This window comes from Pedobacter sp., assembly GCF_046462515.1.
Lineage (GTDB): Bacteria > Bacteroidota > Bacteroidia > Sphingobacteriales > Sphingobacteriaceae > Pedobacter.
The window spans coordinates 519,042-634,384 of the sequence record NZ_JBKGVD010000008.1; the positions used below are offsets into that span (position 1 = coordinate 519,042).

The 115,343-nt window shown below is 36.3% G+C and carries 108 protein-coding genes, 3 tRNA genes and 1 other RNA gene (2 of these 112 cut by a window edge); 48 read left to right on the plus strand and 64 right to left on the minus strand.

Features of this window, described 5'->3' with window-relative positions; translation table 11 throughout:
* On the minus strand, positions 1-1,884 hold the 5' portion of the coding sequence (locus tag ACLHG9_RS10245; RefSeq protein ID WP_410221398.1) for a T9SS type A sorting domain-containing protein. The gene continues 882 nt to the left of window position 1, outside the view; only the first 1,884 of its 2,766 coding nucleotides appear in the window; the start codon lies at positions 1,882-1,884; its stop codon lies off the left edge, out of view.
* 381 nt (positions 1,885-2,265) lie between these two features.
* On the opposite strand from ACLHG9_RS10245, the gene ACLHG9_RS10250 reads away from it, so the two are divergent.
* The gene (locus ACLHG9_RS10250) at positions 2,266-2,736 is read left to right on the plus strand and encodes a hypothetical protein (protein ID WP_410221399.1); all 471 of its coding nucleotides are present in this window, start codon (positions 2,266-2,268) and stop codon (positions 2,734-2,736) included.
* A 150-nt stretch (positions 2,737-2,886) separates the two neighbouring features.
* Here ACLHG9_RS10250 and ACLHG9_RS10255 read toward each other — a convergent pair whose 3' ends face one another.
* The 4 genes from ACLHG9_RS10255 to ACLHG9_RS10270 form a co-directional block, all read right to left on the minus strand.
* Entirely contained in the window at positions 2,887-3,291 is a 405-nt protein-coding gene (locus ACLHG9_RS10255) for a hypothetical protein (RefSeq protein WP_410221400.1), read from the minus strand.
* A 116-nt stretch (positions 3,292-3,407) separates the two neighbouring features.
* Entirely contained in the window at positions 3,408-3,779 is a 372-nt protein-coding gene (locus ACLHG9_RS10260) for a hypothetical protein (protein WP_410221401.1), read from the minus strand.
* Positions 3,780-3,982: 203 nt separating this feature from the next.
* Positions 3,983-4,276 (minus strand): hypothetical protein, encoded by a 294-nt coding sequence (locus ACLHG9_RS10265; RefSeq protein ID WP_410221402.1) that lies wholly within the window; start codon positions 4,274-4,276, stop codon positions 3,983-3,985.
* Positions 4,277-4,365: 89 nt separating this feature from the next.
* A complete protein-coding gene (locus ACLHG9_RS10270; protein WP_410221403.1) occupies positions 4,366-4,806 on the minus strand; it encodes an Hsp20/alpha crystallin family protein in 441 nt (146 codons plus the stop codon).
* Positions 4,807-4,958: 152 nt separating this feature from the next.
* On the opposite strand from ACLHG9_RS10270, the gene ACLHG9_RS10275 reads away from it, so the two are divergent.
* Positions 4,959-5,081: a hypothetical protein gene (locus ACLHG9_RS10275; RefSeq protein ID WP_410221404.1), complete on the plus strand. Its 123-nt coding sequence runs from the start codon at positions 4,959-4,961 to the stop codon at positions 5,079-5,081.
* Between the two features lie 392 nt (positions 5,082-5,473).
* On the opposite strand, the gene ACLHG9_RS10280 is transcribed toward ACLHG9_RS10275, so the two are convergent.
* Both ACLHG9_RS10280 and ACLHG9_RS10285 read right to left on the minus strand, forming a co-directional pair.
* Positions 5,474-6,121, minus strand: coding sequence for a response regulator (locus ACLHG9_RS10280; protein WP_410221405.1), 648 nt, complete (start codon positions 6,119-6,121; stop codon positions 5,474-5,476).
* A complete protein-coding gene (locus ACLHG9_RS10285; RefSeq protein ID WP_410221705.1) occupies positions 6,108-8,045 on the minus strand; it encodes an ATP-binding protein in 1,938 nt (645 codons plus the stop codon). The genes ACLHG9_RS10280 and ACLHG9_RS10285 overlap by 14 nt, the downstream gene beginning before the upstream one ends.
* A 120-nt stretch (positions 8,046-8,165) precedes the next feature.
* On the opposite strand from ACLHG9_RS10285, the gene ACLHG9_RS10290 reads away from it, so the two are divergent.
* From ACLHG9_RS10290 to ACLHG9_RS10300, 3 genes are all read left to right on the plus strand, one after another.
* On the plus strand, positions 8,166-8,906 hold the full coding sequence (locus ACLHG9_RS10290) for a hypothetical protein (RefSeq protein WP_410221406.1): 741 nt from the start codon (positions 8,166-8,168) through the stop codon (positions 8,904-8,906).
* A gap of 95 nt (positions 8,907-9,001) precedes the next feature.
* Positions 9,002-9,985: a TolB family protein gene (locus tag ACLHG9_RS10295; protein WP_410221407.1), complete on the plus strand. Its 984-nt coding sequence runs from the start codon at positions 9,002-9,004 to the stop codon at positions 9,983-9,985.
* A 402-nt stretch (positions 9,986-10,387) separates the two neighbouring features.
* On the plus strand, positions 10,388-11,305 hold the full coding sequence (locus ACLHG9_RS10300; protein WP_410221408.1) for a DUF5694 domain-containing protein: 918 nt from the start codon (positions 10,388-10,390) through the stop codon (positions 11,303-11,305).
* A 20-nt stretch (positions 11,306-11,325) separates the two neighbouring features.
* Here the strand turns inward: ACLHG9_RS10300 and ACLHG9_RS10305 are convergent, their stop codons facing one another.
* Positions 11,326-12,651, minus strand: coding sequence for a S41 family peptidase (locus ACLHG9_RS10305; RefSeq protein WP_410221409.1), 1,326 nt, complete (start codon positions 12,649-12,651; stop codon positions 11,326-11,328).
* Positions 12,652-13,100: 449 nt separating this feature from the next.
* Between ACLHG9_RS10305 and ACLHG9_RS10310 the strand changes: the two genes are divergently transcribed.
* From ACLHG9_RS10310 to ACLHG9_RS10325, 4 genes are all read left to right on the plus strand, one after another.
* Complete coding sequence (locus ACLHG9_RS10310) at positions 13,101-13,439, plus strand: YciI family protein (RefSeq protein ID WP_410221410.1); 339 nt, start codon at positions 13,101-13,103, stop codon at positions 13,437-13,439.
* Between the two features lie 5 nt (positions 13,440-13,444).
* Positions 13,445-14,698, plus strand: coding sequence for an RNA polymerase sigma factor (locus tag ACLHG9_RS10315; RefSeq protein WP_410221411.1), 1,254 nt, complete (start codon positions 13,445-13,447; stop codon positions 14,696-14,698).
* 167 nt (positions 14,699-14,865) lie between these two features.
* On the plus strand, positions 14,866-16,662 hold the full coding sequence (locus ACLHG9_RS10320) for a phage tail sheath family protein (protein ID WP_410221412.1): 1,797 nt from the start codon (positions 14,866-14,868) through the stop codon (positions 16,660-16,662).
* Positions 16,663-16,684: 22 nt separating this feature from the next.
* Positions 16,685-17,134, plus strand: a complete 450-nt coding sequence (locus ACLHG9_RS10325) for a phage tail protein (RefSeq protein WP_410221413.1) — start codon at positions 16,685-16,687, stop codon at positions 17,132-17,134.
* 155 nt (positions 17,135-17,289) lie between these two features.
* On the opposite strand, the gene ACLHG9_RS10330 is transcribed toward ACLHG9_RS10325, so the two are convergent.
* From ACLHG9_RS10330 to ACLHG9_RS10370, 9 genes are all read right to left on the minus strand, one after another.
* Positions 17,290-19,455, minus strand: coding sequence for a S9 family peptidase (locus ACLHG9_RS10330; protein WP_410221414.1), 2,166 nt, complete (start codon positions 19,453-19,455; stop codon positions 17,290-17,292).
* A 3-nt stretch (positions 19,456-19,458) separates the two neighbouring features.
* Entirely contained in the window at positions 19,459-21,324 is a 1,866-nt protein-coding gene (locus ACLHG9_RS10335) for an LTA synthase family protein (protein WP_410221415.1), read from the minus strand.
* Between the two features lie 67 nt (positions 21,325-21,391).
* A complete protein-coding gene (locus ACLHG9_RS10340; RefSeq protein ID WP_410221416.1) occupies positions 21,392-22,045 on the minus strand; it encodes a DUF4412 domain-containing protein in 654 nt (217 codons plus the stop codon).
* A gap of 16 nt (positions 22,046-22,061) precedes the next feature.
* Complete coding sequence (locus tag ACLHG9_RS10345; RefSeq protein ID WP_410221417.1) at positions 22,062-22,841, minus strand: enoyl-CoA hydratase/isomerase family protein; 780 nt, start codon at positions 22,839-22,841, stop codon at positions 22,062-22,064.
* Positions 22,842-22,846: 5 nt separating this feature from the next.
* Positions 22,847-24,889, minus strand: coding sequence for a ComEC/Rec2 family competence protein (locus ACLHG9_RS10350; protein ID WP_410221418.1), 2,043 nt, complete (start codon positions 24,887-24,889; stop codon positions 22,847-22,849).
* Between the two features lie 54 nt (positions 24,890-24,943).
* The gene (locus ACLHG9_RS10355; protein WP_410221419.1) at positions 24,944-26,986 is read right to left on the minus strand and encodes a helix-hairpin-helix domain-containing protein; all 2,043 of its coding nucleotides are present in this window, start codon (positions 26,984-26,986) and stop codon (positions 24,944-24,946) included.
* The gene (locus ACLHG9_RS10360) at positions 26,976-27,782 is read right to left on the minus strand and encodes a hypothetical protein (protein WP_410221420.1); all 807 of its coding nucleotides are present in this window, start codon (positions 27,780-27,782) and stop codon (positions 26,976-26,978) included. The genes ACLHG9_RS10355 and ACLHG9_RS10360 overlap by 11 nt, the downstream gene beginning before the upstream one ends.
* 50 nt (positions 27,783-27,832) lie before the next feature.
* Positions 27,833-27,976, minus strand: a complete 144-nt coding sequence (locus tag ACLHG9_RS10365) for a L,D-transpeptidase (protein WP_410221421.1) — start codon at positions 27,974-27,976, stop codon at positions 27,833-27,835.
* 179 nt (positions 27,977-28,155) lie between these two features.
* A complete protein-coding gene (locus ACLHG9_RS10370; protein ID WP_243362689.1) occupies positions 28,156-28,491 on the minus strand; it encodes a MerR family transcriptional regulator in 336 nt (111 codons plus the stop codon).
* 116 nt (positions 28,492-28,607) lie between these two features.
* Here ACLHG9_RS10370 and alaS point away from each other — a divergent pair, with 116 nt between their 5' ends.
* The gene (gene alaS, locus ACLHG9_RS10375; protein ID WP_410221422.1) at positions 28,608-31,217 is read left to right on the plus strand and encodes an alanine--tRNA ligase; all 2,610 of its coding nucleotides are present in this window, start codon (positions 28,608-28,610) and stop codon (positions 31,215-31,217) included.
* A 107-nt stretch (positions 31,218-31,324) separates the two neighbouring features.
* Here alaS and ACLHG9_RS10380 read toward each other — a convergent pair whose 3' ends face one another.
* Complete coding sequence (locus ACLHG9_RS10380) at positions 31,325-32,101, minus strand: XRE family transcriptional regulator (protein ID WP_410221423.1); 777 nt, start codon at positions 32,099-32,101, stop codon at positions 31,325-31,327.
* A gap of 130 nt (positions 32,102-32,231) precedes the next feature.
* On the opposite strand from ACLHG9_RS10380, the gene ACLHG9_RS10385 reads away from it, so the two are divergent.
* The gene (locus ACLHG9_RS10385; RefSeq protein WP_243362685.1) at positions 32,232-32,585 is read left to right on the plus strand and encodes a GIY-YIG nuclease family protein; all 354 of its coding nucleotides are present in this window, start codon (positions 32,232-32,234) and stop codon (positions 32,583-32,585) included.
* 57 nt (positions 32,586-32,642) lie between these two features.
* Here the strand turns inward: ACLHG9_RS10385 and ACLHG9_RS10390 are convergent, their stop codons facing one another.
* Positions 32,643-35,819, minus strand: coding sequence for a basic secretory protein-like protein (locus ACLHG9_RS10390; RefSeq protein ID WP_410221424.1), 3,177 nt, complete (start codon positions 35,817-35,819; stop codon positions 32,643-32,645).
* A 32-nt stretch (positions 35,820-35,851) separates the two neighbouring features.
* On the minus strand, positions 35,852-38,302 hold the full coding sequence (locus ACLHG9_RS10395; protein ID WP_410221425.1) for a transglycosylase domain-containing protein: 2,451 nt from the start codon (positions 38,300-38,302) through the stop codon (positions 35,852-35,854).
* Positions 38,303-38,592: 290 nt separating this feature from the next.
* On the opposite strand from ACLHG9_RS10395, the gene ACLHG9_RS10400 reads away from it, so the two are divergent.
* From ACLHG9_RS10400 to ACLHG9_RS10410, 3 genes are all read left to right on the plus strand, one after another.
* Positions 38,593-38,665: transfer RNA gene (locus ACLHG9_RS10400), tRNA-Lys, on the plus strand.
* 191 nt (positions 38,666-38,856) lie between these two features.
* Positions 38,857-39,150, plus strand: coding sequence for a hypothetical protein (locus ACLHG9_RS10405; RefSeq protein WP_410221426.1), 294 nt, complete (start codon positions 38,857-38,859; stop codon positions 39,148-39,150).
* 13 nt (positions 39,151-39,163) lie between these two features.
* Positions 39,164-39,853 (plus strand): VIT family protein, encoded by a 690-nt coding sequence (locus tag ACLHG9_RS10410; RefSeq protein ID WP_410221427.1) that lies wholly within the window; start codon positions 39,164-39,166, stop codon positions 39,851-39,853.
* Between the two features lie 25 nt (positions 39,854-39,878).
* Here the strand turns inward: ACLHG9_RS10410 and mgtA are convergent, their stop codons facing one another.
* The 3 genes from mgtA to ACLHG9_RS10425 form a co-directional block, all read right to left on the minus strand.
* A complete protein-coding gene (mgtA, locus tag ACLHG9_RS10415; protein WP_410221428.1) occupies positions 39,879-42,419 on the minus strand; it encodes a magnesium-translocating P-type ATPase in 2,541 nt (846 codons plus the stop codon).
* Positions 42,420-42,531: 112 nt separating this feature from the next.
* A complete protein-coding gene (locus tag ACLHG9_RS10420) occupies positions 42,532-43,737 on the minus strand; it encodes an NAD(P)/FAD-dependent oxidoreductase (protein WP_410221429.1) in 1,206 nt (401 codons plus the stop codon).
* Between the two features lie 27 nt (positions 43,738-43,764).
* Entirely contained in the window at positions 43,765-44,790 is a 1,026-nt protein-coding gene (locus tag ACLHG9_RS10425) for an NAD(P)-dependent alcohol dehydrogenase (RefSeq protein ID WP_410221430.1), read from the minus strand.
* A gap of 216 nt (positions 44,791-45,006) precedes the next feature.
* On the opposite strand from ACLHG9_RS10425, the gene ACLHG9_RS10430 reads away from it, so the two are divergent.
* The gene (locus ACLHG9_RS10430) at positions 45,007-45,417 is read left to right on the plus strand and encodes a DUF1801 domain-containing protein (protein WP_410221431.1); all 411 of its coding nucleotides are present in this window, start codon (positions 45,007-45,009) and stop codon (positions 45,415-45,417) included.
* Positions 45,418-45,427: 10 nt separating this feature from the next.
* Here ACLHG9_RS10430 and ACLHG9_RS10435 read toward each other — a convergent pair whose 3' ends face one another.
* The gene (locus tag ACLHG9_RS10435) at positions 45,428-45,823 is read right to left on the minus strand and encodes a DoxX family protein (protein ID WP_410221432.1); all 396 of its coding nucleotides are present in this window, start codon (positions 45,821-45,823) and stop codon (positions 45,428-45,430) included.
* 90 nt (positions 45,824-45,913) lie between these two features.
* On the opposite strand from ACLHG9_RS10435, the gene ACLHG9_RS10440 reads away from it, so the two are divergent.
* Both ACLHG9_RS10440 and ACLHG9_RS10445 read left to right on the plus strand, forming a co-directional pair.
* Positions 45,914-46,480: a GNAT family N-acetyltransferase gene (locus tag ACLHG9_RS10440; RefSeq protein ID WP_410221433.1), complete on the plus strand. Its 567-nt coding sequence runs from the start codon at positions 45,914-45,916 to the stop codon at positions 46,478-46,480.
* Between the two features lie 57 nt (positions 46,481-46,537).
* Entirely contained in the window at positions 46,538-47,122 is a 585-nt protein-coding gene (locus ACLHG9_RS10445) for a TIGR00730 family Rossman fold protein (RefSeq protein ID WP_410221434.1), read from the plus strand.
* Here ACLHG9_RS10445 and ACLHG9_RS10450 read toward each other — a convergent pair whose 3' ends face one another.
* Entirely contained in the window at positions 47,123-47,836 is a 714-nt protein-coding gene (locus tag ACLHG9_RS10450) for a hypothetical protein (RefSeq protein WP_410221435.1), read from the minus strand.
* Positions 47,837-47,922: 86 nt separating this feature from the next.
* Here ACLHG9_RS10450 and ACLHG9_RS10455 point away from each other — a divergent pair, with 86 nt between their 5' ends.
* From ACLHG9_RS10455 to ACLHG9_RS10485, 7 genes are all read left to right on the plus strand, one after another.
* Positions 47,923-49,551, plus strand: a complete 1,629-nt coding sequence (locus ACLHG9_RS10455) for an acyl-CoA carboxylase subunit beta (RefSeq protein WP_410221436.1) — start codon at positions 47,923-47,925, stop codon at positions 49,549-49,551.
* Between the two features lie 18 nt (positions 49,552-49,569).
* Complete coding sequence (locus ACLHG9_RS10460; protein WP_410221437.1) at positions 49,570-50,526, plus strand: hypothetical protein; 957 nt, start codon at positions 49,570-49,572, stop codon at positions 50,524-50,526.
* Between the two features lie 30 nt (positions 50,527-50,556).
* Positions 50,557-51,180: a toxin-antitoxin system YwqK family antitoxin gene (locus ACLHG9_RS10465; RefSeq protein ID WP_410221438.1), complete on the plus strand. Its 624-nt coding sequence runs from the start codon at positions 50,557-50,559 to the stop codon at positions 51,178-51,180.
* Position 51,181: 1 nt separating this feature from the next.
* Entirely contained in the window at positions 51,182-52,348 is a 1,167-nt protein-coding gene (locus ACLHG9_RS10470) for a dipeptidase (RefSeq protein ID WP_410221439.1), read from the plus strand.
* A 99-nt stretch (positions 52,349-52,447) separates the two neighbouring features.
* Positions 52,448-53,410: a thioredoxin-disulfide reductase gene (gene trxB, locus ACLHG9_RS10475; RefSeq protein ID WP_410221440.1), complete on the plus strand. Its 963-nt coding sequence runs from the start codon at positions 52,448-52,450 to the stop codon at positions 53,408-53,410.
* Positions 53,411-53,504: 94 nt separating this feature from the next.
* Positions 53,505-55,409 carry a beta-N-acetylhexosaminidase gene (locus ACLHG9_RS10480; RefSeq protein WP_410221441.1) on the plus strand — a complete coding sequence of 635 codons (1,905 nt, stop codon included), beginning with the start codon at positions 53,505-53,507 and terminating at the stop codon, positions 55,407-55,409.
* A 21-nt stretch (positions 55,410-55,430) separates the two neighbouring features.
* Complete coding sequence (locus ACLHG9_RS10485) at positions 55,431-56,042, plus strand: hypothetical protein (RefSeq protein ID WP_410221442.1); 612 nt, start codon at positions 55,431-55,433, stop codon at positions 56,040-56,042.
* Here the strand turns inward: ACLHG9_RS10485 and ACLHG9_RS10490 are convergent.
* On the minus strand, positions 56,039-56,350 hold the full coding sequence (locus ACLHG9_RS10490; protein ID WP_410221443.1) for a hypothetical protein: 312 nt from the start codon (positions 56,348-56,350) through the stop codon (positions 56,039-56,041). The two genes, ACLHG9_RS10485 and ACLHG9_RS10490, sit on opposite strands and share 4 nt — an antisense overlap.
* Before the next feature lie 296 nt (positions 56,351-56,646).
* On the opposite strand from ACLHG9_RS10490, the gene ACLHG9_RS10495 reads away from it, so the two are divergent.
* The 3 genes from ACLHG9_RS10495 to ACLHG9_RS10505 are packed head-to-tail and all read left to right on the plus strand — an operon-like array spanning position 56,647 to position 59,312.
* On the plus strand, positions 56,647-57,672 hold the full coding sequence (locus ACLHG9_RS10495; protein WP_410221444.1) for a S41 family peptidase: 1,026 nt from the start codon (positions 56,647-56,649) through the stop codon (positions 57,670-57,672).
* Positions 57,673-57,674: 2 nt separating this feature from the next.
* Positions 57,675-58,274 (plus strand): hypothetical protein, encoded by a 600-nt coding sequence (locus ACLHG9_RS10500; RefSeq protein WP_410221445.1) that lies wholly within the window; start codon positions 57,675-57,677, stop codon positions 58,272-58,274.
* Positions 58,275-58,298: 24 nt separating this feature from the next.
* On the plus strand, positions 58,299-59,312 hold the full coding sequence (locus ACLHG9_RS10505) for a hypothetical protein (RefSeq protein ID WP_410221446.1): 1,014 nt from the start codon (positions 58,299-58,301) through the stop codon (positions 59,310-59,312).
* A gap of 318 nt (positions 59,313-59,630) precedes the next feature.
* Here ACLHG9_RS10505 and ACLHG9_RS10510 read toward each other — a convergent pair.
* A tRNA-Ser gene (locus tag ACLHG9_RS10510) sits at positions 59,631-59,715 on the minus strand.
* A gap of 139 nt (positions 59,716-59,854) precedes the next feature.
* Here ACLHG9_RS10510 and cls point away from each other — a divergent pair.
* Positions 59,855-61,321, plus strand: coding sequence for a cardiolipin synthase (gene cls / locus ACLHG9_RS10515; RefSeq protein WP_410221447.1), 1,467 nt, complete (start codon positions 59,855-59,857; stop codon positions 61,319-61,321).
* 128 nt (positions 61,322-61,449) lie between these two features.
* On the opposite strand, the gene ACLHG9_RS10520 is transcribed toward cls, so the two are convergent.
* From ACLHG9_RS10520 to ACLHG9_RS10545, 6 genes are all read right to left on the minus strand, one after another.
* On the minus strand, positions 61,450-62,958 hold the full coding sequence (locus ACLHG9_RS10520; RefSeq protein ID WP_410221448.1) for a carboxypeptidase-like regulatory domain-containing protein: 1,509 nt from the start codon (positions 62,956-62,958) through the stop codon (positions 61,450-61,452).
* A gap of 175 nt (positions 62,959-63,133) precedes the next feature.
* Positions 63,134-63,218 (minus strand) — tRNA-Ser (locus ACLHG9_RS10525).
* A gap of 96 nt (positions 63,219-63,314) precedes the next feature.
* Positions 63,315-64,280: a YihY/virulence factor BrkB family protein gene (locus ACLHG9_RS10530; RefSeq protein ID WP_410221449.1), complete on the minus strand. Its 966-nt coding sequence runs from the start codon at positions 64,278-64,280 to the stop codon at positions 63,315-63,317.
* 3 nt (positions 64,281-64,283) lie between these two features.
* The gene (locus ACLHG9_RS10535) at positions 64,284-64,694 is read right to left on the minus strand and encodes an acyl-CoA thioesterase (RefSeq protein WP_243362644.1); all 411 of its coding nucleotides are present in this window, start codon (positions 64,692-64,694) and stop codon (positions 64,284-64,286) included.
* On the minus strand, positions 64,694-65,740 hold the full coding sequence (mltG, locus tag ACLHG9_RS10540; RefSeq protein ID WP_410221450.1) for an endolytic transglycosylase MltG: 1,047 nt from the start codon (positions 65,738-65,740) through the stop codon (positions 64,694-64,696). Before mltG ends, ACLHG9_RS10535 begins: the two co-directional genes overlap by 1 nt.
* 11 nt (positions 65,741-65,751) lie before the next feature.
* Positions 65,752-66,522, minus strand: a complete 771-nt coding sequence (locus tag ACLHG9_RS10545) for a PASTA domain-containing protein (RefSeq protein WP_410221451.1) — start codon at positions 66,520-66,522, stop codon at positions 65,752-65,754.
* A 174-nt stretch (positions 66,523-66,696) separates the two neighbouring features.
* On the opposite strand from ACLHG9_RS10545, the gene ACLHG9_RS10550 reads away from it, so the two are divergent.
* The gene (locus ACLHG9_RS10550; RefSeq protein WP_410221452.1) at positions 66,697-67,677 is read left to right on the plus strand and encodes a D-alanine--D-alanine ligase; all 981 of its coding nucleotides are present in this window, start codon (positions 66,697-66,699) and stop codon (positions 67,675-67,677) included.
* A 76-nt stretch (positions 67,678-67,753) separates the two neighbouring features.
* Here the strand turns inward: ACLHG9_RS10550 and fsa are convergent, their stop codons facing one another.
* Both fsa and ffs read right to left on the minus strand, forming a co-directional pair.
* Positions 67,754-68,413 (minus strand): fructose-6-phosphate aldolase, encoded by a 660-nt coding sequence (fsa, locus tag ACLHG9_RS10555; protein ID WP_410221453.1) that lies wholly within the window; start codon positions 68,411-68,413, stop codon positions 67,754-67,756.
* Positions 68,414-68,494: 81 nt separating this feature from the next.
* Positions 68,495-68,594: signal recognition particle sRNA small type (gene ffs, locus ACLHG9_RS10560), an RNA gene on the minus strand.
* A gap of 131 nt (positions 68,595-68,725) precedes the next feature.
* Between ffs and ACLHG9_RS10565 the strand changes: the two genes are divergently transcribed.
* Positions 68,726-69,142, plus strand: coding sequence for an EamA family transporter (locus ACLHG9_RS10565; RefSeq protein ID WP_410221454.1), 417 nt, complete (start codon positions 68,726-68,728; stop codon positions 69,140-69,142).
* Positions 69,143-69,243: 101 nt separating this feature from the next.
* On the opposite strand, the gene ACLHG9_RS10570 is transcribed toward ACLHG9_RS10565, so the two are convergent.
* The 11 genes from ACLHG9_RS10570 to trpS form a co-directional block, all read right to left on the minus strand.
* Entirely contained in the window at positions 69,244-69,492 is a 249-nt protein-coding gene (locus ACLHG9_RS10570) for a YHS domain-containing protein (RefSeq protein ID WP_410221455.1), read from the minus strand.
* A gap of 26 nt (positions 69,493-69,518) precedes the next feature.
* A complete protein-coding gene (locus ACLHG9_RS10575) occupies positions 69,519-70,148 on the minus strand; it encodes an SCO family protein (RefSeq protein WP_410221456.1) in 630 nt (209 codons plus the stop codon).
* Positions 70,145-70,582: a hypothetical protein gene (locus ACLHG9_RS10580; RefSeq protein WP_410221457.1), complete on the minus strand. Its 438-nt coding sequence runs from the start codon at positions 70,580-70,582 to the stop codon at positions 70,145-70,147. Before ACLHG9_RS10580 ends, ACLHG9_RS10575 begins: the two co-directional genes overlap by 4 nt.
* Positions 70,583-70,591: 9 nt before the next feature.
* Positions 70,592-71,521 carry a transporter gene (locus ACLHG9_RS10585; RefSeq protein ID WP_410221458.1) on the minus strand — a complete coding sequence of 310 codons (930 nt, stop codon included), beginning with the start codon at positions 71,519-71,521 and terminating at the stop codon, positions 70,592-70,594.
* 5 nt (positions 71,522-71,526) lie between these two features.
* The gene (locus ACLHG9_RS10590) at positions 71,527-72,573 is read right to left on the minus strand and encodes a cytochrome-c peroxidase (protein WP_410221459.1); all 1,047 of its coding nucleotides are present in this window, start codon (positions 72,571-72,573) and stop codon (positions 71,527-71,529) included.
* Between the two features lie 5 nt (positions 72,574-72,578).
* Positions 72,579-73,403: an MbnP family protein gene (locus tag ACLHG9_RS10595; protein WP_410221460.1), complete on the minus strand. Its 825-nt coding sequence runs from the start codon at positions 73,401-73,403 to the stop codon at positions 72,579-72,581.
* A 198-nt stretch (positions 73,404-73,601) separates the two neighbouring features.
* Positions 73,602-73,979: a hypothetical protein gene (locus tag ACLHG9_RS10600; RefSeq protein WP_410221461.1), complete on the minus strand. Its 378-nt coding sequence runs from the start codon at positions 73,977-73,979 to the stop codon at positions 73,602-73,604.
* A gap of 52 nt (positions 73,980-74,031) precedes the next feature.
* Positions 74,032-74,565 (minus strand): hypothetical protein, encoded by a 534-nt coding sequence (locus ACLHG9_RS10605; RefSeq protein ID WP_410221462.1) that lies wholly within the window; start codon positions 74,563-74,565, stop codon positions 74,032-74,034.
* Positions 74,566-74,597: 32 nt separating this feature from the next.
* Positions 74,598-75,326, minus strand: a complete 729-nt coding sequence (kdsB, locus tag ACLHG9_RS10610) for a 3-deoxy-manno-octulosonate cytidylyltransferase (RefSeq protein ID WP_410221706.1) — start codon at positions 75,324-75,326, stop codon at positions 74,598-74,600.
* Between the two features lie 30 nt (positions 75,327-75,356).
* Positions 75,357-75,971 (minus strand): deoxynucleoside kinase, encoded by a 615-nt coding sequence (locus ACLHG9_RS10615; RefSeq protein WP_243362622.1) that lies wholly within the window; start codon positions 75,969-75,971, stop codon positions 75,357-75,359.
* 15 nt (positions 75,972-75,986) lie between these two features.
* Entirely contained in the window at positions 75,987-76,985 is a 999-nt protein-coding gene (gene trpS / locus ACLHG9_RS10620) for a tryptophan--tRNA ligase (RefSeq protein ID WP_410221707.1), read from the minus strand.
* 118 nt (positions 76,986-77,103) lie between these two features.
* Here trpS and ACLHG9_RS10625 point away from each other — a divergent pair, with 118 nt between their 5' ends.
* From ACLHG9_RS10625 to ACLHG9_RS10650, 6 genes are all read left to right on the plus strand, one after another.
* Positions 77,104-77,826, plus strand: a complete 723-nt coding sequence (locus ACLHG9_RS10625; protein ID WP_410221463.1) for a lysophospholipid acyltransferase family protein — start codon at positions 77,104-77,106, stop codon at positions 77,824-77,826.
* Entirely contained in the window at positions 77,826-78,116 is a 291-nt protein-coding gene (gatC, locus tag ACLHG9_RS10630; protein ID WP_410221464.1) for an Asp-tRNA(Asn)/Glu-tRNA(Gln) amidotransferase subunit GatC, read from the plus strand. Before ACLHG9_RS10625 ends, gatC begins: the two co-directional genes overlap by 1 nt.
* Positions 78,117-78,167: 51 nt before the next feature.
* Positions 78,168-78,926 carry an ABC transporter ATP-binding protein gene (locus ACLHG9_RS10635; protein WP_410221465.1) on the plus strand — a complete coding sequence of 253 codons (759 nt, stop codon included), beginning with the start codon at positions 78,168-78,170 and terminating at the stop codon, positions 78,924-78,926.
* Positions 78,927-79,027: 101 nt separating this feature from the next.
* Entirely contained in the window at positions 79,028-79,576 is a 549-nt protein-coding gene (locus ACLHG9_RS10640; protein ID WP_410221466.1) for a cob(I)yrinic acid a,c-diamide adenosyltransferase, read from the plus strand.
* Positions 79,577-79,673: 97 nt separating this feature from the next.
* Entirely contained in the window at positions 79,674-79,895 is a 222-nt protein-coding gene (locus ACLHG9_RS10645; protein ID WP_243362617.1) for a DUF2795 domain-containing protein, read from the plus strand.
* A gap of 153 nt (positions 79,896-80,048) precedes the next feature.
* A complete protein-coding gene (locus ACLHG9_RS10650) occupies positions 80,049-80,201 on the plus strand; it encodes a lmo0937 family membrane protein (protein ID WP_243362616.1) in 153 nt (50 codons plus the stop codon).
* A 57-nt stretch (positions 80,202-80,258) separates the two neighbouring features.
* Here ACLHG9_RS10650 and ACLHG9_RS10655 read toward each other — a convergent pair whose 3' ends face one another.
* Together ACLHG9_RS10655 and queA are read right to left on the minus strand one after the other, a co-directional pair.
* Positions 80,259-80,924 carry a 2-C-methyl-D-erythritol 4-phosphate cytidylyltransferase gene (locus ACLHG9_RS10655; protein ID WP_410221467.1) on the minus strand — a complete coding sequence of 222 codons (666 nt, stop codon included), beginning with the start codon at positions 80,922-80,924 and terminating at the stop codon, positions 80,259-80,261.
* Between the two features lie 119 nt (positions 80,925-81,043).
* Positions 81,044-82,093, minus strand: a complete 1,050-nt coding sequence (queA, locus tag ACLHG9_RS10660) for a tRNA preQ1(34) S-adenosylmethionine ribosyltransferase-isomerase QueA (protein WP_243362612.1) — start codon at positions 82,091-82,093, stop codon at positions 81,044-81,046.
* Between the two features lie 163 nt (positions 82,094-82,256).
* Here queA and ACLHG9_RS10665 point away from each other — a divergent pair, with 163 nt between their 5' ends.
* Positions 82,257-83,501 (plus strand): ABC transporter permease, encoded by a 1,245-nt coding sequence (locus tag ACLHG9_RS10665; protein ID WP_410221708.1) that lies wholly within the window; start codon positions 82,257-82,259, stop codon positions 83,499-83,501.
* Between the two features lie 11 nt (positions 83,502-83,512).
* On the opposite strand, the gene ACLHG9_RS10670 is transcribed toward ACLHG9_RS10665, so the two are convergent.
* From ACLHG9_RS10670 to ACLHG9_RS10705, 8 genes are all read right to left on the minus strand, one after another.
* On the minus strand, positions 83,513-84,148 hold the full coding sequence (locus ACLHG9_RS10670; protein WP_410221468.1) for a sterol desaturase family protein: 636 nt from the start codon (positions 84,146-84,148) through the stop codon (positions 83,513-83,515).
* Positions 84,149-84,403: 255 nt separating this feature from the next.
* Positions 84,404-85,795, minus strand: coding sequence for an arginine decarboxylase (locus ACLHG9_RS10675; protein ID WP_410221469.1), 1,392 nt, complete (start codon positions 85,793-85,795; stop codon positions 84,404-84,406).
* Positions 85,796-85,987: 192 nt separating this feature from the next.
* Positions 85,988-86,875 (minus strand): DMT family transporter, encoded by an 888-nt coding sequence (locus ACLHG9_RS10680; RefSeq protein WP_410221470.1) that lies wholly within the window; start codon positions 86,873-86,875, stop codon positions 85,988-85,990.
* A 26-nt stretch (positions 86,876-86,901) separates the two neighbouring features.
* A complete protein-coding gene (gene dapB / locus ACLHG9_RS10685; protein WP_410221471.1) occupies positions 86,902-87,702 on the minus strand; it encodes a 4-hydroxy-tetrahydrodipicolinate reductase in 801 nt (266 codons plus the stop codon).
* Complete coding sequence (locus ACLHG9_RS10690; protein WP_410221472.1) at positions 87,699-88,184, minus strand: MarR family winged helix-turn-helix transcriptional regulator; 486 nt, start codon at positions 88,182-88,184, stop codon at positions 87,699-87,701. Before ACLHG9_RS10690 ends, dapB begins: the two co-directional genes overlap by 4 nt.
* Before the next feature lie 518 nt (positions 88,185-88,702).
* Positions 88,703-89,437 (minus strand): sulfite exporter TauE/SafE family protein, encoded by a 735-nt coding sequence (locus tag ACLHG9_RS10695; protein WP_410221473.1) that lies wholly within the window; start codon positions 89,435-89,437, stop codon positions 88,703-88,705.
* Between the two features lie 417 nt (positions 89,438-89,854).
* The gene (ctlX, locus tag ACLHG9_RS10700) at positions 89,855-90,772 is read right to left on the minus strand and encodes a citrulline utilization hydrolase CtlX (RefSeq protein ID WP_410221474.1); all 918 of its coding nucleotides are present in this window, start codon (positions 90,770-90,772) and stop codon (positions 89,855-89,857) included.
* 53 nt (positions 90,773-90,825) lie between these two features.
* Entirely contained in the window at positions 90,826-92,265 is a 1,440-nt protein-coding gene (locus ACLHG9_RS10705) for an arginine deiminase family protein (protein WP_410221475.1), read from the minus strand.
* A 370-nt stretch (positions 92,266-92,635) separates the two neighbouring features.
* On the opposite strand from ACLHG9_RS10705, the gene argS reads away from it, so the two are divergent.
* Together argS and ACLHG9_RS10715 are read left to right on the plus strand one after the other, a co-directional pair.
* Positions 92,636-94,408 carry an arginine--tRNA ligase gene (argS, locus tag ACLHG9_RS10710; RefSeq protein WP_410221476.1) on the plus strand — a complete coding sequence of 591 codons (1,773 nt, stop codon included), beginning with the start codon at positions 92,636-92,638 and terminating at the stop codon, positions 94,406-94,408.
* Between the two features lie 541 nt (positions 94,409-94,949).
* Entirely contained in the window at positions 94,950-95,717 is a 768-nt protein-coding gene (locus ACLHG9_RS10715; protein WP_410221477.1) for a sulfite exporter TauE/SafE family protein, read from the plus strand.
* Between the two features lie 316 nt (positions 95,718-96,033).
* Here ACLHG9_RS10715 and ACLHG9_RS10720 read toward each other — a convergent pair whose 3' ends face one another.
* Positions 96,034-97,146: an AI-2E family transporter gene (locus ACLHG9_RS10720; RefSeq protein WP_410221478.1), complete on the minus strand. Its 1,113-nt coding sequence runs from the start codon at positions 97,144-97,146 to the stop codon at positions 96,034-96,036.
* A 116-nt stretch (positions 97,147-97,262) separates the two neighbouring features.
* On the opposite strand from ACLHG9_RS10720, the gene mnmE reads away from it, so the two are divergent.
* From mnmE to ACLHG9_RS10735, 3 genes are all read left to right on the plus strand, one after another.
* Positions 97,263-98,621, plus strand: coding sequence for a tRNA uridine-5-carboxymethylaminomethyl(34) synthesis GTPase MnmE (gene mnmE, locus ACLHG9_RS10725; protein ID WP_410221479.1), 1,359 nt, complete (start codon positions 97,263-97,265; stop codon positions 98,619-98,621).
* 35 nt (positions 98,622-98,656) lie between these two features.
* Positions 98,657-99,796: a helix-turn-helix domain-containing protein gene (locus ACLHG9_RS10730; RefSeq protein ID WP_410221480.1), complete on the plus strand. Its 1,140-nt coding sequence runs from the start codon at positions 98,657-98,659 to the stop codon at positions 99,794-99,796.
* 208 nt (positions 99,797-100,004) lie between these two features.
* On the plus strand, positions 100,005-101,408 hold the full coding sequence (locus ACLHG9_RS10735) for a serine hydrolase (RefSeq protein ID WP_410221481.1): 1,404 nt from the start codon (positions 100,005-100,007) through the stop codon (positions 101,406-101,408).
* A gap of 89 nt (positions 101,409-101,497) precedes the next feature.
* Here the strand turns inward: ACLHG9_RS10735 and ACLHG9_RS10740 are convergent, their stop codons facing one another.
* Complete coding sequence (locus ACLHG9_RS10740) at positions 101,498-101,887, minus strand: VOC family protein (protein WP_410221482.1); 390 nt, start codon at positions 101,885-101,887, stop codon at positions 101,498-101,500.
* A 126-nt stretch (positions 101,888-102,013) separates the two neighbouring features.
* Here ACLHG9_RS10740 and ACLHG9_RS10745 point away from each other — a divergent pair, with 126 nt between their 5' ends.
* Entirely contained in the window at positions 102,014-102,214 is a 201-nt protein-coding gene (locus ACLHG9_RS10745; RefSeq protein ID WP_410221483.1) for a hypothetical protein, read from the plus strand.
* A gap of 60 nt (positions 102,215-102,274) precedes the next feature.
* Here the strand turns inward: ACLHG9_RS10745 and ACLHG9_RS10750 are convergent, their stop codons facing one another.
* From ACLHG9_RS10750 to ACLHG9_RS10765, 4 genes are all read right to left on the minus strand, one after another.
* Positions 102,275-102,772, minus strand: a complete 498-nt coding sequence (locus ACLHG9_RS10750; RefSeq protein WP_410221484.1) for a DUF421 domain-containing protein — start codon at positions 102,770-102,772, stop codon at positions 102,275-102,277.
* On the minus strand, positions 102,769-103,263 hold the full coding sequence (locus ACLHG9_RS10755; RefSeq protein WP_410221485.1) for an inorganic diphosphatase: 495 nt from the start codon (positions 103,261-103,263) through the stop codon (positions 102,769-102,771). Before ACLHG9_RS10755 ends, ACLHG9_RS10750 begins: the two co-directional genes overlap by 4 nt.
* 270 nt (positions 103,264-103,533) lie before the next feature.
* A complete protein-coding gene (gene arr, locus ACLHG9_RS10760) occupies positions 103,534-103,947 on the minus strand; it encodes an NAD(+)--rifampin ADP-ribosyltransferase (RefSeq protein ID WP_410221709.1) in 414 nt (137 codons plus the stop codon).
* A gap of 424 nt (positions 103,948-104,371) precedes the next feature.
* Positions 104,372-106,759, minus strand: a complete 2,388-nt coding sequence (locus tag ACLHG9_RS10765; protein WP_410221486.1) for a patatin-like phospholipase family protein — start codon at positions 106,757-106,759, stop codon at positions 104,372-104,374.
* A gap of 328 nt (positions 106,760-107,087) precedes the next feature.
* Between ACLHG9_RS10765 and ACLHG9_RS10770 the strand changes: the two genes are divergently transcribed.
* Both ACLHG9_RS10770 and ACLHG9_RS10775 read left to right on the plus strand, forming a co-directional pair.
* Complete coding sequence (locus ACLHG9_RS10770) at positions 107,088-107,333, plus strand: hypothetical protein (protein WP_410221487.1); 246 nt, start codon at positions 107,088-107,090, stop codon at positions 107,331-107,333.
* Positions 107,334-107,535: 202 nt separating this feature from the next.
* Positions 107,536-108,195, plus strand: coding sequence for a response regulator (locus ACLHG9_RS10775; protein WP_410221488.1), 660 nt, complete (start codon positions 107,536-107,538; stop codon positions 108,193-108,195).
* A gap of 2 nt (positions 108,196-108,197) precedes the next feature.
* Here the strand turns inward: ACLHG9_RS10775 and ACLHG9_RS10780 are convergent, their stop codons facing one another.
* On the minus strand, positions 108,198-110,330 hold the full coding sequence (locus ACLHG9_RS10780; protein ID WP_410221489.1) for an ATP-binding protein: 2,133 nt from the start codon (positions 110,328-110,330) through the stop codon (positions 108,198-108,200).
* 343 nt (positions 110,331-110,673) lie between these two features.
* Here ACLHG9_RS10780 and ACLHG9_RS10785 point away from each other — a divergent pair, with 343 nt between their 5' ends.
* The 3 genes from ACLHG9_RS10785 to ACLHG9_RS10795 are packed head-to-tail and all read left to right on the plus strand — an operon-like array spanning position 110,674 to position 114,413.
* Positions 110,674-112,485 carry a carbamoyltransferase gene (locus tag ACLHG9_RS10785; RefSeq protein WP_410221490.1) on the plus strand — a complete coding sequence of 604 codons (1,812 nt, stop codon included), beginning with the start codon at positions 110,674-110,676 and terminating at the stop codon, positions 112,483-112,485.
* Positions 112,460-113,365 (plus strand): glycosyltransferase, encoded by a 906-nt coding sequence (locus tag ACLHG9_RS10790; RefSeq protein WP_410221491.1) that lies wholly within the window; start codon positions 112,460-112,462, stop codon positions 113,363-113,365. The genes ACLHG9_RS10785 and ACLHG9_RS10790 overlap by 26 nt, the downstream gene beginning before the upstream one ends.
* Before the next feature lie 7 nt (positions 113,366-113,372).
* Positions 113,373-114,413 (plus strand): glycosyltransferase family 9 protein, encoded by a 1,041-nt coding sequence (locus tag ACLHG9_RS10795; protein WP_410221492.1) that lies wholly within the window; start codon positions 113,373-113,375, stop codon positions 114,411-114,413.
* A 22-nt stretch (positions 114,414-114,435) separates the two neighbouring features.
* On the opposite strand, the gene ACLHG9_RS10800 is transcribed toward ACLHG9_RS10795, so the two are convergent.
* A protein-coding gene (locus tag ACLHG9_RS10800) for an MFS transporter (RefSeq protein ID WP_410221493.1) crosses the window boundary here: on the minus strand, positions 114,436-115,343 show its 3' portion. Its footprint extends 547 nt past the window's final position; the window shows 908 of its 1,455 coding nt (coding positions 548-1,455); its start codon lies beyond the right edge, outside the window; the stop codon is at positions 114,436-114,438.

Below are 115,343 nucleotides of genomic sequence, written 5' to 3' on the forward strand. Positions count from 1 at the left end.
CGCGGTAAAGCTACCACCTGCCAGTATTTTGCCATCGGGCTGCAGGATGAGCGTCTGTACATCATCGTTAAAACCGGCACCGGGGTCAAAAGCTGTATCCAGTGAGCCATCGGTATTTAAACGGGCTATACGGTTTGTTGCGGTTCCGTTGTAAGAGGTAAAATAGCCCGCCACTATGACCTTGCCATCGGGCTGCAGCACTATAGAATTAACCGTGTTGTCAAAGCCGGTACCCGTATTAAAACCGGTATCCATCGATCCGTCTGCATTTAAACGCACAATACGTTTAACTGCCGTTCCGTTATAGGTGGTAAAGCCTCCGCCCGCTATTATCTTTCCATCGGGCTGCAGCGCTATAGAATTAACCGTGTTGTCAAAGCCTGTACCGGGATTAAAGCCCATGTCAAGTGTACCATCCGGGTTTAAGCGAACAATACGGTTACTTGCTGTTCCATTATAAGAAGTAAAACCTCCGCCCGCCAGTATTTTGGCATCATACTGAAGGGCTATGGTATTTACGGTACCGTTAGTATTAAAGCCAGTACCGGGACTGAACGTAACATCCATCGTCCCATCGGCGTTTAAACGGACAATACGGTTAACTGTGGTTCCGTTATAGATGGTAAAGCCTCCGCCCACTACGATTTTGCCATCAGGCTGAGGCGCCATGGAAAAAACAATGCCGTCAAAGCCCGCAAAAGGGTTGAAACCTGTATCTTCCGTGCCATCGGTGTTCAAGCGGATGATACGGTTTTTTGCCGATCCCTTAAAATAGGTAAATTGTCCGCCTACCAGCATCTTGCCATCGGGTTGCAGGGTAACAGTCCAGGCGCTTCCGTTAAATCCGGTACCGGTGTCGAAAGTGGCATCCAAACTACCATCTGTACCCAGCCGTACAATACGATTTCTTGCAATGCCCTTGAATGTTGTAAAAGCCCCATTTACCATTATCCTGCCATCGGGCTGCAAGGCCATGGAATAGACAATGTTATTAAATCCGGTACTGGAATCGAAAGTTAGATCCGGTGAGCCATCGGCATTTAGGCGGGCGATACTTTTTCTGGGAACTCCATTGAACATATCGAACGATCCGCCTACTATAAGCTTGCCGTTGGATTGCAGGACTATTGCACGTGGACTGCCATCAAAGCCCGTACCGGTGCTAAAGGTGGCATCCAGCGAGCCATCGGTATTTATGCGGGCGATACGGTTTGTTGGAACGCCGTTATAAAGTGTAAAATTTCCGCCCGCCAGTATCCTGCCGTCGGGCTGCAAGGACATGGAATAGACAATGTTATTAAATCCGGTACTGGAATCAAAAGTTAGATCCAGTGAGCCATCGGCATTTAGGCGGGCGATACGGTTTGTTGGAACGTCGTTATAAAGCGTAAAATTTCCACCCGCCAGTATCCTGCCGTCGGGCTGCACGACAATGCACTGGACAATGCTGTTAAATCCCCCGCCTGGATCAAAGGAGGTATCTACCGATCCGTCGGCATTTAACCGGGCAATAAATTTCCTTACGGCACCTCCGAACGCGGTAAAGCTACCACCTGCCAGTATTTTGCCATCGGGCTGCAGGATGAGCGTCTGTACATCATTGTTAAAACCGGCACCTGGGTCAAAAGCTGTATCCAGTGAGCCATCGGTATTTAAACGGGCTATACGGTTTGCTGCGGTTCCGTTGTAAGAGGTAAAATAGCCCGCCACTATGACCTTGCCATCGGGCTGCAGAACGCTAGCATATACATTACCATTAAAGCCTGTACCGCTGCCAAAACGCCCGTTATCAAGTGTGTTAAAGGTGGGATCGTTGGCGCCATCCTGCGCAAAGCCCCAAAGGCATAGTAAAAGTAGGGTTAATAGAGGTAAAAGTCTCTTCATCTTGTATGGTTTGCGTTTATTTATCTGATATAAATATAATTATTTTTTTACACCCATAATATTCCTGTCAACCATACGTTGCGTAATAATCCAAAAATTTTTATTTTTACAGATAAAGTACAACTGGTAACGCTATTTACTTTTTTCCTACCCCCTAAAGGCTAGCTCCCCGTCTGATAAGTAACCGGATATAGTTCGATTATTCAATTAAGCAACTAACAAAAAATTATATACGCAATCACATAAAAAAACAAACTTTTCTGGATATTGGAATTATTGACAATAGCCATTCTTAATTCATCTTTTACTGAGACAATTTGCCAGGAACCGCAAGTTGGAACAAATGGAATTAAAATAGTTGCAAAAGAAAAAACCGTATTTATGAAAAAGACAAGAATAATCTGTATTGCTCTGGCAAGCGCACTTGCCGTAGCTTGTGTTAAAAAGGAAGAAGGATTAAACCAGGATAAGCTTGCAAAAATCCAAGCTACTGCAACAGGAAGCGAGACCAAACGTTTGGTAACTGAAAACACTTATCTTAATGTTGATATTGAGAAGCTGAACAAAGAGCTGAACGACCGCACGAAGAACAAATATCAAAAAACCGAACTGGCAAAAGCCAGAGCTGTACTGTACAGGTTTTATAGCCACGTTCATTTAGAGGGCGACCAATATGTTTGTTCATTGAAATCTGCTGAAGAAATTAATATATCTGAAAAATTTTTCAGGTACTTGATTGATGGGTTGCAAAAAACTAATGCAGACATAAAAACAATGAAAGCCAAAGACCCTAAAACTAAAATTGAATTACCGCAAATAACCCCACAGTATTTGCAGGGGCTAATTCAATAAATTTCTAAACCAAAAGTTAGTTGATAAAAAGGCCACTTATAATGGCCTTTTTCTATGAATAGATTAAATATTGTTTTAACGGTAATGCCGAATATAATTAGAAGAGCAACAAGATTTCTTAAAAGTCGGAGGTAATTTAGATGAGGGATGTTAATCATTTAAGGTTAATATTTTTGCTTGGAATTGAAATTCTAGGTTTGGCATTTTTACCCATCCAGCTTTGCCAAAATGAATTAGGGAATAAAAATCTTTGTTGAATTTTTTAGGAAATGAACTGCATTTTAGCGCTGGAAGCTTGTTCAGGCTCCAACCATGGATTTTTAAAATATCGTTTGAATAGTATTCTTGGGGGAGCGTTTCGAATACGATAAAAAAGCCTTCATCAGGGATTTTTATCCCTAAATAAGAAATGTCGATACTAAACGATTTTTCGGATTTTTTATTGCTCACAACAAACCCTTCCATCAGTTGTTCGGATGGGAATTCGCTTTTATTGTTCTTTTTATATAAGCTGATTTTGAAAGGAGCGTTAATGCCTTGAGCCTTATTACTCATATTGATAATAATCTCTTTTATATAGCTCTCATTTTCATATTTAGGTAAATATAAGGCATATTTTCTATCGAATGCGGTCAGATATTGACTTATAGAAAAGCTATTTGGTCCATATTCTAACGTTTGTTTTTTTTCTTGCTTTCTACAATCTTTACTTCTTCTAATGTTACAGCTGCTTCTTTAAGTAATATAACTGATGGTAGCTCATTTAGATATGTAACAATGATTTTCTTTGTTTCGTACCCTATATGCCTAATACTTATTGTATCAGATATCTTTAATAATTTTAAAGAGATAGGGACAACACCAATTTCATTTGAAGGGAAGTATTTTTTTGAATTAATATCTATGGTTACCCCAATAACTGGAATTCCGGAACCGTCAATTTTCACTTGCGGAGACCAAATACTTAACTGATTGTTTTGGGCAATACATATCGTGCAAATAAATATAGAGAAAAGAATTATGGTAATTTTTTTTGCCCCCATTGGTTAATAATCTTAAGTACTTAATCTTTATGTCAGATAGTAAAGATAAATTAATGATTTAAATGTAGAGAAATACTAAAAAGCAGGCAAGAAAGCAGGATTTCTTGAAAGTCGGAAGTAATTTGATAAGTGATGTTCCAATTTTGAACAAGGCAGGTTGTTACTTTCTGTTTGGCCATGTGATCAAATTAATAGAAAAAACGTTAATCCTTATAGTCCAGATTGAAGTGCTTGAAGATTTCCTTGGTAATGACCTTACAGTTGTAGGCATATTCCTCAAGCGTACAACAGAGCATGCGTACCTTCATCGGGATCTCATCTACGACCTCCATCAGGTCAAAATGTAGCAAGGCCTCATTTTTAAGGTCATCATTTCCCTTCAGCTTGTCGAAAATGGAATTGGCCGCATTCCCGTCGTTCCCCAAAAAGTACTGGCCATAGGGCTCAAACCCACGTCGTCCCCTTTGACTGAGCAATATATAGAATTGTGCTTTCATACACCGGACCATCAAACCATAAAAAAGAGAATGCCATAACCCGTATAGCCTGCGGTATTTATGGCACTCCCAGTGTTCAGCCAGAAATTTTATTTGATGTCGATACGTCTGGTGACAGATTTCGCTTCTTCCTTCTTGGCGATGTCCACCTTCAGCAGCCCATCGACGTAACGGGCTTCGATATTGTTCTCATCAGCTCCTTCCGGCAAGGTGAACGACCTTACAAAGGAATTGTAACTGAACTCACGTTTGCTGAAGTTACGCTCTGAGGTATTGTCCTGTGATGACTGCTCGACCGATATGCTCAATACATTTCTGTCGATGCGCAGGTTAAAGTCTCCTTTCTGCAGACCGGGGGCGGCAAGCTCGATATGGTAATGGTCCTCTGTTTCGCTGATATTTACAGCAGGTACCCTGGTTACCATACGATCTGAAAAAAAGGTGTCATCAAAGATCGATTTAAACACGTCATCAACGCCCGGCATCGATGACAGTTTGTTTTGGTTGGGATTGAATTTAACCAAGTTCATAGATTTTCCTCCTTAATTAAATCAGTGATTAAAATTTATATAATTAATTAAACTCTTGAAATCCATAAACAACCTGCATGCCAAGCATTGTAAGCCTTTTGTAGCAGTTATGTGAACTGAAAAAAGTTCAGGATTCTGAAAAATTTTCAGACATGAAATGTCAAATTTTCTTACTGGTAGGCGGGTGGAAAGAAAGAGGTAAACATCCTTTGACAGATGCCAGTAAAAAAACGATTTTTGTCCATCATTGGGCGGATAGAATAGAAGACTCATAATCTTTTGGTCGCAGGTTTGAGCACGGCTTGGCCCACAACTTTTGTGATAAACCGTCTTAATATGTTTAAACGCGTTTTTTTATTTTTTAGATTAAGCAGAACTTTTCAGGAATGCTGCTTTTACCCACCTTATTGCAAATTTTGGTATATGCAAACAGACCTTTACCAAAAGAGTTAGCTACCAAATTTAACCCTATTCGAGAACCAAAGTATTATGCATAAGCTCTCGAAGAATTGTTGCAATGATTTTCTGTAATTTAAAATCCTTCATCGTTAATTGTTATTTCTATTCTTTGTAGAGTTATAGTTATTTGATAATCAAGAAAGGTTAAAAATTTTTATCAGGGATTCTTTTCAAGAGCTTGTTAGATTAAAAATTACTGATGCGGCTTTCATTTTGTGAGTATACCAATTTCCCTTGCTTTATTGATTGCAACAACAATATTGCCGGTCTCAAATTTGTGTAATAATGTTGCGCGGTGGGTTTTAACGGTGAGGGGGCTTATAAATAATTCTTCGGCTATCTCAGCAGATTTTTTGCCTTCAGCGAGTAATTTTAGGATCTGCTTTTCCCTGTTTGTCAGTTCAGGGATTTCCTCCGTATTTTTAAGCTCAGCAATATTAAAGTTTGCTTTTACTTCACTGCTTAGTGCAACCTTTCCCTGTAGCGCATTCTGTATACAATTTAGTATGTCTTGCGCATCTGCCGTTTTTAATAAATAACCGCTTGCACCATTTTGGAGCATCTGTTTAATAATACTTCGCTCGCTTAAATTACTGATTGCCATTATGATCACATTCGGATAAGATTTCTTGAGTTCCTTACAGATTTCTATTCCGTTGCCATCTGGCAGTGTAATATCCAGCAACACCAGGTCAGTCTCATTTAAATCTGCAAAATCCAACAATGTCTTTGTTGTACTGAACTGTCCGCACAATTCCAACCGTTCATTTCCCTGTATAACATTTTTAAATCCTTCGATAACGAGCGGATGATCATCAACAATTACCACCCGAACCTTTCTGTTATTGTCCCACATACAATTCTATATTAATATTGCTGCCCTCACCTGAAGTATCGATTTCCATCTTCCCATTAAGTAGATCCACACGATTCTGGATATTTTTCAATCCCCGGCTGGAATTTGGTACTCCCTTAGTTGAAAACCCCTTTCCATTGTCCTCTACCGTAATAAAGAAGTATTGATCAGACTGGCTGCACTGTACAATGATTTTTGATGCATTGGCATGTTTTACGGCATTGTAAACCAGTTCCTGTATAATGCGGTAGATCATGACCTTTACTTGAGCTGAGAAATTATCTTCAAGATCAAAAGCTTTAAAGCTGATTTTAAGTCCCGGTAACATTGCTTCATCACAGAGGTCCTTTAATGCAACTGCAAGCCCAGACTGTAGCAAAGATGTAGGCATCATATTCCTTGCGATGCGTCGTAGCTCGTTTACAGCATATCCCAAGCGGTCAATTGTTTGAACAAGATCATCCTTTTCTAAATTGTGTTTTTTGGATACGAGTTGCGACAGATTGAGCTTGATACCCGCTAACATGCCTCCCAGGCCGTCATGAAGATCTCTTGCCAACCGACCGCGCTCCTTTTCTTCTCCTTCTAAAAGAGCTTTGCCGAGTTCAATCCTTTGCTGCTGCTTTAACTGCTCTATTTCTCTGGCTGTCCTTCGCTTTTTGTTATGGAACCAGATGTAAAAAGAAAACAAGGCAAAGACAAATATAAATACGGTTATCCACGCTATGGTTCTCTGTCGGTTTGTTTTCTCCCTTGCTAAAATTAGTTCCTTTTCTTTCTGTATATAATTATATTTAGCTTCCAGATCGGCAATTTTTGTTTTTGTTTCCTGTGCGTACATCTCTTCCGATACTTCTCTTTGCTTTTGTAGCCAGATATAAGCCTCTTTAAAGTTGCCCATCGTTTCTTCGATTGCCGCCAGATCGCCAAAAAGCTGTTTTTTATCGGTTATAAGTTCAATATATCCGTCATGGTACATGTTCAGTAATACTTTTTTCGCTTCTTTCCAGTTTCCCTGTGCCCGAAAAAGTTCGGCCTTTTGGTAAAGCAGCTGCCTGATATCATAACGGTTCTTGAGTTTTTCAGCAATAGACAATCCCTTTTCAATGGTTTGTTCGGCCTCTTTCCATCGCTTTTGCCTAAGCAGGTACATACTTTCTATTGCATGAAAATTTGGTGCATATATTGACTGTGGGTCTTGTTTTAAGGCCAAGGAGGCAATCCGGATGTTCTTTCCGGCTTCATCAAGTTTTCCCTGCAGAAGATAGACCTTTGCCAAATGGCAATACACATCTACTTTCCTGAGATCATGGGGAGCTAACCTTTCGAATATTGAAGCAGATTTCTTTAAATAGAGGGCAGCTTTTTCATACTCCCCATAATTCATGAAAGGTAAAGCCACATTAGTGTACCCATCTGCTACACGCAGGCTATCTCCTCCTTTTGCAGCAAGAGGGATGGCCTTGTTTAGAAAAAGGTCGATAAAACGTCTATTGTCGCCCCGTAACTGAGCCATAACGCCTTTGTTTGCCCAGGTACGGCTCTGGTATATGTAAGAATTTACGGAATGTATCTGTTCAAGGTGCTGCAGGGCAGTATCAAATACTAAGTCTGCTTTCAGAGGAGAAAAATCCATATACACCCTGCCTAGATAGAAGTATCCGATGCCAAGTTGCTGAACATCACCAGAAGCATATTTCAGCCCCTGTCTGATATATTCTATTGACCTTATCGTATCAGAAATAGAAAGGCTGTCGCCCCATTTAAAAAGCAGTTTTGCCCTTTGGATGTTGGAGGTTGCATTTTCCAATTGCTGCTTGATACTGTCTGTATGGACAGTAGATTGTCCTTGCACTTGCATTACAAAAGTAGTGGAAGTGCCCCATACCAATAAGTATTTTGATAATATACGAAGCAAATACATCACATAATATTAGCAAAATATTCATACTCTTTAAGCCAATGGCCTAAAAATACTCCTTAGGGAGTATTGCCCCAAGGATAAATTGGATATAATTTTGAGTTAAGCTTTAAAGGAATGGATATGGAAAAGAAATTTTTTATGCTCTTATTACTGTTGGCGGCAGGTAAAGTAGGAATGGCGCAGATATTTTCAGACCAGCTTATGTTTCTTCAGAGCCAGACGCAATTTATGACAATTCAGAGTCAGATATACAGCGATATGTCTAGACAGAATATAGAGCGCGATGAAGCCAATAGAAAAAACGGTAGTAAAAATAACTCCTCTAATATTTACGCAACTAGCGGTTTTTCCTATACAGGCAGTAAGGCTATTGTTGAACGAGTTGAAGCCGAAATCATATCCCGTTTGACCATGAAAAATCCTGCGTCGGGAAAAAATCTGGCAGCTGCATTAAACAATACCAAGCCATACCCTAAATATATTGCCGCGTTTAAGGCTCTGGGACTTGATCCTGAACATGACTATGCCGATGTATTTACAGGATATATGTTAGGAATGTGGCGTATCGCAAACAGAATGACTGCAAATCCCACAAAGGACCAGATAAATTACGTACGAAAACAAATGATTAACCACTTGGATATTTCAGGGCTCAGTAACCGGGATCGACAGGAAAAAGCTGCCTACCTGATCTATGACCTGATTTTTGCCAACGAAGCTTACGAAGGCTCAAGAAAAGCAAATGACCGGAAACTAATGCAACAGGACTCTGATGCGGTACAACAGCGATTTGTTAAGGAAAATAACCTTGATTTGCGTAACATGACCATAACGGAGAACGGATTGACACGTAGGAAATAGAACCCGGCTTGGCGGTAAAAATAACATTAACAATAGAAGCCTTTGCTGTGGCATTACAGCGTTGATTATAAAGCTGGCAATATAACATAAAGACTATGAAAACATTTTATTTTATTTTTAGCGTGGTAGCCATATTGGGATGGTCTGCATGTAGTAAAAAGAACGACGATGCAGGTAATCCAAATGGAAAAAATAATGGTTTTCCATTAGGGTACAGTGCAGGCACTTTATTCATCAAACAAAGCACAGAAGGAATTACAAGATTTGATTTATCCAAAGGTTCGGTTTCCAATGTACTGCCGCATTGGCCAGATGCTGGCTGGGATATCAGTTGGGATGGCAGTAAAGGAGTAAAACAGGTCAACAGTTCAAGCTTCGATACACGATATGTGATCTTTGATACAAAGAATGGTTCTACAATTAGAGAAATCCATTATACTCCTAATGACAACCATGGCGGTTTACCATATTTCTCACCTGATGGGAACAGGCTTGCTCTTCGCCCTACATTTGAGGATGGACTGGTAATTCTTGACATGAACGGTAATGTAATCCGCAATATTTCAGGATATGGTACAACCCATACTTTTAAATTTCTGGACAATATCTGCTGGGAGGCCAGTGGAACTATTCTCTTTAAAAAAGATGGCGGATTATGGCGTACGTCTGCTGATTTTAACCGTGCAACCAAGGTTAGGGATATTCCTTTTGATGATTGGAAGGGCCTCGTTGCTGCCAGTGCTGATGGTAAAAAGATCGCACTTTCTGCAGGTAACCATATCTGGCTGATGAATGCCGACGGAACTGATTTTCATGCCGTAACAGCAAGCGACCAGAAAGAGCTTACACCATCCTTCTCTCCAGATAGTAAGTACTTAGCTATCGCAGCAAATTCAAGAGCGCCTATGGAGGGGGATGCGGCTGGAAACGCTTACCATCTTTGTATCATCCCGGCCGATGGGCAGGTGTATAAAGTTTGGCCGGGCGAAGATAGCCGGGTAATTCATCCCACTGTTAACGGACAAGTTGATAGTCGTGGCCTTGGTAAGGCCATTATTGGAGATTTTGTATGGAGATAAAAAAAGATGTTAAAGAACTAAAAGCCTATGAAAAACATTTTCTTATTTATATGTTATTAACCCAGCAAAAATGTAAGGTTGATACCCAAGTTGTAATTACAATAAGAAGCTATAAGAAAAATAGAGATTTGCTCAGATTTAAGCTTTGCTTGTCCCAAAAACCGTTATACAAAGAAATTTGAGGACGGTTTTTTTTATTTTCTAAGATTGAGGGCATTTGGAGCTTTAATTTATAGGAATCCCATAGAGATTAAAACAAAGGTTAAGAGCGTGTATTTGGTGCAAATACTTACAGTAAAGCATTTTTAAATAAAGAGAATGTATATGTCACACTCTAATTTTTTTTGTGTCTCTTATTGGCATGTTCAATCTGCAGAACTTACAATAAACCTGAACACACACATGAGAAATTTATTTTTAATTTTAATGCTTTCTTTTTATGGGGTAAACTCTTTTGGGCAAAAAAAAGAAATATTGATAATAGGAACAATGCACACTGTTTCAAAAACGGTTAAGAACAGTTATAAACCGCTGTTAAAATTTGCCAAAAGCTATAAACCGGAAGCGATTTATGTAGAAAGGATTCGCCCAAGCGATACCGTAAGTCTGAATTACTATTCTAAAAAGTTTATTGAACAATCAGATTCATTAAAAAAAGTATTTGTTTTAAATCCTGATCGTTTTGAAAGCCTGCAAAAACTTAATCTGAATCAGTTCACTGAAGACGATTTCGAATTTATGGCCAAAACCTATTTTGTAAATAGAGATTATGCCAACTACTATTACTTTAACTACTTAAAGGATTATGGAATTGAAGGTTCAAAAAAACCTTTGAGAAATGAAAATGCAGATTTGACATCCAAGCTTGCAATTGCAATGAATTTAAAGCAGATTTTCTCAATGGACGATCAACAGACAAATGCCTATTATCATTCGGCATGGAAAAAATGTATTGAAATTGGGAAAAAGAACGGGGATAATGAAATAAACAAAAAGTTAAATAAAAGAGATTACAACAGTTCAATCATACCTGCTATTTTGGGTAGATTGGGAAAGCATATTAACAAGCCAAAATCATTAAACCGGATGCACTTATTAAATTCATTCAGGTACGTTGAAAATTCAAATTCAGATTGTGCAAACGCAACGAGATACTGGGATGAGAGAAATCATAGGATGGCCAAGAATATTGCCGAACAAGTAAAGGAGTACCCTTTTCAGAAAAATATTGTAATTGTTGGGGCTGGGCATGTTATAGGTATAAAACAGGAGCTAGAAAAAAATTATCCCAACCTGGTTGTAAAACTTATGTATAAATAAAGTATAAAATGTAAACTCGATTATTTTACGAAAACAATCGAGTTTACACCTCCATTAACCTGAAGTGTTTTCTGCACTTTCGGATCCGGTATAGATTTTCCATCAACAAAAAAACTGTAACTGATTTCTCCAGGCTCTACTTCTGCACTTCCTCTCCAAATACCTTTTTCATCTTTTTTTAAGATTAAGCTTTTTCTGCTAAAAAAATTAAAAGAACCAGCTACCACTACTTCTTCGGCATTTGGATAACCTTCAAGAGAAAAAGCTAAGGTTTTGAATACAGGCTTATCCTTTTTTAATGCTGTAATTACTTGGCCAATATTAGTTGTAACATCTGTTTTATTTGAAGATTTTAGCTGTTGCAAAGCCATTAGATTTGCTTTATATAAAGCCAGATTAGCCCTTGTTAAGCTGTCTGGTATTACTCCGGTATGTTCCCAATTTGTTTTTGTTACGGTGTTAATGCTTCTAGCATATGGAACAGCTATGTTGAAGTAATCATTTAACCGCTCTAAATCTGTCGGATTTGCACCTCCACGGGTTATCTCTCCTATAACAAGCGCTCGTTTATGCTGCTGTAAATCGTACGCAAAAGCCTCTCCTCCAGAAAATGTTCTGCCGCTGGTTAAAATATATACCGGTTTATCTACGTAACGTTTACCGGGCAACCATGCTAATGTCCAAAATTGTTTAATATTGTTGGTTTCCCGAATATAAAAATCTGATATGTGCCTTGATTCGCTAAAGAAATAGCTATGTAAAAAAGGAAGAGTATTTTCATCTAAACTTCCTCTGCAATTCCTTAAATCTATAATCAGGGCATCAGTATTTGAAACGTATTTAATAGCAGCTATTATTGTATCTGCACATTTTTCTAAAGGACCAAATACAGGTATATTCAAGTAACCAATATTGCCCCTGAGAATTTTCTTTTCTTTAATGCCGAAATTATTTTCTCTTAAAAGATCGTTTATCCAGTTATTTGGTTGAGGGTTTATTTTTGACGTATTAGATTTTGTTTCGGCTGCACGCTCAACAAAGCTTATTTTTAAATGCTGGTCGCGTGTAATTATTTGAAGATCTCTTGTAAGTTGAAAAGCAAATTCATTTCCTGTAGTTATATTTTCGTATTTTCCTTTGCTATAGTTATTATTAATTACTTTTTCAGCACTGTCTGCCATTTCAGGGAAAACATATTTTTTATGAAGTATTTTAATTAAAGAATCTATTGTTTGTTGCTTCACTTCATTAGTTAACTGGGCATTGGCTGAAATTGGAAAAAATAGAAAAGTAACTATTATAAATTTGATTAGAGAATAGGTAATAATTGTACTTGTAATTTTCATCTGCATAAAATATTCTTTGTTTTTTTATTAACCTTAACTGATACATTTCCAGTTATCTATCTTTTGAGATGAGGTTGAACAATCATGATGGTTAGCTTTAAATGGATTATTTGTAATTATAGCATTTCCTGAAGTGTCAAAATATAAATATCGACCAAATCATCATTTTTGTAGACAAGATGCGCTGATATAGATAAAATGAAAAATGATTGTAGTGAAAGAAATTTATACCTATACTACAAAGATGTGTACGTGGATACAAATAAAACGGTGCAAACGTTTCTTACAGATTTCAAACAATTAGACGGCAAAGTAATTTCACTTACACCTGAAATTGTTACTTGAAGTATAACAGCGGGCATTTTTTGATTTATATTTTTACTTTATTTTTTGTCCCGAAATTGTTTTTTGATTGTCTTAAAGGAAATAGATTATAAATTAGAAAAATTATGAAAGAATTTTTAATGCTTATTCGCGAAAATGCAAATTATGGAGAATTATCTCCAGCTGAAATGCACGCAGACATTCAGGAACATATGGTATGGATTGAAAGCTTAGTTGAAAAGGGACATTTTAAGGCAGGAAATCCGCTAGAGGCCAGAGGAACTGTAGTTAAAGGAGATTTGATAACCGATGGTCCTTTTGTAGAAACCAAAGAATGCGTAAGCGGATATTATTTTATTTTGGCTGCCTCATTAGAAGAAGCTACAGAAATAGCAAAAGGCTGTCCGGATTTGAAACGGGGATCAATTTTAGAAATTAGGGAGATTATGCTTATGGATGAATAATTTAAATGAACGAAACTGTTAATACATATGCAAGCCATCTTTTCAGGGAAAACTATGGAAAGATGGTTTCTTATTTGTCTCAGCAATACGGTTATCAGGAGATAGATAATATTATTGATGCCGTTCAGGAAGCTTTTGAAGTAGCGCTTATCAAATGGCGTTTTTCAGGACTGCCAGATAAACCACTGGCCTGGTTATTTAAAGTGGCAAATAATAAACTGTTAAATCAACTTAAAAAAGCAAATACCCACAAACGCCACATACAAGGTATTTCAACAAATAAACAGATTGATGCCATTGAAGAAAAAGAGTTCGATGACAGCCTATTTAGACTATTGTTACTGTTCTCTAAACTAAGATTTAAAGAACGCAATAAAATTATTATTTCATTGTATTTTTTATGTGGTTTCGGATATGCTGAAATTGCCGCTGCGCTGTTTCTTAATGCGGAAGCTGTTAAGAAAGTAATATTGCGTAGCAAAGATTCAATTAAGCAGTTTACCCTAAAACATTCTGATAACTTAAATGCTACAGACGGTACAGACTTAGGTTGTCTGGTTAGAATCTTGTATCTCATGTTTAATGAAGGTTATAAATCGGCCAAAAAAAATGAAACCATTGATTTAAGCCTGTGTTACGAAGCCATAAGATTAGGCAAGATGGTTGCAGGTTTTGAAAAAGAAAATAGACAGATCAACGCCCTTATAGCACTGATGTTTTTTAATACATCAAGATTTCCAGCCCGCATAAAAGAAAATACATGGATTTCATTAGAAGAGCAGGACAGAAGTTTATGGAACAAAGAACTGATCTCAGAAGGGTTTTATTATCTACGCGAAGCTAAAAATAATCAGGATAAGTTAAATAAATACTATTTGGAAGCTCTGATTAGTTCTCTTCATTGCATTGCACCCACTTATGCCGATACAGACTGGCTGAGTATTTCATTCCTGTACCATCAGTTAGAAAATATTGAGCCAAATTCAATAACGATAAAACTAAACCGGATTATAGCAGAGAGTAATTATAAAGCTATCGTTTTGCTTATTGATGAGCTTAAAGATATGGAACCGGCAATTACAGAAGGCTTCTTTACTTATTATAGCTGCTTGGCATACCTATATGCTAAAAATAAGCAGTTAAATAAGGCTTATGAATATTATAACTTATGTATGAGTTATAGCAGAAATAAAGCTGACCAGAATTTTATTGGTCAAAAACTTAAAGCATTAAAAAAACACTTGAATATTAAGAAATAAGAACTTGTCTATTTCTTTGGAATTCTTTTGAATACTCATTAATTTTAATGAGTTCTCTTGATACACTAAAAAAATCTAAACATTAATGCTCAATCTCAAACCAGGCTGTTTCTTTCAATTCAGATTATACATACAGCAACTCCCATATTAACCAAATACTAAAAATTATGAAAACTATAAAAACTCCAGGGGTATATATTGTAGAAAAAAATGCTTTTCCAAATTCTGTTGTAGAAGTAGCAACCGCAGTACCAGCCTTTATAGGTTATACAGAATATGCAAAGAATGGAAAATCACTTTTAAATGTTCCATTTAAAATAAGCTCTTTGGTAGAATATGAGCAATATTTTGGTGGTGCACCTAAACCCAAGTTCACACTTAAATATGATAAAGAAGCTTCTTCTGAGATTTCAGTTGATCAAGAAGTTGTAAAAAAATCCCTTTCTTTCTTGCAAAAACAAATAACCACCTTAGTTAAAACTAAAGAAAATGATTATTCGGCTACAATAAATAAAATAAAGGAAACTTTTGAAGCGGTTAAAGAACCATTGGAGATTTTTAACAAGGCTTTATTAAAGATATATGGAACCGGAAATGAGATTGTTAAAGAAACAGAAGACGTATTGAAATTATTAAAGCTAAATACGGAAACTCCTAAGGCAATAAGTAATATTGATAAAGCATTTAACAAACTATTGTTGAAAGTGAACGATATTACAATTCCTTCAAAAAAATATACACTGTCAAGAAATGATAATTACAATTTCTATTATCATCTTCGACTTTTTTTTGCAAATGGAGGAGGGGCTTGCTATATTGTTTCTGTAGGTAACTATGAGCAGGAGATTGAAAAAAATAAACTGGAGCAGGGAGTTGCTTTTTTAAAGAAAGAACAAGAACCTACCATTGTGGTGGTACCAGAAGCTGTGTGCCTTAAAACTAAAGAAGATTGTTACGATATATATAAAGCTGCTTTAAAGCACTGTGGAGGCGAAATGAAAAATAGGGTTGCATTGCTTGACATTTATAATGGAAGCAAAGGGAGGGCCCATACAGAAGAAGATGCCATAAAAGATTTTAGAATTGCAATCGGTACACAATTTCTTGATTTTGGGGCTGCTTATTATCCTTGGTTAAATACTTCTATTGTTTCTGATAATGAAATTAGTTTCAGGAATTTTTTAACAAACTGGGATGAGTTAAAATCTTTATTAAGTGTACATTCCACCTACCTTTGGTCTTACATTTCTAATCTTGAAAAAGTGGTTGAGGCCATCAGTAAAAAAAAGCAGACAGATGAAAAAGAAGAAGTTGCTCTTCATAAAATATTCGTAAAACAAAGCACTGTATATGCTGCAATTATTAAAGAGGGCTTACAGCAATTAAATCTTTTACCTCCGACTTCTGCTATGGCAGGTATCTATACGCTTATAGATAATACAAGAGAAGTTTGGAAAGCACCTGCTAATGTTGGAATATCTAATGTAATTAGTCCTGCTGTAAATATTTCTCATACAGAGCAAGAAAACCTCAATGTACCATTGGATGGAAAAGCAGTAAATGCTATTCGTTATTTTGTGGGAGAAGGTGTAAAGGTATGGGGAGCCAGAACTTTAGATGGTAATTCTCTCGACTGGAGATACATCAATGTTCGCCGTACCATGATCATGCTTGAAGAGTCTATTAAAAATGCAACCAAAGCATTTGTTTTTGAGCCTAATACCGCTAATACCTGGGTAAGTATTCGCAGTATGATCAATAATTTTCTAAACGGAATATGGAAACGCGGAGGGCTTGCAGGTGCAGTTCCTGATGATGCGTTTAATGTTCATGTTGGGCTGGGAGAGACCATGACACCAGAAGATATTTTGGAAGGAATAATGCGTGTTACCGTACTGGTAGCTATTAGCCGACCAGCTGAATTTATCGAAATCACATTTCAGCAACAAATGCAAAAAAGCTAATTTACTTGAAAAATATACAACTATGGCAGCACAAACACAAAACAACACATGGCCATTGCCGAAGTTTTACTTTGAGGTAGAATTAGGTGGTACAAAAGCAATCTTTCAAGAGGTGTCTGGATTAGATATAGACACGCAAATCATAGAATACCGGCATGGTAATAGCAAAGAATTCTCTGCAATCAAAATGCCTGGTATTAAAAAAGCTGGAAATGTTACCCTGAAAAAAGGTGTTTTTGTAAAAGATAATACTTTTTTGGATTGGTCTAAGCGAATAAATATGAATATTATTGAACGTAGGACAATTGTGATCAACTTGTTGGATGAAGGCGGAAAACCTACTATGACATGGGCACTTAATAACGCATGGCCAACTAAAATTACCGGAACAGATATGAGACCTGATGGGAATGAAGTAGCTGTTGAAACGATTGAGTTAGCTCATGAGGGTATTAAAATAGAATGTAAATAACCAGAAAAAGTGAACTTAACTTAAAAAGGTGCCTAAAATCTTTCGTCATTCAGTACTTGATACGGAATCTTTAAATCAAGGTATTTACCTCATTTAAGATCCTGAAATGAGTTCAGGATGACGGAATATTAATTTTAAACACCTTTCTTAATATATTAACGGCCACCCGGAGGGCAGTTCTCTTTTAAGAATTTGGTATAGATTAATCTTAAATGCTCGTTTGTTCCAGGGCCTTCGCTAATACTGTGCGTACGGTTAGGATAACTCATCAGTTGAAATACCTTTTTGTTTTTTACCAATTCGTTAATCAACATTTCGGCATTTTGATAATGCACGTTATCATCGCCTGTACCGTGGATAACCAAAAGATTACCCTTTAGATTTTTAGCATGTGTAACCGGCGATCCCGCAACATAAGCATCAGTACTTGGAAAAGGAGTACCCATGTAACGCTCCTGGTAAATGTTATCGTAAGTTAACTGATTAGCTACTGCGGCAATAGCGATACCTGTTTTATATATCTCAGGATATTGGAACAATAAATTTAAGGTAGAAGACCCGCCTCCGCTCCATCCCCAAACAGCTACGCGATCTTTGTCCATAAAGGCATTTTGCTCTAATAATTTTTTAGCGGCCATGGCCTGGTCTCTGATGTTGATTACACCTATGTTTTTATAGATTGCTTTGCGCCATGCAGAACCTTTAGGCAGTGGGGCCCCTCTGTTATCCATAGAAATATAGATGTAACCATCTTGTGCCATATTACCATTGTATAAGAAGTTGTTACCTGCGCCATAAGTATCTAAAGCGGTTGCAGAAGCGGGCTCACCATATACATAAAAAACAACCGGATATTTCTTGGTTACATCAAAATTATCTGGTTTTTTCATCCAGCCATCTAAAACCACACCGTCTTCTGTGGTTACTTTAAAGAACTCTACTTTATTTTTTGGAGCCTGTTGTTTAGCCAGTTGGTTGGTAATGCTACCTTCCATGGTTAAAGGATTTCCGGTTTTAAAGTTCATCCATTCTGTAACAGGGGTTACAATAGAGCTGTTATAGCTATGGCGGGCAAATAAACCATTTGGAGAAATGCTATACGTATGTGTTCCCGGAAGAACTGAAGGCGTAACCATTTCTAATTTACCTTTGCCATCTAGTTTGGTTTTATACAAATATTTTTGTGTCGCATTAACCGGCGAAGCTGAAAAATAGACTGTATTGCTTTTTTCATCAATCAGGTTCAAAGCAATCACATCATAATCGCCTTTGGTTACCAGAGTTTGTTTCTTTCCATCACGAGAAATACGATATAAATGTCTCCATCCGTCTTTTTCGGTTAACCATGCAAATTCTTTATTACCATTTAACCAGGTAAAACCATCAGTGGCATCGATCCATGCCGCATTAGTTTCGCTATAAACCAGATCTATTTTATTAGTGTTTGCGTTGGCTATATAAACTTTGCTTTCATTTTGCTGACGGTTAAGTTGTTGTAAAATAATATCATTTGAAGCAGGTACCCAGTCCATACGCGGAATGTAGTTTTGTACTGAGCTGCCCGGTACATCAATCCATTTAGTTTGAGCAGTATTGATATCTACCACACCGATCTTACATGATGAGGGATCCTGTCCAACTTTAGGATATTCTACCGGAACGTTAAATGAATAGATTGAATCGGTATTATTGATCATTAAAAAGTTTTTGATCTTGGTGGCATCAATTTGCCAGTAAGCAATTGATTTTCCATCAGGGCTCCATCTAAAACCATCTCTACAATCAAATTCTTCTTCATAAACCCAGTCAAAGGTTCCGTTGATCATTCTGGCTGAACCATCTGTGGTTAAAGCTTTAATGGTACCTGTAGCCAAATCTTCAACATAGATGTTATGCCCACTTACATAAGCCACTTTAGAAGCATCAGGCGAGAATTTTGCAAACATGAGCGAAGAAGCAGGTTTACCTTTACCCAATTGTGTTAATGTATTGTTTTTAATATCTGCCACCCAATAGTCGCCACGTGTATCGTAACGCCAAACTTTTTTGGTATTGGTATAAATCAGGGCTTTACTACCATCTTCACTTAATTGAAAACTGCGTACCTGAAGCGGAGAAGAGCCATTTGCCGGTGTAAGCAGATCTCTACCGATTAAAGTAGAACGTTCGTTTTTAGGTAGTGTTACTACTGTAATTTCACCACCCGTATTTTGATAATAACCGGTTCCGTCTTTGGTCCAGTTAATATTCTGGGCATGAGCCCAACCGTTAAATAAAAGGCTAATAAGCAATACCTTGCTTATAAATTTAGCTAAATTCATAGTTTATAGTTTAATAAAATTTTGATAGGCACTTTGTAAATAGGCTTTTCCTTTAGTTAATATTTGGTTAGTACTGTTTCTATCATTCGGGTGGTTGTTATATAAAATCGATTTGCCCACGTTATCAAAGGTAACACAGTGATCGTTTTCAATAAAACCAAATCCGTTATCCCAGCTAAAATAAGCAAAATGCTTAATGTTAGGGTTTAATAAGTTTTTACTCCACTTAAATTGGTCACGTTTTAGGTTTAACTGTGCAAGCAAGGTAGCGGCTAAATCTTGCTGACTGCCCGTATAGTTTATTTGTTTTCCTTTAAATTCATCTTTAATCACTTCTCCATAAAACAACATAGGGATATGGTAACGCTGAGGATCAAAAATATCGTATTTGTTTTTAGGCAGAATATGTCCGTGATCTGCTATGAAAATGAATAAAGTGTTTCGGTACCAGGGCTGTTTCTTTGCTTCGTTTAAATACGATGCTATACATGAATCTGTATAATAAGCTGTGCTTTTAAATTTTGCCACATTGTCTTGTGAGCCAAATTTGTGTTCTCCAGGCACTTCAAAAGGTTCATGGTTAGTGAGCGATAATATCGTTGAAAAGAAAGGTTGCTTAAAATTTTTGGCTTCTTGGATTTGTCTGTTAAATACAATTGCATCGTAAGCGCCCCATTTAGAATTCATGTCTTTCTTATCAAAACTGTTTTTATCAACCAATAACTGATAATCATGACTAAGAATAAATGCCTTGTAATTGTCGAATTCAGATTCGCCTCCGTAAAAGAAGGAGTTTACATAACCGTTCTGATGCAGAGACTGGCTTATAGCAGGAATTTTCTGCATTTTTTCTGGCCATTTCACAATACTACCACTTCCTAAGGTCGGGTAGCCTGCTAAAGTGCCAATAACACCTTTATCTGTACGGTTACCAGTTGCATATATCTGGCTAAATAGCAGACCTTTATGTGCTAAGCTGTCAAAATTAGGCGTGATATTTTTTTCCTGTCCTAAGGTATAAGTCAGGTTAGCTGTGAAGCTTTCTAAAATAAATAAAACGATATTGGGTTTATCTGTTTTTAAAACTTTTATAGTGGTATCAGATGAAGTTTGATATAATGCTTTTGTCTGGGTAGCTGCCTTTTCTTTATCCATATAGATATAAGGATTTGAATCGACTTTCTTAGAAGCTAAGATGCTGGATACCAAGTTCCATTCTGTATTTAAGGAAGCATGATTCAGTACTTGGTTTTCAGAAAAGTAAGCCATGCTTTGGCTGTTTGGAGCTGTCCCCCAACCACCTCTTATCAACAAGAAATTAATGCCCAATAGCAGGACAGAGGCAAGTAGCTTAATCGGTAACGTTACTTTTGTGATGAAAACTTTCCTTTTTACCCAATAGTTTTCCAAGTACCAACCCGTTAACAGTAGGATAATAAATATAAAAACCGTAAGCAGAATAGGCGAGGAAGCACTTGATGCCAAGGCTTCATTGGGTGTGCTAATGGCAAAACCTAGTGCTCTTGCGTTGATTTTGCTGCCCCATTCTCGATAAATATTGAAATTGATTACAGCAATAAGACTGAATAATACAAGTAAAACCCGGTTGTATATTTTTAACCATTTAAAATTGATCTCCTGTTTTGTGATGAGAAATTGGAAAGTGAAAAATAAGAGCGGAATGGCATTGATATAAGCAGCCATTGATGCATCTAAGCGAAGAGCATGGTAAAAAGTAGCTATTTTTTCACTGAAGCCAATATCGCTTAATTTTTGTTTGAAAATGAGTAGGAAAATAAAGCGATCTACGGCAAAATAGAGAAGCCAAAACAGAAAATAGCGTATAAAAAAAATCAGGCTTTTGAACATTGGCACTAAATTAGTAAAAATGCCAAAATAAAAGCCTGACGAATAGATTTGTGAGCAAAGATTTTAATTATTCTCCGCCGCCTCCTTGCATAGATTTAAGCTCTTCATAAGTAATCTCATCATATCCGCTTGGAATATCTGTTGTAGATAAAACTCCAATTTTACCTTCTGTAGCAGATTTTAAGATAATACTTCCACCTTTGCCGGTAACTTTTACCATGGTTCCTTTGAGCGATTTAAAATTATCGGTAAACATATTGGCAGGGAGATCAATATCTTTAGTAATCCATACCTCATAAGTTTCGCCATTAGCGCCGTTCTTATAAGTGTATTTTTCTGCATTAAAGCCATTTATAGTTTGTTTTTCACCTGTAGGGGTAATATCAACGGGAGGAAAAATGCCTTGCTGCTCGTTTTGCTCGGTTAGATCTTTTTTAGCTAGTTTAGCGGCTTTCTGGATTTGCGCAATCGGTACGCTCACTAAGATAAGACCGTTTTCTTTTTCTACATCATTTAGAATAGAAATGGTTGCAGGGCCAGATTCGATTACTAATTTAGATACATTATTATTGAAAGATAATTTCTGTTCTTGTTTGCCCATTGCACCTTCCATAGAATACACTGCTGTACCTTCTGTTATTTTTTTCTGAGCAAAAGCATATACGGTTGAGCTTACCATTATAGCAGCTATTACTCCTGTTTTGATTGATTTGAACATCATATTTAAAGTTTATAGTTTACCATTTAATTTTCTGCTTATTTAAAAAAGCAGTTATTCCTTTGTTAAAATCATCGCTTTGCCTAACTTCTGCGTTTAGTTTAACAGCATAGTTAAGGTTTGCGTTTAAATTGTTATAAGCAATTTCATTAATCAGCTTCTTGGTTTTCTGTAACGAATTAACCGATGAATTGTTACATAAATCTAAAGCAAAATTTCTTACGGTTTGATTGATTTCATCTGATTTTGTTACATAGGTAATCAAATTATATTGCAGAGCTTCTTCTGCACTGAACAGCTCGCCTGTCAGTAATAATTTTTTAGCTATGGTAAGGCTTGTCTTTTGCATCAGAAAACAGGCTACAATAGCAGGTACAAAGCCTAATTTTACTTCTGTGTAGCCAAATTTGGCCTCAGGTACGGCAAAAACAAGGTCGCAGACCGTAGCTAAGCCACATCCTCCGGCTATGGCATGACCTTCAACTTGAGCAATTACTGTTTTATCGGAATAGTTAATAGCTGTAAAAAGTGCTTTCAGATTTTCAGAATCAACCAAATTATCTTCGAAAGTGTTTTGTTGTAATTGTTGCAGATAAGCCAGATCAGCACCTGCGCTAAAACAATCGCCATTTGCTTTTAAAATGATTACTTTAACTCTTTCATCATCATTAGCTTGCTGTATAGCCTTTTTTAACTGGTTAACTAGTTCAGGATTTAAAGCATTTTTCTTATCAGCTCTGTTGAGCGTAATTTCACAAATACGTTCTTCTACATAATAGAGTACTAAGCTTTCGGCCATAATGATTAGTTAAGGGATACCAGCAAGGCATCGTTCCTTTTTAGTAAATGTGTTCTAAAATTAGTTTTTTTTGCTTCATTTTCAAATTCTGTAATTTTGAAATCTTTATTTGTAGCATCAATTAGAAGGGTAGAAGCTTTTAATTGTTCATGTAATGTGCTAATATCAACTTTGGGATTTTGATGTAACCATACATAATTAAAAGGAATTTCGTTTTTTATTTTTTTATGATTGAAATCTGAGTCTATTAAAATGAGGCTTTTATCGTAAAAAGTTATTTGGTGATTACTTTTAATAAGATATTTTGTGGCCGTATCTGTTTTCCAATTAATAAATTTTATTTCATTAACTCTATATTGTTCTAAAGCAGGTTTCACAAAAAATAAATAATTCTTTTCCAGGGGATTTAGGTCTGTAACTAAAATAGCTTCTTTAGAATTGATAAAAGCAGCTGCATAATTTTTACGTAAAGTAAAGAATATTATTTTTCGTTGTTTTTCAGCAAGCATTTTTTGATGCGCATCTCCTATTTGGAAGCATAACAGTAAGCATAATGCGCAAATAACCGGTCTTGCTTTTTTTTGAATCAAGCCTATGGAAATGAATATAATAAACAGGCTTAAAGCCCATACCTGCCACCGCTCGATAAAGATAGAAGTAAGTCCTGAAAAAGGTAGATCAGCTATCCATTTTAAACCCTCATTAGTAAAGGTGATAATATATTCGAAAATCGGGGCTGCCCAACTTATTTTAAAAATCAGCATAGCTAAGCCTATATACATAATGAGGATTACAGGAATGACAATAAATAAATTGCTGATGATAAAATATACCGGGAACTGATGAAAATAATATATGCTGAGCGGAAGCGTAGTTATTTGAGCAGACATACTCACAGCACTTGTGGCCCATATTTTATCAAGAAAATAATTTTTGAAAAATAATGACCTATATATTGGCAGCTGTAAAGCAATTAATCCTAATACGGCTAAAAAAGAAAGCTGAAAACCTACATCCCATATCAAGAAAGGATCAAATATCAGTAAGATAAAAGCGGTAAAGGCTAATACATTGTAACTATTGATATGCCGCTTAAGTTGTTTGGAGAAAATAACTGCACTTAACATAATAGCCGACCTGAGTACAGAAGCAGATAGTCCGGTAATAAGTGCATAATACCATATCAGGGTAATGGTAAGCACGAGTTTTATGATAATCATCCATCTTGTGTTTTTGCTGAATCTTAACAGCAGAATATTGATCATGATATAAATAATTCCTACGTGCATACCTGATACTGACAAGGCGTGTATAGTACCTGTTTTGCTGTAAGCACTTAAAGTTTCCTGGCTCAGATTGGCACGATAACCCAAGATAAGTGTAGAAGCCACCGCAAAAGCTTCATCATTTTTGATAACTTTCCGGTAAAAATCTACCTGTTTTTGACGCAGATTAATGGCATATTTTAGCAAAGGATTTGCAGCATTTGAAGGTAGTTTTACAATTTTGTTCTGGTTGATAAAAACTTGCTGATAAATATTACGAGCGGCTAACCATGCTTTGAAATCGAACTCTGCAGGATTATATGCAGGTTCAACAGGGGTATATATAGGTTCAATCAGCAATTCATCGCCATAATTTAAGCCAACAGACTGGGTACTATCTGTTTTTAAAGCTACCAATAGTTTGCCTGTAACAGGGTATAAAGTTTTTGCTTTTATGCCACCTGTTACTTCTGCTTCAAATCTTAGAATGTCATGGTTTAGTTGCGGTTCTGAGCTTATATATATTCTGAGGGCTTTAAACTGTTGCTTGGTAAAATAAGCATCTTTTAAGAAATCAGTTTTAAGCAGGCAAAGTGTACTTCCCGTAAAAAATAAACAGATAGTTAAAAGACCTCCTATGAGTATCTTGTGTTTCCATATCCTAAATTTTATATATAGGATATTTAAGATAAGCAGCACTAAAAAAGATGAAAGTAAAGCGTAAAAGCTAAAAATCAATACTGCATTATTTTGAGTATAGTAAGCTGTTATAATACCTAACATAAAAGGTATAAGCACTTTGATAAATACTATTTCTCCTTTAAAAACCAAATCGTATTAAAATTGATAGCGCAATTGCAGCCTGATGTCTGATTTTTTATTTCCTGATATTTCATCTAAATATGAGCCCACTGTTTCTACATTATTATAATTAAATAGAGCGTACCTTGCCCACATATCCAGTTGCTTTGCCAATCTGTATTTTAAATTAGCATAGGTTCTGATACCTTTTCCACTATACGGTGTAAAAGTAAAATGATAAAGTACGTCATCTTCATAAGCATAAATTCTGCTATTGTAAGAAGCTGTATTGAAATAGGCTACCCTTAAATTGGCAGATAATTTTGAAGATAGAGGTGAATATTCGATATCCTGATAGAATAAATAACCATGTTCTTTACTAACTGTTCCTTTTTTGTAATTCACCATTTCTAATCTGTTTTGAAAACCCCACGATTTATTGGGATTCCATTTTATTTCAGCTCTGTAATTCTCCGTTTTTATATCATCCAAATAATTGAATGGTACATTGGCGTCTGTGTTTTGCTGTTTGTTCTTCATTTTGAAGCGGAAAACAGTTTTTATACTTTTTTTTGGGGTATAATTAGCCTGAGCTAGCAATTCATAACCATTAGAAGGCGCATCAACTCTGAATTTTAACCAGGGAAATCTGAAATAATCGGCGTAGAAAGAAAAACTCCATGATTTGGAAGGAATGATCTTTAATCCGCTATATAACCCTTTTTCATTGATTGCCTCGCTCGCTTCAGCTATAGACTGATTAAAGAAATTATGGTAATTTTCAGCATAACTACGGTATAAAGCTACTGCCGATACTTGAGGAGATAAACTGATCAGGATGCCATTTAAAAAAGCTGTACCACTATGAAGGCTTTTACCAATCTCACCGAATAAATAGAAATTTTTATAAGTAAAATCATAATATGTACCAAGGTTTGTCAAATCTGTACCTGTAAAATTAAAACTGCGATATAATCCAGATCCTGGAATAAAAGTATTGTTAAAATGGGTTTGATAAGCAATAGTGCCTACATTTAATCTTTTGAGATGGTATTGGATAATGCCGCCATAAACCAATTGGCTGGTACTGTTCTTGTTCTCGATTTCTGATGAAGTACGGTGCAAACCAGTTTGATTAATGGTATTGATTGTTTGTAAACCATCTGTATCTTTTGTAACTGTTGCATCTAAATATCTGTATGATATAAAAGGGGTAATATCTATGTTTTTGAATAAATTGACAGTAGTTGCTATCCCCCGTAAAAAAGCATATTCGTTAGATGAGGTATAAGGTTTTAAACCAGTATCATTTTTAACCATATTCGATATTTCCGGAGATTTACCAAAAGCAAAACCCGACCATAAGTTTAAAGCCTGTCCGAAATGTAAGCTGTAATCGCCCAAAACAATTTTCTTGAATCTTCCTGTTTTAAACAGTGCAACATGGGCTGAAAGATAATCAAATGGGTATTGCTTGGGCCCGTTAAAGAAATACTCGCCTGCATCTTTTTTTAAAATCAATGATGCCGATATTCTGTTTGAATAATTGTATTTATACCTTAACAGGTATTTATCAGGTGTGCCTAAATAACGATTTCCGGATAATTCCTTATAGCCTTTTGATTTCTCAAGCACACGTTCATATCTTATAATTAAATCATTATGAGCATATTTTAAGATATTATATAAAGTAATTTTATCATTAATGGTATTCTGATCTAAGGTTACGAATGGTATTAGTCTTTGGATGGTTTCTATGTCAAATCCTTCAATGGCTTGCAATTCATAAATATCAATCAGCTTCCCGTTGCGTTTTATATACTCAAACAGATTATTAATTTGTAAAGGTGATAAAAATATGAATGTTTTGAGCTCTTCAGCAGAAGTATAATTCAGATTTACCGGACGATTACGATAATATAACAGACGTTCATGCAACTCTGAAAAATCGTAATCTTCAGGCAGATTTTCGGCCATACTTTCAATGAGCTCTCTGATTATATTCTGCTCTGTTGTTTGTGCTTTAGCAGTAATTTCGCTAAATACCACCAATAAAGGTATGAGTAGTCTAAAACGCATAACTTAAACCTATTTGAGGGGTACAACCTATTTGGTAATGATTTTCTATTGCGGTATCCAATACAAGTTTCTGGTAAGAAAGACCTATTCCAAAAAACTGCTTAAATGGTTGGCAGCTAATTCCTCCGCGTAAACTTAGCAAGTTGATAGGGCTATAGTCTATTCCTAATCTTATATCGGGTTTTGCCTGCAATTCTTTAGACAGGCTTGCTGCAATCAATACTTTATCTGAAGCGAGGTAAGAAGCACCAATATTTATAGTTGTGGCTATATTGTTCGCAATGGTAGAAGAGTTAAAGTTTTGCCTTGTAGGATTGGTAATATAAGCACCTATATCAATCTGTTCATTTAAAGTATAGATAGTTCCTAAATCAAATGAAAAACCGGTTGATGCTCCGTAATTAGATATGCTAAGCTGATGCAGATTGGTTCTTAAGCCAATAGAAAAATACTCTGAAAATTTTTTGCCAATTGCTACGCCAGTTTTGATTTCATTATATTCAGTAAAACCGTAGCGTAAAAAGCTTAAACCTACAAATGTTTTGGCAAAAGGAATAATTAAGGATGCTCCTTGTGTACTTAATTCGCTGTTAAATAGAAATTTACTGTAGTTAATAGCTACTGTGGCTGATTTTATAGCTGTAATTCCCCCCGGATTGGCAACTGTGCTCCATACATCTCTAACAGAAGCCCCGTTTGATCCCATAGAGGTTATTTTAGGCCCTATACTGAACTGAGCATAGCCTACCGCCCCTGAAATCCAGAGCGTGAGAACTGAAAGCGAGAATTTAGACATAAATGGTTTGTTATCACCAATTTATGTTATTTTATTCTTGTTGCAAAATATTATTTTCTGATTTCGATAGGCGTGTTCTGAAAAACAATAGATCTGAATTCACGCATATCCTCGTTGGTAAGCGCAATACAGCCATTTGTCTGAGTTTTAAATTTTGGGTCAAGCTGAAAATGTAAAACATTTAAAATTTCCAATAATTCTTTTTTTCATCCAGCCGTATCTTTAATATTCCGGAAAGAAATATACTTTTCCAGATCACCTTGGGTAATCGTATATTATTAATAAGGTATCTTGATAAATTGTGGTATTGTGTTGATAATTAACCTGACAGCTTAAAATTAAAAGACTGAAAGACAGTAACAGAACGTTATGTTTAGATTTCGCCATTTAACTTTAGCAGAAAGTCTTTTATACGCTCAAGAGATTCGATAATCTTCTGATTTTCTTTTACTTCATCTTTATTGCTTTTAAGATGCTCTTTGGCACCTTTTAAAGTGAACCCTTTTTCATCTACCAGGTGAAAAATAATCTTCAGGTTTTCGATGTCTTCAGGGGTAAAAAGCCTGTTTCCTTTTTTATTTTTTTTAGGTTTAAGTACATCAAATTCCTTTTCGTAAAACCTGATTTGAGAAGCATTTACGCCAAACATTTCGGTTACTTCGCCCATGGTATAATACATTTTATTGATTTCTCTTTCTTTGTACGGCATGATTGTAATTGATTATTAATGTTTTGCAGGTTTTACTTAAAGTATTCAAATGTAAGGCGATTTTAGCATAAAACCGTAATAAAATTTTAATTTTGCGCTGTAAATATTTTTAAGCAATGACAGCAAAAGAAATAAGACAAACATTTTTAGATTTTTTCAAAGCAAAACAGCACCATATTGTACCCTCGGCTCCAATTGTGGTTAAAAATGACCCTACATTGATGTTTACTAATGCGGGCATGAATCAATTTAAAGATCTTTTTCTGGGCGAAGCTGCCATTAAATATCCGAGAGTTGCCGATACCCAACGTTGTTTAAGGGTTTCGGGTAAACATAACGATCTTGAAGAAGTAGGTATAGATACATACCACCATACCATGTTTGAAATGTTAGGTAACTGGAGCTTTGGCGATTATTTTAAGAAAGAAGCTATTGCATGGAGCTGGGAGTTGTTAACAGAGGTTTATAAAATCCCTAAAGACCAGTTATATGTTTCTGTTTTTCAGGGTGATGAGAATGAAGGTTTACCTAAAGATACCGAAGCATATGAGATTTGGAAACAATACGTTCCTGAAGAACGCATTATTTTAGGTAATAAAAAAGATAATTTTTGGGAAATGGGCGATACGGGACCATGCGGTCCCTGCTCTGAAATTCACGTAGACTGCAGAAGTGCAGAAGAGCGTAAAGACGGAAAAGGTAAAGATCTGGTAAATGCCGATCATCCCCAGGTTATAGAAATCTGGAACAACGTTTTTATGCAATTTAACCGCTTAAAAGATGGTTCATTAAAGCCTCTTCCGGCCAAACACGTAGATACGGGTATGGGGTTTGAACGTTTAGTACGTGTTTTACAAGAAAAAAAATCAAATTACGATACAGATGTATTTCAGCCCCTTATACAATTTATTGCAGGCAAAGCAGGCATGGCTTATGGCGATGATGAAAAAACTGACATTGCCATGCGTGTTATGGCCGATCATATCCGTGCCATTTCTTTTGTAATTGCGGATGGACAATTGCCTTCTAACAATAAAGCGGGTTATGTGATCCGTCGTATTTTACGTAGAGCGGTACGTTATGCTTATACCTTTTTAAACTTTAAAGAACCTTTCTTAAATGAATTGGTTCCGTTGTTGGCCAATCAATTTGAAGGTGTGTTCAATGAACTGTTTGAACAAAAAGATTTTGTACAGAAAGTGGTTTTAGAAGAAGAAGTATCTTTTCTGAGAACTTTGGCAACGGGTATACAGCGTTTTGAGAAATATGAAGGTAAAGACATTATTGATGGAGACTTTGCTTTTGAACTTTATGATACCTTTGGTTTCCCTATAGATTTAACTGATCTGATGGCCCGTGAAAAAGGTATGTCGGTTGATATGGAAGGTTTTAACAAAGCCTTAGATGTGCAGAAGAACAGATCAAGAGCTGCTACAGCAATTGATACCGGAGACTGGATAGTTATTAACGATGGTGAAGAATCTCAATTTATAGGTTATGATTACCTGAATGCTGATACCGAAGTATTGAAATACCGCAAAATATCTGCAAAAGGTAAAGAACAATACCAACTTGTATTGAGTATAACACCTTTTTATGCAGAAGGTGGAGGGCAGGTTGGTGATCAGGGCTATCTAACTTCTAATAAAACTGGGCAGAAAATCAGGATTACGGATACTAAAAAAGAAAATGGACTTACTGTACACTTTGTAAATGAATTACCTTCGGATTTTAGCGGTTCTTTTTATGCAGAAGTAGATGAAGATTTACGCCGTGATACGGAAAACAACCACAGCGCAACTCATTTAATGCATGCAGCGCTTAAACAAGTGTTAGGCAATCATGTAAATCAAAAAGGATCTTTAGTAAATAATGACCTGTTGCGTTTTGATATCTCTCATTTCGCGAAACTTACTGATGAAGAGATCAAAAATGTAGAAGATATTGTAAATGAAAAAATAAGAGCGAACATTGCGCTAAAAGAAGAGCGTAATGTGCCTTATCAAAAAGCGATTGACAGTGGTGTTACCGCTTTATTCGGTGAGAAATATGGAGAGTTTGTGCGAGTAATTACCTTCGATGATGAATTTTCAAAAGAACTTTGTGGCGGAACACATGTAAAAGCTACCGGACAGATTGGTTTCTTTAAAATTATAAGTGAAGGAGCGGTAGCGGCTGGCGTACGTAGAATTGAAGCTATTACAGGAACTAAATCAGCTGCAGTGATCAGAGAGCAATTTGAATTGGTCCAACATATCAAAAATCTGCTTAACAGCCCAAAGGATTTTGTAGGTGTTTTAGGCAAGATCATTGAAGAAAATAGTGGATTGAAAAAAGAAATAGAAAAAAATGTTACCGAACGTGCATTGGCTTTGCGTACCGATTTGGAAAGTAAGATAGAAAATATTGATGGTGTTAATTTCATTGTTTCGAGAGTAGATTTGCCTAATGCTGATGCCGTTAAAACCTTAGCTTATGCAGTTAAAGGTGCGGTACAAAACCTCTTCCTCGTTTTAGGGGTGGTAATTGATGGAAAACCTCAGTTAACTGTAGCTATAGATGATGAATTGGTAAAAGCCAAAAATTACAATGCCGGACAGATTGTAAGAGAATTAGCCAAAGATATACAAGGTGGAGGCGGAGGACAGGCATTTTATGCTACTGCCGGTGGTAAAGATGCCAGTGGTTTAGATAAAGCCCTGGCGAGAGCTAAAAGTTTTGTATAAACAGCATTGAGATATGGCTTGTCCAAAAAACTAACACTTTCGTCATCCTGAACTTGTTTCAGGATCTATATTAGAATGACGAAGATGTTTTTTGGACAAGTCTTTTTTTAATTTTTATTTAATTGGGCAATTGATTTCTGCATTTGGGTCATCATACTAGATAAGGTTTCTATGGTAGGCTCAGGAGTAGGTTCTGGTAAGGTAGTAGAGATATAGGCTTTTGCTTTCCAGATCTCTAAAATATCTTCAGCAGGAATGGTATATGGATCATATACTTTATTATCTGAAACTAATTTCAGCTCGCGGTTTTCCTTAAATTTATTACCTGCTCTTTTATATACCACACCTTCATTTTTACTGATGATAATATAAGTTTCTCCAATCTTAATATCATTCCAGTTTTCAAGATATTCGCCAATAATCACACTTTCGGGTTGTACCGGCAGCATTGAATCTCCCATGATCTCAAATGCTCTATAAGTGCCTTGTCTTAAAGCAGGTATAGGTAACTGAAATTTAGGGAGGTCTTGTATGTATTGCGGGTCAGAGAAACCGTTAAGGTAGCCAGCGCTTGCTTTAACAGGAACAAGTTCTATATTTTCTCTGTCGTTATGATCAACAGATATACTTAATACACGCAGATTGGAGCCCTGGCTTTTAGGTTTAGGTTTCCAGTTGTCATCTATTTTATCGTTGATGAATTCATCGATAGTCAAATCAAAATAATCTGCTATTTTTTTTAGTAATTCATATTTTGGCTCAGCTCTGTCTTCTTCATACGCACCTATTAAAGAACGTTTAATTTCCATTGCATCAGCGAATTGCTGTTGTGTGTGGCCCTTTTTCTTTCTCAGGTATTTTAGATTGGATGAAATGTTCGACATAGAAAAATAATTTAAAATAAATTTGTTTTTACTAAAATTGTTAGTATTATTGTGCCAATAAAATTAGTAATTATAGTTGATAGTTCAAAATTTTATCTAATTAATTTAGTTTAACCTGATTGTTAATCATATGAAAAAGATTGTTTATATCGTCACAGACAGAAATCGTACAAGTTTACATGTAGGCATGAGTGCTGATTTGATCAAAACTTTAGATTTTTATAAGCAGATGCCAAATTTATTTTTTGACAGCGCGCAGCAATTAACAAGATTGGTTTACTTTGAAGAATTTAAAACTGAAGCACAGGCCCTGAACCGTTTTAAACTGGTAAGCAGATTTACAAGAGCTCAAAAAGAAAGATTGGTACGTTCATGTAATCCTGATTGGATTGATTTAACTATAGGTTTGGATTTTGAGAATATCTTAAGTCACCAAAAGATAAATATGCAGGTAAGTTTACCGATGATGCACTCTCTATCATAAAAAAGAGCTTTTGTTTATTCAAAAGCTCTTTTATCAAATGATATGTAAATTAAATTGTTACCATCCTGGCGCAAATGTTAAACCAAATACGCCGGTTTTAACATCTTTACGTTGGAAAGGTATGGCATAATAGGGTTCCAGCACAAAATATCCAAATACATTTACTCTTACAGATATACCTGCACTAAGAGCGGGTACACGTTCATTGGTATAACTGGTCATAATAGGATTACCATTACCATCCAAAATAGGATTACCATTTTGATCGGTAACATTTATAGTCTGGTAAGTTGGCTGGCCTTTAAATGCTACTTTGGTATTTTCTGTCCACGCTAAACCCGCATCAAAAAACAAGTTTAAATCGGTAAATAAAAATTTAGAAGGTATTTGTGCTAATTTCTTAGGTCCTGTAAAAGGCAGCCTTAGCTCAAAGTTAAAAATAGCTATTTTACTTCCTGATAACTGGTCTATATTAAAACTGTTAGGTGTCTGGTTGGCATTATTGTAAAAAGAAGTAGGCTCGTATCCTCTGATCAGGTAATTATATCCTGCATATAACGGATATAGATTCTCTCCGTCTTTACCCAATCGTAAATAATTGTATGATCTCAGGGCAAGTGTTACCGGTTTAAATCTAAAATATTTTCTCAGGTCTAATGTCACAGCAGAGAAATTGTAATCGCCAAAGTATTGTTCGGCCCCTATACGATACCTGAAACCATCCAAAGGCGAGGTTAAGCCAAAAATAGAATTATCACCAACAAAGGAAGCGTTTAACTGATAAATTGTAAATGCGTTTAGCGGCATTCCCAATGCATTCATAGCGTCAGTTTTGTTTACCTTCTGCCTATCTGAACCCAAATAATATTGATAACCATTGGCATATTGGTAATAATTGTTAAATCTATCTAAACGGTAACTGTAATGAGAAAATCCTCCGCCAACTTCAAAACGGTGAGCTTTGTTAAAAGGGTAGGCAGTAAATAACTGCGCAGATTCTTCGAATGTTCTTAAAATATTGGTGCTAATCGTATCAATTGGTTGTCCGTTAGGGTTGGTTGCGGGGTTGTAGTAATTTGCAGATAAAAAGCCGGTAATATAAGGTGTATGCGATATAGCTGCCCCCCAATTTAAACGGCGATTTTGATTAATGTAACCTACCATACCCCCAAAATCATAGATTTCTCCATTAACGGCTACATTGGCAATAATCTGGTTGCGACCCAAAATATCACTAAACATACCCACTATACCACCTTGCATACCTGTACCAAATCTGCTGGTACTCATGCCTATACCTCCACTGTTAGCTAAATAATCCAGTTGAAATTTAGGACGGTAAGGAACATTGGCCATAGCTGTTTCAGGCGTACGTTCAAAGCGTTCAAAATTAGCCAGATTAGCATTAACCACATTTACACCTGTGTTTTCTTTCGGAGGTAAGATCGCTGCATCAAAGTTTACATCATTGGCATCTACATCTTTTGCTTTAAAATTATTGAGATTTGCGTTATAGAGCGTATAGCGCTGATAACGGTAGTAACTATAAACGATTTCATCGTTACGGGAAACACTGATAGCAGGTGAAAATTCTGTTATACCGCTAATTCCTGTAAAGTAATCTGTTAATTGTCTAAGCTTTTTAGTTTCCAGATGATATTCATATAAGTTTCTAAAACCATCGCGGTTAGAAAGGAAAAAAATACGTTTGCTATCGCCAGAGAACTGTGCATTTAAATTGTTAGCTCCTGGAAATACCGGAATATCTGTTAACGTTTTGTTCTCAATATTGTATATGCTTAAATTAATAGGGTACACAGCATTTTTTACCCCGTTTTGCATGGCTACTCTGTCTGAAGAAAAAACGATCATTTTACCATCAGGAGAGTAATTTGGGGCATAATCAGCATATTCGTCATTGGTGATTTGTGTTACTGCTTTAGTATCTAAATTATAAGAGAAAATATCACTTTGCCCTTCTACCATGCCCGAAAAAGCAATGTCTTTGCCGTTTGGCGACCAGGTTAAATTGCCAAACTGCTCTACCTTACCCATATCGGTAGTTAGAATTGTTTGTCCATTAGCTACGTTAATAATCATTAACTGGTTTTTACCTTTGCCAAAAATACTGAATGCAAATAGTTTGCTGTCGGGTGACCATGCTCCAGCTGATTCTATAAAATTGAAATCATCAATATGGGAGTTTGCAATCTGGCTGCTGAGTTTTCTGATGATCTTCCCTGTTTTTGCTTCAGCTAAAAACAGATCGATACCAAACAGGTCTTTCTCTGACAAAAAAGCTAAATATTTACCATCAGGACTGATAGCAGGGGCTACGTTCATGTTGCCTGCATTTTTGTTGTCGATAATCCTATTGCCTGAAATCTTGATTTGCGAACTGTCTGCTTTTAACATGGGCCTGTAATGCTGCTCTATAGCATTTTTCCACAGACCAGAAAGTGTTTTGTCATCATATCCAAAGGTATATCTTATACCATTTTCATAACCAAATTTAGCAGTGGCTTTAAATAAAGGTACAATAGTGGTGTCTCCGTATAGCGAGCCTATAAAAGTCCAGAAAGCCTGTCCGTAACGATAAGGGAAATACTTGTTTGAATTGGTTAAGTCTTTTAAAGAGGGGATATCTCGGTTTAATAAAGCATCACGCATCCACATTGAAGTAAAAGCATCTTTTTTACCCACAGATAAATATTCGGCCATACCTTCTACCATCCATAATGGGGTTTGCCCAATGTTCTCTAATGGAATAGAATCTTTTTCAAGTAAAAGATGGTATTGAAAAGCATGTACCAGTTCATGACCTAAAACGTGTCTTGTTTGGCTGTTCAATTCCATAAAAGGCATGATTACCCTGTTTTTTAAAGCTTCGGTTACACCTCCGGTTCCCACACCTATTTCGCCTTGAAGAGCTGTGGTTTGCTGAAAATCAGGATGGTTATTGTATAAAATAATCGGATTTTTTTTTAGAAAAGTATCTCTGAATAATTCCTGGTGCATTTTATACCATGTTTCGGCATCCTGAGCAAATTTTTTAAGTAATTTATCATTTTTGATATAGTAGTAAATATCAAAATGGGGAGTTTGTAATACTTTAAATTTTTCGTTTTTATATCTTACTCTGTTCTGTCCAAAGTATTGTGCTTTTACATGAATGCTTAAAAACAATGAACATATTAAAAGTATGGTTATTCTTTTGTAGAGTTTACTGTTCATGATGTTGTATGTTTAATATGTACAATAACGAGTTAATTGCCACCATTTTTCTTCTTTTCTTTTTCTTCGCGACGTTGCTGTCTTCTTAATTCGCGTTCTTCTTTTTTTGTTAAAGGTGTATTAGCTGCTTCTGTAGCTTTAATTGATGATGCTGTTTCATTAATCTTTTTTTCTTCTGTTTTAACGGGTTCCTGTTTAATTGGTTCAGGATTTTCTACTGGAATTGGTTCATCGACCATTAATGAATCTACCGAAAGACTATCATTTTGAAGTGTATCAACATGCTGGCGTGGGGTAGGACAATCATAGTTGATGCTGATTTTTACCGTAGGTTTAGGAAATGGCCCATAAGTATAGCCGCTGTTAGGATCGTGGTACACTTTCTCCATAAATTTGGCGAAAATTGGTAAGGCAGTTCTCGAACCTTCGCCTTGTTCGCCATTTTGGAAATGTGCAGTTCTTTCATCACAGCCTACCCAAACTCCTGTAACCAGGTCTTTTGTTATGCCCATATACCAGGCATCTACATAGTCTGATGAAGTACCGGTTTTACCACCAATCTGATTGTTTTTCTTAAAAAGATCCCAGCTCCATAATGCTTGCGAAGTTCCTCCCGGTTCTTCCATACCACCTCTAAACATATAAAGCATTAACCAGGCAATTTCTTCTGTTAAAGCTCTTTTCATTTTAGGTTTGAAATCGGCAATTACATTATCATTCTGATCTTTTATGGTTTCTACCAATATGGGGTCAACTTTTACACCTTCATTTAAAAAAGTACCATAGGCTTTAACCATTTCATACACCGATACATCATTAGAACCTAACGAAACCGAAGGGACTGATTCTAATTTACTGTCTATGCCACACTCATGCGCCCATTTAACCACATTATCCCAGCCTACTTTTTCGGTTACCTGTGCAGTAATGGTGTTTACTGATTTTGCCATTGCCCAGCGTAAAGACATTTCCTGATAACTATTTTTCCAGTCAGCATTTTTAGGCTCCCAGTATTCTGTTTTTCCTTTATGCTGATAAGCAATTTTTACCGGTTTGTCTGTAAATTTATCGCAAGGTGTCATTCCACTTTCTAAAGCTGCTAGATAGGCAAAGGGTTTAAATGTAGATCCCGCTTGTCTTTTTGCTTGGTTTACATGATCATATTTAAAGAACTTATGGTTGATGCCGCCTACCCATACCTTGATTTTTCCAGTTTTGGGCTCCAAGGTCATCATGCCTGTATTGAGAATCTTGCCATAATAACGAATAGAATCCATCGTAGAAAAAAGTGTATCTCTATCGCCGTTATAGGAGAAGATTTTCATTTTTTTCTTTTTGTTAAAATAGGCTTCAATCGAATCGGGCTGATTGGCAAACTTCTTTTGTAAAATGGCATAAATAGGGAGATTTCTTTTTGCCCGTTCAGGATAATCTACTTTTTTGCCTTCACTATCCTGCCATGGATCTTCTTTGCCCCATACGCTGTAAAAACGTCTTTGCAACATACGCATCTGTTCCAATACAGCTTCTTCGGCATAAGTTTGCAATTTAGAATCTATAGTGGTATATATTTTTAAACCATCTTCATAGAGGTCATAACCATTATCTTCACACCACTTTTCAAGGTATTTATCAACGGCCGATCTTAAGTAAGAGTCTCCGTCGCTACCTTCATCTTCAGTGCCTATTTTAAGTTCCAGTGAAGTTGTTTTGTAATTTAAAAGATCTTCTTTGCTGAGAAAATTGTATTTATTCATTTGAGAAAGCACTACATTTCTACGTTCCAGTGCTTTTTCGGGGTTCTTTACCGGATTATAAGAAGTAGTAGCTTTTAACATGCCTACTAGCAAAGCTGACTGAGGTACATCTAAATCAATGGGAGCCTTGCTGAAATAAATACGCGAAGCGGTTTTGATACCATATGTATTATTACCGAATGAAACTGTGTTAAGATACATGGTTATGATATCATTCTTGCTGTAATTGGCTTCTAATTTTAAGGAGGTCATCCATTCTTTGAGCTTAGCTACAAAGGTTCTTACCAAGGGAATGTGTTTAATAAAACCGGATGATTTATTGTAACGTGTGCGATAAAGGTTCTTGGCAAGCTGTTGGGTAATGGTACTAGCGCCGCCTTTATCTCCAAAACCTACAATGGCTCTTCCCAATGCCTGAAAATCAATCCCCATGTGTTTATAGAAGCGTACATCTTCTGTAGCTACTAAGGCATTCACCACATTTTTAGAGATTTCATTGTAATTAACGGGTGTTCTGTTTTCTTTAAAATAACGGCCTATAAGTTTGCCATCTGAGGTATAAAGTTCAGAGCCAATACGTTGTGAAGGTCTTTTGATATCTACGTAAGTAGGAGAGTATCCGAAGAGCCACAAAAAGTTAATTTGCAGCGCACAAAAGAATATAATTATAAAATAAAGAAAGAGTGTAAAGTATCGTAAATATCGATTTTTAATTTCTTTAAACATGTGATAAAGATGTAAAAAAACGTGGACTAAATGCTGTTAAATTGTGTTAAAACTACGAATACAAATTAACTAATTAAATTTACTTAATTTTAGAAAGTATGGTAAAAAGTTTTTTAACCATGGGTTTGATCTATCTGAGCATTTAGAGGTTTAATAAATTGAAAATTTATATGCCAAATAATCAAACGTTTAAAACTTTTTTTAAGTTTTTGAGATAAATTCTATGTTAAAAGTAATTGAAAATTTAATTTAATCTCTATATTTGCAGCGTCTTAAAACAAACAAGACAAGATTCCGTAGCTCAGCTGGTAGAGCATTACACTTTTAATGTAGTGGTCCTGGGTTCGAATCCCAGCGGGATCACAAAGCCTCAACAAAAGTTGGGGCTTTTCTTTTTTTAAAATTTCAATTTTAGAAAATTGAGGTACTCTATTTATCTGCATCAAATAACGAGTTGAAATTTTCATTAAAGAACCTGTGTAAATTGTTAATGATACCGATTTTCTTTATATTAGATATAGGTCATCAGGTAATTTAACTTAAATTTTTATGCTATGGTTTTATTAATGATTACTACCGTACAATGGTATGGAATTATTCTAGTTATATTAGGGTTGATTTTTCGCTATATTGTAGCACGAAACAGGTTTAACCGTCGCGGATCTGGAGGCTTACAGGAATATGACAGCTATAACAAGGCTCTTGTAACAACAGCTTTTGAACGCTTCCTAAAAATTATTGGAACAGGGATGTTACTTTTTGGCCTTTTCCTAATTGCTATTGAATGGTTTAATAAGAACACTGCCGAAAGGCTTGAACTGGAAAAGCTAAGAGAGCAGAAAAGATAAATTAAATCATCATATGGCTATTGAAAAACATTATATTAACAGGGTAGGATGGCTTAGAGCTGGAGTTTTAGGCGCCAATGACGGCATATTATCTACCACAAGTTTAGTAATTGGTATTGCGGCAGCTACCGATATGAGAAATACAGTGGTATTAGCGGCCTTATCAGGCCTTATTGCTGGTGCAATGTCTATGGCTGCCGGAGAATATATTTCTGTAAGTTCTCAGTTAGATGCCGAAAAAGCAGATATTGAAAGAGAAAAACGTGAGCTGCTTGAAATACCAGAACAAGAGCTTCAGGAAATTATTAATATTTATAAAGAAAGAGGCTTATCAGAAGATCTTGCCCATACAGTTGCTGTTGAACTGATGGCTAAAGATGCCTTAGGAACTCATTTAAGAGACGAATTAGGAATGACAGAGATATCGGCAGCAAAACCGTTGGAAGCAGCGCTGGCATCTTTCGCTTCTTTTGTTGCTGGTGCAGCCCTGCCTTTATTGGTAGCTGTCTTTTTCCCAATACGTTATATGGTTTATGGTCAGTACGTTTTTTCTATTTTATTTCTTATGATATTAGGTGCACTTGCTGCTAAGACGGGGGGAGCACCTGTTACAAAAAGTACCCTTCGAATTGCTTTTTGGGGTACTATAGCTATGGCTACCACTGCACTGATAGGTCACTTTTTCGGGACAAAATTAGCCTGATTAAACTAAAGCTATGCACATTTGTTTAATAAGCAGGAGCTAATTTTTTGTAGAACCATCTCTTGATATAATCTGCAGTAATAATATATCCTGCTACAATTAATGTCATATAGCCATAAAACTGAACCGGTAACTCCACAAATCCAAATAACTTACCTATAGAAGTAAAAGGTAAAATAACAACCACTATAATTACTACTAAGTTAGCGACCCATAGCGGAGTACTCGGCAAGCTTTTAAAAAAACGATTTTGTGTTCTTACAACTAATACAATTAGGGATGCGGAAATAACAGATTCGAGAAACCACCCTGTTTGGAATTGCTGTTCATTTGTTTTTAGTACTAACAAAAGCACACCAAATGTGCAATAATCAAATATTGAGCTTAATAAACCAAATACCAGCATAAATCTTTTAATAAAATTAATATCCATTCGATGAGGTTTGATAATGTATGCTTTATCTACATTATCTGTAGCTATTGTAGTTTCCGGAATATCTGTTAAAAGATTAGTTAAAAGAATTTGTTTAGGGAGCAAAGGTAAGAAAGGCAGGATTAATGAAGCCCCAGCCATACTGAACATGTTGCCAAAGTTAGCACTGGTAGCCATAAATACATATTTCATGGTATTGGCAAATGTTTTACGTCCTTCTTTAATACCATTGATAAGTACTTCTAAGTCTTGGTTCATTAGTACAAGATCTGCGGCTTCTTTAGCTACATCTACGGCTGTATCAACAGAAATGCCTACATCTGCCGAATGGAGAGCAGCAGCATCATTAATACCATCGCCCATAAAACCAACTACATGTCCTGCTTTTTTTAATGCCAGGATAATTTGCTCTTTTTGGTTAGGTTCTACTTCTGCAAAAATATCGGCATGTGCCGCTTTCGCCATAAGTGCTTCATTGCTCATCGATTGCAGTTCACTGCCTCTGATTACCACAGCATCTTGCATGCCTACCTGTTTGGCCAGAGTTTCAGCTATCAGCGCATTATCGCCGGTGATGATTTTTAGTTTTACACCTAAACCATTCAGATTGTTTATGGTTTTGATGGCGCTTTCTTTTGGCGGGTCAAAAAAGGTTACAAAACCAAGAAATACCATATCCTTTTCATCATTCTTTGAAAAGGTATGACTTTCTGAATTTTTCCAGCAAATACCTAAGGTGCGATATCCTTCTCGGCTAAAATTCTCATATTGATTTTCCAGCTCTGTACGGTATACATCTGAAAGGGGAAGAATAGTTTTTTCGTCTTTTTGTATAAATGTACAAACCTCCATAACCTGCTTAAATGCACCTTTGGTAATGGCTATGGCTTTACCATCAATTGAAAGCATAATGCTCAAACGTTTTCTTATGAAATCATACGGTACTTCGTCTAAAATCTGTGGTATGCTCTTTTCAGTATTCTGATAAGTTTGTATAACTGCCTGATCAATAGGATTTTTAAAACCTTGCTGTAAGGATGCATTGAGCCAGGCATAGCGGATAACCTGCGCACTGTCTTTACCATCAATATCGGTAGCTTTATATAGTTTTACTTGTCCCTGAGTAATAGTTCCTGTTTTATCTGAACATAAAATATTCATACTTCCGAAGTTTTCTATGGCTGCCAGTCTTTTTACAATAACTTGTTGTGCCGCCATTTTCTTAGCCCCGGCTGATAAGTTAACGGTAATGATCACTGGTAATAACTGTGGGGTAAGCCCTACAGCAAGTGCCAAAGAAAAAAGGAAAGCATCTAATATAGGTTTATGCAGCAATACGTTCATCGCAAAAATAAGGATGATGAGTATCAGTGTGATTTGCATGAGCATAAAGCCAAACTTTTTAATACCTCTTTCAAATTCTGTTTCAGGAGCTCTTAAGCGCAAACGATCTGATATTTTTCCAAATTCTGTATGCATTCCTACAGATACCACCAGTGCTTTTCCTTTGCCGCTGATTACATGCGACCCCATAAACAACATATTAGTGCGTTTTGCAACGGCCGTGTTTTCTGGCAAACTGCCTGCCTGTTTCTCTACGGGATAACTCTCACCAGTAAAAGCAGCTTCATCTACAAAAAGATCCTGAGAAGAAAGGATGATACTATCGGCTGGAATAATATCTCCTGCAGAAAGTATAATTACATCGCCTGGAACAATATTTTCTGTAGAAATATTTTTAAGAGATCCCTCACGTAAAACCTGTACCGTTATTTGTACCAATTGCAAGAGTTTAGCTACGGCATTAGAAGCGCCGTATTCCTGCCAAAACCCTAGACCACTGCTGATCAAAACAATAATCAGTATAATAATAGCATCGGTTTTATCTTGTAGAATAAAAGATAATATTGCAGCCGCGATAAGAATGAGTGTAATGGGATTTTTAAACTGCCCTAAAAACAAAAGATAAGGGCTGGAAGCACTTTTCCCCTTTAAGCTATTTGGTCCGTATTGTTTTTGTCGTTGTTCAGCTTCATTCTCAGATAAACCATTCATGTCAGATTTGAGCAAACTGATCATTTCTTGCGGGGCTTTGGTCCAGTATTGCGGAGCACTATTATTGTATTGCACCATATTTGGATTTTTTAGTTTTCTATAAAGGCATATAGTTGAATTTACGATTTTTATAGGAGTTTATTTCACATGATTTTACTAATGTATTTAGATTTTAAAGGAGGTAAAATAGTTAACGTCCAAAAGAAAAATAGGGTGTAAGTAAATGAGATTTATCTTTTAGCCAGTTTGAAACCATTTGCATGCCAATAACCGAAAATGTAATGCCATTACCGCCAAAACCTAATACGAAATAAGCGTTCTTAAAATCTTTGTGCTCGCCTATATAAGGAAGACCATCTTTGGTTTGACCAAAAGTACCCGTCCAGGCAAAATCTGGAACAAATTGGATGTGAGGTAAATATTTTTCAAAAGACCGAGTGAGCTGTTTTTCTTTTTGATCAAGTAATGCGTCTCGTTTTTGAGGAGTAGCAAAATGTTCGTCTTCACCGCCTATGAGCAGGCGAGCATCATCCGTAGTGCGCATGTAAATGTACGGCTTGTCTGTATTCCAGATTAAAAGATCATTGTATTTTTTGCTGGCTTTGGGCTCTACTTCAGAAACAATGGCATAAGTGCTGATCAAATCAACAAATTTTCCTTTGATCATTGTAGCACTTTCATAACCTACACAGTAGATGATTTTTTTATACCTGATTATTGCGCCTGTATTTAAAATAGCTTCGTTGCTTCTTTTGCCAGATTTTGTACCTGTGAGTTCAGTTTTATCAAACACTCTCAAACCCTTTTTTTGGTTGTATATTAAGATTTCATGCACAAATTTGAATGCATCTATACTGGCTCCTTGTTCAGAAAGGATACCGCCATAGGTATTTTCAATGGCGTAAGTTTTTATAATTTCATGAGCGTCAAGCCATTTTACATTAAAACCTGCATTTTTACGGGTTTGTAATTCTTGTTCAAGTCCTTTTGTGTCTTTTTGTTTGGCTGAAAAATATAGTGATTTCTTTTTGTTGAACCCTGCACCTGATTTAATGCTGTTAGCAATTGCTTGTAACTGGTCTATAGCTTCAGAACAAGCTTTATAACTTGCTACAGCGCCTTTTTCACCAATCATTTTAGTTAGCAGATATAAGGGCATATCAATTTCATACTGTAGCATTGAAGTTGTGGCCGATGAACTGCCATTGGCAATCTCGCGTTTATCAATAAGGATGGTATCGTAACCATCGGTAACACATTGGTGAGCAATCAGGCTACCTGTAATGCCACCGCCCACAATCAGTACATCACAACGGGCATTCTCTTTTAAAGACGGATAAGTATTTAGTAAACCGTTTTTAACCAGCCAGAAAGGTTCATTTGATTTCAGATCCATTACAATTTTGCTATTGCTGGGTAAAGGTTAGGGAATTAGTACAGCTCTTCCTTTTATTTTTCCCTGTCTGAGCCTGTCATAAACTTCATTGGCCTGATCAAGATGGTATCTTTCTATTTCAATATGGATTTTTTTCTGTCTTGCAAGACCCACTACTTCCATGAGTTCTGTTCTGGATCCCCAATACGGATTGGTCATACTTACACCAAAAGGTAAACCCATCATAGTATATTCATACACACCACCTCCTAATCCTATAAGCGTAAGATCGCCATCAAGACTAACTACTTGAGTACCCAATGTAATGGTTGATTTTGCTCCAACAAAATCAAGTACTACTTTGGCTTTTTTAATCCCCGTTATTTTTTGAATTTGCTCGGCTGCATCTTCATCGGTAGAATTTACGGTATGGGTAGCGCCTAATTCTTTAGCAAAAGCCAGTTTTTCAGCTGTAATATCGCAAGCAATAATGGTTGAACTGCTCATGGCTCTTAAGATTTGTATAGCCACATGTCCTAAGCCACCAACACCTATCACTACTACATACTCATCAGGCATCAGTTTATGTAAGGAGCGCTTTATAGCTGAATAAGGTGTTAAGGCCGCATCTGTTAAAGGAGCCGCTATAACTGGATCGAGATCATGAATGGGAACCAGTAAGCGTGAAGATGGAACCAGCATATAATCGGCCATTCCTCCGTTTAAACCTAAGCCACCCCCAAAGGGCATTTCAGACTGGTGATCACAATAGTTTTCTTTTGAATGCTGGCAAGGCTTGCAATGCCCACATCCCCAAGGGCCGTATACTAAAACCGCATCTCCTTTTTTATAACCTTTTACATCAGGGCCTAAGGCTTCAATCCAGCCCGCATTTTCATGCCCGAGAGTAAATCCTGTAATGGGCATAATGCCTTCATCTATAACATGTAAATCAGAGTGGCAAACTCCTGCACCACCAATTTTTAACAATACTTCATCACCTTTGGGTTCAGGTTTTTCCACATCATCTACTACGCGAACATCTTTGTGTCCGAAAAAACGTACTGCTTTCATAGTTTATTATTTAGTATATACTTAATGTATTACAGAACAAACAAAGTAAGAATGAATGAAGTTTTGTTTTTAGTAAATAAATTGTCTGTTTTTCCTTTAAATAAATTTGTTATGATGTAGGTTAGGGTAGAAGCAATAACTTAAATTGACTATTTTACTCTTTGTTTGTAATTTAAGCCGGTAATAAATAATTAAATAAAAGCAAGATAAATAATAATGGCTAAAGTAAAACTAACAGACGCTGAACAGGTAACGGCACATATAGCTCAATTACCAAAAGATTTGCAGTCGGCAGTAATGTATTTACGTAACGTGATGCTTTCCCTTGATCAAAATATAGCAGAACATATTAAATGGAATTCGCCTGCATTTTATTACAGGGGAGAGATGAAAGATTTTGATCCAAAAGAATATAAACGTGATATCATGGTTATGAATCTACGCAAAGATAAGCTCATGTGTGTATTGCCAACCGGGGCTGTAATACAAAAACATAGAGAAATTTTAGAAGGCAATTATACAGATGGCAGGCGAATGATTTATTTTAAAGATCTTGCAGATATCAAAGAAAAAGAGTTACAATTGCGTAAAGCTATTCAGGAATGGTTGAGCTTGATTGAAAAATAGTTTGTTGTATTTATTGCAAGGGTTTTGCTTTAGGTGTATTCCATAAAATCTGCACCAATACGGCAATCAGCAGTACATTAAATTCTATGCCATTACTGCCACCACCTACTACATACCAACCATTTTGTAAATGCACCATGCCTATACCTGCAATAAGGATAATGATATTTAAAGGTATAGAAACCCATAGCCATTTGTTCAATAACAACGAAAAGATACCAAATACGTGGGTTAATTTTATAGCCCATGCCATAAACAGGCCTATAGGTGCAAACCCTATAGTATCAAGATAATTTTTACCAAATTCGGTTATGCCTCCGTTAAACATACCCGGTACACTGTGCATAAAAAATACAATAGATACCGCTATACGTAACCAAATAGTAGTGTTAGCTCTTGAAAACATGATCAAGTAATTTTTGTTGGCTATACTGGTGACTTTCTTTAATAAAGATAGGATGAATGTTTGTAAATTTAAATAACGTTTAAAAATTATATGCATATAAGACCTGCAAAAATAACCGATGCGGAAGCCATTGTAAATTGTGTTCTACTGGCAATGGAAGAAGTTATCTATCAATTTATAGGAGAGAATAATCAAGATAAAGCAAAACAGTTTTTAATTGAGATGGTCAAACAAAAAGGTAATCAGTATTCTTATGAAAATTGTTGGGTAGCACAAGAAAACAATAAGATTATTGGAGCAGCTATAATATATGAAGGTACTAAACTTACAGCGTTAAGAGAACCGGTAATCCAGCACATACAATTAATGTTTAACCGTAAATTCGTGCCCGAAGATGAAACTCAGAAAGGAGAATTTTATATTGATTGTATAGGTGTAAATTCAGATCAACAAGGAAGAGGAATAGGAACTGAATTGTTACAGTTCTTAATTAACCGCTATGTTAAAGATCAACAACAAACCTTAGGTTTACTGGTAGATAAAAATAATCCTCAGGCTAAAAAACTCTATCTAAAATTGGGTTTTAAAATTAGAGGTGAAAAGAAGTTGACAGGAAAAAGCATGGAGCATTTGCAAATCACAACAACTGAGATTTAAAATAATTGATTAAGCTTAAAGTTTATAGTTTTGTAGCTGAAAAATTAATAAGGGTATATGAAATCTGTTTGTGTGTATTGCGGCGCTAATTTTAATGGCGATGAAAACATAAAGAAAGCAATTGACCAACTTGCACATACTTTGGTTAATCAAGGTATAGAACTGGTTTATGGCGGAGGAAGTGTTGGCATAATGGGTTTGATAGCAGACGGGGTGTTACGTTTAGGAGGTACAGTAAAAGGTGTTATCCCTAAATTCTTAATGGATAAGGAAGTAGGACACAAGGGTATTACCCAAATGATCATTACCAATAATATGCACGAACGTAAACAGAAAATGGCCGATCTTTCTGATGCCTTTATTATTCTGCCAGGTGGTTTTGGTACAATGGAAGAATTTTTTGAAATACTTACCTGGTTACAGCTGGGGCTACATGCCAAACCTATTGGTGTTCTAAATGTAAACGGATTTTATGATCCTCTGTTTATGCAGATGGAGGTTATGGTTCAGCAGCGTTTTCTAAAACAAGCCAATAAAGACCTGGTATTTAATGAAACAGAAGCAGCTGTACTGATCTCTAAAATGCAAAATTTTTCGGCCACGCCAGATGAAGTATGGTTCAGAGACCGCAATCTTACCTGATCAAAGGAAATTATTGTTCAGGATTTCCCATGTCCAAGGTTTTTTAAACTCACTCAATTTACGTGGTTGTCCAAAAATTAACGTTTCTTCATCTACTTTGTTCTTGATATTTCTTGAAAAGATATTGCCGTTTACCAGTGTTAATTTCCGATCCAGAAAATCATAAATATGATCTGTCATTTCACCAGAAATAACATTGTAATAAGTACTGTTAGCATAAGTTAGGATAAGATCTTTGTTTTGGTATTTAAACGTATAATTTAATTTCCATCGCCATTCATTACCACCTTCAAAAGCCAAAATCAGGGTGTTATCATCAATTTCCATCCGTCTAAAAGGATCACCCATGATACCGCCCTCTTTAGCTCTTAAAACGAAACTGTTGTTCTGTACTGCAAGATGGAGTTTTTGACTAAATTTGTCGCGAAGGTAGACAGCTAATATCCGCGGTTTTTGATATTCAGTAATTAATTCTACATCATTATAACCATATGCGCGGTTTTCGCTTATAAAAGAATCATATTCTAAAATAACTGCCATATCAGCGTTATTATCTTTGTTCAGATCGCCATAAACCGTATCAATGACATTCCAGTTTTTAGGAGCAATCTTTTCATAACCCGATGCATATTCAGGAAGCTTTGGAAACCTGAAATCCTGCGAAATAACAAACAACGGAAATAAAAGTAATGTTAAAAATACAAGTAGCCTCATGCTAAATACTATATTAAAATGCTATTTTAGCCTAACAAATACAGAACCAAATAAAAACGATCTGTTTAACAGATAAGTATGTGTATATGAATTTAGAGTTTAATAAAAACGAAGATATCAACAAACAGTTAGTTTATGAATTAAAAACCAAGTTAGATAAAGTTTATCAGGGCGGAGGTGCAAAGAGTGCGGTTAAACAAAAAGAAAAAGGTAAAATGTTGGCCCGAGAACGTATTTCGTACCTTCTTGATGAAGATTCTGAAGTACTGGAAATCGGCGCTCTTGCTGCTTACGAGATGTATGAAAACGAGGGAGGCTGCCCAAGTGCAGGTGTAGTTTGTGTAATAGGCTATGTATCAGGAAAGCAATGCATCATTGTAGCTAATGATGCTACAGTAAAAGCAGGAGCATGGTTCCCGATGACTGCTAAAAAAAACCTCAGAGCTCAGGAAATAGCTATAGAAAACAGATTGCCTATTATCTATCTTGTAGATAGTGCTGGGGTGTATTTACCCATGCAGGATGAGATTTTCCCAGATAAAGAACATTTTGGTCGTATTTTCAGAAATAATGCGGTAATGTCTTCTATGGGCATTGTGCAGATCTCTGCAATTATGGGCGCTTGTGTGGCAGGTGGTGCATACTTACCGATTATGAGCGACGAAGCTATGATAGTGGAGGGTACCGGATCTGTATTTTTAGCTGGATCTTATCTGGTTAAATCGGCTATTGGCGAAGATGTAGATAATGAAACGCTGGGCGGAGCGACTACGCATTGCGAAATATCGGGCGTTACAGATTATAAACAGCCTAATGATCAAACTTGCTTAGACAGCATTAAAAAAATCATGAGCATGATAGGCAGTTCCCAACAGGCAGGATTTGACCGTATAAAACCTGCAATGCCTAAACTAGATGAAAAAGAGATTTACGGTATTTTACCAGAAAACAGGGAGAAACCTTATGATATGAAAGAAATTATTTACCGTTTGGTAGATAATTCTGAATTTGAAGAATATAAAGCACTTTACGGACAGAGCATTATTTGCGGATTAGCACGTATCGATGGATGGGCGGTAGGTATTGTGGCAAATCAACGTAAAGTGGTAAAATCCAAAAAAGGTGAGATGCAGTTTGGTGGTGTAATTTATTCTGATAGCGCAGATAAAGCCAGCAGGTTTATCATGAACTGTAATCAGAAGAAGATACCATTGGTTTTTCTACAGGATGTAACCGGTTTTATGGTGGGTAGTCGTTCAGAACAGGGTGGTATTATAAAAGATGGAGCCAAAATGGTAAATGCCATGGCCAATTCTGTGGTACCTAAATTTACTATTGTAGTAGGTAATTCTTATGGAGCAGGTAATTATGCCATGTGCGGCAAAGCTTATGATCCGAGGTTGATTTATGCCTGGCCAAGTGCAAAAATAGCCGTTATGGGAGGAGCACAAGCGGCAAAAGTATTGTTGCAGATACAGGAAGCATCTTTAAAAGCCAAAGGAGAAACTTTAAAAGGGGAACAGGAAGATAAACTACTGAATGAGATTACAGAGAAATACAATAAACAAACTACGCCTTATTATGCAGCATCGCGCTTATGGGTTGATGGTATCATAGATCCTTTAGAAACTAGAAAAGTAATTTCAATGGGCATAGAGGCTGCCAATAAAGCTCCAGTTCAAAAGCCGTACAATGTAGGTGTTATACAGACTTAATGAAACTATAACAACTTTATGAAATTTAAAATCATTCTTTTGCTGAGTAACTTATTCTGTTGCTATTTCTTGGGTTTGGCACAAGAAAAAAAAGAAGCTAAACTTTTTTTAGACAAACAAGACCAAATGACAGATTCAGTAAATGCTAAATCATATTTGATTGTACATGAAAAAAAAGAAGGAGATTCTGTTTACCGGGCTGAGCAATATTCTATGGATGGCTTTTTAATTCTTAAGGGAGGTTTTGCTGATGCTAATCTTTCGGTAGCTCATGGAGAATATTCCTATTATGCAATTCATAGAGAAAATAAGAAAGGTGATTGGAGTTTAGAAAAAATTAAAAACACCAATTATGTAGATACATCTTATCGCCATCCTGTTAGCCATTTTCTTGAAAAAAAGGGCTTGTTTTTAAATGGAAAGCAAAATGGCAGATGGGTTACTTACTATAAAGATGGTACAGTAAAACAGATTGAAAATTTTAAAGATGATTCACTTGAAGGGAAATATCAGTCATTCCATTCAAATGGAGGAGTATTAGCTGAAGGAAATTATCAAAATAATGAAAAGAATGGGATCTGGAAAGAATTTGATGGATTGAACACGTTTATATATGCTGATGGAAAATTAGTCAAAAAAACAATAAACAAAGAAAAGGCAGATAGCATTCAAAATGCTCAAAAAACAATGTTTAAATATTACAGACCTGCACATCCACAAGGTAATTTTGTTGCCGACCTAAGAAAAATGATGGCAAGTTCTAATGTAAATGAAATTCAAAATGAAATTATTAAGGTTTCATTTATTGTAAATGAAAAAGGAGCAGTTTCTAATGTTAATATTTATGGTTCCAGTGATTTTACATTGAATGATAAGATTAAAGAATTTATATCCAATAGCATATGGTATCCTGCTACAAATGGCAAAGATAAAAAGCCTGTGGTTAGCCCAATCAGATATAATTTAGTGTATTAGACCTTTACCAATCCGTTAGCTGTGCATAATATGAAAATACAAACTGTTGGTTTATTATTTACATTGATTACTAATACTTTTTGTGTCTTTGCACAGGTAAAACCTGTCTATTTTAGAGGAGCCACTATTGTTACAAATCCTGATCTTGCAAATTCATACGCAGTGTTTGGCCCTTTAAAAGATTCAGAAATATGGATCATGAAAAAGTATGACATGTATGATAATTTAATTGCCACAGGCTCTTATTTGGGAGGTAGTTTTGAGATTCCACACGGAGAATTTAATTATTATATCGATTTAGAGACTTTTAATGAGGCCAATCAAACAGATTTTAAATTAAAAGACAGAGAGCGTTTTTTGTTTCAAAGAGGAAGTTTCGTAAATGGTTTGGAAGAAGGACAATGGCTAAATTTTTATCCCGATGGTAAAATAATGGGTAAATTATTTTATAAAAATGGCGCACTGGATGGACCTTTCATACAGTTAGATAAAAACAGCAGAGTATTGGTAAAAGGTACCTATAAAAACGGGAAGCGGGAAGGCTCTTGGATTTTTATCAGAGAAAAACTCAGAGTTACGTATGCTGCGGACTCAATTACCAATAAAATCAAATTAAATAAAGCCCAAATAGAACAATTAAGAGAAGAATATTAATATGCGTCCACTTCATTTAACTTTAGGTTTGCTTTTAACCATGGGAGCAGTTAAAGCACAAAAAAACTCAGCACAGATTCACAGATCTGCTATTCTTGTTGATACACATGGCGACATTCTGCATAAACAGATTAAAACAGGCGAAGATTTAGGAAAACTCCAGACTACAGGTCAGTTTGATCTTGTGAGAGCTAAACAGGGAGGTTTAGATGTGCAGGTATTTTCTATCTGGTGCGATGAAACAGGTGGTTTTGCCATTGCCAATCAGGAAATAGATACGCTATATAACCTTATAAAAAGATATCCTAATAAAATAGCCCTGGTAAAAAATGCAGAAGAACTCCAAAAAGCGGTTAAGCAAGATAAACTTGCCGCCATGATAGGAGTGGAAGGAGGCCATATGATTGAAAATAGCCTGCAAAAATTAGAAGAATTGGCTAAAAGAGGTATGATTTATTTAACTCTTACCTGGAATAACAGTACAAGCTGGGCAAGTTCTGCTGCCGAAGAAAGTTCAGGTAAAGTAAAACCTGAAAATGCAGGTCTAAATGATTTTGGTAAACAGGTGGTTAAAAAACTAAATGATTTAGGTGTACTGGTTGATTTGTCGCACGTGGGCGAAAAAACATTTTATGATGCCATTGCAGTAAGTACTAAACCTATTTTAGTATCGCATAGCAGTGTATATGCCATTAATCCAGTTCCAAGAAATATAAAAGATGATCAGATTAGGGCTGTAGGAAAAAACGGGGGAGTAATTTCAGTTAATTTTTACAGTGGATTTTTAGACCCTGATTATGACCGTAATTATAAAGCCTTTTTTAATAAACATGGTGAAGAGTTAAAAACACTTTCTGCCAAATATGGAAAAGGTGTGGCTAAAGATAGCTTAAGTGCTAAGTATCAGTCTGAAACAGAGCTTTTAAAACCTAGTGTAGCATTACTGGTAGATCATATAGATTATATTGTGAAACTGATAGGTGTGGACCACGTGGGCTTAGGTGCAGATTTCGATGGAGCGGAATCTTTTCCAAGAGGATTAAATAGTGTTGCTGATTACCCTAAAGTAACCGAAGAGCTTTATAAAAGAGGTTATAAAAAAGAAGAGATCGAAAAGATACTGGGTGGAAATTTTATTAGGATTTTAAAAATAAATAAAGGCAAATAGGTAGACAAAAGGCAACTTAAAGTAAAATTTCAATGTTTACATGTACGTGCTTGTCCATTACAACATAAAGCTTAAATTTGCAGTTATAACATACATAAAATGAACACAGAACAAGAGATAGAACACGTAAATTGTTTAATTATAGGCTCAGGTCCGGCAGGATATACAGCTGCTATTTATGCAGCAAGAGCTGATTTAAAACCTGTCTTATATACAGGTATGGAAATGGGCGGACAGCTTACACAAACTACAGACGTAGATAATTTTCCAGGTTATCCCAATGGTATATTAGGACCTGAAATGATGGAAGACTTTAGAAAACAAGCAGAACGTTTTGGAACTCAGATACGTTTTGGTTATGTAAGCTCGGTAGATTTTTCTAGCCTACCGCATAAAGTTGTGATTGATGATATTAAAACTATCACTGCCGATACAGTAATTATTGCTACAGGTGCAAAAGCTAAATGGTTAGGCTTACCAAGTGAACAACAGTATAACGGTTTTGGAGTTTCTGCCTGTGCAGTTTGCGATGGATTTTTCTTTAAAGAAAAAAATGTGGCTATTGTAGGTGCAGGCGATACCGCTGCCGAAGAAGCAACTTATCTGGCTAAACTATGTAAAAAAGTTTATATGCTGGTACGCAGAGATGAATTCCGCGCCTCAAAAGCAATGGTTCACCGCGTATTAAATACACCTAATATTGAAGTCTTATATAATACAGAAACTGTAGAAATTTTAGGCGATGGAAAAACCGTAAATGGTGTTAAAGTACTTAATAATACAACCCAGCAAGAGAGTACTTTAGATGTAGATGGTTTCTTTGTAGCAATAGGTCATAAACCTAATACTGATATTTTTAAAGGTTGGTTAGATATGGATGAAACAGGTTATTTAAAAACAGTCTCAGGTACTTCAAAAACCAATATAGAAGGTGTTTTTGCCTGTGGAGATGTACAGGATAATCAGTATCGCCAGGCCATTACTGCTGCCGGATCAGGATGTATGGCCGCTTTAGATGCCGAAAGATACTTAGCGGCGAAACACGATACCGTAAACGCATAATTTTTTTAAAGGCTGTATGAATTTTAGGATTACAGCCTTTTTTATATAATTATATGTTATATATTAACCTTACAAACCAACCAAACTAAAATTTATGAAAAAAGCATTTATTGCACTTGCTTGCTGTTTTGCCTCATTAACATCTTTTTCACAAAATGATGTCAATATGGGCATCATACCAGCTCCGGTATCTGTTGTAAAGAACAATGGTTCCTTTAAATTAGATCACTCGGTTGTATTGGTGGCAGAACCTCAACATGCAAAAATCACTGCTGCACTCAAAGAATTTTTAAAATCAAAAGGCATTCATGTAAAAGAAGCTAAAACAGCTCTTTCCCATCAAAAAACTATTCATCTCACCACTGCTGGCTCAGATAAATTACCCGAAGAAGGTTATCAGATTGCTGTTACCCCAAACCATATCAAATTAATAGGAAAAGGGGCAGGACTGTTTTATGCTTTACAGTCATTTATGCAAATGATACCTGATGTTGTCAAAGGATCTGTAGAAATACAATCCGCACAGATCAATGACTATCCGCGTTTTAAATACAGAGGATTACATTTAGATGTAGGCCGTCATTTTTTTCCCTTGTCATTTATCAAAAAGTATATAGACTTAATGGCTACCTATAAGTTAAATACTTTTCACTGGCATTTAACTGAAGATCAGGGTTGGCGAATTGAGATCAAGAAGTACCCTAAACTTACTGAGATTGGTTCAAGCAGGAATGGTACTATTGTAGGCGATTATCCGGGCACCGGAGGAACAGATAATCAAGTGTATAAAGGTTATTATACACAAGAAGAAGCTAAAGAAATAGTAGCTTATGCGGCATCTAAATACATTACGGTAGTTCCTGAAATAGAATTACCCGGACATAGTTCTGCGGCCATAGCCGCTTACCCTGAATTAAGCTGTTTTCCAGATAGAGATACTTACATAGCACCTAATGCACCGTGGTCTGGTCCAACAAAAGGTAAACAGGTACAACAAACCTGGGGTGTATTCGATGATATTTTTGTGCCTGCAGAAAATACCTTTACTTTTTTACAAAATGTGCTGGATGAGGTATTGGCCATTTTCCCTTCAAAATATATCCACATAGGTGGGGATGAGGCGCCTAAAAAATACTGGAAAGAATCTACATTCTGCCAGCAAATGATTAAAGATCTGGGATTGAAAGATGAACACGATCTGCAGAGCTATTTCATTACCCGCATAGAGAAATATCTGAATGCCAAAGGAAGGTCTATTATTGGTTGGGACGAAATTTTAGAAGGTGGTTTAGCCCCAAATGCTACGGTAATGTCTTGGAGGGGTGAAAAAGGAGGGATAGAAGCTGCAAAACAAAACCATGATGTAATCATGACCCCTTCAAGTCAGGGTTTGTATTTTGATCATAAGCAATCTCTTTCACCTGATGAACCCTTAACTATTGGCAGAAAAGGAAAGGGTACTTCAACTTATACTAAAGTATATGCCTATGATCCGGTACCCGCTGAACTTTCAGCAGATCAGAAAAAATACATTAAAGGTGTACAGGCCAATTTATGGACCGAATATATAGAAACACCGGCTAAGGCAGAATATATGCTCTTGCCAAGACTTTTTTCATTGTCAGAAATAGCATGGTCTCCTATAGAAAAGAAAGATTTCAAAAACTTTGAAGAAGAACGCCTGCCTTTGCATTTAAGTAAGGTAGATCAAACAACAACCAATTACTGGGTGCCTGTTCCAATAGGCTTGCCAGATACAGTTAATGCTAATAATGTAAGCATCTCATTGAAAAGCCCAGTAAAAGGAGCTAAAATATATTATACATTAGACGGGTATCGTCCGGCAGAGAATGCGGCTGAATATACACAGCCTATTCAGGTTATTATACCAAAGGGACAGAAAAAAACACTTAAAACCATTGTTATTACACCTTCAGGTAAAAGAAGTGTAGTAACTGAAACGTTATTAACAAATACAGAACAGCTAAATAATCAATAATAAGATTTAAAAGATTTTAAAATGAAAAATTTAACGAAAGAAATTTTTTCGATCTGTTTGATCCTAATCATATTGGCTGCTTGTAAAAATAAAATACAGATCGACGATCAACAGAAACAGGTAATATCTGAAAAGACACAAAAAGACCTTTTTAAATTTTATAAAGACCTTGAACTTAAGCCGGGTTATCACTTCGAGGTACTGAGCTGGGGAAAAAGTGTAGATAGTGTAGGTGCCTACTCCATTCTGATGTCTGATTCAGTTAAAAAGAATTTTAAAGCTATTTCTGCTGAACGTGAAGGTGTTTTAACTGATGCCTGGAATATGGATATGGATAATGATGGAAACCCTGAAATCTATCTTCAGGTTTCTGTTAAAAAGAATGAAGCAGATTTATATGTATATGAATTTGCCGGTAATTCTTTTAACAAAATCAGCTTTCCGGGCACAAGTTCTATAAAGGGCTATAATGGCAATGATAAGTTTTTTATTAAAGAAGGCGATTTGTACAGAACTGTAAGTGTTCTTGAGAAAGAAGATGGGAAAGAACAGAACATAACCAAAACCTATAGATATACACTTAATTCAAATACCTTTTCAATGAAAGAAAATAAAATCGAACAGAAAAATTAAGGATTAATTTCTATTAAAAGTTTAGGAGTTAATGCCATTTTTCCTATAGGTTCTTTATTCTCGATATTTTCAAATAGCAAAGTTTCTTTATCCCTGATGTGTTTTTTCAAAACACAATAGGTATAAACACATTTCATCCAGTTTAAAGCGCTCTCTTTTGTTTTTAATATTTGGGGATAGAGATAAACCACATTTCCTTCAATTTTAATGATCTTCTTTTCTAAAAGCTGCTTAACCTGGGCCACAATCTGAGCGGTTTGTTGAGCCTTGTCAACCGCTTTGGTTATTTTTTTGTTTCCGTATATCATTTGAAGATAAATTTCAAAGGTAATAAGCAAAAGCTATTGTCATGTTATGATGACGCTATAAAGATATCGTTTTAGAGCGATATAAACGATTTATGCTTCTGTATAGAGACCAATTCTTTTTTTTCAAATGTACTCAAGTTAAAAATTGTTAAACATTTAATTGATATATCAAATATTGATATATCAATCATTATATTTGCAGAAAATATAAATAAGTTCCTTTCTGATCTATTGATTTAAGAAAGGGGAGATCGACCCTAAACAATAAGACTTTTTATAAACTCGATAAACTATATATGAAGCCTAGCATTTTAACCATTATTATCCTGCTGATTACCTCTTGTTCTTTTGCTCAAAATGTAAAACTTACAAAGAAAGAAAAGGAGCAAGCCATCAATAGTTTAATTCAAAAACTCAATGATAACTATGTTTTTCCTGATGTAGCCAAACAGGCCGGACAAAGCATTAAAAAATTTGAAAAACAAGGTGTTTATACCAAGGTTGACAATAAGGTAGAGTTGGCAAAATTACTCACCAATCAGTTAAGAGAACTGATGCACGATAAGCACCTCAACTTATGGTACAATGCAAAAGAGAACCTGAATTTAACCGGAAAAGAAGAAGAGGAAGCTATTTTTAAGCAATTGCTGAAGAGAACTAATCTTGGTTTTCCAAAGATAGACGTATTGGATGGCAATATTGGTTATCTTAAAATTAATGTATTTGGTCAAATAGATAAGGTTAGAGAAACATGTGCAGGTGCCATGGCATTTCTGGCTAATACAGATGCTTTAATTATCGATCTAAGGAACAATCAGGGAGGTGAACCTGAAACTGTGCAATATCTTGTAAGTTATTTTTTTGGTAATGATCCGGTTCATATTAATAGCTTGTACTCCCGCAAAGGTAATAAAACAGATGAATTCTGGACAGTTCCCGTAAAAGGAACCAAATACCTGGATAAACCTGTATTCATTTTAACCTCTGAAAGTACATTCTCTGCCGGAGAAGAAATGTCATACGATCTTAAAACACAAAACAGGGCCACTTTAATTGGCGAAGTAACAGGAGGCGCCGCAAATGACGGAGAGGTTGAAGATCTGGGCAATGGTTTCTTTGTTTTTATTCCAAATGGAAGAGCCATTAACCCAATTACCCATACCAATTGGGAAGGGGTTGGTGTACAACCCGATGTGCTTGTTCCTGCTGCAAAAGCTCTGGTAACAGCACATCAAATGGCATTAAAAACTGTTGCAGAAAAAATGCCCGGACAGGAAAAAGCATTTTATTTAAAAGCATTTGAAAATATTAAAAATCAATAATGATGAACAGATACTTTTTATTGGCGGTTCTAATAGTAGTGCTATCCCCTGCGTGCCGTAAATCTGATCTTGAAAAAAAAGCTCCTTTATCGCCAACATATACCAGTAAAATAAAGTATAAAAATCTGGGCAATGTACAGGTAGCTTTTAATAAAAGCTATGGCTGTGATATAGATGGTGATGGTATAAGAGATTTTTTTATCACTACTGACCTCATCGGAAGACCTGCGGAACAAACCGATTGCAGGAGCTATTTTTTTACGGGAGCATTTTTTACCTATTCTCCGGTAAATGACAATGAAGAAACGCCTTTGTTAAATGAAGGAGATACGATTGGAAAAACTATTTATGTTAATCATAATTGGTATAACGCATCAAATCTTTTATTGGCAGAAAAGGTTATAACGATGTCGGGTAATGATTTCTGGAGAGGTAAATGGAAAGAAGCTTCACATCAATATTTAGCATTTGCTATTGAAAAAAATGAGAAAAAATATTATGCCTGGTTAGAATTATCATTCGTTCAGAACCCAGGTGTAGTTATTCTGCATAGAGCAGCAATTGCTGAAGAAGCAGAAAAATATATCCTTGCAGGAAAATGAACTGAAACACAAACAAATATATAAATGAAGACAAAAATTAGAAAAGCGAAATACTCGATTACTTTGATAATGTTGGGTATAACTATGTTGAATGTACTTTCCTGCTCTAAACGAGATAATGATGGCCCTGAACCTGTTAAAACGAGTGTATATGTGGTAGGAAGTGAGTATGATGGTTTAAAAGAACCGCTTAAAATATGGAAAGATGAAAAGGCAACTAATCTTACAGATGGTCGTAATGAAGCTGCTGCAAGCGCTGTGTATGTAGCCGGTAATGATGTATATGTGGCTGGATCTGAATATGTCGGTAATAAACTTGTAGCTAAATTATGGAAAAATGGAAATGCTACTAATCTTAGCGATGTAAATAACTATGCAGAAGCATCTTCTGTATTTGTTGCAGATGGCAATGTATATGTTGCCGGTTATGAATTTAATGGTAGAAAATATATAGCTAAGCTATGGAAAAATGGAAATGTGATTAATCTTAGCGATGGAAGTAATCAGGCTCAGGCTTATGCTGTTTATGTAGATGGAGCAGATGTATATGTGGCAGGCTATGAATATATAGGGAATAAATACGTAGCCAGATTATGGAAAAATGGAAATGCAACTACGCTTCCATTTGGAACAGAGGCTATTTCTGTATACGTGACAGCTGGCAATGTGTATGTAGCAGGTTATGAGCGTACAGGAGTAAATGCTATAGCCAAGCTTTGGAAAAATGGGAATGTAACCAATCTTACAGATGGCAGTACCGATGTTTATGCTAATTCGGTATGTGTATCAGGCAATGATGTATATGTAACGGGTAATGAATATGGAAATGATGACCAGTATAATGCTAAATTATGGAAAAATGGAAATTTGATTGCGTTTAGTAATAAGAATGCAGGCTCTATTGCCAGTTCAGTATATGCTGTAGGTAATGATGTTTATGTGGCAGGAAGAGACGGAGAAAAAGCTGTTTTATGGAAAAATGGTACAGCACGTATCTTGGCTAATTATGGAATGGCAAATGCTGTTTTTGTGAAATAAAACTAATCTCTCTGCATCACTGATACAGAGATTTAAAAAAGATACTCACTCGGGCGGTAACACGAAATAGTGATATCTTTGGTTAGTGCAAAAATTTCTGAATATGATTTCTCCATACAAGAATTAGATTTAGTTATCACTCTGTGTATAGCCCGGAATGAGGAAATCTCCAAGATTAGGGTTAAGCTCATCTGCTTCAAACAAAAATGATAGTCATGTTTATTGGCATTAATTATTTTTACAGAAAAAATACCCCTCCAATAAATAAGATGGCATGAAACAAAACAAGCCTTATCGAAAGATAAGGCTTGTTTGATGCGGAGAGTGAGGGATTCGAACCCCCGGTCCTGTTACAGACAACGGTTTTCAAGACCGCCGCATTCGACCACTCTGCCAACTCTCCGCCGCAAAAGTACAAACTCTCTTTAATTTCGCAAACTCTGATCTTAAAAAACTTCAATAAAAATATTAAATAGAGGGTAAGCGGTTCATTTTAAGGTTTTTTAATTTTATCTTGTAAAGCATTTTGCTTCTTTAAAAATATGAATAACATCAACATCTGGCTATTGGTATTGGAAATATGTTATTTGGCATTATTGATATTTACCTGCCTTAAGATTATATATGATACCCGTTCTATTCCAAAAACACTGGCTTATTTCTTGTTTGTTCTGCTTGTACCAATTATAGGTATTGTATTTTATTTCTCTTTTGGCATCAATTACCGAAAGAAAAAGATGTACAATAAAAAACTTGAAGTTGATGAAAGCCTTAAAGCAGAATTTAAAGAACAGTTCAATGAAATAAACAAGCGCTTATCTACCACAACAGATGTTGCGCTCCTGCAAAATTTAGAGCTGATAAAGTTATTATCAAATTCAAAAGGAGGCAATGAAATGATTTTGCCCAATGAAAAGGCAGAACTATTGATTAACGGCGAGATGTTTTTTCCGAAATTGGTAGAAGAATTGAAAAAAGCTGAAAAGCACATTCATATAGAATTCTATATCTATGAAGATGACGAGATAGGCAACCAGATTAAAGATATCTTGATCCAAAAAGTTAAAGAAGGTGTAGAGGTAAGATTTATTTATGATGATTTTGGCAGTTCTGCAATCAGACGATCATTTACCCGAAATCTGATAGAAGAGGGCGTTCAGGTGTTTCCTTTTAATAAGTTGAAATTGCCTGCACTGGCTAATCGGTTAAATTACCGTAACCATAGAAAAATTGTGGTGATTGATGGCGAAACTTCTTTTATAGGAGGAATTAATATTTCTGATAAATATATAAATGCTAAAGGTAAAGACTTATTTTGGAGAGATACACATTTAATGATAAAAGGCTATACCAGTTTTTCTTTACAACGTATTTTTATCGCCGATTGGAACTTTTCGAGTAATGAAAATCTTATTATTAATAAAAAGTATTTTCCGGATATAGAGATTACCAATCCTAAACCTGTTCATGTACAGATTGCTTCAAGTGGGCCCGATTCCGAAGTGCCAAATATTTTATATTCTCTTATACAGGCCATAAATTTGGCACAGGAAGAAATTCTGCTCACTACCCCTTATTATATTCCTGAACAGATTTTACAGGAAAGCCTCATTATAGCCGCTTTAAGTGGTATAAAAGTTATATTATTGGTGCCGCAAAAAGGAGATTCGAAATTGGTAGATATTGCAGCCCGCTCGTACTATGAAGAACTGTTGGATGCAGGGGTTAAAATTTACTTTTATCAGAAAGGCTTTGTGCATTCTAAAACATTTGTATCAGACAGGAAACTGGCTTCGGTAGGTACAGCCAATTTAGATGCCCGTAGCTTTGGACTTAATTTTGAAGTCTCGGCCTTTGTTTACAATAAAGAATTGGCAAATCAATTGGCAGATGAGTTTTATAAAGACCTCGAAGATTCAACTGAGATTGTTTATGTAGATTGGTTAGGTAGGGGCAGGTTTAAACAGTTTAGCGAGCGAATTATCAGGTTATTTTCATCATTACTCTAAAAAGTAAGGAAACCTGAAGATGATTACAAATCAGAGATAATGTCAAAAAGGGATGACCTTTCGGAAATCCCTTTTTAGTAAACAGGTAAAATTTGTTTTTAATCTCTGTAAAGTTAGGGTTAGTTAATCTACACTTGTGTTCTAACCACATCTTTAAGCCCTGTTCTTACTGTTCCAGTTCCTTTTACTTTCTCTTTAGCATCCTTATTGCTCGGTTCTTCACTTGTTTCAATCAGAAACTGATAATTTCCTTTTTTAAGAACCTTAAACTGTATAGTACCATCTTCATGAATTGTTAGATTAGTTGTGCTTCCGCCCGGATTTTTTCCACCTTTTACAATGATACCTTTTATAGGTTGTCCGGCCACCATAGCGGCATAAGATGGAGAAGCCGCTCCAGATTGATGTTTTATTCCAACGGTACCAATACTCTTTTCTTGTGGATCATTTTTACGGCCACCGGTATAGGTTCTAACTTCTTCTCTTTTTACACCTTTCTGGTCTATACTTTTTCCTTGCGGGTTATCCGGAAACTCAATTATAAACTTGTAATAACCTTTTTCCAATCCATTCAGCTCAAATTTTCCATTATCATCACTGCTCACTCTCATGGTGCTTCCGCCCGGATTTTTTCCTCCTTTTACAATAACGCCTTTTATAGGCTGTCCAGGACGAGCCATGTTTGAATTGTAAATTGGATTTGTAGTTTCTGTTTTTTGTTCGTTATATAAGGGATGATCTGTTTTTGAAGCTTGTAAGCCTTGATTTACTTTTTCTCCAAAGGTTTTGCCTGATGTCTGTCTTGCTGTGGTTGTGTTCATAGATAATCTCGAAGGCATTTTAGGAGTATTTTTCAATTTACGGCCCAAATTCCAGCTTAGGCCTATATTGAACATTATTGATTGATAATTGGTACTTACAGTTGGCATTTCTACCATTTTTCCTGAACTTAATTGCACAGGCTCATAAGTATTGTTGTTATTGAAGCCCCCTGCAGGCTCTAATCTCCTTTGATTGATATTCATATTAGGTCCAATGTTGAAACCTGCTGAAGTATAAATACCAAATGCCTCTGTAAGCGAATAACTGATTTTTAATTGAGGAATAGTTATAAAACCTTTGCTGCTTGTTTCGGGTAGATCAGCTAGCATAATCGTTTGACTACTGCCATTACTTTGTACTATTGTACTTTGAGTAAAGCCTTTTTGCCTCAAATTTAAGTAACCGCCATTAATAGAAGGAGATAAAGTGAGAGGTCCTAATGAAAAATTAGCCTGTAAGCCTAAATAACCGGTAATGCCTGAGCTTGTTTCTTGATTTTGACCGTTGTTAATAGCTAAGTTCCCATTGTATAATTTGTATTGTGTTTTTAATCCGTCTGTAGCTGGTGCCAGATTTTTCGCTGTACTATAAATTCCTCCCGCTAAAACGCCTAACATAAATTTATCATTATTTATACTCAGAAAAGGCACAAATACATTTGTCTGTATGTTATAACCATTTCCGAAGTAGGCTTTGGTTTGCATAGAAGATGAAGTATTTGTGAACCCTCCGCTTGTAGAAATGGTGATAGGTTGTTGTGCCAATACTACTATAGCGTTTGTTGATAGCAGAATATAAAGTAAAACCTTTTTCATGACCTTGTTGATTTTGGTTGGATAATCTTGTTTTTTTTACATATCAACAGAGGTGTTTTTTTGTTACCCTACATATTCAATTTTATTGTAAAAACTGAAAGAAAGAACTTTTATTGGATTTTTTGTAAAAAGAAAAAAGGCATTGTTACTTAATAACGATGCCTTTTGTTTAATGCGGAGAGCGAGGGATTCGAACCCCCGGTCCTGTTACAGACAACGGTTTTCAAGACCGCCGCATTCGACCACTCTGCCAGCTCTCCGCCGCAAAGGTAGAAAAACTACTCTATTCTTCAAACTATGAATGAATAATTTCAGATTTTTTGGGGTAAATCCCTGTTTATTAGGGTGAAAAATATTTATTTATTGCTTTTAAATAAATTAAACTGAGGTCTAATAATGCGAACGCTCCGTTTAGATATATCTACGCTGGCATTAAGCTCAAAACCTACCAATAAAATTAAAGAGTTTAAATACAGCCAGATCATTACTACAATGAGTGTACCGATAGAACCATAAACTTTATTGTAAGACCCAAAATGGTTAATATAGAAGGAAAAAGCCCACATGGTTAGAAATGCCAGAATGGTTGCTAAACAAGAACCGGCACTAAAAAACTTCCATTTCTTGGCATGGGCAGGGCCATAGCGGTATAAGATAGAAACATTGGTAAAATACAATACCCCTAATAAAGTCCAGCGTGTAAGCTGTATAGCATAATAAGTTAGGTTTTCTTTAATGTCCAATTCTTTATTAAGGTATTGGATAGAGATTTCGCCAATGGTCATGGCAGCAATACAAACAATTACAGATGTGGCGATAATAAATGTTAATACTATAGCAATTAAACGCTGTTTAAACCATGATCTGGTTTCTACAACAAGAGATGATTTGTTAAAGGCCCGCATTAAACTGTGGATGCCATTGGTGGCAAAAAAGATAGAAAGGATAAAACCTAAAGAAAGCAAACTCCCATTTTGGATATTGATAATTTCCTTTAAGGTAGTTTCAAATGCCAGATAAGCGTTATCAGGTAAAATCAAGGCCATCAGATCCATGAGTTTATCCTGAAAGCCAATACGCTTAGGGATATAAGGGATCAGGGTAAAGAGAAAGATAATAGCGGGAAATATGGCCAGCATAAAATTATAAGCCAAAGAAGAAGCTTTATTTACCAAGGCTTCTTTACCGATTTCCCTGAAAAAAAATACAGCTACCGTATATAAGGGAAGTGGGCTAAAACCGGGCAATACACAATGCTTACTCCATTCAATGAACAGAGCATAAGGTTTAAATTTGAGTAAATGCCGGTGTATCCAACTCATTAATTATTTAAAATATTTACTTACAGGTTCAATAAAACTTTGAGGAGGATGGCAAGGCTTACGTGTTTCCTTATCTACAAAAACCAGAGTGGTATGGCCAATGTTTATTAACTCGTTTTCCTCATTGTAAATCTCATAATCTACTTTTAAACGTACGGTAGGTAAGTTCTTTACAATCGATTTTATGGTCAATACCTGATTGTAAAATGCAGGCTTTAGGTATTTAGACTGGAGTTCTAAAATGGGTAACATTACTCCATCTTCTTCCATAGAAGCATAACTCATACCCGATGCAGCCTCAAAGCACTCTGTTCTTGCTATTTCGTAATACTGGGCATAATTACCATGGTAAACCACACCCATTTGATCTGTTTCTGCGTATCTTACTTTAACTTTGGTTTCGTAAACAAACATTATCTGAATATATTTCGCTTATTAAGTGCCTCTCTATATTTCTTTGCATTGATTTCGTGCTCTGCAACGGTTGCCGCAAAATTATGATAACCCGAAAAATCTTCTTTGGCACACATATACAGGTAATTGTTCTTATCGTGATTTAAAACAGCATCAATGGCATTGATACTTGGCATCATGATAGGCCCCGGAGGTAAACCGGCATATTTATAAGTATTGTATTTAGAATCAACACGCAGTAAAGCATTGGTTACACGTTTTACGGTAAAATCATTATTGGCAAAAATTACTGTAGGGTCTGCCTGTAACAAGATGCCCTTTTTTAACCTATTTAGATATAAACCGGCAATAATGGGCATTTCTTTATCATAAAGTGCTTCTGCATCTACAATTGAAGCCAATATGGTAACCTGAATAGGTGAGAGGTTCAATGCTTTGGCTTTAGCCTTACGATCGTTATTCCAGAACTTGTCATATTCTTTGGTCATTCTTGTAAAGAACTCTTCTGGTGAAGTGTTCCAGTACATCTCGTAACTGTTAGGAATAAACATTGTATAAATGTTGTCGTTGTTAAAGCCGTATTTTTCAATGAATTGAGTAGAATCTAATAATGAAATAAAAGCTAACGAATCAGGTTCTAAATTTTTAGCCAGTAAAGCAGCTAAGTTCTCTTTTTTTCGGATATTCTGAATTTTTAAGGTTACTGGCTCCTGATTACCAGCTTTGATCATATTGATTAAAGATCGGTTGTTCATGCCGTTTTTTAAACGATACCTGCCTGGTTTCACTTTATCTTTCAGGTCCATTTTTTGTGCAGCCGCTAAAAAGGTATTGTAATTTTTTACAATGCCTTTATCTTTGATATTATTAGTTAAGCTCTCAAAATCAGATCCGGTTTTGATATACAGGTATTGCTGGTTACCAGTAACATTTCCTGCAAAGTAAGTACGGTAAAAGTTAAAAGCGAAATAACCACCTACAATGGCTATAACCACAACGATCAGAAGAATGAGTTTGCTTTTATTTTGCTGTTTTGCTGAGTTCATAGATAAATACTTTATTGTTTTTTATTAGATAATGTAATGTTGACCGCTGTACCGATTTTAACTTTGGTTACAGTATCGCTTGGTAAAGGGAACTGGTTTACTACAACTGCATTTGCGCTGTCTGTTATTACACCTTCATACGTTACAGTACCCAGTTTAAGCATTGATCCTTTCAGTGAGAAACGGGCCTCATCAATGGTAAAACCAGCTAGGTTAGGCATGTCAACATCTTCATTGCCACGGCCATCACCTAAAATAAAGTTCACTCTTGAACCTTTAGGTATCTGCTCGCCTGCTTTGAGCGGTTGTCCGCCAAAAGTTACACCTAAAACCACATCGCGGGCAATATCCGGTTTATAAGTCGTGTCGCCTAATTTTAAACCAAAACTTTCAATAATAGATTTGGCTTCACGTAAAGATTTCTCTTCAACTTCGGGAAACTTCACATTTGGTGCTGTAGAAGTGTTAATAGTTAAATAAATGGTCCTGTTATCCTTAACAAAAGTTTCGGCCTCTGGGTCCTGATCGGTAACAATACCCGGAGGTTTATCCATCATATATACCGAATCGATTTCATACCTTAAACCCATTTCTTCTAATTTTTGTATGGCCTGGTCAATTCTGAGGCCTTTTAACTGTGGTACATTTAAACCCTGTCCGTGTTTGGTATAAAAACGAAGACTAAAAAAGGCGATAAGTAGTAAAGCTACTACGGTACAAATTGCAGCTATAATGTTATTTCTGAATGATTTGGTCTTGATGTATCTTGTGAAATTGCCCATTATCTATGTTGGATTTAGCCTCAAATTTAGCTTAAAAATATATTTTATCTTAAATAAAATAGCACAGGTATGAATATTTTATATTTTTGAGCTTATAATTTACAGATTAGCGTTAAAACTGATAATTGAGCTTAAATACATAAATACTTATCATATCCTAAAATAAAATATAGAATGAAGAAGACTCTTGCTTTGCTTACCGGAGGCACTACAGGCGAATGGGTGGTATCTGTAAAAAGCGCAGCTACCATTGCCCAGAATTTAGACCCTGAAAAATTTGATGTTTATAAGATTATGCTCACAGAGAACGGATGGTTTTATGAACCGGCTGATTCTGTTAAGATAGAGGTAGATAAGAACGATTTTTCAATCACTGTAAACGGTAAGAAAATTAAATTCGATGGGGTATTTATTGCTATCCACGGCTCTCCCGGCGAAGATGGTAAATTGCAGGGCTATTTTGATATGATCGGTTTACCTTATACTACCTGCGATGCCTTAACGAGTTCTATTACCATGAACAAAGGTTATACAAAAGCGATAGTTAACGGCATAAAAGATTTGAATATTGCTAAATCAGTACAATTATTCAAAGCCGATTATAAGCCCGAGCAAGTGACAGAAAATCTTAAATTACCTTATTTTGTAAAGCCTAACAATGGCGGTAGCAGTATAGGCATGAGCAAGGTTAAGCATACAGACGATTTACAAGCAGCCTTAGACAAAGCTTTTAATGAAGATACACAGATCTTGGTAGAAGAATTTGTAGAAGGTAGAGAATTTTCTGTTGGTGTATTTAAAACCAAAGGTAAAATTGTGGTATTGCCGGCTACCGAAGTTATCCCTAAGAATGAGTTCTTTGATTTTGAAGCAAAATATACCCCTGGAGCTACACAAGAAATCACACCGGCTGATATGACCCAAGAGGAGAGAAGTAGGGTAGAGCGTGTGGTATCGGCAGTTTACCAGAAATTGAATTGCAGGGGCATAGTTCGTATAGATTATTTTTTAGAGCATAATACTGGAAATTTCTACTTCATAGAAATCAATACTATCCCGGGGCAAACGGCTACCAGTTTTATTCCCCAGCAAGTAGCAGCTATGGGCATGAACCTGAAAGACTTTTATACTCAGGTGCTGGAAGAAACCATTTAATAGAAATCTGTTAAAAATAAATCCCGATAGTTATTACTATCGGGATTTTTTGGTTATATAGGGTTATAAATCTTATTTATTTTTGGTTTGCTTTGGCATGGTCAGCTAAGAAAGTGGCTAAACCACTATCAGTTAAAGGATGTTTTAATAATGCGGTAATCGCAGCTAAAGGCGCAGTGATTACATCAGCACCTATTTTAGCACAATTCACAATATGTAAAGGACCGCGGATAGAAGCTGCTAAAATTTCGGTTTCAAATCCGTAGTTGTCAAAAATTAAACGGATATCTTCAATTAATTGTAAACCTTCTGTAGAAATATCATCTAAACGACCTAAGAACGGAGATACATAGCTCGCGCCTGCCTTTGCGGCTAATAGAGCTTGCCCAGGTGAAAAAACTAAAGTACAGTTTGTTCTGATACCTTTCTGGCTGAAATATTTAATAGCTTTTAAGCCATCTTTGATCATAGGTACCTTAACTACAATCTTTGGATTTAAAGCAGCTAAAGCTTCACCTTCTTTAATAATGTTATCATAATCGGTGGCAATTACTTCAGCACTCACGTTATCATCTACAATATCACAAATTGCTTTGTAGTGATTTAAAATGTTCTGATCCCCTGTAATACCCTCTTTAGCCATTAAGCTAGGGTTGGTGGTTACGCCATCCAAAATGCCTAAATCCTGAGCTTCTTTAATTTGAGCCAGATTAGCCGTGTCAATAAAAAATTTCATAATTCTATGTTCCTGAATAGGAATTATAAGGTTTTTGATTCCCTGATTAAATTGACTTGCCCCCTCAGGGGTATAGGGGAAAAAGGGCAAGCAACTCCTATCGCACCGCTACAACCTTCTACCCTTGCTTTGTTCCCAACCTGGGGGAGTTCAAAGGGAGCTGGTCGTAGAAGACTTGCCCGTCACAAAATTAGCAAAAACGGTGGGTTTTTAAAAAATAAATGCATTATTTTTAAAGAAAAAACGTATTCATTTGAAAACGAATGTATTGAAATGGATAACGGAGATTGGTAAATATAAATTTATAAATCAATGTGGTGGATTTATGCCGTACTTTCGGCTTTTTTTGCAGCGTTAACAGCTATTTTTGCTAAAATAGGTATAGCAAACATCAATTCTAATCTGGCTACAGGTATCAGAACTATTGTGATCGTAATCATGATATGGCTCATTATTTTTAGCAGAGGAGAGCAAAAGTCTATAACGGCCCTAACTAAACATCATGTTATGTTTTTGCTAATATCAGGTATAGCAACGGGGCTTTCGTGGATTTTCTATTTTAAAGCTTTACAACTGGGTAAAGCTTCGCAAGTTGCACCTATAGATAAATTGAGCGTAGCCTTGACCATTATTTTGGCCGCTGTGTTCTTAAAAGAAACGCTTACGATAAAAACGATAATTGGGGCTTGTTTAATTATTGCGGGTACGGTTGTACTGATTTTTGAATAAGGGATTTTAGAGAGGGTGTTTCGCAAAAATCATGTCATCTTGAACTCGTTTCAGGATCTTTTAAATGCAACCTAAATTTTTAAAAACACCCTCTTTTTTGATTACTTCTTAATATACTTTTCTGGTGCTGCACTGAATGTCTTCTTACAGCTTTCACTACAGAAATAATAGGTTTTCTTACCGTAAATGAAATTGATAGTTTTTTCGGTTTTTGTTTTCATTTTGCATACGGGGTCAATTTCAATTGCTTGTTTTGTCGTATCTGTAGGTAAAATATGTTGTTTTACAGATTGTGCTTTGGTAAATTGTGAAAGAGCAGCAAATGCTACAATAAATAATACTTTTTTCATGATTTGAATTATTATATTGATTAAAGTTATTTTTCTTTTAAAAGGATATCCATGTCGCTCATGAGTTTGGTTACATCTTTATCTATGGTGCCATCATAAGCTCCACGGATGCGTTTGTTTTTGTCTACCAGAATCAAGTACCCCTGATGTATAAAACCTCCTGGTGCCTCATCGTTTTGTTGTACGGCAACAAGGTAGTTGCGTTCGGCCAATCCGTAGATGACTTCTTTAGGCCCCCATAAATATTCCCATTGCGTACCTTCTACACCCAATTTTTTGGTGTAGGCTTTCAATCTGGAAGGTGTGTCGTATTTGGTGTCAATAGTATGTGATGCAATTTTAACAGCTGGATTACCTTTATACTTATTGTAAACTTTAAGCAGGTTACGGTGCATTACCGGACAAATGGTAGGACATGAGGTAAAAAAGAAATCGGCTACATAAATGGTATTGTCGAAATCTTTAGCTGTAACCAATGTGCTGTCTTGGTTATAAAGTTTAAAATCAGGGATGGTTTTAAACAAGGTATCCTGCACCATTTTACCATCTTTCATATTACCGGTTACTTCTATTTGCAAATAAGGCAGTTTTTGAGGTTTATTACAGGCAGATAACATAGTGAAGAACAATGCTGATATAAGTGCTATCTTTTTCATGGTTTTTTAAATTTTAATAAATACAGATCAGATTTTTTAATTTCTTTTTTATACAAACTATCTATAGCCCTGATTTTTTGCTTTTCAGTTTTATAATAAGTTATTACCGAATCTTCTGATTTACTCTCAAAATCTGGATTGAAATTATGCATCCAGTTATTCATGCTTTCTTCAGCTTTAAACAAATTGTTAAGCGTTATGGTTAAAGTTGTTTTCTCCTGTAAAGTATCTATAGCAGGGAACAACTGTTTCAACGTTTTCATTTCTTTTAGCAAGGTGTCTATTCTCATCTGGTTAGCAACGATTTTACCATGATCGGCCATTACTTCATCATGTAGTTTCATGGTTTCATTTTTAACATTGCCCGCATCTTGTCTGGGTTTACATGCAGCAAGACCGCTTACTGCTAATACAATCAATAATGTTTTTTTCATACTTATAAATTAAAATGGAACAGATAAATGAATCATTAAACGGTTTCCGGCTTTAGCGCGGTTGCCAGCCAGTTCTTGTGATATCATGCTTTGGTAGTTTGCACCGACAGAAAATTTGCTTACCGCTATCTCTACGCCCGTAATTAAAGCCGCAGAATGACCACCTGATACATTAACAGTGTATTTATTGTTTTCAATGTCTTTTGTTGCTGTATCATACAAAATACCTACATTAGGTGCCAGAGTAATTTTATGCAACAACCTGAATTTGTAATAAAGTAGGGCATTTGTTGTGAGCTTGTTGCCATACCGGTATGTATATTTGTTTGCCGTATTGATTTTATAATTTACATTGAGGTTGAAACCTAAATCATTTAGCCTAATATCATAAGCTGCATTTAGTGTAAAATCGGTACTTGCCGTACCCAATTGGAAATTGTTTGGATTTTCTTGCACAGCCAGTTTTTCTCCAGGTTCATATTTACCGGTAGGCAGCTTAATACCTGCTCCTAACCAAAGCGAGTGAACCAAGAGCTTGTTTTTAAGTGGATGCGTTTTTGTAAACAGGTTATAATAGCCCATTAATGCAATATCGCCCAATCCATTTTTTTCACCTTTTCCTTCTTGCGAACTTCGTTGGCTGATATTGTAAGGCACAAAAGCGAGCATCCTAAATTTCTGCCCAAAATTCATACCTCCCCATAGCTCTGCCGTTTGATAAGTCTCATCTGCAGTAAGCGGGGTAGACTTACCCTGCGGCCCTAAATGCGTTTGTAATGTTTTGTATTGATACCTTAGGCCAATAAAACGTTTATTGTATTCGGGCAGAATACCGATATAATAACTACCCACTCCACAACCGCAGATATCGCAGGCTATGGCAGAAAAATTGAACGCTATTAAAAAAAAGGTTAATCCTATAATTTTTCTCGTCATCATTACAATTATTGTTCAGCTAAAGCTTTGTTATGGATAAAATCTTCGTCGTTAAGCGTATTTAGAAAGGCAAGCAACTTGATTTTCTGATCAACGCTCAGGTCAATACCTTTTGAGGTTTGCTGTTTCAAAAGAGGATCAAGATTAGGTGTATCCTGAACTTGGCTAATGTAGTGATCCAAAACAGCATCTAAAGTTAGAAAACGGCCATCGTGCATATACGGAGCAGTATATTTAAGATTCCTTAATGAGGGCACTTTAAACTTGTATTGGTCTTTATCTAACAATGTAGCCATATACAAACCTTTATCATTGATAGCATTAGGAGCTAGTCCATTGTTCCTAAAAGTACCGTCTGTAAAAAAAGGCTCTGTATGGCATGATGCGCATTTTTCTTTAAAAATCTGATAACCATCTTGTTCTATGGTAGTAAATGAAGCGTTACCTTCTTTACGCATTACTTTATCATATTTAGCATTGCTGCTGATACACATTAGCATAAATTGTGATAAAGCTTTCATCAAGTGTGCTGTGCTAATTTCGTCGCTACCAAAAGCTTCTTTGAACTTGGCCCTATAGGTGGGTACTGCCCTAAGCTTATTGAGCACATTTTCAAGGTTTTCGTCCATTTCTTCATGTGTAGTTATCGGTGCAATGGGCTGAAGATCTAAATCATAAATGCCGCCGCCCCACATGAATGCCTTGCTCCATGCTAAATTCATAATAGGAGGTGAGTTACGGGTTCCCAATCTGTCATCTATACCATGGCTTACATCATGTCCGTGATGTGTGAAAGCCGAAGATTGGATATGACATGAACCACAGCTAATGGTGTTGTCTCTTGATAGTATAGAATCGTAAAACAAAGTTCTACCTAACTCAAAGCCTGCCTTTGTTATAGAGTTATTGGCTAAGTTATATACAGGCTCAGGAAAATTTTTGGGTTTTTGAAAACCCAAAAATATCACTGCTTTTTCTTGCATATCATCGCCTTTTTTACAGGCATAAACAAACAGGCAAATCAGCAAAATGTACCTGAAATATTTTATTTTCATGACATTTAGTTTTCAGTATGATCATGTTTAAACATCTCACTAAGATTTTTAGCTACACTTACCGAATACTCGCTGAACATTACGTTAGGATGTTCTTTTATACTAAAACTGTTACTGCCGTTAAATACCTTTAGAACATCTACAAATAAATGGATATTACTTTGCCTGTCTTTCCTTACTTTGGCAACGCCCGCATTTGTAAGATCAAGGGTAATGGTTTTGATGTTGTTAATAGTAGCAGAGCTATAACCGCCAAAACCGCCAATATGGTATTTGAATTGTTTTTTGCCACTAGGGTCTCCTAGCTGATCATCTGTAATAACGGATGAATTGCCTTCCATTTTAAAGAAAATATAGCCCGAATTCCAGCCCCAGTACATATTACTGCCCGAAGCCGGATCTAATACACCTGTTCTCTTATCTAAAGGCATGGTACTTCTTAAGCTGTCAACGCCCAGTACAAAAGTAAGCTTGCTGTAATCGCCTTCTGGTACTTTTATTTTTGCAAAGCGTGTGCTTTTGTCTGAACCTTTGATCAGGAAATAAGAATCATCTTGTTTAACGGTATATTCTTTACCACTGGTTGTGGTTACTTTGATATTGCTAATGAAATACTGGAGCAAGCTTATACTAAAAGGTTCACCTTTAGCATTGCTATAAGGTACATCTGTATTGTTAAAAGTAAGCGTTCTTCCTCCTGCAATATTGTCAAATTCAACAGAAAGCGGAGCAAGGTTATTCTCATCAAAATCAGGTGCAGAGCTATAATCTTTTTTACATGCTGTAAGTAAAGTAGCGCTTATGGCGATAAGCGTAATGATTTTTTTCATCTTAAAATAAATTGTAACAAAGCCTATTGCATAAGGCAATAAACTATTTTAAATAAATGGTTAAAAATGTTCAGTATTAGTTACTGGCCACACAAAGAGAGTAAATTGGAATATGTACAGATTTCTATACCTGGAAATTAGGTATGTAGATTTATGCAATAACATGAACTATTGCAAAAAAGTATTCCAATTTTAAGTTTAACCTAATTTTGGCGGATGAAAAATATTATTGACTTTACCTATTGGTTTTTGCTGAAGGTAAAAAGGAATGGAGGAATTGTTAGGGATTTCATACAAAGGCAAAATAGCAGTTGTATGTTCAGGAATAATAGTTTCTACCAGTTTTTTAAGATTTTCTTGTTCCTGCTTGTTTTTTTGTTCAAGCTCTTTTAGTTTAATATCCAAGAAACATTTACCATCACAATGAAGCTCAGGTTTATCTTTGTTGGTACAGAGCACCGAAGCGATATATTCTTTATTTAATTGATATGATGTAGAAACAATGGCATAATTAAAGCAATTGGCCAAAATGCCTGTTAGCAATAATAAAGCAACTATTTTTCTTACTACGATCACGGGGCAAAGATAGATGAAAAATAGCGATAAAGTAAGTAAAGCAAAGATTATTTTAGCAGCACTTGTAATAGACCTTAACTTTGTGCTCTTTTTCAGACCAGGCTATATACAGATTTTTATCTTTACTGATCCTATACTCAAATCCATTTAAGCCATTTTTTTTCAATTCATTATAGAAATCAATATCAGGTACGTTATTGTCAGGATTTTCATTTTCGGTAACGGCAGGTTCTATAAAATGGCGCTCATCAAAAAAGAAATCAACTTCTTCTGTAAGGAACTTGATCTTGTCTTTTTCCTTTTTCATGGCGGCAGATGCCAAGTAATTCTTTAAGATCTCTTCCGCTTTTAATTCTTCACGATAAATCTCTTTGCCATTGTATGCAACAATTGTAAACAACAGGTGCATATTCTTGGTATCACTACCTTTTACAGCTATTTTAAAAGTATCTTGTTTAACCAAATCACTAAAAGCATAAAGCGATTTTTTTGAAAGTTCATTGATATCACTTTTGCTTGAATTGGAGCGATTACAGGCTACAAAGAATAACAAGCAGAGCAGAGCTAAAGCGTAATTTTTTTGCATAAGATTTTTTTAGTATAACAGGATATTACACATTAAAGTTTTATTTTCTTTAAATCCTCGGGTGTATCAATAGCAAGGGTTTCAAGGTCTGTTACAGCTGTTCTAATGGCATAACCATTTTCCAGCCAACGCAATTGCTCTAAGCTTTCGGCTGTTTCAAGAGAAGATGGATTGATTTTCGTAATATCCAACAAGGTTTTTCGTAAATAACCGTAAATACCAATATGCTTATAATATTGATGTTGATTTATCCAGTCTTTTTCTTCTGTATTACGTAAAAAAGGAACGGGATGCCGGCTAAAGTATAACGCATCTGCGTTAGTGTTAAACACTACTTTAGGTATATTTACATTAAAGAGTTCCTGTTCTGTATGGATTTTTTTGATGAGGGTAGCTATTTTAACAGAAGGTTCTTTAAAACAATTTGCTAGTAACTCAATCTGCTCAGGATTAATAAAAGGTTCATCTCCTTGGATATTGATTATTACATCAAAATCGGTCATTGAAGCTGCTACCTCTGCGCATCGGTCTGTTCCACTTTGATGCTGATCAGAGGTCATTGCAAACGATCCACCAAATTTCTCTACTTCTTCAGCAATACGCATATCGTCTGTGGCTACCACTACTTTGCTTAAACTTTTGCATGATAAAGCTTGCTCATAAGTTCTGTTTATCATGGTTTTGCCATTTATTTCAACCAAAGGTTTCCCTGGAAAACGGGTAGAAGCATAACGGGCAGGTATAATGCCCAGTATGCGCAGAGGTTTTGATGTATCAGCTGCATTCATCGTTTAAAACAAACCGTGAATTTCGGCCTCTATAGATTGGATAACAGCTCCTAGGTCTTCAGGATTATTGGTAAAGTCCAATCTGTCTTTATCTAAAATCAGCAACTTCCCTAATTTATAATCTTTGATCCAGGCTTCATATTTTTCATTGAGCTTAGATAGGTAATCAATCCTGATCCCGGCCTCGTATTCACGGCCGCGGCGTTGGATATTATTTACCAAAGTAGGTACCGAAGCTCTGAGGTAAATTAATAAATCCGGTGCTTTAATAAATGAAGTAATGTTATCAAAAATAGCCCGGTAATTATCATGATCGCGGGTAGTCATTAATCCCATTTCATGTAAGTTCTCAGCAAAAATATGCGCATCTTCATAAATGGTTCTGTCTTGAATAACATTTCTTTGAAGTTTTTCTATCTCCACAATCTGTTGAAAACGGCTGTTTAAAAAATAGATCTGAAGGTTAAAGCTCCAGCGTTTCATGTCGCTGTAAAAATCCTCCAAATAAGGATTGTTATCAACGGCTTCATAAAGCGCTTCCCAACCATAATTTTTGGCTAATAAACCTGTTAATGTGGTTTTGCCAGCACCAATGTTTCCAACTACTGCTATGTGCATATCAATCTGTTAATATTAAAAACTTCTAAATCCTATGAGCTCTCTTATTTCTTTAATGGTTTTTTGGGCACTTTCCCTTGCTTTGTCTGCGCCTAATTTGGCTACTTTTCTAAGATAGTCAGAATCATTGGCAATATCATTTATACGTTCTCTTATGGGATTGGTAGCTATGATCATGTCTTCTGCCAATTGTTTTTTGAAATCGCCGTAACGGATGGCCATTTTATTGTATTGTTCATCGAAATGGGCAAGTGTATCTTCAGCAGATACAATTTTCATCAAATCAAACAGATTTTGTATAGCCTCTGGTTTTTGCTGATTTTCTGTAGTAGGGCCGCCATCGGTAACTGCCCGCGAAACTTTCTTGCGAATGGCTTCGGGTGTATCAGAAAGGTAGATACAATTGGCATCACCTTCCGATTTACCCATTTTTCCTTTACCATCCAATCCAGGCACTTTTACCAGATTTTTTGCATAACTAAATGCGTAAGGCTCAGGAAAATAGTCGCTGTTATATAAACGGTTAAACCGGTTGCCGAAAGTACGCGCCATTTCAAGATGCTGTTCCTGATCTTTCCCAACAGGTACCTTTACAGCTTTATGGATCAGGATATCGGCAGCCATTAAAACCGGATAGGTTAAAAGCCCCGCATTTACGTTATCAGGATTAGATCTTACTTTATCTTTAAAAGATGTAGCTCTTTCTAGCTCGCCTAAATAGGCATTCATGTTCAGGTATAAATATAATTCAATGATTTCGGGTACATCAGATTGTACGTAAATTGTACATTCTTCAGGATCTATACCACATGCCAGATAATCTATTAAAACGGTTTTTATACTATCGTTTAAATTTGCAGGAGTTGGATGTGTAGTTAAAGAATGCAGATCGGCTATAAAGAAATAGCAGTTGTACTCTTTTTGCATTTTTAAAAAGTTAGTTATAGCCCCATAATAGTTTCCTAAATGCAGTTTTCCGGTAGATCTTATACCACTTACAACTATTTCTTTCATCATGCCCCGAAATTAAGAAAAAACATACAATGGCGTATAAAAAATGTTTTTCGATTTAAATAATGTGCTTGTTTTTTAAAAATTGTAGGTTTACATAATTGTTATATTTTTGATGCCAATGAAAAGATTACTGAAAAAGATACACCTTTTTTATTTTCTGTTTTGTATCCTCTGTCTGTTTATCCTTTTTTGGCCATTTTATTATCTTTTTAGCAGAAATCCACGTTTTTATAGTGTATTAAATGTTTTCAGAACCATTCATTCATTCATGGCAAGTGCCTTATCGGGCATTTTTTTCAGGTTTGAGATAGAACAGAAGCTCGATAAAAAACAAACTTATATATTTTGTGCCAATCACACCTCAAACCTTGATATACTGGCTTTTTGCTTACTTGCACGAGGAACCTATCATTTTATGGGCAAAGAAGAATTGATGAGAAATCCTGTATTGGGTATTTTTTTCAGAACCATAGATATACCGGTAAACAGAGAAAGTAAGATTGGGGCATTTAAAGCATTTAAACGAGCAGCAGATAATTTAGATCAGGGTATGAGCTTAATTATTTTTCCCGAGGGAAAAATAGATAATTCATATCCGCCAGTTTTACAGGAATTCAAAAACGGTCCTTTTAGGCTTGCCATGGAAAAAGGTATTCCAATTGTACCCGTAAGTATTCAGAATTTATGGCAGATCATGTGGGATGATGGCGTAAAATATGGTTCAAGACCTGGTATTGTAGATATTTATGTGCATAAACCAATTTTAACCAATATATTAGCAAATCAATCAGATGAAAATTTGCGTGATCGGGTTTATGCGATCATTAACAGTAAATTATAATGAAAATAGACAGAGATACCGTTTTTAAAGTTGCAGATTTGGCTCGTATTGCCATTAAAGAAGAAGAAGTGGAGCAACATGTAAACGAAATGACCAAAATCTTAACCTTTATGGAAAAGTTAAATGAACTGGACACTACAGGGATAGAGCCTTTGGTATATATGAATGCAGAAGAAAACCGCTGGCGTGAAGATGTGGTAAAACATGAAATTACAACAAAAGCCGGTTTAGAAAATGCCGCGGTACATAACGAAAGTTATTTCATGGTCCCAAAAATCTTAGAAAAATAAGTTTACTTGTAACATAACAGAGGGTTTAATTGTCTTAGATAAAAAAACATTATGCAAGAATCACTAATTGACATCAAAGATATAGGCCGTAAATACGTTATTGGTACAGAGGTTATCCATGCATTAAAATCGGTAAGTCTTAGTATTAAAAAAGGTGAATTCGTTGCATTAATGGGCCCTTCCGGTTCAGGCAAATCTACGTTAATGAATATATTAGGCTGTTTAGATACCCCAACCAAAGGCGAATATATCTTAAACGGCACTAATGTAAGCCACATGAGCGAGAACCAACTTGCCGATGTGCGTAATAAAGAAATAGGTTTTGTTTTCCAGACTTTTAACCTTTTGCCAAGATCTACTTCTTTAGACAATGTGGCGTTGCCATTAATCTATGCCGGTTTAAAAAAGAAAGACCGCGAAAACAGAGCGCAGGCTGCTCTGGAGAGCGTGGGATTAGGTACCAGGGTAATGCACAAACCTAATGAATTATCAGGGGGACAGCGCCAGAGAGTTGCGGTTGCCAGGGCTTTGATCAATAATCCTTCAATTATATTGGCAGATGAGCCTACCGGTAACTTAGATACCAAGACTTCTGTAGAAATTATGGGCTTACTTGAAGAAATTCACAGTAAAGGCAATACCATCATATTGGTTACCCACGAAGAAGATATTGCCCAGCATGCACACCGCATTGTACGTATGCGGGATGGCTTGATTGAGAACGATTATGTAAATACAGATATCAAATCGGTTTCTCCGCGTTTACAAGCCATTAAAGAGAGCGGTAACGATTTTGAAAACATACAATAAGTGTAATTTTAAAATCAAAAAAAGCCTTCGCTTATTGCAAAACACCAATTTTTATAAAAAAAAACATTTTTGTTTATATCTTACAGCAATAAAGAACTGTAATGAAAATATATACAAAAACAGGTGATAAGGGGCAAACCTCGTTAATAGGGGGCACCCGGGTGCCTAAATATCATTTGCGTATCGAAGCTTACGGAACGGTAGATGAATTGAATTCATATATAGGTTTAATAGGCAGTCAGCAGATAAATGAAGAAGATGGAAAGGTGCTTAAAGAAATTCAGGACCGTTTGTTTACTGTAGGTTCATCCTTAGCTTCAGATCCTGAACGTTCCAGAAAAAAAATACCTGATCTCTTAGCTTCTGATATCAGCTTTTTGGAAGAAAGAATAAATAAAATGAATGAAAACCTACCTGTCTTAAAGCATTTTATCTTACCGGGAGGTAATACTGTATCATCTTTTGCGCATTTGGCACGCTGTGTTTGCCGCCGAACCGAGAGATTAGTAGTAGAATTGTCAGAAAATAGCTATGTAGATCAGAATGTTACGATTTATTTAAACAGATTAAGCGATTTTTTATTTGTTTTGGCACGAAAATTAAGTTACGACGCAGGGGCAAAAGAAAATATTTGGGAACCTAGAATGTAGATAAAATAAAATAGTTGAAAAAAATATTTGCTTTGCTCATTTTTTTTAACATACTTTTGCGAGAAATAGATTTTTGAGGAATTAATAATTTACAAATATGTATTGGACATTAGAACTAGCATCGCACTTGGAAGACGCTCCTTGGCCTGCAACAAAAGATGAGTTAATTGATTATGCAATTCGTTCAGGTTCGCCGGTAGAGGTTATTGAGAATTTACAGGCATTAGAAGACGATGGAGAGCCATACGAAACCATTGAAGAAATCTGGCCTGATTATCCTACCAAAGATGATTTCTTCTTTAACGAGGACGAATATTAACAGTTAATATAATTTATTCAGAAAAGCCCTTCTGCTATGGCAAGAAGGGCTTTTTATTTTTATGATGAGAACATTTTTTGTGTTTGGGTGTTATAAACTTAATCGCATAACAAATTGCATTTATAACATTTATTAAACCTAAATCACAAAACGATGGGAAATTTACTGTATTTAATAGCCGTAATCCTGGTAATTATCTGGGCGGTTAGTTTTTTTGGAGGCTACTACACGGGTGGCATTATTCATATCTTATTGGTAATAGCTATTGTTGCCGTTTTACTTCGGATTATAAGAGGGTCAGCTTAGGGTGAGGGGATTAATATAAAACAGGCTGTTTATTAAGCACAGCCTGTTTTTCTTTCTTTAATTTCCTAAAAGAAAAGAAGCTATCCTAAGATCTTCTGGATAGGTAATCTTAAGATTATTTCTTTCTCCCTCAACCAGATTGATCTTAAAGCCTGCGCTTTCCACTACAGAAGCATCATCTGTAAATATTTGTTTATAGTTCTGCTGGTATGCCTTTCTTAACTGGTCTGTTATAAAGGTTTGAGGAGTCTGTATCATCACATACTGTTCGCGGTTTACAATCTTACTGGTATTATTGTAGATTTGTCTTAACGAATCGCTGGTTTTTACATAAGGTACGGCATTTCCATTTTCTGCAGCCTGTTCATACATTCTTTCAATGAGTTGTTTACTCACCAAAGGTCGTACTGCATCATGTATGGCCACTATACCTTCATCTTTTATGGCTAACAAGCCATTTCTAACAGAGTGAAAACGTTGTTCTCCACCGCTGATGATCTGATAAGGTACTTCAAAGTTGTATTCTTTACAAAGATCTGCCCAGTAATCTTGTGAATCGGTTCCTAAAACCAATATAATCTCGGGCTTGTAAATAGTATGATAAAAAGCGTTAATGGTATGCATCAGTATAGGCAAATGATTTAAAATCAGAAATTGCTTACACACATTACTCTGCATCCTTTTACCCGAGCCCCCTGCTACAATTATTGCGTAATGCTTCATATCAAAATCCCATAAAAAAGAGGATGTTTAAATTAACAATTAAGGCTATATTAAGTTCTGTATCAAAACAGCTTCACCTTATTTGTTTTAAACAACCTCTTAAATTTACGTTTTTTATGTTATATAATTAACATCGCATCGCCATAACTGTAAAAGCGATATTTCTCTTTAACGGCCACTTCGTAAGCATTCATAACATGATCATAACCTCCAAACGCAGCTACCATCATTAAAAGAGTAGATTCTGGTGTGTGAAAATTGGTGATCATTGAGTTTGCAATATTAAAATCGTATGGAGGAAAAATAAACTTAGAAGTCCAGTCGTTAGCGGCTTTTAATGTTTTATTAGCAGATACGGCAGATTCTATTGCCCTCATAGAAGTTGTACCTACGGCACAAATCCTTCTTTTTTCTTCTAAACCTTTATTTACGATATCTGCAGCTTTTTGGTCGATAATAAACTGCTCTGAATCCATTTTATGTTTGGTCAGATCTTCAACTTCAACGGGTCTAAAAGTACCTAAACCCACATGTAAAGTAACCTCAGCAAATTCAATACCTTTTAGTTCCAAGCGTTTCATCAGCTCACGGCTAAAGTGTAGGCCTGCAGTTGGAGCAGCAACAGCACCTTCGTGTTTAGCAAAAATGGTTTGGTAGCGCTCTTTATCTTTTTCGGTTGCTTTTCTCTTAATGTATTTTGGAAGAGGGGTTTCACCTAAAATTTCAACATTTCTTCTAAACTCTTCTTCAGTACCATCAAATAAGAATCTAATTGTACGTCCGCGAGACGTAGTATTATCTACTACTTCAGCAACAAGTAAATCATTATCGCCAAAGTAAAGTTTATTTCCTACGCGAATTTTACGGGCAGGATCTACCAATACATCCCAAAGACGCAACTCTTTATTCAGCTCACGTAATAAAAATACTTCTATGGTAGCACCTGTTTTTTCTTTATTGCCATATAAACGGGCAGGAAAAACCTTGGTGTTATTTAAGATCATTACATCCTTATCGTCAAAATAGTCTAAAACATCTTTGAAAATCTTATGTTCAATCTTGCCGGTATCTTTATGTAAAACCATTAAACGTGCTTCATCTCTTTCTTCGGCAGGATCGTTGGCCAAAAGTGAATCTGGTAAATTAAACTTAAATTGAGATAATTTCATTTTATTTTGATAAAGTAAATTAGGGTGCGAAGTTACGAAATATAAATTGGTTTTTTAAAGTTTAAGAATCAAAGTTTGTATATTACCCTGCAAAAGCAGAGCAGCAAAAAGTTTTTGATTTAATCTGTAACCTTTTTATCAATTTTTGGTCATAGAGTATATGATATTAATATTTAGACTAATAGGCGAAAGTTTCAGATTTGCATGGGATGCACTGAGACAAAACAAACTACGTACAGCATTATCACTATTAGGTATTACAATTGGTATTTTTATCATTATTGCGGTATTTACCGGAGTAGATACCATGCGCAATAAAATTCAGAGCAGTGTAGATAAATTAGGTTCAAATACACTTTTTGTACAAAAATGGCCATGGATATTCAGTGATAATTTTCCATGGTGGAAATACATCAACCGTCCAGAACCTTCTTACCGAGATTATCTGAGTCTTAAAGAACGTATGGATAATGCTCAGGGTGTTTGTTTTGAAGCTTCTACCGGTAACCGAACCGTTGTTTACAGAAGTAATTCTGTAGAGGGTATTTCTATTAACGCGGCTACGCAGGAATATGATAAAACCTGGAATTTGGAATTTCAGGAGGGACGTTATTTTACAGAAACCGAGGGGAATTCTGCCACTCCGGTTTGTATATTAGGTGCTGATGTATCAAATGGCTTATTTGGTTCAGAAAATCCTATTGGTAAGCAGATCAAGGTACTGGGCAGAAGGGTTACCGTAGTAGGCGTTTTCAAAAAAGAAGGCGAAGACATGCTGGGTATGTCGCAAGATAAAAACATACTAATCCCTATCAGTTTTGCAAGGGGAATATTTGATATCAATAGTGAAAGATACAATCCTCAAATTACGGTAAGAGGTAAAGAAAATATAGCTTTTGAGGAAGTAGAAAGCGAATTAAAAGGGCAGATGCGAGCCATCAGACGCTTAACGCCAGGGCAGGAAGATGATTTCTCTTTGAATAAAACTACCATGTTGTCTAATCAGCTCGACGTAATGTTTAGTGCCGTAAATATAGGTGGCTGGATTATTGGTGGTTTTTCTATTTTGGTAGGCGGTTTTGGTATTGCAAACATCATGTTTGTATCAGTAAGAGAACGTACCAATATCATCGGTATTCAGAAATCTTTGGGTGCCCGTAATTACTTTATTCTGCTACAGTTTGTCTTTGAATCGGTTGTACTGTGCCTGTTAGGTGGCTTATGTGGACTGTTACTGGTTTACTTAGGCACACTTGTGGTCAATAGTGCGGGCAGTTTTCAAGTGGTTTTATACTTCAATAATATTATGCTGGGCATAGGTGTTTCTGTAGCCATTGGTATCATTTCGGGTATTTGGCCCGCTTATTCGGCATCGAGACTAAATCCTGTTGAGGCAATAAGAAGTTAATTCCTGAAGAATTATTCGTTTACTTTTTTAGGTGGAAGTGTTCCAAATACTTTGTCCCAGAAGTTAGAGCTTACGCCAAAAGCCTTATCAGGATATTTGTAGTGATGTAACTGATGGTTTCGCCATAATCTTTTTAAAAACTTAGGCGGGGCATAGGCATGTATGGCATAATGCATGGAAACATAAATCAGGTAGCCAATTATAAATCCAGAAAAATAAATTAATCCATAAGCTATGCTGTTGGTAAACAGCCAAGATAAAGAGGCAAATACCAAAAACACCACAGTTGCAATGATAAGACTTGGAACTGGTGGCATGAAAAGCCGCATGGTATCACGTGGATACTCATGATGATTTTCATGAAAAAGATAAACCAAACGCTTGCCCAAAGCGCTTTTTGCTTCGAAATGAAATAAATAGCGATGTGCTAGATATTCCACTAAAGTCCAGCTTAATCCTGCTATCATAAATAATACAAGAATATTCATACCGCTGATGTGGTAATGGGCATAAGCTTGGTAAATGAAAAATGTACAAATAGGAATATATATACTGTAAATAACCCATGGACGTGTTTTAGTAAGCATTTCCAGTACAGGATGTTTAAATAAACGGGCCTGTCCTTTGTTATGTATCGTTTTTTCCATAAAGCGCGTTTTTGTTTCTTATAACAATTTAAACGCTAATCTTGTTTATGAAAAAAAGGAATTATAAGGGTTTTACATCATTCTAAAATTGCTATTTATGTCTTTCCATTCCTTTGGGTAAGATGCAGAAACAGCTTGCTGATAGCGGTCAGTATGACGTGAGTAAGGAAGCATGAATGATTTTTTTTAACCAAACAAAAAATCCCTTACGGCTTTATGCAATAAGGGATCTTATATGTTGGATTATTGATCTGCTCAGCTATAACCTAAAATCTTTAGTACCTGTTTGCTGTTCTGTTCTTCGCCAAATACTTCAAAGTTAAAGGTCTCATCGCGGTTGCGTCTTATGATCACATGTTTAGGACTTGGTAACAGGCAATGATGTATACCGCCATAACCGCTTAAAACTTCTTGATAAGCTCCTGTGTTAAAAAATCCCAAATACTGTACTTTACGGGTTTTAGGCATAAACACACTATTCATATGGGCTTCCTGATTGTAATAATCCTGTCCATCGCAAGTAATACCGCCTAAGTTTACACGTTCATATTCTGCATCCCAGTTATTAATAGGTAATAAAACATATTTCTGGTTTAAAGCCCATACATCCGGAAGATTAGTGATAAAAGAACCATCTAACATTAACCATTTTTCACGGTCGTTCTGTTGTTTACGACCCAATACCTTGTATAAAATCCCTGATGCCTCGGCCACAGTATATTTACCAAATTCAGTAATGATATCTGGTTCGATCACTTCATGTATAGCGCAGATTTCTTTGATACGTTTTACAATTTCGTTTACCATATACTCGTAATCAAAATCGAAAACCAAGCTATCTTTAAATGGCATGCCGCCACCAATATCAAGCGTATCTAAATCAGGGTTAATTTTCTTGAATTTGCAGTAAAGCGTTACGTATTTTTCAAGCTCATTCCAGTAATACGGTGTATCTGAAATACCTGAGTTAATAAAGAAATGCAACAATTTTACCTTAAAGTTAGGATTAGATGCAATTTTACTGTTGTAAAAATCAATTACATCTTCCATACGCACACCTAAACGTGAAGTATAGAACTGCGAATCAGGTTGTTCTTCGGCTGCTATACGTATACCTAAATTACATGGTTCATCCAGCTCTATTTCGTCATCGTAAAGGTTAAATTCTTCTTTATTATCTAAAACGGGGATGATATTCTTAAAACCATCGTGCAGCATATCAACAATATATTGTTTATACTGATAGGTTTTAAAACCATTGCAAATAATTGTAGTATCTTTATTTACAGCGCCTTTTTTCTCTAAAGAATCAATAATAGGCATATCAAAAGCCGATGATGTTTCCAAGTGAATATCATTTTTTAAGGCTTCTTCTATAATATGCTTAAAATGTGAACTTTTGGTACAGTAGCAATACTTATAATTACCACGGTAATTATTTTTAATGATAGCGGTTTGGAACAACAATTTTGCTTGTTGAATTTTCTTGCTTACCATGGGCAGGTAGGTAAAACGTAATGGCGTACCATAAGTTTCAATCATTTCCATAAGGTTAAGGTCATGGAAATACAATTCATCGTCTATGATATTGAAACCTTCTTGCGGAAAGCCAACACTAAGATCAAGAAATTCTGCGTAACTCTGCATCGTTTAAAAATTTTTGCAAAAATGTAATTTTAAATTGAATAAAAAGGATGTGTTTTTAATTTTTTATGATAAACAATTATAATTTGATAATGTTGATCTAAAAACAAATGCTGTACATCTTGTTATTTTAGCCTTATTGCTTAATAAAGAGCTTGTTATTGCTGTTTTTATGCTTTATAATTTAGATGTAATTTATTCCATATCCGTTTTATTTTTTCTGCTGTCTGCAACGATATTAATGATTACACCCGCAAGTATGAGTAAAACACCTGCTATCAGGTTTAAGGTAAGATCTTCGCCAAATAAGCTTACGCTGATGCAAACGGCCACCACAGGCTCCAATGCCCCTAAAATGGAAGTAGGGGTAGAACCAATGAGCTTAATGGCATGCACCAATGCCAATACCGAAAAAACAGTGGTTACCAATGCAAACAAAATGAAGTTCAACAAAAGATCTGCATCTGGTATCAGCAGGCTTTCTCTTAATACCGAGGTTTTAATCAAATAATATAATGCAGAAAATATGAGTGAGTAAAAAGTGATCTTGGTACCCGAACCTGAAACTTTGGCTTTATTTACAATAATGATGTATAAAGCATATAAAGCCGCACACAAGAGCGTAATGAACAGACCTAAAAACCTGATATCGAGTAAAGAATCTTTGGCACTTAAGATAAGTATACCGATCAGCGTTATAAATAGTGATAAGATGGTAAGTCTGCCAATTTTTTCCTTAAACCAGAAAACCATAATCAAGGCCACGATTACCGGGTATACAAACAAGATGGTAGAAGCTACCCCGGGCGAAAGATAGTCATAACCTAAAAATAGCAGATCTGCCGATAAGGCATAAAAAAGACCTAAAATAAGCAGTACAAAAAATTCTTTAAGGTTTACTTTAAGGCTTTCTTTCTTATACAAGAGGTAGGCTAATATAAATAGGGCCGAAATAAAGAACCTGTAAAACAAGGTAGTATCTAAAGAAAAGCCTGCTGTTTTTATCGGTAAAACAAAAAGAGGTATTAATCCATAAGAAACGGCTGAAATGATGGCTAAAGCATAACCTTTAATTTTGTGCATCGGTATACTGTTAAAAAATTAAATTATCAAAAATCCATTACGCTGTCTAAGCCACGTTTTAAGCCTTTAAAAGAACCTACTTTTTCCAGGGCCAAGATAGCTCCTTTTACATAAGGCAGGGCGCTTGAACCCGAATCGTGACGGATGGTAAGCCTTTCATCTTTAAGACCAAAAAGAGTTTCAACAGAGATCACATAACCGGGTAAGCGTACAGCGTGAACTTGCACACCACTCATACGTGCACCACGGGTTTCTTTAAGGCCTTTAAATTCACTTTCAGGCACATGTATCTGCGATTCGCGAACTTGGGTAAGCCTGTAAGCCAATTCTCTTACCGTACCGCTAGGCGCATCTACCTTATCTTCGTGCGCATAATCAATAATCTCAAAATCAGGAATATATTTTGCCGCCATTTCTGCAAATTTTTGCAACAGTACCATGGTAAGGGCAAAATTGCCAACTGCGAGCACCGAACAGTTATTGCTCAAAGCAACTTTCTCTATTTCAAGGTAATCGGCTTCAGTTAAACCGGATGTGCCAACCACAACGTTGATCTTTTTGTTAAGCGCCGTAATGATGTTATGTTTAGCTACACTTGGATTGGTATAGTCTATCATTACATCGGCTTTTATCTCATTTAAAGCATTTTCTATATTACCATAAACAGGGATAAAATCTGATTCTACTTTTAAGAATTCCGCAAGATTTGTTCCTGCGTGGCTGCGTGATAAGGCTCCCACCAATCGTAAATTTTCACTCTTTACTATTCCTTTAGCCAGCTCTGATCCGGCCCATCCGGTTGCCCCGGCAATAAATACATTTCTCATAGCGGTAAATTTTTTAAGGTTCTTTCTTTATAACTGCTCTGCTGTACTTTTTGCTCTATCTTATCCAGATCGTCTAAAAAATGCGGGCAGTCTTCGGTAAGTTGCTTCATGGTTTCTACGCAAGCATCCCAGTATTTTTCAAATTCTGGAATTGCTTTGAGCGCTTTATCTGATAGGGATAAGATCTGCTTGCGTGAATCTTTTTCATCAGTTACGGAATTGACGTAGCCTGCAGTTTTCATTTTATGGATGACCTTAATCACGGCTGGGTGCGATTGTCTTAAATATTCCGATATTTCGGTAATAGTTAACGTTCCGTATTTTTTGAGCAGTAAGAACATAATGCTCCAGTTGGGTTCTATATCAACTTGTAAGATTTTATAAAAATCTTTAATACTGTATTGCAGGTCGTCGCACAGCCGTTTTATACGACTGATCATGGCCATTAATTCCAGCTCTTTTAAAAAGTCTTTCTTTTCCATAAAATGTAACCGGTTACAAAGTTATGGAAAATTATTGTAACTGGTTACGTATATAAGGATTGATTTTATAAAAATGGCTTTTAAGGAATAAGGGAAAGGGAAGGAATGAATAGGTTATAATAATCTAATTAAGGATTAGATAGTTTTAATTTATTTTATGTGTTTTCTTGAATAGGTCGGGCGGGTTCTCTCCCCTTCAAGTAAGATGCTGAAACGAGTTCAGCATGACGATTACTATTTGTTTAGTGTCACCCATTTAACACTACCGTCACCCTGAACTGGTTTCAGGGTCTATATTTACTAGGGTAAGATGCTGAAACGAGTTCAGCATGACGAACACTCAACGTCACCCTGAATTCATTTCAGGGTCTATGCTTACTTGAGTAAGATGCTGAAATAAACGGCACAGCCCTCTTGAATACCATTGAAAACATAAATACTTAATGAAAAATTCAGCATGACGATTTGCTGTTCTCTGTTTCGATGACTGGGACCGAAATGGAAAAAACAACGTCTTGTTAGCTATTAAAATATTTAATGGTCTGAAAAATAGAAGTGAAAATAATAATCCCCAATACCATGTACCTGAAAACTTTTTCAGAGGTTCTTTTAAGTATCAATTTTCCCAAGTAACTACCCATTATGCTTATGCCAATTAAAAAGGGTACCAATAACAGGTTTTGTTTATGAAAGTAGCCATTGCTAATGTAAACTACCGCCCGACTGCTGTCTACGCCCAGATCTATGAGGGCTGAAGTGGCAATAAATATTTCTTTAGGAAGTTTAAATGCGGCCAATGTAATACCTCTTATTGCTCCACCTGTACCTACAAGACCTGCTAATAAGCCTGATAACGTACCACTCAGGTATAGATTATTATTGGTTTGTTTAACACTTTTATTAAAATTTATCAATAAGTAAATAGACAGTGCTACCAATACGATATTCATAAGTAATTCTATCTGTTTTGCAGGTACGAGTGTAGTAAGCCATGCGCCTGCAATTACAAATAAAACAGCCGGAATACCTAATCTGAGGGCTATATTTTTATCAATGCCTTTTCTAAAGAGCAGAATTTTTGACAAATTACTAAATACATGAAAAACAGCTGTGATGCCTAAAACTGTTTTAAAATCAAAAAACATAGAGGCTACGGGCACAAATAGTATAGATGAGCCAAAACCTGAAACGGTGCCTATGATTTCTGAGAGTAGGGCTAATAGTATAAACAGGTAGTAATTATCTGTAAGCATTAATTGTTTGGTATAAACAGGTTTAAATATAATGAATATGCCAGTACAAAGAAAACTCTCTAAAATTGTTGTGTTTACCTGTTTTTTTTATTTGTCATTTACGTTACCCTGAACTTGTTTCAGGGTCTATTAAGATAATTAATGTTTTTTCTTTTTAAGTAAGTGAATAGGCCAATTGGTGCCAACCGAAAAATAAAAGGCCGAAAAGAGTTGAGCGAAGAAACACTAAGCAAGGCACTATAAATTTCTATTACCGCCACTCTAACTTCATCGTCACCCTGACTTGGAGCGAAGCGGAAAGCTACGGAGTAAATTCATTTCAGGTTCTACTGTTAGAGTAAGATGCTGAAACGAGTTCAGCATGACGGAAGTACAGGTATTTAAAGAAAAAGAGGCACTAAAAGTACCTCTTTATATCTATGCCTTCTTTACAGGTAAATGTATTTCTGCAAGCATACAGCGTGCACTGCCGCCGCCGTTCTGTTCAATGGTATAGAGGGGTGAACTGATAATGCGGTTATATTTTTCAAGTTTTGCCACCTGCTCTTTAGTAAGAGCTTTAAGTGCTTGTTCTGACATGACCAAGAGCGGTTCGTCTTTAGCATTTCTGATCTGTAGCATATTACCAGCAAAATGGTTCATCTGTTCGTAACCTATTTCTATGATTTCTTTACCTGTATTCTTTATCTGGTTTAATACGTATTCACGTTCGTGGTCATCTCCAATACTTTCTGAGCATATTACCACATATTTATCGGCTACGCACATCATTACGTTGGTATGGTAAATAGGGTAGCCACCCTGATCAACGGCGTGAAACGATACAGGTTTATAATCTGTAATCATACAGAAATTATCCAATACTCCGGCATCTGTTCTTATACTTAAACAGGCATAGGCAATCTTGTTATCACGATCTAACACCATGCTGCCTGTACCTTCAAGAAAGATGTTCTGCTTTTCATAAAAACTAATGTCTGCAATATGGTTCAGCTCAAAATTATTGGCTAAATTATCTAAAATATCGCTTCTGCGTTCGCCACGCCTGTTGGGCGAGAACATTGGGTAGAGGTAAACAGAGCCGTCTTCATGAAAAGACACCCAGTTGTTCGGAAAAATTGAATCTGGCGTAGAAGGTTCTAAGGTATCGTCAATTACAGTCACATCTACACCGTTCTTTCTCAGTGTTTCTACAAACTGATCAAATTCTTCAAGTGCTTTTTCCTGTACTTCATTTTGTTCTGTAGCGATCTGAAATTTATTGTTCCCGGCAGTTTGTTCGTTGTATTTAAAATCTACCGGTCTGATCATCAAGATATGATTGGTGGTTTGCATGTATAGAAAGTTATAGGTTTTTTAACTTTAAATTTAACTTTGATATTTACGTGTTAAATATCATCTCTTAAAATAGGTAAGCTCATGCAGTGAAAACCACCCCTTGCTCTTGAAAGTTCTGCCGATGGCATCAATATAAGCGTATCTGTGAGGGTTTCTGGATGTACCTTACCGCTTTCTAAATCTGCTACCAGATCTTTAACATTAACCACATTAAAGCCGTTGGCCTTAAACGCCTCAACAGTCTTATCGTTACGGTCATAACCTACTACCACGCCTTCTTTTAATGCTAAGAGGTTACAAGAGTCTGTCCACTGCTCTCTTGAGTCGTATGGAAACACATTATTGCCACTGTAGATAATTTTGGCAGGTGTAGGACTACCCAGATCATTCTGACTAATATCATTCAATAAAGCTTCCACATGCTCAAAATATTTCGGTTGTCCGGGTTTATCCTTATGAAATTGTATGGCTGTAGTGGTTTCTAATTTTTCTGGTTCTTTCAAAAAATTGATAGGCTCCAGCTCATTGTATTTTGGCGAATGTGCAATAGAATGTAAAATAACCCATGTATCGCGTTTTACTTGTGTAAATACCGTATCTAAGTGCATGTAATCGCGTTTGGCTGGTATTTTAACCACTGTTACTTTTTCTACCACGTTATTTTCAAAAAGCAATCTTATAGCTTCGTTTGCACCTTCTTCAGAAGTACGCTCACTTACACCGATCAGTACATGGTTTTTGCTTACCATCATTACGTCGCCACCTTCTAAAGTAGTTCTGAAAGCTGGTTCATCTCCCGGTCTTAAAAAATGTTGGGTTGGATCAGGTATTTCTAAAATGTTATTACGGTACGCGGCAAAGAAAGGGTGGTTAAAGAAAATGTAGCGCATGAGCATGGTTTCGCGAACGCGGGCTTTCTTGGCCGGTTTGTTTAATAAGATATGATTATTGATGATAGTACCTACATCCCGGGTAAAAATAAGGTTAGGTATTGGAGCAAAGATCATGGTATCATCGGCCATAGAGCCCGATATAAAGATCTCTGCAAGTTCTTTAGGATTGGTATTGGTTAATTTTAACTGTAAGTTATAGGTGCAACCTTCAATGGCACATACTGCTGCAGTTAATTTTTTACGGATAGAATCATCTGCCAGAATATCTGCCAGTAAGTTTTGTACTTCAATTACGTTTTCAGAGTTGTGAAAATTAGGGTGATTAGGTTTAAAGAAACCTCTTTTGTTTTCTTCTGCATCAATTTCATTAAGCTTGCCTTTAATTTTTGAGGGGTCTAAAAAGTACATCAACAGCTTAATATAATAATCGTATTCGTGCTTACGGATGGTGTCAAGGTGTACAATATCTTCAAAGAGCCAGTCTTGTGCTTTAGAAGGTACTACTTTGCCCAAACCGCTGTCTGGACTGTGTACCAATAGTTTTCTCAGTGTACCAATTTCTGTATTTACGCCAATTTTAAAGTTATTGTTATGCATACGTGATGATTAATTTGAGTTATCTACAAAGCTATCCTTTTTTTTCGAAGTGCCAATTTTTACGCTTTTTGTTGCATTATGCTTACGTTAGAGCTATCTGTCACATTGAGCCTGTCGAAATGTGAATATCCTACAATTTAGGCTTCGACAGGCTCAGCCTGACACGGTGAATGATTATCTACGGTAGATGCTGAAACAAGTTCAGCATGACGAAGTCTTTTTTAGCATCGTGACGAACTTTATTTGGTATCATTCCCAGGCTGTTTCTGAAACTATTATGCTTGTCACATTGAGCGTGTCTAAATGGAGGCCGCCAGCCAAGTTTTAAAACTTTTTCAGGGTTTCAGCATTATTCTCTATTTTTGAAGCTATGAATTTTATCATTACAGCTACGCAAGATGCCGTAAAGCATCTTTACAATCAGGATATAGACGAAACAGTGATCAATTTACAGGAAACCCGTAAAGAATTTGAAGGACAGGTTACCATAGTAGTGTTTCCATTGGTGCGGTTTTCAAAGAAATCTCCTGAGCAAACGGCTGATGATCTTGGTAAATATTTACAAAAAAACGTTAAAGAGGTGGAAGGCTTTAACGTGGTAAAAGGCTTTTTAAATCTGAGTATAGCACAGAGCTACTGGATAAATCTGTTTAACAATCAATTATTGGCCGATGATTTTCTGAGCGTAAAGCCCAACGGACAGAAAGTGATGGTAGAATACTCATCGCCCAATACCAATAAACCCTTGCACCTTGGGCATATCCGTAACAACCTGTTGGGTTATGCTGTATCAGAATTGTTAAAGGCTGATGGTTACGAGGTGATCAAAGTTAACCTGGTTAACGATAGGGGCATCCATATCTGTAAATCGATGTTGGCCTGGCAAAAATGGGGCAATGGCGAAACGCCCGAAAGTACGGGATTAAAGGGCGATCACTTGGTAGGTAAATATTACGTTGTATTTGATAAAGAATACAAAAAAGAGATAGAAACCTTAACGGCAGAAGGAAATAGTGAAGAAGAAGCCAAAAAGAATGCACCATTGATCAAAGAAGCTCAGCAAATGCTGCTGAAATGGGAGCAGGGCGATGAAGAAGTGGTACAGCTCTGGAAAAAAATGAACGGCTGGGTTTACGAAGGCTTTGACGTAACCTATAAAAAATTAGGTGTCGATTTTGATAAATACTATTACGAAAGTAATACTTACCTGTTAGGAAAAGACATTGTTGAAGAAGGCTTAAGCAAAGGCGTTTTCTTTAAAAAAGAAGATGGTTCTGTATGGATAGACCTTACAGCCGATGGTTTAGACCAGAAACTGGTATTGCGTGCCGATGGTACTTCGGTTTATATTACACAGGATCTGGGTACCGCACAGATGAAATATGACGATTTTCATATGGATAAATCGATCTATGTGGTAGGTAATGAACAGGATTACCACTTTAAGGTGCTCTTCCTGATCTTAGATAAACTGGGTAAAAGCTGGGCAAAAGGCTTGCACCATTTATCATACGGTATGGTAGATCTGCCAAGTGGTAAAATGAAGAGCAGGGAGGGGACAGTAGTTGATGCCGATGACCTGATTGCAGAAATGGTTGAAACCGCTAAACAAAAAACCGAAGAACTGGGCAAGACCAATGATTTTAGCGATACGGAAAAAGAAAGCCTGTACAGTACAATTGGCTTAGGCGCGCTTAAATATTTCTTGCTTAAGGTAGAGCCTAAAAAGCGTTTGTTATTTAACCCGGCAGAGTCTATTGATTTTCAGGGAAATACCGGGCCTTTTATACAATATACCCATGCCAGGATCAAATCGCTCTTGAGTAGAGCTAATTACCAATTTTCAATAGACAAAGCAGCTATTACACAACTAAGCGATACCGAATTGGAGTTGATCATGCTTTTGGCTAAATACCCTCATGAACTTGCTGAAGCAGCTAAGGCTTACAGTCCGGCTTATATGGCCAATTATTTATATGAGGTGGCTAAGCTTTTCAATAAGTTTTACCATGAAGTGCCACCTATTATCAAAGAAGAGAATGCGCAGATTAAGCAATACAGGTTAAATATCTGTAAACTTACTGCCGATGTAATCAAAACAGGCACGAAAATTTTAGGTATTGAAGTACCTGAACGGATGTAAGCTTTTATTGATTAAATATTGTTCTTATCGTCACCCCGAAATGAGTTTGGGGTCTATCGAATTTATTTTTAATTCTTCGCGGACATATTTTATTCATAAATTTTTATATTCTCAAAGGTATTCATGCTTGCTTCGCAGGTTTTCTTTAGCTGAAAAAGTATGCAAAAAGCCAGGGCCGCTTATTTTTCTTTTTAAGTAAGCGAGCAGGCCAATTGGTGCTAACCGAAAAATAAAAGGCCGAAAAAGAGTTGAACGTAGAGACACTAAGCAAAGCACCATAAATTTCTATTATCGTTACCCTGAACTCGTTTCAGGGTCTATATTTTACTGAGGTGAGATGCTGAAACGAGTTCAGCATGACGAACACTTATTTAACGTCACCCCCGAAAATCGGGGCAGGCACTGAATTTAGTTCAGGGTCTATATCCTTCAAGTAAGATTTTAGCATGGCGTATAATTTAAGAGCATTCCTAAAAAATCAAATAGCCTTTTTATTTACAAGGGTTAAATAATCTGCACTAAAATCTTTTACTTTGCCAACGTGAACCAGGAGATTATTTTACTGTGCCTTGCCGCATTTGGCGCAGGTTTTATAGATGCCATAGTAGGTGGCGGAGGATTGCTACAAACACCAGCAACTTTGCTGATCTTACCACAATATCCGGTGGCTACTTTATTGGGAACGGTAAAAATCCCATCGCTTGCAGGAACCACCATTGCGGCCGTTAAATATGCCAAACAGGTTAAATTTAACTACAAAGTGCTTATCGCTTGTACACTCTCTGCGTTCATTGCTTCTTTTTCTGGTGCTTTTTTAGTGAGCAAGATCAATAATGCGCAGATCAAACCCATTATTTTGGTTGTATTGATCGCCGTTGCACTTTATACCTATTTTAACAAGCAATTTGGTGTACAGCAACATAAACAGCAAACTATGGCAAAGCAAATTACCTTAGCTGCTATTTTTGGGCTGATTATTGGTTTTTATGACGGGCTTATCGGACCGGGTACAGGTTCTTTTCTTATTTTGGTATTTATTGCTGCCTTAGGTTTTGATTTTCTGGGGGCCAGCGCTCATGCCAAGATCGTGAATATGGGTACCAATTTGGCAGCCTTATTGTACTTTGCCTATAGCGGGCATATTCTGCTGCAATTTGCTATACCTATGGCTGTTTTTAATGTAGCAGGTTCTTTTTTGGGGGCTAAACTGGCCTTGTTAAAGGGGAATAAGTTTGTACGTATATTTTTCCTGACCGTAGTTTTCGGAACTATCTTACGCTTTGCCTATGATGTGTTTTTGAAGGCATAGGGTTGCGTGTTACCCATGAATAAGTCGGTGTTGATTTTGAACTCTTTCATTACCCTGAACTTCCCGAAATACCGAGACAGGCTGTTTCGGGGGCTGTATTTACTTGAAAAGATACTGAAATAAATGGCGTGACCCTCTTGAATACCATTGAAAACATAAATACTTAATGAAAACTCAGCATGACCAATTACTTTTAGCTTCATCGCAATTACGTCACCCTGAACTCGTTTCAGGGTCTATATTTACCTAAGAAGATGCTGAACCAGGTCCAGCATGACAGCTCACTTATTTTAACCAATTAACAATCCAACCATACTCAGGGCTGCGAATCTATATCCTTTAGCTTCTTTCTAACCCCAAAGCTCATCGGGCTTTTGGCCGGTCTTTCATCACCTAATAACACACCCCAATGTTTAAAGCCGTCACTGCGGTCAAAAATTACCTTTAATACAGCAATTACAGGCATAGATAAGAACATACCCGATACACCTGCTATCACGCCACCAATTACTACACCTAAAATAGATACCAAGGCATTGATCCGTACTTTAGAGCCTACAATATGGGGCATCAGTATATTATTGTCAAAAAATTGCACCACTGCAATAACCAGCAATACCGTAATTACCGGCCATAACTCCGTAGAAGAGCTCAAGGTAATTAAACAGCCTAAAATATTGCCTATTAATGCGCCAACATAAGGTATCAGGTTCAATATTGCAAAGATTACTCCAATCAGCAAAGCGTGCTTAATACCAAACAAAGCCAGACCTCCGCCCAATAAAATGGTCATATAGGTAATCTGGATCAATAATCCCACGAGATAGTTCTTGATAATGGCTTCTGACTCGTAAACCGCTTCTTTAACTCTTGGATGATGATCTACCTTAAACCACATAAACACGAACTTAAGCAATATGCTTTTGTAGAAGAGGATCAGGTAAATGTAAATAGGGATCAGGGCTACAAAAATAAATACATTACTTAGAGTTACAGCGGCACCGCTGGCTACTTTGCCTGCCAGGTTAAACAAATCATCGCTCTTTTCGTTAATAAATTTTTCCTGCTTGGCTATAGAGAAATCGGTAAAACTGCTGATCCAGTCTTGCAAAGACCTCAGGTGTACCGCTACGTTTGCTTTAATCTGCGGAAAATCGTTAACCAGCACTCCGATCTGTGCCGAAAAGAACCAAACTATACCAGCTATAAACACAAAAACCAATAAGATAGGTAGAAATATAGCTATGCCTTCGGGTACTCTGTATCTGCGTAAAAAACGGTAAACAGGCAACAGCAATATGCTGATAAAGAATGCCATGATTACCGGCATAATCACATCTTTTCCAACCACTAAGAGAAAAGCAATTAAAGTTATGCCTAATAATTCTATAGATCTTCTTACGGTAAGCGGGTACGGGTTATTGGTCATAAATTACAAGGATAGTTTTCTGTTCAACACTAAATATAGATAAAATGTTTGGTAGCCTGTTGCATAAAGCAGCAATTACATTATTCTAACCATAAAAAGCCTTACTTTTGTAACTTATGATCACATCAGATACCATTATTGCATTATCTACACCTCCCGGTAGCGGCGCCATAGGTGTAATCCGTTTATCAGGGCCGGATTCTGTTCGTTTAACCAATCAGGTTTTTTCGGGTAAAGATCTCGAAAAACAGCAAAGCCATACTTTACATTTTGGTTTAATTAAAAATGAACAGATTATTATAGATGAGGTAGTTGTGGGCTTATTTATTGCGCCAAAATCTTATACCAAAGAAAACGTGGTAGAAATCTCTTGTCATGGTTCCAATTACATTATCCAGCAGATCATTAACCTGTTAATTAGCAAGGGAGCCAGAGCAGCCAAACCCGGAGAGTTTACCTTAAGAGCTTTCTTAAACGGTGCTTTTGACCTAAGTCAGGCCGAAGCCGTAGCCGATCTGATTGCTTCTAACAGTAAAGCCTCGCATGATGTGGCTATGCAGCAGATGCGTGGGGGCTTTGCCAACGAACTGAAAGATCTGCGTACGCAATTGATCCACTTTGCCAGTATGATAGAACTGGAGCTCGATTTTGCAGAAGAAGATGTGGAATTTGCCAACCGGGCAGAGTTAGAGAGCCTTATCCAGAAAATCAACAAGGTATTACAACGCTTGATCCACTCTTTTGAGATCGGTAATGTAATCAAGAACGGTGTTCCGGTAGTAATAGCCGGAAAACCCAATGTAGGTAAATCTACTTTGCTCAACGCACTTTTAAATGAAGAAAGGGCTATTGTAAGCGATATTGCCGGAACCACCCGCGATACCATTGAAGATGAGATCAATATCAATGGTGTGGTTTTCAGGTTTATTGATACGGCGGGTATCCGCGAAACGGCCGATATTATTGAAGCCAAAGGGGTAGAGCGCACTTTAGATAAGATGAAACAGGCTAAACTCATCATTTACATGGTTGATGCACAAGAAGATGAAAGCAATGTACTCAAGCAATTGGAAAGCTTGGCACAACAGCAGATTCCTTATCTTTTTGTGGTAAATAAAGCCGAATTGTTAGATGCACAGAAAAAAAATAGCTACCAGGAATTAGAAGCACTGCTCATTTCGGCCAAAGATAAAATAGGTATCGATACCTTAGAGCAGGCATTATTGGATAAAGTAAATCTGAGCCATATCAATACCAGCGAAACTTTGGTGACCAATATACGTCATGTAGAGGCTTTAAAACAGACACAAAACTCATTAAATAACGTACTCATGCACATCCATAATCCGGTTACTTCTGATTTCCTGGCTATGGATATTAAACAGGCGCTCCATTATCTGGGCGAAATTACCGGTACGGTTACTACTGATGATCTGTTGGATAATATCTTTACCAAATTTTGTATCGGTAAATAGGCTGCTAAACAATTTTGGCCCTGTATTAAAACACTATGGACAAGTTTAATTTTCTGCATCTGGTTTCCTCCACTGGGATTTTCATGGTACTGCTGCTTGCCCTGTTTCTGACTACCGTAAAAACTAAGCAAAGACTTTCAAATTACCTTCTTGCTTTCTTTCTTTTTACAAATGCCGTAGATGCATTAAAATTTTTGCAGCGGGAATTTCCGGTTAATTACATCAATCTCGAAATGTTTCGTGGCAGTATTGTCTATCTGGTTTCAGGATCGTTTTATCTCTATGTACTGTCTGTTTGTTACGCTAACTTCCGGTTAAAACCAAAACACTTATTACATGCAATTCCCTTTGTTGCTTACAATTTGTATTTAATGTGGGGAATTTATTTTGTAGATAGAGCTGCGAAAATACATTTTCTAAATAGCATGAATGATAGTCCGCTCATGCAGTTTTTTTACTTTCTTTTCGAATTTCTGTTCCAGGTTTATTTTATAGCTTCATTTCTGGTCATCAAAAAATCTAAAACGGTTTATCTCGAAAATTACACGAACCCTAATATTTCTGCACTTAATGCCCTGTATAAAATAACCATTCTCTATTACGCTTTACATTTTATAGTCCTTGTAAGATGGCTGGTTACTTTTATTTTTGGTTGGGGCGAGGTCGAAATCCGGGCCTGGATTGTTTGCATTGATGGATTTGCATTTTTATTTTGTACGTGCTGGTATTTATTTGTAGCGTTAAATAAACCCGAATTTTTCAGAGGAGTAGATGCCGGTCTGAAACCTATTACAGATGTTGTTGCAAAACAAAAAAATAACCCTTTACCCGTTGAAGAGAAAAATAAGGAAATAGAATTCTTAAAAAACTTTATGCTTGAAAAAGAACCTTATCTTGACTCTTCATTAACTATTCAGGATTTATCAGCGCAAGTAAAAATGCCTGTTAAAGATTTATCTGCTTTGATTAACCTCTATATGGATAAACACTTTTTCGATTTTGTAAATGAATATAGAATTGAAAAAGCAATGCAAATCTTAAAAGATCCATCTCAACAGGAGCTAACTGTTTTGGAAATCTTGTACCGGGTTGGTTTTAATTCCAAATCTTCTTTTAATACTTCCTTTAAAAAATATACAGGGAAAACACCTACCGATTTTAGAAAGCAAGCTTAGCAAAATCAGATTATTTTCAAAAAAAGAGTTCGATTTTTTTTAATCGGTCGCGTATTAATGTATTCTGATACACTTTTGCAGCAAAACCATTAAAAATAAATGAATTGCTATCAAAAAGTTTTGTATAACCATAGAGTGCATAATTAGAAAATTGTACCCCTCAATTCTATTAAAAAGAACTTCGTAAATCAAAATCAAAAAATTAATAATGAAAAATACAATTGTCATCTTTCTTTTCCTTTTTTCAATAAATGTATGGGCCCAAAAAAGTGAGAAAACGAAAAAAGAATTATACTACATCAATCAAATCGATTCTTTAATGGCAAAAACCTACAAAAGAGGTTTATTCAATGGAAATGTCCTTGTTGCCAAAAAAGGAAAAATCATCTATCAAAAATCATTTGGCTTTACAGATGAAACAAAGAAAACGCTCTTAACGAAAAATTCAATTTTAAATTTTGACTCTATTGCAAAGCAGTTTAACGCGGTTGCTATTATGATGTTGGTAGAACGTGGTCAACTAAATCTTGACGATCCGATTTCGAAATATGATTTAGGTTTGCCGAAATGGTCTGAAAAAGTGACGACAAGACATCTGATTAATTATGCCAGCGGAATTCCCAGATTAGAAAATGGATTAATCGGTCCGAAAAGCGACGAAGAAGCATGGAAGATTTTGAGAAAAACGGATACTTTGCTATTTGAGCCTGGAAAAGGTTACCGGTACGACAATGGCAACGTCTTTTTGCAAAGGAGAATTATTGAAAAGATAACAGGAATGACTTTCCAAGATTTCGTTACTAAAAATATTATTAAACCTTTGAAAATGACCAATTCGGTGTTTGATCCAAAATTTGGTTACAAAAACCGGACCTCTTGTTATGATATGGACAATGTCCGTTGCCCAGAAGTAGAATTTATCAGCGGTTGGCTTTGGTTGGACGTCAATGATATGTACAAATGGATTGATGCGATGAACCGTAATCGTTTAATTTCCAGAAAATCCTTTGAAACATTGCTGAATAATCCTTATGCAAAAGAAGAAGGTGGTTCGCTTGGCAGATATTATGAAGAAGATGAATTGCAGCGTCACAACGGTGTTTCGTATAAATTTGAATCTATTCTATTAAATGACATGAAAAATGATGTCATTGTAATTCTGGCATCTAACAACCTTAATAAAGTTTATAGCTTAGGGCATACCATCCGTGACATTATGTTGGGAAAAGCTTTTGAAATTCCTAAAAAATCGGTTTACCAGGCATTAAGAAAAGAAGCTCTAACCGATGTAAATAAAGCGATTGAAACTTATTATTTGTTGAAAAAAACTTCTGAAATGGAATATAGTTTTGAAAACCCGAGTGAACTTAACACCATAGGGTACGAATTACTCAGGCTAGGCAAAATTAACGAAGCTATAAAAATATTTGAATTGGCTACTAAAGAGTTCCCTAAAAACGCGAATGTAGCCGATAGTTTGGGAGAAGCCTATTTAACCAACAAACAGTATGATCTGGCCTTACAGTGGTATAATAAAGCGATCAGTCTTGGCGGTACCAACGGTAATGCAGAAAAAATGATTGGTGAAATCAAAAAAATTAAAGATCAATAACTTATTATAGTAATCTTTAACCATAATATTTAATCAATTTCATTCAAAATCAAATTTAAAATAGTTAGTAGGCTTATGTAAGGTTATGATTACATATAAAATACATTGTAACGGTGACCATCGGGATCGGCAAACATAAAACCATAATAACCCTCACCAAATGATTCGGGCTGGGAGAGGAGCCTGCCACCGGCTTTGTTTACGCTTGCAGCCCATTGATCTACCTCTTCTTTGTTTTTGGCAGAAAGCGAGAACAATACCTCGGCCCCAAGTTCCGCATCTGCCATTTCCATTTTCATGTTAGACTCGATTACCTCTTTTAAGAAAAAATGGATCACAAACCCATTTGCACCGAACTTAAAACTGGTTAATTGATCATTAGGTGAGCAATTGAGCTTAAAGCCCAGTTCTGTATAAAATTTTGTGGTTCGCTCTAAGTTGCGCACAGCCAGATTGGCCCATACCATTTGTGGTTCCATGACTTTTATTTGATATCATAAAGATAGCGCTATTTGAGTTTTAAAATAATAATGTTATGGATTAATAATTTTTGAAACTTTTTTCTATAGGGGCTGTTCCATAGATGTAACAAAAACTTAAAACCTATGAAACATAATCATCACGAAGAAGCTGCGAAGCACCATACTGCGGCAGCTAAACATCACACAGCGGCACATAAAAGTCATACAGAAGGTAATGACGAAAAAGCCTCACACCCTGCACATGCTGCCAGCGGGCATGCGCATAAAGCTAAAGAATCAGCGGCTGAAGCATCTAAAAAACATGCTGATAAGCATGGCTCATAACCAAAGGCGGATTTGATTCCGCCTTTTTTTTAAAAAAACATCAGCGTTCTTAGAATTTGATCAGGATGAATGCTTTTTCAATATAAAACTGATCCTACCGTTGGTTTCGAGAATGGCTTTTTCAACATGGGCCAGATTTTCACTTTTGGTTTCTAAACGCAAGCTTTCTACAAGGTCTGTTTGTGTTAAATTAACCGATTTCATTGCATCCCATCTGATCTTGCCAAACTCAACTAAAATTATTGCATTTCCTTTAATAAGACTGTTGAACCAGTTGTTTTTTTGACATAGCCATGCAATCAAACGATTGGTTAAAACCATCATAGCAGCGGCTATTACTGTTGAATGAAGAGCTGAAGCTCCTACAATACCTCTTGCCATCACAGCCCCAAACATGATAACGATAACACTATCAAGAGCTGATTTTTGCCCAAATATTCTTATGCCTCCAAAACGTAACAAGATCAGGGCAATAATAAATATGATAAAAGCCCTTATGGCCATGGGTAAGGGCTGAAGATGTTCGTCTGTTTTCCAAAGCGTATCGATATCTTTCATAATGTTTGACGTTTAATTTTTTTGAATGCTTTAGCGGCGCTTAAATAACCCGTAGTTTTAAATATCTTGCCTTCTTCTTTATTGTAATTTATAAAAAAATCTTCCAGCGCTTTGATAATGGTTTCCGGAATATTTTTCCAGTCTGTTAAATCCTTGAAAATCGCTGAGGCTAACGGTATTGCAATGAACCTATCATTCTTTACCAATTTGCTTTTAGTTTTGCCCTGCCTGGCTTTAAAACCTCCAACAAGCCTGCATTCTATCATTATACCCGGAAAACTGTGAAATTCGGATATCACGATGATATCTAAGGGATCGCCGTCTTGTCCTTTGGTATGTGGTATAAAGCCAAAATCATAAGGGAAAACCATTCCGGTAGGTAAAATTTTTTTAAGTTGAAAAAAGCCTGTTTTCTTTTTATATGCGTATTTCTCTACACTGCCTTTAGGGGTTTCTATTACTACTTGGATACTTTTATTTTCTGCTTTCATTGTCTTTTGTAATTAAATCTGTGCCTTAATTCCAAGTAAAATCATTCTGCTGATCTTTTTTCATTATAACAAGCGATTAAATATTTGGTTTTTTGCCCATGGTAAAAAGGCCAGCGCTTCTATAGTGATATTGCGTTTCGTGCTAAAGATTCGCCATGCCTCACTTGATTCAGCATCTTAGAGAGATATAGACATGAAACGAGTTCAGGGACGTTAAATAAGAGTTTCGTTTTGCTGAACTCGCTTCGAGATCTTACCTGTTTCTTATTACTAATTAATGATTTCGCCTTTGCTGTCGGCTAATTTTTCACGGAATTTTTGCAATTCTTCGGGTGTTGGCCTCTGCCAGTTGGTTATTTCTCCAATAATTTTTAACGGAGCTCGCGAACGGTAGGAACGGGTAGGATTGCCTGGGAACTTCTGATCGGTTAAATTGGGATCATTTTCATAGCTGCCCGTTGGTTCAACCACATATACACGTTCAGGCGCATTGCCCCTTGCCAATGCGGCAGCAAGCCCAGCCCCGTTAACCAAAGCGGTAAAATAAATATGGTTCATTTTAAATTCAGCCTTGTAATTTGAACTGCCACCAGCAATTAGTAAATCACCGGTTTTCAAATTCGCTTTTGTACCATGATAAAAAGGACCTTTATCAGTGGGGTTATGCTTAAATAAAGCAGCCAATTCGGTATATTCCTTTGATTTTTCTGTATTCTCCAGATCTTTATAACATTGGGCAATATTTAGATAAAGCTTGGGTAAAGCACTTCTAACACTATCATCATTGATCTTTAAGGCATATTCTAAAGTTGTTTCGAGCCATTTTAATTGATCAACAATTGTTCTTTGATGCCGGGCCACATAATGCGCAGCAAGAAATTTTTCAAAGTTGTTTGTAGCCTGGTTCCAGGCTTGCAGAAATAGATCAGCTGCTTTTTCTGGCTGACCGTTTTCTTCAGAGCCCATACCCTGAAGACAAAGCTTAACAATAGGGTTAAAAGGTGAAAATTCCATGTGCTGATATTTTAGGTGTTGGCTTGTTAAAAGCTGTAGAACGACATACAAATTTAGGATTTAGTGCTTTCTTATTCAGATTAAGGCATTCTCTTTATTTCGGCATAGGCTTGTAAACCAGTTTACGACTAAACAGAGTATCCATAATTTTGCCATTAGGTGCTAATTTTTCATGAATATCTTTTTGTATCCGGTTCATACTCTGACTGGAAAGCACCCAGTTCATCGGAATTTTCTTTTCTTCTGGATTTAAAGGAGCATCTATCCAAATTCCCTTAGCGGCTTCAATATCTTTTTTTAACAGTGCTACGGCAGTTTTGCTTCTGCCACTACGTGTGTTTAATAGACCAGAGGCAATTTCACTCAACTCATTTAAAAATTTTATACCATTATTGCTTGTTGAATCTGTACCAAATCTTAAACTGATGACTATAGGAGTAATCTGATCATAATCAGGTAATTGTTTTAATAACTGGATAATTTCTAACATGCTTCCTGTTCCAGTATTTTCAACATAACCACCATCGAGGTAATGCAAACGTTTTTTGTTGGCCGAATCAATCATTGCACCAGGCGAAAATAAAGGAAAGCGACTGCTGAAATTAATAGCAGTACTGTATCTTATATTTTTTAATTTGGAAGTGAATAAATCACGTTGCTTGCCAAAAAGAAATTGATCTGTACTTGTATTTGAAACAAGTGCATTCAGCCCGCTTTCGGCTTCAAAAGTATTAATCAGGAATATGGGTTTAACTGTACCTGTATCGTTTAATATAAAAGGCGCAGCATAACTGTTATCTTTTTTATTATTTTTAAACTTGGAATAAGCCTTTTCCCAAGTATCTTCCAAAGCAATGGAACGATCGAAAAGCTCAATATTACGCCATGAGAATAGATTAATAAATTCGCCGTAAAACATCTTTCCAATAATTGGTGATAATGAATCATGCAGAAAAAAATCACGTGTTTTTGCAACAAGGGCAGTATCTGCTACAGCTGATTTATCTCTAAACGCCATAGCATTATAAAAGCCTAATCCCACTGCACCACCCGATACACCCGACATGGCAAAAATGCTTTGACGAAAATCAATTGATCTCTTTGCCAGATCAGATTCCAGTTGGCTTAAGAACATAGCGGTATAAGCGCCTGTACGAAAAGCACCTCCCTCGGCACAGATAAATACTACAGGATAAGTATGCTGTCCGCTCACCGCTAAACCATTAAAATTTTTTTTGTATGCAGAAAACCATTTTTTAAACTGGATTTGAACATTATCTCGCTTCCGTACTTCTCCCAGTAAGCGTACGGGATGATCATTATCTAGCCATGACATGCAGGCAACCCAGGCAATAAGAACAAAGCGAATACCCAGTGGCCATTTAGGTAGAAATACTTTGTCTATATATAACAGGCCTATATACATACCTGTATAGCAGGCAAAAGCCAAACAAATTAGCGCAGGAGCACCAAATTCTGCATAGAAATTCCATTTTGCAGGAATAAGAGCAACCGTAATAAAGATGAAAATACTGATAAAGACCATTCTTCTTACACGTTTGTGGAAGATTGCATAAAAAGAAGGGGGAATTTTATAAACCCATTTATAAAGGGCCGCGCTGTTTTTAATTTTTTGGGCATTTAGCAAGATAAACGTATCAGGAACCAAACGTCTTGGCTGGAGCACTTTTGGATCTTGAGGAAAGCCTGGCTTTGGATAATTGTGATCCAGAAATAGATTTGTAAAATCTTTCAGTTCTTCATTGTAAATACCCTTAAAGTTGGTATGTTTAGGTAAGGTAAAAACATAATCATTATAAATACCGTATAGTTTTTCGAGCCATTTACGCTCTAGAGAAGGTAGTGAGCGGTGACCTAATTTAGTAAGTTTTGGGTTTCCTGGAGTACCTTTACCAAATTTACGAAAATACAGTTCGGCTAATACCAATAGTACTAATAACAGTGAAAAAATGGCTATTCCGCCAAAAGCTATACGTTGTGTATAACTGATGTATTCGGCACTAGCCAGTACCCATATAAGCCCTATAAGTACCATACATATAGGCCAGAGCAGAAAAAAAGCAGCTAATAATTTTTGAACAGTCTTTCTCCATTCAACCCGCTCATCACTTAAGTGCAGACCCGAGTTATCGGAAACAGCAATAGCATATCTAACACTTAGTTCAGCAAAAATACTCCAGAGGGTCATGGAGAAAAGTAAACCAGCAAAGGACCACCAGTTTCCGGCAATGGCACGTTCAATAACCAATAATAAAATATCTTGTCCCTGACCCAGATATAAAAAAGCGGCACCCGAAAGAATAACGAGAATAGCTACAAACCCGATACTGCGTATTACCGATAAAAAATCTGAAATAAATATTCGTTTAGAAAGTGATTTCCAGCTTATTTCAATTAGTCTGAATGCTTTAACAATTGCAAACCATAAGTTTAAAGGTGTGAGCGTTTTAATCCAATTCATGAATCGGTTATAATTTTTATTAGATAGAATCTAATCAGTTAGTTGTTTGTTTTTTAAATTTAGCTCATTCATGCGGGGCTTCCAAATATTTAAATAAAATTTAGGCAAAGAAACTTGATATCATTTTTGCTTGTTTAATTGAACAATTATGTAGCATAAACCGATCTTTAAATCTCTTTCTTCTTATAAATTGACAGGTATTTATTGGTATTTTATGAGGCTAAATACCTGATTGTTAGCTCAGAATACATTTGCTGTCTTTATGGTATATGCTTTGCGGCCGCTACGCAGATAATGTAATAATTAAGTTTTGTAAAGGAGGATACGTATGGAAAACGAAAATTCACATCAGGAAGGAGAGATGACAAAAAAAATTGAAAACCAGACTGCTAAAATTCCGTCTGATTTCTTTTTATGGACATCTATTGCGGCAATGGGACTTTCATTAGGCTTAAAATGCATGAAACACAAGCATATGGCACTTTTTGTAGGTCAATGGGTTGCACCTTTTCTATTATTTGGCGTGTACAATAAAATTGTAAAAACCCACGGACACGATGAAAAAGAGATGTAATATCCTGCTTTATGGTTGATCAGAAGATATTTTCAAGGCCAAGAACGGAATTGGAAATATTTTCTGTCAGCTAACGCTCGTTCTAAATAATGCTACAATGCTTCCGGGCTAATTTGTTTAAATAATTGCAATCTGAAACTATTTGTTGATACTTATGACTATTTAACAAGGATTATTTAACTGTTTGTTAATGAATTTAAACATGATAAAAATTATTTTGGCTGAAGATCATCCCATTGTACGCAATGGAATAAAGCTGCTCTTAGAATCACAAGAACATTTTTGCGTAATTGGCGAAGCGAATAATGGTAAAGAAACCATAGAATTGTTAGAAAACAAGCTCATACCTGATATATTGATTACAGATATAGGGATGAAAGAAATGGACGGGAAAGAACTGACCGAATACATTAATATCCATTATCCCGATATTAAGGTTATTGTACTTTCAATGGTAGGTAGTACCCAACTGGTATCTACCTGTTTTGAAAAGGGAGCCAATGGCTATCTGCTAAAAAAAGTAGATTATGAAGAATTGCTTTTTGCCATTAAACATGTAGCCAAAGGGGGCAAATATTTATGTGATGAGCTATCTATGGAGTTTATAGAAAGCGTGCAGCATAGCCCCGCTTTTAATACCTATAGCAATACCCATCTTGCAGAAGAAATAGACCTCTCAGACAGGGAGCTTGAAGTACTAGAACTGATTAGCGATGGTTTAACCAATATGGAAATTGCAGACAAGCTTTTTCTGAGCAAGAGAACGGTTGAAGGGCATAGGCAGAACCTGATCAATAAAACAAATGTTAGAAACTCTGCCGCATTGATTAAATATGCCTTTAAAAATGGCCTGATCTGTTAAAATTATGGATTTTTTGTTCGCAGCGGAAAACTTAAGGTTACTGTAGTTCCCTGGCCTAGCGTACTTTTTATGGCAATTTTTCCGTCTAACTTTTCTAACATTCTTTTGGTTAAAGAAAGACCGATACCGGTTCCCGGAAAATTACGGCTGTTGCTTGCCCGGTTAAATACATTGAATATATTTTTTATAAAAGACTTAGGAATACCTATGCCATTATCTTTTATACTGTAATACAGGCATTTATTATGTTGTCGGCTGTCTATCTTTATAAGAGCATGTTCTTGCATAGAGGTATATTTTACCGCATTACCTATTACATTTAAAAATATTTGGTAGATCATACTTTTTTCGCCCCAAACAGGCAGTATTTTACCTAATACCACAGTACAGCGTTCGTTGTTATAGAGTATCTTTGCTTCATTTACAATCTTTTTTAACATATTTGATAAGGGTATGGGAACCTTTGAAAATTTGTATGCTTTCTTATCCAGCAAATACAATAAGCCATCTATAATAGCTTCAATATTATGTACGCCATCTAATATGGTCTTGCTCCATTTTTGTTGATGATCTTGATTATCATAAATAACCTGAGCGCCTATTTTTACCACAGACAAAGGATTTTTCAAGTCGTGAGAAAGGGTAAAAGCAATGGTTTCGAGTTCATTATTTAATATGATCAGCTCTTCGTTAAGCTTTTCATGTTCTTTTGATTTTAAGATAACAACTTCATGCAGCAGCTCGTTTAGGCTTTGTACAAAATAGAGTGCTTTATCATCCCAGGGCTCTGCGGCATTTATAACGGTCTCTTCCCAGGTTTCGCAGCTCGCTTTTTCTTCTTGAGCATTAGAAGAAGTAATATGGTAAATACGGTCTGTTTTTTCTTTTCTGAACCATAAAATGTAATTATCGTTTCTTTGAGCGATCTGCAAGCTTAATAAGCCTGCAAAAGGTAGAAAACTACTTATTTCTTTTTGGTGTTTTGAAGCAAAATCCTGATCTATAAAAATAGGTTTTTTATGAAGCGGGTTAATGATTTTGATAATTTCTTCAATCTGTACAGGTGTGGGGCAAATGCCGCTCGTAAATACATCTCCGGCATGGTAAATAGCTATACCATCGGCCTTGGTATTGCGGCAAAGCATTTTAAGGTTCTGAACCAGTACGGCGTTGGTACTGTTGCTGTTCATTAATTTTTCTTTGAAATTAACTTCAAAGCTCTTGATCTGATTATAATATTTTAATTGCGATTGCTTAAAATCTGAATCGAACCTATGTGCAGCATGCTGCAGAACTAACGTGCATAATTGCCTAGTCTGTAAATCTATGGCTTTTTCCTGGTAATGGTGCCCGGCCAATAGCCCCCAGAATTTATGATCTATAAAAATAGGGATCACAATTACAGAGACCACCCCAAGGCTTCTTAAGCTATTGATGTGAAAATCGGGGAAGGGATGGAGCAGGGAAGGCAACAGGTCCGTATGTTTACCATTTTCTAAAAATTCAATGTTTTCATTGCCTGTATCAGGGCAATAACGGTAAGAAGAACTACGGTAAAAATTAATGGTTTCTGCCGGCATAAAACTTTCAGCAAATTGCTTTCCCAAGTATTTTTTATCAGCCGAACATTCGCTTAACATCCGCCCTCTGCCAGATGATTCCATTTTATAAAGAAGTACTCTGTCAAAACCAATGATTTTTCTTACAGAGGTACATACCGATGTCCATACATTTTTTGTTTTTTCTTCTAAAAAACAGGTTAACGTATGTATCTGAACTGTTTTAACTGATTGTTTTTGATGGGGTTCCCATTCGCAATATATTTTATTCCTGTTCCTGAACAGATTTAAATAATACCGTTTTCCTAAAATAGTGTCGTAAAGTATTTGCCTGCCATCAGGTTCATGCAGCAGCTTTTGTACTGTTTTTAATATTTTATTAGCCTGCGTACTAAAAGAGTCATTAAAAAAATGGGCAATAGGCTGGTTTAAATAAGAATGGGCAGGTTGAGCAGTAACATCAGTGATATTGGCACTTAAGCCAATGATCTGGGCCTTTAAATCGATAACAATGATATACCCAAAAGATTGAACATAAGTAACGGGTGTACGCCGCCTAATTTTAAAGTTTTCCATAGGTGTTTTTATCCAAGTTATCCATAAATAAAATAATTTATAGACAAGAGCATAAGTAAAGATAAGCTTGCTGTTTTTACACTTGCCTATCTCTTGCTCAACATTACGTATTTTACGTACTGGGGTGGATAAATAAGCGAATTACACTGTTCTGTTTTAAATAAAATCTGGTTAGAGATCAGTGTTTTATTCTTTAAGCCCTTAACGTAAATATACGGATATAATGTTATAAATACTTTAATAAGTGCTATTATTTTTATAAAAGTACCTGATTTCAAAAATACCAAATCTTTTAAACGCTTTAAGCAGTTACAACAGTACTTGATCACTTAAATAACAGCTTATGTACACCCTTGGTATTAACGCGGTATTTCATGATTCTTCTGCCTGTATTGTAAAAGACGGGCAGCTCATCGCCGCCGTTGAAGACGAAAGATTTACCCATTTTAAGCATGGCAAAAGACCTATTCCTTTTAGCACTTATGAACTGCCTTTCCATGCCATTGATTTTTGCTTAAAAACGGCAGATATACATCTTAATGAAGTAGATCATATTGCTTATTCTTTTGATCCGTACCAAATTTTGCCTCAAGAATTAAGAGCTTCAGCTTTTTGTCCGGTCCCTTTGTTTTCAGACCAGCAGAATTTTAATGCAGAACTTGAAAATCCGTGGAATAATCTTTTTTTAAGTTCCATCATCAACGCAGAGAACCATTTGGTTGATGGTTACCCGCATCATCTGCAAAAAAGATTTTATAAAGCCAATAAAAGCAATTGGAAATGGCATTTTGTAAACCATCATCTAGCCCATGCAGCAAGTGCTTTTCTACCTTCGCCTTTTACAAGAGCAGCCATACTTACTTTAGACGGGCGTGGAGAAGATTGCTCTACCACCTACAGTATAGGACAAAACAATAACATTAGCAAAATAGATGAAGTAAGGTTACCGCATTCTTTAGGCCTGTTGTACGAAAATGTGACCACTCATTTGGGTTTTTTGCATTCATCGGATGAATATAAGGTAATGGCGCTGGCCTCATATGGTAAGCCCGAATTTGTAAAATACTTTAGAGAGATTGTACGGTACCTGGGCAACGGGCAGTACCAGATTGTTAATGAAAAACTTGAAGAACGCTTTGGCCCGCCCAGATTAAAAGGTGAAGAATTTACCGCTTACCATTTTGATATAGCCCGCTCTTTACAATATGTATTAGAAGAAACCGTATTAGAGCTTTGCAGCTGGCTATATGATATGAGCCATGAAGATTCTTTATGTATAGCAGGCGGAGTGGGCTTAAACTGTGTTTTAAATGCACGCATAAGAGACAAAAGCGCCTTTAAAAATATATGGGTACAACCTGCCGCAGGCGATTCGGGAACGGCACTGGGGGCAGCGCTTTGGACAGATGCGCAAATAAGAGAAAGCAAAAATAAAGATTTTGTAATGGAACACGTGTACTGGGGCCCTGAGTATAGTGATGAAGAAATAGAAGCTTTTTTAAAAAAATGTAAGATACCTTACCATAAGATGGATGATGTGGCCCAAGAAACTGCCGGGCTTTTGGCTCAAAATAAGATTATTGGCTGGTTTCAGGGCAAGATGGAATATGGGCCACGCTCTTTGGGCAGCAGGTCTATTTTAGCTTCGCCCATTGATTCTAAGATGCAGTCTTTACTAAATATTGTTAAAGACCGTGAAGATTTCAGACCTGTAGCGCCCGTGGTTTTAGAAGAAGATGCCCATCACTGGTTTGAGCAGGCTCAAAAATCGCCATTTATGCTTTTTGTTTACAATGTAATTAAAGAACGAGCGCATTTAATACCGGCCGTAAAACATATTGACGGTACGGCCCGGGTGCAAACTATTAATAAAGAACAGCATCCTTTGTATTACAAGCTCATTAAGGCCTTTAAAGAAATTACGGATGTACCGGTATTGGTTAATACCTCTTTTAATACTTTAGGCAAACCCATTGTCTGTAGTCCGCGTGATGCCATAGAGTGTTTCTGGACATCGCCTTTTGATGCTTTAATTATGGGTTCATTTTTAATTAGTAAAGATTATGGAAATAAAAATATCGGTGGTAATACCCACTTACAAGAGACCGAGCCTGTTGAAGCGCTGCCTCATGCGCTTAGCCAGGCAAAATATTAATTCAGCATGGTTTGAAGTTATTGTGGTGAGTGACGGACCAGATGAGCAAACCCGTAACATGGTTAAGAAGATGGCCAAGAGAGCAGCCATTAGCCTCAAATATATAGAACCAGATTGCAAAAACGGGCCCGCTTACGCCCGAAATATAGGATGGTTAAGTGCAAAAGGCCAGCTGGTAGCTTTTACAGATGATGATTGCCTGCCTCAATGCGATTGGTTAAAAACCGTTTTAAAACATTATAAAGGCGAGGAACTGATTGCTTACAGTGGCAGTACCATAGTGCCCATATCTAACAGACCGCATGACTTTGAACTGAATACGGCTAAGTTGCAGTATGCCGATTTTATTACGGCAAATTGTGTATGTACAAAAAAAGCGCTCATTCAGATTGGAGGGTTCGATATGCGTTTTAAACTGGCCTGGCGTGAAGATAGCGACCTCGAATTTAAACTGATTGAGCAGTGCATTCCAATCATTAAGCTGGAAGATGCCTGTGTGGTACACCCGGTAAGAAGATTTCCATGGGCAGTAAGTATCAAAGAACAAAGAAAAGTAATTTACGATGCGCTGCTGTTTAAAAAATATCCTCAATTGTACCGCAGAAAGATTAGCAGGCAGGCTGCCTGGAATTATTATCTGGTTGTATTGTTTACTCTTCTGTTTATTTATTTCATTTTAAACGGCGCAATTTATTTAGCCTTTGCTAATCTATGCGCACTTTTTGCCTTAATTATAAATTTTGCTTGGAAACGTACTAAAAACGCAGACCGGTCTTTTAAGCATGTTAGTGAGATGCTATTTACTTCTTTTATCATTCCATATGTGGCCATTTACTGGAAAACATACGGGGCATTAAAATACAGGGTTTTATTATTATAGCTTAACTATGGAAAACAATATTAAAAAAATAGCCATTTTCAGAGCTTTACAGCTTGGAGATATTTTATGTGCCATGCCTGCCATAAAGGCTATACGTGAATTTTACCCGCAGGCCGAAATAATCTTTATAGGTCTTGCACATACTAAGCCGCTTATAGAAAGATTTAAATGTACAGATCAGTTTGTGGCTTTTCCAGGTTATCCGGGCTTACCTGAACAGGAGTTTGACCCTATAGGCTTTGAAACATTTGTAAATCAAATGCGTGAAAAAGAGATCGATCTGCTTTTTCAGTTGCAGGGAAATGGCGCTGTAGTTTATGAATTTCTAAATATACTGGGCGCAAAACGGGTAGTAGGATTTTGCCAAACAATAGCGCAGCAAAATGAAGATCTGATGTGTTATCCCGAAAAACTGCATGAGATAGACCGGCATCTGGCTTTACTAAATCACCTTAAAATAGCTTATAGCAATGACGAGATATTTTTCTCTACCTTAGAACAAGATGAAGCCGATTTTAAAGCTTTAAAATCGGGCTTAAAGCCTAAAGAATACATCTGTATACATCCCGGCTCAAGAGGGAAGTGGAGACAATGGCCGGTAGCTTATTTTGCAGCCATAGCAGATTTCTGCAAAGAAAGAGGTTTTGAAGTGGTTATTACAGGAGATGAAAATGAAACGGACATTGCTCATGAACTGGCTGTAAAAATGAAATACAGACCGCTCATTTTAACAGGAAAGACCTCTTTAGGTGCCATTAGCCACATTATTGAAAACGCTTTTGCGCTAATAGCCAATTGTACCGGTGTATCACATATTGCGGCAGCTTTAAAAACTCCGAGCATTATTATCAGCATGGATGGAGAGCCTTACCGTTGGGGCCCTAAAAACCTGGCTCTGCATTTTACCATAGACTGGAACCTTAATCCTGATTACAAATTTGTTTTGCGATCGGTAATAGAAATGATCAATATGAACCAAAGCGGATTAGCGCTAGAAAAACCGGAAGAAAAAGAAAGGTCTGTAAAAAAACAGGAGCTATTACACTGAAACGTATTAAGATCAGAAGAGTTTAAGCAGCTTTCTTTCTTTTTAAGATGGCTTTGAGCATACTATGCCAAGTTACTATATTACCAATAATAAAGCTCTCTTTCAAATCACTTTTAAAACGGGTTTTCATGATTCTTTTAACAATAGAATGGCCTACTTCGCCCTGTTCCTGCACTTTGGCCAGTAACCTTAAAGAAAGTAATGCCAACAATGCGCCAATCAGGAAAAGAAAATTCCATTCATGTAAATAGATCAGCTTTAACAGTTTATTAAATTGAGGGCTTATCCACTCAAAAGTAATTTTGAGCTGTTTATTAGAGAAATAATCGGCTAATATGCCACCAAGCAGGGGAGAAACAGAAGAGAAAACAGAAGTGATGATATTTTTAACCGACAGATAAACCACTGCATCGGTTTTAGGCGCCAGCTTAAGACCTATATTGGTTAATGCCAGATTGATCCCTGCTGTAGAAATTCCGGTAAAGATGTGAATACCCACTAAAAGCGCCATATTTACATACCAGCGTGAGTAAATGCCCACAAAAATCCAGGCGATAATACAAACAATATAAATAGGGGTACTTAGATAGATTATACTCTTATTGCTGTAACGATCTGATAGTTTACCCCATAACTGTATGGTTAATACACTAAACACCTGGCTAATTACCGTAAGTGCGATAATATAGGTCATTGGGATCTTAAGCGTTCGCAACATAAAAACCATAAAGAACGGAACAGCAAGGTTAATGGCAAAAACCCAGGCCCCGTTAAACCAGAGCATGTTTCTGAAATTTTTATTCCTTAAAGGCATCATAAACAGATCAAAGAAATCTCCTTTAGATAAATAAGACTGAGGTTCTACTGCCTGCGAAAGAAAAAACGTTCCGGTTAAACCTACAGATCCTGCTATAATAAAATAAACTGAAT

What these genes read in the sequence shown, in the direction of transcription:
- ACLHG9_RS10250 (WP_410221399.1), top strand. Translation starts at nt 2,266, where the DNA reads ATGAAAAAGACAAGAATAATCTGTATTGCTCTGGCAAGCGCACTTGCC.
- ACLHG9_RS10255 (WP_410221400.1), bottom strand. Translation starts at nt 3,291, where the DNA reads ATGAGTAATAAGGCTCAAGGCATTAACGCTCCTTTCAAAATCAGCTTA.
- ACLHG9_RS10260 (WP_410221401.1), bottom strand. Translation starts at nt 3,779, where the DNA reads ATGGGGGCAAAAAAAATTACCATAATTCTTTTCTCTATATTTATTTGC.
- ACLHG9_RS10265 (WP_410221402.1), bottom strand. Translation starts at nt 4,276, where the DNA reads ATGAAAGCACAATTCTATATATTGCTCAGTCAAAGGGGACGACGTGGG.
- ACLHG9_RS10270 (WP_410221403.1), bottom strand. Translation starts at nt 4,806, where the DNA reads ATGAACTTGGTTAAATTCAATCCCAACCAAAACAAACTGTCATCGATG.
- ACLHG9_RS10275 (WP_410221404.1), top strand. Translation starts at nt 4,959, where the DNA reads ATGAAATGTCAAATTTTCTTACTGGTAGGCGGGTGGAAAGAAAGAGGT.
- ACLHG9_RS10280 (WP_410221405.1), bottom strand. Translation starts at nt 6,121, where the DNA reads ATGTGGGACAATAACAGAAAGGTTCGGGTGGTAATTGTTGATGATCAT.
- ACLHG9_RS10285 (WP_410221705.1), bottom strand. Translation starts at nt 8,045, where the DNA reads ATGTATTTGCTTCGTATATTATCAAAATACTTATTGGTATGGGGCACT.
- ACLHG9_RS10290 (WP_410221406.1), top strand. Translation starts at nt 8,166, where the DNA reads ATGGAAAAGAAATTTTTTATGCTCTTATTACTGTTGGCGGCAGGTAAA.
- ACLHG9_RS10295 (WP_410221407.1), top strand. Translation starts at nt 9,002, where the DNA reads ATGAAAACATTTTATTTTATTTTTAGCGTGGTAGCCATATTGGGATGG.
- ACLHG9_RS10300 (WP_410221408.1), top strand. Translation starts at nt 10,388, where the DNA reads ATGAGAAATTTATTTTTAATTTTAATGCTTTCTTTTTATGGGGTAAAC.
- ACLHG9_RS10305 (WP_410221409.1), bottom strand. Translation starts at nt 12,651, where the DNA reads ATGAAAATTACAAGTACAATTATTACCTATTCTCTAATCAAATTTATA.
- ACLHG9_RS10310 (WP_410221410.1), top strand. Translation starts at nt 13,101, where the DNA reads ATGAAAGAATTTTTAATGCTTATTCGCGAAAATGCAAATTATGGAGAA.
- ACLHG9_RS10315 (WP_410221411.1), top strand. Translation starts at nt 13,445, where the DNA reads ATGAACGAAACTGTTAATACATATGCAAGCCATCTTTTCAGGGAAAAC.
- ACLHG9_RS10320 (WP_410221412.1), top strand. Translation starts at nt 14,866, where the DNA reads ATGAAAACTATAAAAACTCCAGGGGTATATATTGTAGAAAAAAATGCT.
- ACLHG9_RS10325 (WP_410221413.1), top strand. Translation starts at nt 16,685, where the DNA reads ATGGCAGCACAAACACAAAACAACACATGGCCATTGCCGAAGTTTTAC.
- ACLHG9_RS10330 (WP_410221414.1), bottom strand. Translation starts at nt 19,455, where the DNA reads ATGAATTTAGCTAAATTTATAAGCAAGGTATTGCTTATTAGCCTTTTA.
- ACLHG9_RS10335 (WP_410221415.1), bottom strand. Translation starts at nt 21,324, where the DNA reads ATGTTCAAAAGCCTGATTTTTTTTATACGCTATTTTCTGTTTTGGCTT.
- ACLHG9_RS10340 (WP_410221416.1), bottom strand. Translation starts at nt 22,045, where the DNA reads ATGATGTTCAAATCAATCAAAACAGGAGTAATAGCTGCTATAATGGTA.
- ACLHG9_RS10345 (WP_410221417.1), bottom strand. Translation starts at nt 22,841, where the DNA reads ATGGCCGAAAGCTTAGTACTCTATTATGTAGAAGAACGTATTTGTGAA.
- ACLHG9_RS10350 (WP_410221418.1), bottom strand. Translation starts at nt 24,889, where the DNA reads ATGTTAGGTATTATAACAGCTTACTATACTCAAAATAATGCAGTATTG.
- ACLHG9_RS10355 (WP_410221419.1), bottom strand. Translation starts at nt 26,986, where the DNA reads ATGCGTTTTAGACTACTCATACCTTTATTGGTGGTATTTAGCGAAATT.
- ACLHG9_RS10360 (WP_410221420.1), bottom strand. Translation starts at nt 27,782, where the DNA reads ATGTCTAAATTCTCGCTTTCAGTTCTCACGCTCTGGATTTCAGGGGCG.
- ACLHG9_RS10370 (WP_243362689.1), bottom strand. Translation starts at nt 28,491, where the DNA reads ATGCCGTACAAAGAAAGAGAAATCAATAAAATGTATTATACCATGGGC.
- alaS (WP_410221422.1), top strand. Translation starts at nt 28,608, where the DNA reads ATGACAGCAAAAGAAATAAGACAAACATTTTTAGATTTTTTCAAAGCA.
- ACLHG9_RS10380 (WP_410221423.1), bottom strand. Translation starts at nt 32,101, where the DNA reads ATGTCGAACATTTCATCCAATCTAAAATACCTGAGAAAGAAAAAGGGC.
- ACLHG9_RS10385 (WP_243362685.1), top strand. Translation starts at nt 32,232, where the DNA reads ATGAAAAAGATTGTTTATATCGTCACAGACAGAAATCGTACAAGTTTA.
- ACLHG9_RS10390 (WP_410221424.1), bottom strand. Translation starts at nt 35,819, where the DNA reads ATGAACAGTAAACTCTACAAAAGAATAACCATACTTTTAATATGTTCA.
- ACLHG9_RS10395 (WP_410221425.1), bottom strand. Translation starts at nt 38,302, where the DNA reads ATGTTTAAAGAAATTAAAAATCGATATTTACGATACTTTACACTCTTT.
- ACLHG9_RS10405 (WP_410221426.1), top strand. Translation starts at nt 38,857, where the DNA reads ATGGTTTTATTAATGATTACTACCGTACAATGGTATGGAATTATTCTA.
- ACLHG9_RS10410 (WP_410221427.1), top strand. Translation starts at nt 39,164, where the DNA reads ATGGCTATTGAAAAACATTATATTAACAGGGTAGGATGGCTTAGAGCT.
- mgtA (WP_410221428.1), bottom strand. Translation starts at nt 42,419, where the DNA reads ATGGTGCAATACAATAATAGTGCTCCGCAATACTGGACCAAAGCCCCG.
- ACLHG9_RS10420 (WP_410221429.1), bottom strand. Translation starts at nt 43,737, where the DNA reads ATGGATCTGAAATCAAATGAACCTTTCTGGCTGGTTAAAAACGGTTTA.
- ACLHG9_RS10425 (WP_410221430.1), bottom strand. Translation starts at nt 44,790, where the DNA reads ATGAAAGCAGTACGTTTTTTCGGACACAAAGATGTTCGCGTAGTAGAT.
- ACLHG9_RS10430 (WP_410221431.1), top strand. Translation starts at nt 45,007, where the DNA reads ATGGCTAAAGTAAAACTAACAGACGCTGAACAGGTAACGGCACATATA.
- ACLHG9_RS10435 (WP_410221432.1), bottom strand. Translation starts at nt 45,823, where the DNA reads ATGTTTTCAAGAGCTAACACTACTATTTGGTTACGTATAGCGGTATCT.
- ACLHG9_RS10440 (WP_410221433.1), top strand. Translation starts at nt 45,914, where the DNA reads ATGCATATAAGACCTGCAAAAATAACCGATGCGGAAGCCATTGTAAAT.
- ACLHG9_RS10445 (WP_410221434.1), top strand. Translation starts at nt 46,538, where the DNA reads ATGAAATCTGTTTGTGTGTATTGCGGCGCTAATTTTAATGGCGATGAA.
- ACLHG9_RS10450 (WP_410221435.1), bottom strand. Translation starts at nt 47,836, where the DNA reads ATGAGGCTACTTGTATTTTTAACATTACTTTTATTTCCGTTGTTTGTT.
- ACLHG9_RS10455 (WP_410221436.1), top strand. Translation starts at nt 47,923, where the DNA reads ATGAATTTAGAGTTTAATAAAAACGAAGATATCAACAAACAGTTAGTT.
- ACLHG9_RS10460 (WP_410221437.1), top strand. Translation starts at nt 49,570, where the DNA reads ATGAAATTTAAAATCATTCTTTTGCTGAGTAACTTATTCTGTTGCTAT.
- ACLHG9_RS10465 (WP_410221438.1), top strand. Translation starts at nt 50,557, where the DNA reads ATGAAAATACAAACTGTTGGTTTATTATTTACATTGATTACTAATACT.
- ACLHG9_RS10470 (WP_410221439.1), top strand. Translation starts at nt 51,182, where the DNA reads ATGCGTCCACTTCATTTAACTTTAGGTTTGCTTTTAACCATGGGAGCA.
- trxB (WP_410221440.1), top strand. Translation starts at nt 52,448, where the DNA reads ATGAACACAGAACAAGAGATAGAACACGTAAATTGTTTAATTATAGGC.
- ACLHG9_RS10480 (WP_410221441.1), top strand. Translation starts at nt 53,505, where the DNA reads ATGAAAAAAGCATTTATTGCACTTGCTTGCTGTTTTGCCTCATTAACA.
- ACLHG9_RS10485 (WP_410221442.1), top strand. Translation starts at nt 55,431, where the DNA reads ATGAAAAATTTAACGAAAGAAATTTTTTCGATCTGTTTGATCCTAATC.
- ACLHG9_RS10490 (WP_410221443.1), bottom strand. Translation starts at nt 56,350, where the DNA reads ATGATATACGGAAACAAAAAAATAACCAAAGCGGTTGACAAGGCTCAA.
- ACLHG9_RS10495 (WP_410221444.1), top strand. Translation starts at nt 56,647, where the DNA reads ATGAAGCCTAGCATTTTAACCATTATTATCCTGCTGATTACCTCTTGT.
- ACLHG9_RS10500 (WP_410221445.1), top strand. Translation starts at nt 57,675, where the DNA reads ATGAACAGATACTTTTTATTGGCGGTTCTAATAGTAGTGCTATCCCCT.
- ACLHG9_RS10505 (WP_410221446.1), top strand. Translation starts at nt 58,299, where the DNA reads ATGAAGACAAAAATTAGAAAAGCGAAATACTCGATTACTTTGATAATG.
- cls (WP_410221447.1), top strand. Translation starts at nt 59,855, where the DNA reads ATGAATAACATCAACATCTGGCTATTGGTATTGGAAATATGTTATTTG.
- ACLHG9_RS10520 (WP_410221448.1), bottom strand. Translation starts at nt 62,958, where the DNA reads ATGAAAAAGGTTTTACTTTATATTCTGCTATCAACAAACGCTATAGTA.
- ACLHG9_RS10530 (WP_410221449.1), bottom strand. Translation starts at nt 64,280, where the DNA reads ATGAGTTGGATACACCGGCATTTACTCAAATTTAAACCTTATGCTCTG.
- ACLHG9_RS10535 (WP_243362644.1), bottom strand. Translation starts at nt 64,694, where the DNA reads ATGTTTGTTTACGAAACCAAAGTTAAAGTAAGATACGCAGAAACAGAT.
- mltG (WP_410221450.1), bottom strand. Translation starts at nt 65,740, where the DNA reads ATGAACTCAGCAAAACAGCAAAATAAAAGCAAACTCATTCTTCTGATC.
- ACLHG9_RS10545 (WP_410221451.1), bottom strand. Translation starts at nt 66,522, where the DNA reads ATGGGCAATTTCACAAGATACATCAAGACCAAATCATTCAGAAATAAC.
- ACLHG9_RS10550 (WP_410221452.1), top strand. Translation starts at nt 66,697, where the DNA reads ATGAAGAAGACTCTTGCTTTGCTTACCGGAGGCACTACAGGCGAATGG.
- fsa (WP_410221453.1), bottom strand. Translation starts at nt 68,413, where the DNA reads ATGAAATTTTTTATTGACACGGCTAATCTGGCTCAAATTAAAGAAGCT.
- ACLHG9_RS10565 (WP_410221454.1), top strand. Translation starts at nt 68,726, where the DNA reads ATGTGGTGGATTTATGCCGTACTTTCGGCTTTTTTTGCAGCGTTAACA.
- ACLHG9_RS10570 (WP_410221455.1), bottom strand. Translation starts at nt 69,492, where the DNA reads ATGAAAAAAGTATTATTTATTGTAGCATTTGCTGCTCTTTCACAATTT.
- ACLHG9_RS10575 (WP_410221456.1), bottom strand. Translation starts at nt 70,148, where the DNA reads ATGAAAAAGATAGCACTTATATCAGCATTGTTCTTCACTATGTTATCT.
- ACLHG9_RS10580 (WP_410221457.1), bottom strand. Translation starts at nt 70,582, where the DNA reads ATGAAAAAAACATTATTGATTGTATTAGCAGTAAGCGGTCTTGCTGCA.
- ACLHG9_RS10585 (WP_410221458.1), bottom strand. Translation starts at nt 71,521, where the DNA reads ATGATGACGAGAAAAATTATAGGATTAACCTTTTTTTTAATAGCGTTC.
- ACLHG9_RS10590 (WP_410221459.1), bottom strand. Translation starts at nt 72,573, where the DNA reads ATGAAAATAAAATATTTCAGGTACATTTTGCTGATTTGCCTGTTTGTT.
- ACLHG9_RS10595 (WP_410221460.1), bottom strand. Translation starts at nt 73,403, where the DNA reads ATGAAAAAAATCATTACGCTTATCGCCATAAGCGCTACTTTACTTACA.
- ACLHG9_RS10605 (WP_410221462.1), bottom strand. Translation starts at nt 74,565, where the DNA reads ATGCAAAAAAATTACGCTTTAGCTCTGCTCTGCTTGTTATTCTTTGTA.
- ACLHG9_RS10615 (WP_243362622.1), bottom strand. Translation starts at nt 75,971, where the DNA reads ATGCACATAGCAGTAGTTGGAAACATTGGTGCTGGCAAAACCACATTA.
- trpS (WP_410221707.1), bottom strand. Translation starts at nt 76,985, where the DNA reads ATGAAAGAAATAGTTGTAAGTGGTATAAGATCTACCGGAAAACTGCAT.
- ACLHG9_RS10625 (WP_410221463.1), top strand. Translation starts at nt 77,104, where the DNA reads ATGAAAAGATTACTGAAAAAGATACACCTTTTTTATTTTCTGTTTTGT.
- gatC (WP_410221464.1), top strand. Translation starts at nt 77,826, where the DNA reads ATGAAAATAGACAGAGATACCGTTTTTAAAGTTGCAGATTTGGCTCGT.
- ACLHG9_RS10635 (WP_410221465.1), top strand. Translation starts at nt 78,168, where the DNA reads ATGCAAGAATCACTAATTGACATCAAAGATATAGGCCGTAAATACGTT.
- ACLHG9_RS10640 (WP_410221466.1), top strand. Translation starts at nt 79,028, where the DNA reads ATGAAAATATATACAAAAACAGGTGATAAGGGGCAAACCTCGTTAATA.
- ACLHG9_RS10645 (WP_243362617.1), top strand. Translation starts at nt 79,674, where the DNA reads ATGTATTGGACATTAGAACTAGCATCGCACTTGGAAGACGCTCCTTGG.
- ACLHG9_RS10650 (WP_243362616.1), top strand. Translation starts at nt 80,049, where the DNA reads ATGGGAAATTTACTGTATTTAATAGCCGTAATCCTGGTAATTATCTGG.
- ACLHG9_RS10655 (WP_410221467.1), bottom strand. Translation starts at nt 80,924, where the DNA reads ATGAAGCATTACGCAATAATTGTAGCAGGGGGCTCGGGTAAAAGGATG.
- queA (WP_243362612.1), bottom strand. Translation starts at nt 82,093, where the DNA reads ATGAAATTATCTCAATTTAAGTTTAATTTACCAGATTCACTTTTGGCC.
- ACLHG9_RS10670 (WP_410221468.1), bottom strand. Translation starts at nt 84,148, where the DNA reads ATGGAAAAAACGATACATAACAAAGGACAGGCCCGTTTATTTAAACAT.
- ACLHG9_RS10675 (WP_410221469.1), bottom strand. Translation starts at nt 85,795, where the DNA reads ATGCAGAGTTACGCAGAATTTCTTGATCTTAGTGTTGGCTTTCCGCAA.
- ACLHG9_RS10680 (WP_410221470.1), bottom strand. Translation starts at nt 86,875, where the DNA reads ATGCACAAAATTAAAGGTTATGCTTTAGCCATCATTTCAGCCGTTTCT.
- dapB (WP_410221471.1), bottom strand. Translation starts at nt 87,702, where the DNA reads ATGAGAAATGTATTTATTGCCGGGGCAACCGGATGGGCCGGATCAGAG.
- ACLHG9_RS10690 (WP_410221472.1), bottom strand. Translation starts at nt 88,184, where the DNA reads ATGGAAAAGAAAGACTTTTTAAAAGAGCTGGAATTAATGGCCATGATC.
- ACLHG9_RS10695 (WP_410221473.1), bottom strand. Translation starts at nt 89,437, where the DNA reads ATGCTTACAGATAATTACTACCTGTTTATACTATTAGCCCTACTCTCA.
- ctlX (WP_410221474.1), bottom strand. Translation starts at nt 90,772, where the DNA reads ATGCAAACCACCAATCATATCTTGATGATCAGACCGGTAGATTTTAAA.
- ACLHG9_RS10705 (WP_410221475.1), bottom strand. Translation starts at nt 92,265, where the DNA reads ATGCATAACAATAACTTTAAAATTGGCGTAAATACAGAAATTGGTACA.
- argS (WP_410221476.1), top strand. Translation starts at nt 92,636, where the DNA reads ATGAATTTTATCATTACAGCTACGCAAGATGCCGTAAAGCATCTTTAC.
- ACLHG9_RS10720 (WP_410221478.1), bottom strand. Translation starts at nt 97,146, where the DNA reads ATGACCAATAACCCGTACCCGCTTACCGTAAGAAGATCTATAGAATTA.
- mnmE (WP_410221479.1), top strand. Translation starts at nt 97,263, where the DNA reads ATGATCACATCAGATACCATTATTGCATTATCTACACCTCCCGGTAGC.
- ACLHG9_RS10730 (WP_410221480.1), top strand. Translation starts at nt 98,657, where the DNA reads ATGGACAAGTTTAATTTTCTGCATCTGGTTTCCTCCACTGGGATTTTC.
- ACLHG9_RS10735 (WP_410221481.1), top strand. Translation starts at nt 100,005, where the DNA reads ATGAAAAATACAATTGTCATCTTTCTTTTCCTTTTTTCAATAAATGTA.
- ACLHG9_RS10740 (WP_410221482.1), bottom strand. Translation starts at nt 101,887, where the DNA reads ATGGAACCACAAATGGTATGGGCCAATCTGGCTGTGCGCAACTTAGAG.
- ACLHG9_RS10745 (WP_410221483.1), top strand. Translation starts at nt 102,014, where the DNA reads ATGAAACATAATCATCACGAAGAAGCTGCGAAGCACCATACTGCGGCA.
- ACLHG9_RS10750 (WP_410221484.1), bottom strand. Translation starts at nt 102,772, where the DNA reads ATGAAAGATATCGATACGCTTTGGAAAACAGACGAACATCTTCAGCCC.
- ACLHG9_RS10755 (WP_410221485.1), bottom strand. Translation starts at nt 103,263, where the DNA reads ATGAAAGCAGAAAATAAAAGTATCCAAGTAGTAATAGAAACCCCTAAA.
- ACLHG9_RS10765 (WP_410221486.1), bottom strand. Translation starts at nt 106,759, where the DNA reads ATGAATTGGATTAAAACGCTCACACCTTTAAACTTATGGTTTGCAATT.
- ACLHG9_RS10770 (WP_410221487.1), top strand. Translation starts at nt 107,088, where the DNA reads ATGGAAAACGAAAATTCACATCAGGAAGGAGAGATGACAAAAAAAATT.
- ACLHG9_RS10775 (WP_410221488.1), top strand. Translation starts at nt 107,536, where the DNA reads ATGATAAAAATTATTTTGGCTGAAGATCATCCCATTGTACGCAATGGA.
- ACLHG9_RS10780 (WP_410221489.1), bottom strand. Translation starts at nt 110,330, where the DNA reads ATGGAAAACTTTAAAATTAGGCGGCGTACACCCGTTACTTATGTTCAA.
- ACLHG9_RS10785 (WP_410221490.1), top strand. Translation starts at nt 110,674, where the DNA reads ATGTACACCCTTGGTATTAACGCGGTATTTCATGATTCTTCTGCCTGT.
- ACLHG9_RS10790 (WP_410221491.1), top strand. Translation starts at nt 112,460, where the DNA reads ATGCGCTTAGCCAGGCAAAATATTAATTCAGCATGGTTTGAAGTTATT.
- ACLHG9_RS10795 (WP_410221492.1), top strand. Translation starts at nt 113,373, where the DNA reads ATGGAAAACAATATTAAAAAAATAGCCATTTTCAGAGCTTTACAGCTT.